The sequence below is a fragment of the Variovorax sp. Root411 genome, assembly GCF_001425205.1.
GTDB lineage: Bacteria > Pseudomonadota > Gammaproteobacteria > Burkholderiales > Burkholderiaceae_C > Variovorax.
Genome location: NZ_LMDW01000015.1, coordinates 449036 through 544548 on the forward strand (window position 1 = coordinate 449036; position 95513 = coordinate 544548).

The 95513-nt window shown below is 68.0% G+C and carries 97 protein-coding genes, 1 tRNA gene and 1 pseudogene (1 of these 99 cut by a window edge); 38 read left to right on the forward strand and 61 right to left on the reverse strand.

Annotation, left to right across the window (positions count from 1 at the left end; translation table 11 throughout):
* From ASC92_RS16160 to gstA, 3 genes are all read right to left on the reverse strand, one after another.
* Positions 1–1516: the 5' portion of an acyclic terpene utilization AtuA family protein gene (locus ASC92_RS16160; protein ID WP_056517505.1), read on the reverse strand. It extends 302 nt beyond the left edge of the window; 1516 of the gene's 1818 nt are visible here — the first part of the coding sequence; it begins with the start codon at positions 1514–1516; its stop codon lies beyond the left edge, outside the window.
* Complete coding sequence (locus ASC92_RS16165) at positions 1513–2292, reverse strand: enoyl-CoA hydratase/isomerase family protein (RefSeq protein ID WP_056517509.1); 780 nt, start codon at positions 2290–2292, stop codon at positions 1513–1515. The genes ASC92_RS16160 and ASC92_RS16165 overlap by 4 nt, the downstream gene beginning before the upstream one ends.
* Before the next feature lie 154 nt (positions 2293–2446).
* Positions 2447–3055, reverse strand: coding sequence for a glutathione transferase GstA (gene gstA, locus ASC92_RS16170; RefSeq protein ID WP_056517513.1), 609 nt, complete (start codon positions 3053–3055; stop codon positions 2447–2449).
* Between the two features lie 183 nt (positions 3056–3238).
* Between gstA and ASC92_RS16175 the strand changes: the two genes are divergently transcribed.
* The 8 genes from ASC92_RS16175 to ASC92_RS16210 all read left to right on the forward strand — a co-directional run bounded on the left by ASC92_RS16175 (position 3239) and on the right by ASC92_RS16210 (position 10454).
* Positions 3239–3424, forward strand: a complete 186-nt coding sequence (locus ASC92_RS16175; RefSeq protein ID WP_056517516.1) for a DUF1328 family protein — start codon at positions 3239–3241, stop codon at positions 3422–3424.
* 176 nt (positions 3425–3600) lie between these two features.
* Positions 3601–5562 carry a tRNA uridine-5-carboxymethylaminomethyl(34) synthesis enzyme MnmG gene (gene mnmG / locus ASC92_RS16180; protein ID WP_056517519.1) on the forward strand — a complete coding sequence of 654 codons (1962 nt, stop codon included), beginning with the start codon at positions 3601–3603 and terminating at the stop codon, positions 5560–5562.
* A complete protein-coding gene (gene rsmG, locus ASC92_RS16185) occupies positions 5559–6212 on the forward strand; it encodes a 16S rRNA (guanine(527)-N(7))-methyltransferase RsmG (protein ID WP_056517522.1) in 654 nt (217 codons plus the stop codon). Before mnmG ends, rsmG begins: the two co-directional genes overlap by 4 nt.
* A 125-nt stretch (positions 6213–6337) precedes the next feature.
* Positions 6338–6952 (forward strand): LysE family transporter, encoded by a 615-nt coding sequence (locus tag ASC92_RS16190; RefSeq protein WP_056517525.1) that lies wholly within the window; start codon positions 6338–6340, stop codon positions 6950–6952.
* Between the two features lie 22 nt (positions 6953–6974).
* Positions 6975–7895 carry a ParA family protein gene (locus tag ASC92_RS16195; RefSeq protein WP_056517529.1) on the forward strand — a complete coding sequence of 307 codons (921 nt, stop codon included), beginning with the start codon at positions 6975–6977 and terminating at the stop codon, positions 7893–7895.
* 42 nt (positions 7896–7937) lie between these two features.
* Positions 7938–8483 carry an RBBP9/YdeN family alpha/beta hydrolase gene (locus ASC92_RS16200; RefSeq protein ID WP_056517531.1) on the forward strand — a complete coding sequence of 182 codons (546 nt, stop codon included), beginning with the start codon at positions 7938–7940 and terminating at the stop codon, positions 8481–8483.
* The gene (locus ASC92_RS16205; RefSeq protein WP_056517534.1) at positions 8483–9445 is read left to right on the forward strand and encodes a ParB/RepB/Spo0J family partition protein; all 963 of its coding nucleotides are present in this window, start codon (positions 8483–8485) and stop codon (positions 9443–9445) included. The genes ASC92_RS16200 and ASC92_RS16205 overlap by 1 nt, the downstream gene beginning before the upstream one ends.
* Positions 9446–9560: 115 nt before the next feature.
* The gene (locus ASC92_RS16210; RefSeq protein WP_056517536.1) at positions 9561–10454 is read left to right on the forward strand and encodes a CsgG/HfaB family protein; all 894 of its coding nucleotides are present in this window, start codon (positions 9561–9563) and stop codon (positions 10452–10454) included.
* Positions 10455–10539: 85 nt separating this feature from the next.
* On the opposite strand, the gene ASC92_RS16215 is transcribed toward ASC92_RS16210, so the two are convergent.
* A complete protein-coding gene (locus tag ASC92_RS16215) occupies positions 10540–11964 on the reverse strand; it encodes an FAD-binding oxidoreductase (protein ID WP_056517541.1) in 1425 nt (474 codons plus the stop codon).
* A 74-nt stretch (positions 11965–12038) separates the two neighbouring features.
* Between ASC92_RS16215 and ASC92_RS16220 the strand changes: the two genes are divergently transcribed.
* The 4 genes and pseudogenes from ASC92_RS16220 to ASC92_RS16235 all read left to right on the forward strand — a co-directional run bounded on the left by ASC92_RS16220 (position 12039) and on the right by ASC92_RS16235 (position 14180).
* Positions 12039–12539 (forward strand): DinB family protein, encoded by a 501-nt coding sequence (locus ASC92_RS16220; protein ID WP_042674434.1) that lies wholly within the window; start codon positions 12039–12041, stop codon positions 12537–12539.
* Positions 12540–12553: 14 nt separating this feature from the next.
* On the forward strand, positions 12554–13150 hold the full coding sequence (locus ASC92_RS16225) for a cob(I)yrinic acid a,c-diamide adenosyltransferase (RefSeq protein WP_056517544.1): 597 nt from the start codon (positions 12554–12556) through the stop codon (positions 13148–13150).
* Entirely contained in the window at positions 13147–13506 is a 360-nt protein-coding gene (locus tag ASC92_RS16230) for a hypothetical protein (RefSeq protein WP_056517547.1), read from the forward strand. The genes ASC92_RS16225 and ASC92_RS16230 overlap by 4 nt, the downstream gene beginning before the upstream one ends.
* Before the next feature lie 294 nt (positions 13507–13800).
* Positions 13801–14180, forward strand: a pseudogene (locus ASC92_RS16235) (CYTH domain-containing protein).
* On the opposite strand, the gene ASC92_RS16240 reads toward ASC92_RS16235, so the two are convergent.
* A complete protein-coding gene (locus tag ASC92_RS16240) occupies positions 14181–14819 on the reverse strand; it encodes a GDSL-type esterase/lipase family protein (protein ID WP_056517550.1) in 639 nt (212 codons plus the stop codon).
* A 229-nt stretch (positions 14820–15048) separates the two neighbouring features.
* Between ASC92_RS16240 and ASC92_RS16245 the strand changes: the two genes are divergently transcribed.
* Complete coding sequence (locus ASC92_RS16245) at positions 15049–15477, forward strand: RcnB family protein (RefSeq protein WP_056517552.1); 429 nt, start codon at positions 15049–15051, stop codon at positions 15475–15477.
* 60 nt (positions 15478–15537) lie between these two features.
* On the opposite strand, the gene ASC92_RS16250 is transcribed toward ASC92_RS16245, so the two are convergent.
* Both ASC92_RS16250 and ASC92_RS16255 read right to left on the reverse strand, forming a co-directional pair.
* On the reverse strand, positions 15538–15798 hold the full coding sequence (locus tag ASC92_RS16250; protein WP_056517556.1) for a hypothetical protein: 261 nt from the start codon (positions 15796–15798) through the stop codon (positions 15538–15540).
* Positions 15799–15929: 131 nt separating this feature from the next.
* Positions 15930–16874, reverse strand: coding sequence for a CysB family HTH-type transcriptional regulator (locus ASC92_RS16255; protein ID WP_056517559.1), 945 nt, complete (start codon positions 16872–16874; stop codon positions 15930–15932).
* Positions 16875–17043: 169 nt separating this feature from the next.
* On the opposite strand from ASC92_RS16255, the gene ASC92_RS16260 reads away from it, so the two are divergent.
* Both ASC92_RS16260 and ASC92_RS16265 read left to right on the forward strand, forming a co-directional pair.
* Positions 17044–17646 carry a TetR/AcrR family transcriptional regulator gene (locus tag ASC92_RS16260; protein WP_056517561.1) on the forward strand — a complete coding sequence of 201 codons (603 nt, stop codon included), beginning with the start codon at positions 17044–17046 and terminating at the stop codon, positions 17644–17646.
* A 218-nt stretch (positions 17647–17864) separates the two neighbouring features.
* Complete coding sequence (locus tag ASC92_RS16265; protein ID WP_056517562.1) at positions 17865–18788, forward strand: alpha/beta fold hydrolase; 924 nt, start codon at positions 17865–17867, stop codon at positions 18786–18788.
* A 15-nt stretch (positions 18789–18803) separates the two neighbouring features.
* Here ASC92_RS16265 and minE read toward each other — a convergent pair whose 3' ends face one another.
* The 5 genes from minE to ASC92_RS16290 form a co-directional block, all read right to left on the reverse strand.
* Complete coding sequence (minE, locus tag ASC92_RS16270; protein ID WP_007836823.1) at positions 18804–19076, reverse strand: cell division topological specificity factor MinE; 273 nt, start codon at positions 19074–19076, stop codon at positions 18804–18806.
* A 2-nt stretch (positions 19077–19078) separates the two neighbouring features.
* Positions 19079–19894: a septum site-determining protein MinD gene (gene minD / locus ASC92_RS16275; protein WP_056517567.1), complete on the reverse strand. Its 816-nt coding sequence runs from the start codon at positions 19892–19894 to the stop codon at positions 19079–19081.
* A gap of 128 nt (positions 19895–20022) precedes the next feature.
* Positions 20023–20778, reverse strand: a complete 756-nt coding sequence (gene minC, locus ASC92_RS16280; protein WP_056517570.1) for a septum site-determining protein MinC — start codon at positions 20776–20778, stop codon at positions 20023–20025.
* Between the two features lie 130 nt (positions 20779–20908).
* Positions 20909–22192, reverse strand: a complete 1284-nt coding sequence (locus tag ASC92_RS16285) for a solute carrier family 23 protein (RefSeq protein WP_056517574.1) — start codon at positions 22190–22192, stop codon at positions 20909–20911.
* Positions 22193–22259: 67 nt separating this feature from the next.
* On the reverse strand, positions 22260–22682 hold the full coding sequence (locus tag ASC92_RS16290; protein WP_056517579.1) for a hotdog fold thioesterase: 423 nt from the start codon (positions 22680–22682) through the stop codon (positions 22260–22262).
* A gap of 90 nt (positions 22683–22772) precedes the next feature.
* On the opposite strand from ASC92_RS16290, the gene ASC92_RS16295 reads away from it, so the two are divergent.
* The gene (locus ASC92_RS16295; RefSeq protein WP_056517584.1) at positions 22773–24095 is read left to right on the forward strand and encodes a hypothetical protein; all 1323 of its coding nucleotides are present in this window, start codon (positions 22773–22775) and stop codon (positions 24093–24095) included.
* Positions 24096–24106: 11 nt separating this feature from the next.
* Here the strand turns inward: ASC92_RS16295 and ASC92_RS16300 are convergent, their stop codons facing one another.
* From ASC92_RS16300 to ASC92_RS16320, 5 genes are all read right to left on the reverse strand, one after another.
* Positions 24107–24883 (reverse strand): crotonase/enoyl-CoA hydratase family protein, encoded by a 777-nt coding sequence (locus ASC92_RS16300; RefSeq protein ID WP_056517887.1) that lies wholly within the window; start codon positions 24881–24883, stop codon positions 24107–24109.
* A 31-nt stretch (positions 24884–24914) separates the two neighbouring features.
* Positions 24915–26717, reverse strand: coding sequence for a feruloyl-CoA synthase (locus ASC92_RS16305; RefSeq protein ID WP_056517587.1), 1803 nt, complete (start codon positions 26715–26717; stop codon positions 24915–24917).
* A gap of 124 nt (positions 26718–26841) precedes the next feature.
* Positions 26842–27792: a 3-hydroxyacyl-CoA dehydrogenase NAD-binding domain-containing protein gene (locus ASC92_RS16310; protein WP_056517890.1), complete on the reverse strand. Its 951-nt coding sequence runs from the start codon at positions 27790–27792 to the stop codon at positions 26842–26844.
* A complete protein-coding gene (locus ASC92_RS16315; RefSeq protein ID WP_056517589.1) occupies positions 27789–28997 on the reverse strand; it encodes an ABC transporter substrate-binding protein in 1209 nt (402 codons plus the stop codon). The genes ASC92_RS16310 and ASC92_RS16315 overlap by 4 nt, the downstream gene beginning before the upstream one ends.
* Before the next feature lie 32 nt (positions 28998–29029).
* Positions 29030–29953 (reverse strand): 3-keto-5-aminohexanoate cleavage protein, encoded by a 924-nt coding sequence (locus tag ASC92_RS16320; protein ID WP_056517592.1) that lies wholly within the window; start codon positions 29951–29953, stop codon positions 29030–29032.
* A 128-nt stretch (positions 29954–30081) separates the two neighbouring features.
* Here ASC92_RS16320 and ASC92_RS16325 point away from each other — a divergent pair, with 128 nt between their 5' ends.
* Positions 30082–30789, forward strand: coding sequence for a Crp/Fnr family transcriptional regulator (locus tag ASC92_RS16325; RefSeq protein WP_056517597.1), 708 nt, complete (start codon positions 30082–30084; stop codon positions 30787–30789).
* A gap of 16 nt (positions 30790–30805) precedes the next feature.
* On the opposite strand, the gene ASC92_RS16330 is transcribed toward ASC92_RS16325, so the two are convergent.
* The 9 genes from ASC92_RS16330 to ASC92_RS16370 form a co-directional block, all read right to left on the reverse strand.
* Positions 30806–31507, reverse strand: a complete 702-nt coding sequence (locus ASC92_RS16330; RefSeq protein WP_007836838.1) for an ABC transporter ATP-binding protein — start codon at positions 31505–31507, stop codon at positions 30806–30808.
* Positions 31507–32259 (reverse strand): ABC transporter ATP-binding protein, encoded by a 753-nt coding sequence (locus tag ASC92_RS16335; protein ID WP_056517598.1) that lies wholly within the window; start codon positions 32257–32259, stop codon positions 31507–31509. The genes ASC92_RS16330 and ASC92_RS16335 overlap by 1 nt, the downstream gene beginning before the upstream one ends.
* Positions 32260–32386: 127 nt before the next feature.
* The gene (locus ASC92_RS16340) at positions 32387–33337 is read right to left on the reverse strand and encodes a branched-chain amino acid ABC transporter permease (protein ID WP_056517602.1); all 951 of its coding nucleotides are present in this window, start codon (positions 33335–33337) and stop codon (positions 32387–32389) included.
* Entirely contained in the window at positions 33334–34206 is an 873-nt protein-coding gene (locus ASC92_RS16345) for a branched-chain amino acid ABC transporter permease (RefSeq protein ID WP_007832654.1), read from the reverse strand. Before ASC92_RS16345 ends, ASC92_RS16340 begins: the two co-directional genes overlap by 4 nt.
* A 154-nt stretch (positions 34207–34360) precedes the next feature.
* On the reverse strand, positions 34361–35530 hold the full coding sequence (locus ASC92_RS16350; RefSeq protein WP_056517604.1) for an ABC transporter substrate-binding protein: 1170 nt from the start codon (positions 35528–35530) through the stop codon (positions 34361–34363).
* A 128-nt stretch (positions 35531–35658) separates the two neighbouring features.
* On the reverse strand, positions 35659–36474 hold the full coding sequence (locus ASC92_RS16355; RefSeq protein WP_056517607.1) for an alpha/beta fold hydrolase: 816 nt from the start codon (positions 36472–36474) through the stop codon (positions 35659–35661).
* Between the two features lie 142 nt (positions 36475–36616).
* Positions 36617–38164: a benzoate-CoA ligase family protein gene (locus ASC92_RS16360; RefSeq protein ID WP_056517610.1), complete on the reverse strand. Its 1548-nt coding sequence runs from the start codon at positions 38162–38164 to the stop codon at positions 36617–36619.
* 31 nt (positions 38165–38195) lie between these two features.
* A complete protein-coding gene (locus tag ASC92_RS16365) occupies positions 38196–39746 on the reverse strand; it encodes a 3,4-dehydroadipyl-CoA semialdehyde dehydrogenase (RefSeq protein WP_056517613.1) in 1551 nt (516 codons plus the stop codon).
* Entirely contained in the window at positions 39746–40234 is a 489-nt protein-coding gene (locus ASC92_RS16370) for a DUF4863 family protein (RefSeq protein ID WP_056517616.1), read from the reverse strand. Before ASC92_RS16370 ends, ASC92_RS16365 begins: the two co-directional genes overlap by 1 nt.
* A gap of 163 nt (positions 40235–40397) precedes the next feature.
* On the opposite strand from ASC92_RS16370, the gene ASC92_RS16375 reads away from it, so the two are divergent.
* The 5 genes from ASC92_RS16375 (at position 40398) to ASC92_RS16395 (ending at position 46708) form a co-directional block, all read left to right on the forward strand.
* A complete protein-coding gene (locus ASC92_RS16375) occupies positions 40398–41348 on the forward strand; it encodes a helix-turn-helix transcriptional regulator (RefSeq protein WP_056517620.1) in 951 nt (316 codons plus the stop codon).
* Positions 41349–41702: 354 nt separating this feature from the next.
* Complete coding sequence (gene boxC, locus ASC92_RS16380; RefSeq protein WP_056517624.1) at positions 41703–43379, forward strand: 2,3-epoxybenzoyl-CoA dihydrolase; 1677 nt, start codon at positions 41703–41705, stop codon at positions 43377–43379.
* Between the two features lie 31 nt (positions 43380–43410).
* On the forward strand, positions 43411–44838 hold the full coding sequence (gene boxB / locus ASC92_RS16385; RefSeq protein ID WP_056517628.1) for a benzoyl-CoA 2,3-epoxidase subunit BoxB: 1428 nt from the start codon (positions 43411–43413) through the stop codon (positions 44836–44838).
* A gap of 129 nt (positions 44839–44967) precedes the next feature.
* Positions 44968–46254, forward strand: coding sequence for a benzoyl-CoA 2,3-epoxidase subunit BoxA (boxA, locus tag ASC92_RS16390; protein WP_056517630.1), 1287 nt, complete (start codon positions 44968–44970; stop codon positions 46252–46254).
* Positions 46255–46264: 10 nt separating this feature from the next.
* Positions 46265–46708 carry a MaoC family dehydratase gene (locus ASC92_RS16395; RefSeq protein WP_056517633.1) on the forward strand — a complete coding sequence of 148 codons (444 nt, stop codon included), beginning with the start codon at positions 46265–46267 and terminating at the stop codon, positions 46706–46708.
* Positions 46709–46777: 69 nt separating this feature from the next.
* On the opposite strand, the gene ASC92_RS16400 is transcribed toward ASC92_RS16395, so the two are convergent.
* The 3 genes from ASC92_RS16400 to ASC92_RS16410 all read right to left on the reverse strand — a co-directional run bounded on the left by ASC92_RS16400 (position 46778) and on the right by ASC92_RS16410 (position 49686).
* Positions 46778–47242 carry a hypothetical protein gene (locus ASC92_RS16400; RefSeq protein WP_056517636.1) on the reverse strand — a complete coding sequence of 155 codons (465 nt, stop codon included), beginning with the start codon at positions 47240–47242 and terminating at the stop codon, positions 46778–46780.
* Positions 47243–47420: 178 nt separating this feature from the next.
* Positions 47421–48449, reverse strand: a complete 1029-nt coding sequence (locus ASC92_RS16405) for an alpha/beta hydrolase family protein (RefSeq protein ID WP_056517641.1) — start codon at positions 48447–48449, stop codon at positions 47421–47423.
* Between the two features lie 109 nt (positions 48450–48558).
* Positions 48559–49686 carry a helix-turn-helix domain-containing protein gene (locus ASC92_RS16410; protein WP_056517645.1) on the reverse strand — a complete coding sequence of 376 codons (1128 nt, stop codon included), beginning with the start codon at positions 49684–49686 and terminating at the stop codon, positions 48559–48561.
* A gap of 106 nt (positions 49687–49792) precedes the next feature.
* Here ASC92_RS16410 and ASC92_RS16415 point away from each other — a divergent pair, with 106 nt between their 5' ends.
* The 3 genes from ASC92_RS16415 (at position 49793) to ASC92_RS16425 (ending at position 51285) form a co-directional block, all read left to right on the forward strand.
* Positions 49793–50254, forward strand: a complete 462-nt coding sequence (locus ASC92_RS16415) for an RrF2 family transcriptional regulator (RefSeq protein WP_056517649.1) — start codon at positions 49793–49795, stop codon at positions 50252–50254.
* Positions 50244–51146 carry an NAD(P)/FAD-dependent oxidoreductase gene (locus tag ASC92_RS16420; RefSeq protein ID WP_056517652.1) on the forward strand — a complete coding sequence of 301 codons (903 nt, stop codon included), beginning with the start codon at positions 50244–50246 and terminating at the stop codon, positions 51144–51146. The genes ASC92_RS16415 and ASC92_RS16420 overlap by 11 nt, the downstream gene beginning before the upstream one ends.
* Positions 51147–51209: 63 nt before the next feature.
* Positions 51210–51285: transfer RNA gene (locus ASC92_RS16425), tRNA-Gly, on the forward strand.
* 52 nt (positions 51286–51337) lie between these two features.
* Here the strand turns inward: ASC92_RS16425 and fahA are convergent.
* The 7 genes from fahA to ASC92_RS16460 are packed head-to-tail and all read right to left on the reverse strand — an operon-like array spanning position 51338 to position 57624.
* Positions 51338–52660, reverse strand: a complete 1323-nt coding sequence (fahA, locus tag ASC92_RS16430; RefSeq protein WP_056517653.1) for a fumarylacetoacetase — start codon at positions 52658–52660, stop codon at positions 51338–51340.
* 10 nt (positions 52661–52670) lie between these two features.
* Entirely contained in the window at positions 52671–53477 is an 807-nt protein-coding gene (locus tag ASC92_RS16435; RefSeq protein ID WP_056517654.1) for a cyclase family protein, read from the reverse strand.
* Between the two features lie 54 nt (positions 53478–53531).
* The gene (locus ASC92_RS16440) at positions 53532–54317 is read right to left on the reverse strand and encodes an ABC transporter permease (RefSeq protein WP_056517656.1); all 786 of its coding nucleotides are present in this window, start codon (positions 54315–54317) and stop codon (positions 53532–53534) included.
* Complete coding sequence (locus ASC92_RS16445) at positions 54314–55084, reverse strand: ABC transporter permease (protein WP_056517663.1); 771 nt, start codon at positions 55082–55084, stop codon at positions 54314–54316. Before ASC92_RS16445 ends, ASC92_RS16440 begins: the two co-directional genes overlap by 4 nt.
* Positions 55077–55934 carry an ABC transporter ATP-binding protein gene (locus ASC92_RS16450; protein ID WP_056517666.1) on the reverse strand — a complete coding sequence of 286 codons (858 nt, stop codon included), beginning with the start codon at positions 55932–55934 and terminating at the stop codon, positions 55077–55079. Before ASC92_RS16450 ends, ASC92_RS16445 begins: the two co-directional genes overlap by 8 nt.
* Entirely contained in the window at positions 55931–56875 is a 945-nt protein-coding gene (locus tag ASC92_RS16455) for an ABC transporter substrate-binding protein (protein WP_056517669.1), read from the reverse strand. Before ASC92_RS16455 ends, ASC92_RS16450 begins: the two co-directional genes overlap by 4 nt.
* Positions 56872–57624 (reverse strand): TetR/AcrR family transcriptional regulator, encoded by a 753-nt coding sequence (locus ASC92_RS16460; protein ID WP_056517674.1) that lies wholly within the window; start codon positions 57622–57624, stop codon positions 56872–56874. The genes ASC92_RS16455 and ASC92_RS16460 overlap by 4 nt, the downstream gene beginning before the upstream one ends.
* A 100-nt stretch (positions 57625–57724) precedes the next feature.
* On the opposite strand from ASC92_RS16460, the gene ASC92_RS16465 reads away from it, so the two are divergent.
* Positions 57725–59719: an acetoacetate--CoA ligase gene (locus tag ASC92_RS16465; protein ID WP_056517676.1), complete on the forward strand. Its 1995-nt coding sequence runs from the start codon at positions 57725–57727 to the stop codon at positions 59717–59719.
* Positions 59720–59751: 32 nt separating this feature from the next.
* Here ASC92_RS16465 and ASC92_RS16470 read toward each other — a convergent pair whose 3' ends face one another.
* Positions 59752–61674 carry an adenylate/guanylate cyclase domain-containing protein gene (locus ASC92_RS16470; RefSeq protein WP_056517679.1) on the reverse strand — a complete coding sequence of 641 codons (1923 nt, stop codon included), beginning with the start codon at positions 61672–61674 and terminating at the stop codon, positions 59752–59754.
* 185 nt (positions 61675–61859) lie between these two features.
* Complete coding sequence (locus ASC92_RS16475) at positions 61860–62576, reverse strand: 2OG-Fe(II) oxygenase (protein WP_056517682.1); 717 nt, start codon at positions 62574–62576, stop codon at positions 61860–61862.
* Between the two features lie 120 nt (positions 62577–62696).
* Between ASC92_RS16475 and ASC92_RS16480 the strand changes: the two genes are divergently transcribed.
* Together ASC92_RS16480 and ASC92_RS16485 are read left to right on the forward strand one after the other, a co-directional pair.
* Complete coding sequence (locus tag ASC92_RS16480) at positions 62697–63044, forward strand: hypothetical protein (protein ID WP_235505842.1); 348 nt, start codon at positions 62697–62699, stop codon at positions 63042–63044.
* Positions 63041–63838: a zeta toxin family protein gene (locus ASC92_RS16485; protein ID WP_056517685.1), complete on the forward strand. Its 798-nt coding sequence runs from the start codon at positions 63041–63043 to the stop codon at positions 63836–63838. Before ASC92_RS16480 ends, ASC92_RS16485 begins: the two co-directional genes overlap by 4 nt.
* Here the strand turns inward: ASC92_RS16485 and ASC92_RS16490 are convergent.
* The gene (locus ASC92_RS16490) at positions 63783–64703 is read right to left on the reverse strand and encodes a LysR substrate-binding domain-containing protein (RefSeq protein ID WP_056517688.1); all 921 of its coding nucleotides are present in this window, start codon (positions 64701–64703) and stop codon (positions 63783–63785) included. The two genes, ASC92_RS16485 and ASC92_RS16490, sit on opposite strands and share 56 nt — an antisense overlap.
* A 186-nt stretch (positions 64704–64889) precedes the next feature.
* On the opposite strand from ASC92_RS16490, the gene ASC92_RS16495 reads away from it, so the two are divergent.
* Genes ASC92_RS16495 through ASC92_RS16505 form a run of 3 tightly spaced genes read left to right on the forward strand, consistent with a single transcriptional unit; the run spans position 64890 to position 67776 of the window.
* On the forward strand, positions 64890–66089 hold the full coding sequence (locus tag ASC92_RS16495) for an acyl-CoA dehydrogenase (RefSeq protein ID WP_056517691.1): 1200 nt from the start codon (positions 64890–64892) through the stop codon (positions 66087–66089).
* 6 nt (positions 66090–66095) lie between these two features.
* Positions 66096–67331 (forward strand): CaiB/BaiF CoA transferase family protein, encoded by a 1236-nt coding sequence (locus ASC92_RS16500; RefSeq protein ID WP_056517695.1) that lies wholly within the window; start codon positions 66096–66098, stop codon positions 67329–67331.
* A 13-nt stretch (positions 67332–67344) separates the two neighbouring features.
* Entirely contained in the window at positions 67345–67776 is a 432-nt protein-coding gene (locus ASC92_RS16505) for a VOC family protein (protein ID WP_056517698.1), read from the forward strand.
* Positions 67777–67840: 64 nt separating this feature from the next.
* Here the strand turns inward: ASC92_RS16505 and ASC92_RS16510 are convergent, their stop codons facing one another.
* Entirely contained in the window at positions 67841–68299 is a 459-nt protein-coding gene (locus tag ASC92_RS16510) for a CopD family protein (RefSeq protein ID WP_056517701.1), read from the reverse strand.
* Between the two features lie 113 nt (positions 68300–68412).
* Between ASC92_RS16510 and ASC92_RS16515 the strand changes: the two genes are divergently transcribed.
* Together ASC92_RS16515 and ASC92_RS16520 are read left to right on the forward strand one after the other, a co-directional pair.
* Entirely contained in the window at positions 68413–69243 is an 831-nt protein-coding gene (locus ASC92_RS16515) for an isocitrate lyase/PEP mutase family protein (protein WP_056517704.1), read from the forward strand.
* A 6-nt stretch (positions 69244–69249) separates the two neighbouring features.
* Positions 69250–69825, forward strand: a complete 576-nt coding sequence (locus ASC92_RS16520) for a uracil-DNA glycosylase family protein (protein ID WP_056517706.1) — start codon at positions 69250–69252, stop codon at positions 69823–69825.
* A 6-nt stretch (positions 69826–69831) separates the two neighbouring features.
* Here ASC92_RS16520 and ASC92_RS16525 read toward each other — a convergent pair whose 3' ends face one another.
* From ASC92_RS16525 to ASC92_RS16555, 7 genes are all read right to left on the reverse strand, one after another.
* Positions 69832–71508, reverse strand: coding sequence for an amidohydrolase (locus tag ASC92_RS16525; protein WP_056517709.1), 1677 nt, complete (start codon positions 71506–71508; stop codon positions 69832–69834).
* 2 nt (positions 71509–71510) lie between these two features.
* Entirely contained in the window at positions 71511–72500 is a 990-nt protein-coding gene (locus ASC92_RS16530; protein ID WP_056517712.1) for a tripartite tricarboxylate transporter substrate binding protein, read from the reverse strand.
* Between the two features lie 59 nt (positions 72501–72559).
* Positions 72560–72916 carry a cupin domain-containing protein gene (locus tag ASC92_RS16535; protein WP_056517715.1) on the reverse strand — a complete coding sequence of 119 codons (357 nt, stop codon included), beginning with the start codon at positions 72914–72916 and terminating at the stop codon, positions 72560–72562.
* Positions 72917–72934: 18 nt separating this feature from the next.
* On the reverse strand, positions 72935–73942 hold the full coding sequence (locus ASC92_RS16540) for a quinone oxidoreductase family protein (protein ID WP_235505844.1): 1008 nt from the start codon (positions 73940–73942) through the stop codon (positions 72935–72937).
* A 344-nt stretch (positions 73943–74286) separates the two neighbouring features.
* Entirely contained in the window at positions 74287–75177 is an 891-nt protein-coding gene (locus ASC92_RS16545) for a 3-keto-5-aminohexanoate cleavage protein (RefSeq protein WP_056517718.1), read from the reverse strand.
* Positions 75174–75938, reverse strand: a complete 765-nt coding sequence (locus ASC92_RS16550) for an SDR family NAD(P)-dependent oxidoreductase (protein WP_056517721.1) — start codon at positions 75936–75938, stop codon at positions 75174–75176. Before ASC92_RS16550 ends, ASC92_RS16545 begins: the two co-directional genes overlap by 4 nt.
* Before the next feature lie 20 nt (positions 75939–75958).
* Complete coding sequence (locus ASC92_RS16555) at positions 75959–76825, reverse strand: dioxygenase (protein WP_056517724.1); 867 nt, start codon at positions 76823–76825, stop codon at positions 75959–75961.
* A gap of 134 nt (positions 76826–76959) precedes the next feature.
* Between ASC92_RS16555 and ASC92_RS16560 the strand changes: the two genes are divergently transcribed.
* Complete coding sequence (locus ASC92_RS16560) at positions 76960–77994, forward strand: LacI family DNA-binding transcriptional regulator (RefSeq protein WP_056517727.1); 1035 nt, start codon at positions 76960–76962, stop codon at positions 77992–77994.
* Between the two features lie 12 nt (positions 77995–78006).
* On the opposite strand, the gene ASC92_RS16565 is transcribed toward ASC92_RS16560, so the two are convergent.
* The 3 genes from ASC92_RS16565 to ASC92_RS16575 are packed head-to-tail and all read right to left on the reverse strand — an operon-like array spanning position 78007 to position 80264.
* Positions 78007–78348, reverse strand: coding sequence for a hypothetical protein (locus tag ASC92_RS16565; RefSeq protein WP_056517731.1), 342 nt, complete (start codon positions 78346–78348; stop codon positions 78007–78009).
* 16 nt (positions 78349–78364) lie between these two features.
* The gene (locus ASC92_RS16570; RefSeq protein WP_056517734.1) at positions 78365–80038 is read right to left on the reverse strand and encodes a hypothetical protein; all 1674 of its coding nucleotides are present in this window, start codon (positions 80036–80038) and stop codon (positions 78365–78367) included.
* A gap of 31 nt (positions 80039–80069) precedes the next feature.
* Positions 80070–80264 (reverse strand): DUF1127 domain-containing protein, encoded by a 195-nt coding sequence (locus ASC92_RS16575; RefSeq protein ID WP_056517736.1) that lies wholly within the window; start codon positions 80262–80264, stop codon positions 80070–80072.
* Positions 80265–80364: 100 nt separating this feature from the next.
* Between ASC92_RS16575 and ASC92_RS16580 the strand changes: the two genes are divergently transcribed.
* Positions 80365–81255, forward strand: coding sequence for a LysR family transcriptional regulator (locus ASC92_RS16580; RefSeq protein ID WP_056517739.1), 891 nt, complete (start codon positions 80365–80367; stop codon positions 81253–81255).
* A gap of 19 nt (positions 81256–81274) precedes the next feature.
* On the opposite strand, the gene ASC92_RS16585 is transcribed toward ASC92_RS16580, so the two are convergent.
* The 6 genes from ASC92_RS16585 to ASC92_RS16610 form a co-directional block, all read right to left on the reverse strand.
* Positions 81275–81766, reverse strand: a complete 492-nt coding sequence (locus ASC92_RS16585; RefSeq protein WP_056517742.1) for a hypothetical protein — start codon at positions 81764–81766, stop codon at positions 81275–81277.
* A 48-nt stretch (positions 81767–81814) separates the two neighbouring features.
* Positions 81815–82759, reverse strand: a complete 945-nt coding sequence (locus tag ASC92_RS16590) for a glutaminase (protein ID WP_056517745.1) — start codon at positions 82757–82759, stop codon at positions 81815–81817.
* Positions 82756–83664, reverse strand: coding sequence for a DMT family transporter (locus tag ASC92_RS16595; RefSeq protein WP_056517748.1), 909 nt, complete (start codon positions 83662–83664; stop codon positions 82756–82758). The genes ASC92_RS16590 and ASC92_RS16595 overlap by 4 nt, the downstream gene beginning before the upstream one ends.
* An 85-nt stretch (positions 83665–83749) precedes the next feature.
* The gene (locus tag ASC92_RS16600) at positions 83750–84247 is read right to left on the reverse strand and encodes a BON domain-containing protein (protein WP_056517751.1); all 498 of its coding nucleotides are present in this window, start codon (positions 84245–84247) and stop codon (positions 83750–83752) included.
* Positions 84247–84756: a flavin reductase family protein gene (locus ASC92_RS16605; protein WP_056517895.1), complete on the reverse strand. Its 510-nt coding sequence runs from the start codon at positions 84754–84756 to the stop codon at positions 84247–84249. The genes ASC92_RS16600 and ASC92_RS16605 overlap by 1 nt, the downstream gene beginning before the upstream one ends.
* 390 nt (positions 84757–85146) lie before the next feature.
* On the reverse strand, positions 85147–86376 hold the full coding sequence (locus tag ASC92_RS16610) for a nucleoside recognition domain-containing protein (protein WP_056517755.1): 1230 nt from the start codon (positions 86374–86376) through the stop codon (positions 85147–85149).
* 71 nt (positions 86377–86447) lie between these two features.
* On the opposite strand from ASC92_RS16610, the gene ASC92_RS16615 reads away from it, so the two are divergent.
* Positions 86448–88025 carry a phospholipase D family protein gene (locus tag ASC92_RS16615; protein ID WP_056517757.1) on the forward strand — a complete coding sequence of 526 codons (1578 nt, stop codon included), beginning with the start codon at positions 86448–86450 and terminating at the stop codon, positions 88023–88025.
* Positions 88026–88065: 40 nt separating this feature from the next.
* Here ASC92_RS16615 and ASC92_RS16620 read toward each other — a convergent pair whose 3' ends face one another.
* From ASC92_RS16620 to ASC92_RS16635, 4 genes are all read right to left on the reverse strand, one after another.
* Positions 88066–89511 carry a glutamine synthetase family protein gene (locus ASC92_RS16620; RefSeq protein ID WP_056517759.1) on the reverse strand — a complete coding sequence of 482 codons (1446 nt, stop codon included), beginning with the start codon at positions 89509–89511 and terminating at the stop codon, positions 88066–88068.
* A 23-nt stretch (positions 89512–89534) separates the two neighbouring features.
* A complete protein-coding gene (locus ASC92_RS16625; RefSeq protein WP_056517764.1) occupies positions 89535–90866 on the reverse strand; it encodes an aromatic ring-hydroxylating dioxygenase subunit alpha in 1332 nt (443 codons plus the stop codon).
* Positions 90867–91010: 144 nt separating this feature from the next.
* Complete coding sequence (locus ASC92_RS16630) at positions 91011–92510, reverse strand: amidase (protein WP_082519607.1); 1500 nt, start codon at positions 92508–92510, stop codon at positions 91011–91013.
* A 104-nt stretch (positions 92511–92614) separates the two neighbouring features.
* Complete coding sequence (locus ASC92_RS16635) at positions 92615–93421, reverse strand: metallophosphoesterase (protein WP_056517767.1); 807 nt, start codon at positions 93419–93421, stop codon at positions 92615–92617.
* An 80-nt stretch (positions 93422–93501) separates the two neighbouring features.
* Here ASC92_RS16635 and ASC92_RS29090 point away from each other — a divergent pair, with 80 nt between their 5' ends.
* Positions 93502–93720 carry a hypothetical protein gene (locus ASC92_RS29090; RefSeq protein ID WP_235505846.1) on the forward strand — a complete coding sequence of 73 codons (219 nt, stop codon included), beginning with the start codon at positions 93502–93504 and terminating at the stop codon, positions 93718–93720.
* A gap of 9 nt (positions 93721–93729) precedes the next feature.
* On the opposite strand, the gene ASC92_RS16640 is transcribed toward ASC92_RS29090, so the two are convergent.
* A complete protein-coding gene (locus ASC92_RS16640) occupies positions 93730–94710 on the reverse strand; it encodes a LysR family transcriptional regulator (protein ID WP_056517770.1) in 981 nt (326 codons plus the stop codon).
* Between the two features lie 123 nt (positions 94711–94833).
* On the opposite strand from ASC92_RS16640, the gene ASC92_RS16645 reads away from it, so the two are divergent.
* Complete coding sequence (locus tag ASC92_RS16645; RefSeq protein WP_056517773.1) at positions 94834–95376, forward strand: hypothetical protein; 543 nt, start codon at positions 94834–94836, stop codon at positions 95374–95376.
* The last annotated feature ends 137 nt before the right edge of the window (positions 95377–95513 follow it).

Sequence of the window (95513 nt, forward strand, 5' to 3'; positions counted from 1 at the left end):
TTCGCGCCCATGCGAGGCGCAGGAGCGGCACTTCGACGGCGTCCGCGGCAACGGGTGCTTCATGCGTTTCCCTGGCTCTGGCAGGCTGTGAAACGGACCCGGCGTGCGGCGCAGGCGCTGTGGTGCGGGGCACGTCGATGCACACGCCGTTGATGCCGACGCGGGCCTCGACCTGCGACTTGTCGAGCAGGAACGCGTACTGCCGGATCGATGGCGACACCGAGGCGCGCCCGCCGCCCGCGCCCGTGGTGCCGGGCGCCCACGAGGTGCCGGCCGGCGCGACCTCGCGCGCGAACAGTTCCAGGGCTTCCTTGCGCGGGTGCGTCACCGCGAGCCGCAGCACTGCTTCGCGCGTCTGCAGGGCTTGCGCATGCGGGCCGTAGCACGACTCCGCGCCGAGCACTTCGAGCTGCGTGCCGCTATAGGGGCCGAAGCCCAATTGCGAGAACAGCGTGCCCGTGCGCGCGAGGATCGCCTCGCCCGTGCGCCTGGCCTTGGCCACCGCATCGAAGCCGACGATGGTGAGTTGCGCCGCGGTCTTGAAGCCGTCGACATACGTGGCGCAGACCTTGTAGTTCGCGGTCGGCGCATGGCCGCGCGCACCGTGCACGCGCACGCGGTGTTCACCGGCCTGCTCGATGCGCACCTGCGTGAAGTCGGCCACCACGTCAGGCAGCAGGTAAGCCGCTGGATCGCCGATCTCGTAGAGCATCTGCTCGCCCACCACCGCGGGCACGAGCTTGCCGCCGGTGCCCGCGGGCTTGGTGACGACGAAGCTGCCGTCGGCGCTGCATTCGACGATGGGGTAGCCGATGTTGGGCCAATCGGGCACGGTGTCCCAGTCGGTGTGCAGGCCGCCGGTGGCCTGGCAGCCGCATTCGATGAGGTGGCCCGCGAGGCTGCCGGCCGCGAGCAGGTCGAAGTCGCCCGGCTGCCAATTGAATTCGTGCATGAGCACGCCGAGCGTGACGGCCGAGTCGACGCAGCGCCCGGTGATGACGACCTGCGCGCCCGCGTCGAGCGCGGCCTGGATCGGCCGTGCGCCGAGGTACGCGTTGGCGGTGAGCACGCGTTCGGGCAATGCGGCGCCGCTTTGCAGCTCGCGCACGGGCGGCTGCGACTGGCGCAGCTGCGGCAGAAGTGCGGACACATCGTCGCCGCTCACCACGGCGATCTTCAGCACGATGCCCTGTTCGGCGGCCAGCGCCGCGAGCGCATCGGCGCAGCCTTGCGGGTTCACGCCGCCGGCGTTGCTCACCACGCGGATGCCTTGTTTCACGACGTCCTTCAGCACGGCCTTCATCGCGACGGAGACGAAGTCGGTGGCATAGCCTAGCTCGGGCTTCTTGAGCCGCGCGCCCGCGAGGATCGACATGGTGAGTTCGGCGAGGTAGTCGAACACGAGGTAGTCGACCTGCCCGCTGGCCACGAGCTGCGGCGCGCCCACGCTGCTGTCGCCCCAGAAGCCGGAGGCCCCGCCGATGCGCACGATGCGTTCGTTGTTGCCGCTGTTCATCGGCCGCTCCATTGCGGCTTGCGCTTCTCGCGGAAGGCGAGTTGTCCTTCGGCTGCATCTTCGGTGAGTGCGAACAGGCCAATCTGGCTTTCGGTGAAGGCCATCGATTCCTCGAAGGCCATCGCCTCGATCTTCTTCATCGTGTAGAGGCCGCGCCGGATGGCGGCGGGCGATTTGTCGAGCATGCGGCCGAGCAGCCAGTCGACGCTTTCGTCGACGTCGTCGCTCACGCGGTTCACGAGCTTCAGTTCGAGCGCCTGCGCGGCGGTGATGGGTTCGCCGGTGATGCACATCTCGGCCAGCACCCGGCGCGGCAGCAGGCCGCCGAGCACGCTGAGCACCTGCGCGGGAAAGAGGCCGACCTTCACCTCCGGCAGGCCGAACACGGCATGGCTGCTGGCCACCGCCATGTCGCACATCGCCATGATCCCCATGCCGCCCGCCATGCAGGCGCCGTTGACGCGCGCTATCAGCGGCACGGTCGACTGGCGTGCCTGGCGGAACAGGTTGGCGATGTTCTGGTAGGGCGCGGCGTAGTCGAACTTGAAGGAGGTGCCGCTTTGCAGGTCGGCGCCTGCGCAGAAGGCGCGCGTGCCGGCGCCGGTGATGACCACGGCGCGCACGGCGTTGTCGCTGTTGGCGCGGGCAAGAGCGTCCGACAGCCGGGCGACCACCGCGCCGTTGATCGCATTTCGGCGCTCTTCCCGGTCGATGGTGAGCCACATGACGGGCCCTCGCATTTCTTCGCGCAGTTCGGGAGGGGTCTTCTCGGGCATGGTGGGGAGTCCTTCTTCGGTCTTCTGAAGCCTTCCCGTAGCGTGCGCCATAAAAAAAGCCGCATCGTGCGGCTTGTGGCTGAAGCGATGCGGGTTTTCCCTAGGAGGGGCTCCGCTCGCTTCGCTGCTTCTGCACGCTTTCGCGTGCTTCGGCTTACTTCAGGAGGCCTTCGGCCTTCATCGCTTTCTGTACGGCGGGCCGAGCACCAACGCGTGCGTGCCAGGCCAGCAGGTTGGGAAAGTCGGAGATGTCGACGCCGGTCGGCTTGGTCCAGTTGGTGACGGTGAACAGGTAGCCGTCGGCCACGCTGAAATGATCGCCCATCAGGAACTGCTTGCTGGCCAGTTCGCCGTTGAGCCACTGGAAGCGCGACTTGAGCTTGTCCTTGAAGATGCCCTTGGCTTCTTCGGGCATGCCCGGGTTGAACAGCGGGCTGAAGCCCTTGTGCACCTCGGTGCCGATGAAGGTCAGCCACTCCTGCAGGCGGTAGCGCTGCATGGTGCCGGCGGCCGGCGCGAGGTTCTTGGTGGGGGCGAGGTCGGCGATGTACTGGAGGATGGCCGGGCCTTCGCGCAGGCGGACGCCGTCGTCGAGTTCGAGCATCGGTACGTAGCCCAGCGGATTGATGCCGTAGTAGTCGGTGCCGTCCTGCAGCTTGTGGCTCTTGGTGCTGGCCAGCACGGGCTCGAAGGCGAGGCCTGCCTCATGCAGCGCGATGTGAGGGGATAGCGAACAGGCGCCGGGCGAGTAATACAGCTTCATTCGAAAAAAACTCCAATGGATGACGGAGGTTGATTTTGTGGGAGACCGCAGCGGATGCTAGCGGGTTTGGCAGCCTCGCGTTTTTGTCCTACGGCGGCTCGCGCGCGGTGACTATCAAGCGTGTCGACGGCTCTTCTAAGCTCCGCGGCACGGCGGCAAGAGCTCTGCCGAAGGAGTTTCCGAATGCTGAAGTACGCGATCATCTTTGCGGTCATCTCCCTCGTGGCCGCCTTGCTGGGCTTTGGTGGCATCGCGGCGGGTGCCGCTGGCATTGCGAAGCTGTTGTTCGGCTTGTTCCTGGTGTTGGCGGTGCTGTTCGTCGTGCTGGCCGCCCTTGGCATTGGTGCGGTGAAGAAGACGCTCGATTGATGCCGCCAGGTTGCTACAAAATACATAGCAACCTGTCCAATGACAACGGGCGTTGGGGCGCAACTGGGCGCGCCCCCCCTAGCTTGTCCACACAGCGGGCGCAAACGAGCCTGGACGATTAAAATTAGCGCCCCCTTTTGCGCCGCGCACGCGTTTGTTGTGCGCTCCCAATTCAAATGCTGTATCCCGAAGAATTCGACGTGATCGTCGTTGGCGGCGGCCATGCCGGCACCGAAGCCGCACTCGCCGCCGCGCGCATGGGCGCCAAGACACTGCTACTCTCCCACAACATCGAGACGCTGGGGCAGATGAGCTGCAATCCGTCGATAGGCGGCATCGGCAAGGGTCACCTCGTGAAGGAGGTCGACGCACTCGGCGGTGCGATGGCGATCGCGACCGACGAGGCTGGCATCCAGTTCCGTATCCTCAACTCGAGCAAGGGCCCTGCTGTGCGCGCCACCCGTGCGCAGGCCGACCGGATTCTGTACAAAGCGGCGATCCGCCATCGCCTGGAAAACCAGCCGAACCTGAGCCTGTTCCAGCAAGCCGTCGACGACCTGATGGTGGAGGGCGATCGCGTGGTCGGTGCCGTCACGCAAGTGGGCATTGCCTTTCGTGCGCGCACGGTGGTGCTCACTGCGGGCACTTTTCTCGATGGCCGCATCCACGTCGGCCTCGACAACTACCAGGCCGGACGTGCGGGCGATCCGCCGGCGATCAGCCTGTCGGCGCGGCTCAAGGAGCTGAAGTTGCCACAAGGCCGCCTGAAGACCGGCACGCCGCCGCGGCTCGACGGCCGCAGCATCGATTTTTCGAAGTGCACCGAACAGCCGGGCGACGGCATGCCCGGCGGGGCGGGGCCGATGCCGGTGTTCAGCTTCATGGGCCGCACCGACATGCACCCGCAGCAAATGCCCTGCTGGATCACCCACACCAACGAGCGCACGCACGACATCATCCGCTCCGGTTTCGACCGCAGCCCGATGTTCACCGGCAAGATCGACGGCGTGGGGCCGCGCTATTGCCCCAGTGTGGAAGACAAGATCAACCGCTTTGCGGACAAGGAAAGCCACCAGATCTTCCTGGAGCCCGAGGGCCTGAGGACCAACGAGTACTACCCGAACGGGATCTCGACCAGCCTGCCGTTCGACATCCAGTACCAGCTGGTGCGCTCGATGCCGGGTCTGGAGAACGCGCACATCCTGCGGCCGGGCTACGCCATCGAGTACGACTACTTCGATCCGCGCGAACTCAAGAGCAGCTTCGAGACCCGCTCCGTCAAAGGCCTGTTCTTTGCCGGGCAGATCAACGGTACGACCGGCTATGAAGAAGCCGCGGCGCAGGGCCTGTTCGCCGGCATCAACGCTGCGCTGAAGTGCCGCGGCGAAGACGCCTGGCTGCCGCGTCGTGACGAGGCCTACCTGGGCGTGCTGGTCGACGACCTGATCACCAAGGGCGTGACCGAGCCCTACCGCATGTTCACGAGCCGCGCCGAGTTCCGATTGCAGCTGCGCGAGGACAACGCCGATATGCGCTTGACGGAAGCAGGGCGCAAGCTCGGCTTGGTCGACGACGCACGATGGGACGCTTTCAGCCGCAAGCGCGATGCTGTTTCACGTGAAACACAACGCCTCAAGTCGATCTGGGTGAACCCGCGCAACCTGCCGGCGGCCGAGTCGGAGCGGGTGCTGGGGAAGGCCATCGACCACGAATACAACCTGGCCGACCTCCTTCGCCGACCCGACGTGAACTACGAGACGCTGATGTCACTGGACGGCGGCAAGTACAGCGCGCAGGTGGCGCTGAGCGAAACCGAGATCGAGCAGATCGAGATTTCGGCCAAATACTCAGGCTACATCGAACGCCAGCACGATGAGGTGGAGCGCGCGGCGCACTTCGAGAACCTCAAACTTCCCGCAGACTTCGATTACGGCCAGGTCAAGGCGCTGAGTTTCGAGGTGCGGCAGAAGCTAGATAAGCATCGTCCGGAAACCTTGGGTTTGGCCTCGCGCATCTCCGGTGTGACGCCGGCTGCCATTTCTTTGCTGATGATTCATCTGCGCAAGGGTGGCCACAAAGCCTTTGCCAGCGACACCACCACCATGGAAGCAGCCACCGAGCCGCAGTCCGCGGAATGACGGCGCCGATCGATACGCTGCGCGCAGGCGCGGCTGCGATGGGAGTCGCCCTGTCCGACAGCCAGGGCGAACGCCTCTTGGCCTACGGCACGCTGATGCTCAAGTGGAACAAGGTCTATAACCTCACGGCCCTGCGCGATCCGGCCAGCGTACTCACACACCATCTGCTCGACAGTCTCGCGGCCATCGCACCGCTGCAACGCGAGTGGGCAGGGAAGGGCAAGTTGCTCGATGTCGGCTCCGGCGGCGGCTTGCCCGGCGTGGTGGTCGCCATCATGCGGCCCGATCTCGAGGTGAGCTGCCTCGATGCGGTCGCCAAGAAGGCGGCCTTTGTCCAGCAAGTGGCAGCCGAACTGGAACTGCCGAACCTTCGCGGACTGCATGCCCGAGTCGAATCCTTGGCTGGCAGCTACGAGGTCATCAGCTCGCGCGCCTTCGCATCGTTGCCAGACTTCTTCAACGGCTCGATGAATCTCCTCGCACCCGGCGGCGTTTGGCTGGCCATGAAGGGCAAGCTTCCTACCGATGAACTTGCAGTCCTGCCCCAGGGCGTCAAAGTGTTTCACGTGGAACAACTGACGGTTCCGGGTCTGGATGCCGAGCGCTGCATCGTTTGGGCGCGCAAGGACCTCGCCCAAATCAGCGACTGAATACGCAAAAGATGCGGCGGCACCGGTAAAAGCCGGTGTCGGAACAGTCTCTGTGACGGTGCGCTCGCTTAGACTCGATGCCTCCCTTCGGTCTCCCTCCCGACTCGCTTTTTCGAGGCAAAACCATGTTCGGCATTGCTGACTACGGCGCATTCGTCGCCGCCATCGTCCTCTTTCTCCTGATTCCCGGCCCGGGCAATCTGGCGCTGATCACCTCGACCAGCAAGGGCGGAATCCGTGGCGGACTGGCCGCGACAGCCGGCTTGATCTTCGGCGATCAATGCTTGATGTGGGCGGCGGTGGCCGGCGTGTCTGCCGTGCTCGCCGCTTATCCCGCTGCATTCAAGGCGGTGCAGTGGTTGGGTGCCGCCTATCTGGCATGGCTGGGCTCCAAGATGCTGCTGGCCAAGCCTGGCTCGACACCCATCCTCAATATCAAGCCGACCCATTTCCTGCGCCAGGCTTTCACCATCACCTTGCTGAACCCCAAGGCGATCGTGTTCTACATGGCCTTCTTCCCGCTGTTCGTCGATCCGGCGCGTCACCAAGGCGTGGTCACTTTCGCAGCAATGGCCGTGACGATCGCGGCGCTGACCTTCCTGTACGGCCTGAGTTCGACACTGCTCACACACTTCCTGGCTGAGCGCATCCGTGCCAATCCCCGCATCTCCGCCACACTCGAAAAGCTTGCCGGCACCTTTTTGATCGCCTTCGGCGTCAAGCTCGCAATCTCGCGCTGATCGATCGATCCCCGGTACTTACATGGCCAAGATTTTCTGCATCGCCAATCAAAAGGGCGGCGTCGGCAAGACCACCACCACCGTCAATCTGGCCGCCGGCCTCGCCAAGGTCGGCCAGCGCGTGCTGATGATCGACCTCGACCCGCAGGGCAACGCCACCATGGGTTCGGGCATCGACAAGCGCCAGCTGGAGCTGACGGTGTACGACGTGCTGCTCGAATCGGCCTCGGTGTCCGAGGCCCGCGTCAAGGCAGACAAGCTGGTGGAGGGCGGTTGCGGCTACGACGTGCTGGGCGCAAACCGCGAGCTGGCCGGCGCCGAAGTCGAGATGGTTGCACTCGATCGCCGAGAGAAGCGCCTGCGCACCGCACTTGCCGCTGTGGGTGCCGAGTACGACTTCGTGCTGATCGACTGCCCGCCGAGCCTGAGCCTGTTGACGCTGAATGGCCTGTGCGCTGCCCACGGCGTGATCGTGCCGATGCAGTGCGAATACTTCGCGCTCGAAGGGCTGACCGACCTGGTCAACACCATCAAGCAGGTGCACGCCAACCTCAACAAGAACCTGCAGATCATCGGCTTGCTGCGCGTGATGTTCGATCCGCGCATCACGCTGCAGCAGCAAGTGAGCGAGCAGCTCAAGTCCCACTTCGGCGACAAGGTGTTCGATACCGTGATTCCGCGCAATGTGCGGCTGGCCGAGGCACCCAGCTACGGACTGCCGGGCGTGGTGTTCGACCCCGCCGCCAGGGGCAGCCAAGCTTTCATTGCCTTTGCCCAGGAACTGGTCGAGAAGTTGCCGCCTGCGAGCGCTTTTGCCTCGGGCGCGGTGGCACCGCCGATCGCACCGGTCACGCGCATTGCGCCGGACCTGCCCATTCCCGACGACGTGATGGCCCCTGCTGTTGCGCCTGCATCCGATTCCACCAGTGAAAACAACGCCTGACGCTTGCCACCCGTCGGCAGTGCGCTATCAAGTTAGTAGCAAATGACAGATCCTCGCATCCTGCTGTTGCCAGGTTGGCAGAACAGCGGCTCCGGCCATTGGCAAACCCTTTGGGAGTCGGTCCACGGCGACCGCCGTGTCGAGCAGCACGACTGGATGCGACCGCTGCGCGGCGACTGGTCTGCGCGACTCGAAGAAGAAGTGCTGGCTTCGCCCGGCCCGGTGGTTCTTGCGGCGCACAGCCTCGGTTGCATCCTGGTCGCGGCCTGGGCCGCGCATTCGCGCAACACGCACAAGGTGCGCGGTGCGCTGCTGGTGGCGCCTGGCGATGTGGAGCGCGACGACCTGCGCCAGCTGATTCCCGGTTGGGTGCCTATCGTGCGCAAGCCGCTGCCGTTTCCGGCTGTGATGATCGCCGCCAACGACGACCCGTATTGCGAAGCCTCGCGGTCGCAGCAACTCGCCAGGGATTGGGGCGCGCGCTTCATCGATGCCGGCCCGGGCGGTCACCTGAATGCCGAATCCGGCCTCGGCGACTGGCCCGAAGGCCGAAAGCTCCTGAACGAAATCTCGAAAGAAAAGAACTGATGGCGACCAAGAAACCCAAGGGCCTGGGCCGCGGCCTCGAGGCGCTGCTCGGCCCGACGGCCGCGCCTTCCGCCGACAACGGATTGAATGGCAACGCGGGCCCGGAAGAGGGCGGCGTGCCAAGGAACCCGAGCACGCTGATGCTCGAGCAGATGGTTGCCGGCGTCTACCAGCCGCGCACGCGCATGGACGAAGGCGCGCTCTACGAGCTGGCCGAGAGCATCAAGGTGCAGGGCATCATGCAGCCGATCCTGGTGCGCCGGCTCGATGCCGAATCGGCCGCCACCAAGAACGCAGAATACGAAATCATCGCGGGCGAGCGCCGTTTTCGCGCCGCCAGGCTCGCCGGTCTCGACAGCGTGCCGGTGCTGGTGCGCGACGTGCCCAACGAGGCCGCCGCGGCGATGTCGCTCATCGAGAACATCCAGCGCGAAGACCTCAACCCGCTCGAAGAAGCCCAAGGCCTGCAACGCCTGGTGAGCGAGTTTGGGCTCACTCACGAGCAAGCAGCGCAAGCCGTGGGCCGCTCGCGCAGCGCGGCCAGCAACCTGTTGCGCCTGCTGAACCTGGCCGAACCCGCACAGCAGATGCTGATGGCCGGCGACATCGACATGGGCCATGCCCGCGCGCTGCTGTCGCTGGACCGCGGCACGCAGATCACGGCGGCCAACCAGATCGCCGCCAAGAAGATGTCGGTGCGCGAGGCCGAGTCGCTGGTGAAGAAGCTCGCAGCCGAGTTCACGCTCACGCCTTCGCGGCGCAGCAACGACGGCGAGAAGTCGCGCGACCTGCAGCGCGTGGAAGAAGAACTGGCCGACCTGCTCACCGCCGAGGTCGAGGTGCGCATCAAGAAACGCAGCAAGCGCGGCGGCCGGGTCGAGGAAAGCGGCGAGCTTGCCATCCACTTCGGCTCCATCGAGGCACTCAACGGATTGATCGAGCGCATCCGCCGAACGGCCTAGTGTTGTGAACCGAGGGGCTGGCGTTCGTTTGATTGATTCCTGCAATCCTTTGCGCGTATCCTCGACCGCTGTTTTTCCAACCCCAGATTTCTTGAATAAACGGAGGGAGTCCACCATGCAGTTCACCAAGTTCCCGCTCGCGGCCGTCGCCGTCGGCGCGCTTCTCCTCACCGGTTGCGCGGCGACTGACATGCAAATGGGCAGCCAGTCGGCCAAGACCATGGCCACCGGCAGCGCCGCAGGCAGCGCCACCGCTGGCGAAAGCAGCCAGCTCGAGCGCTGCGAATCGCCGCTCGGCACGGTCTCGCTGATCGAAAACCAGAGCGCGGGCTGGTACACCATCCTTACCGGCGAATACCGCCTGCCGCCCACCGCCAACCTGCTGCGCCTGCTGGTACAGCAATCGAACTGCTTCATCGTGGTCGAGCGCGGGGCGGCCGGTATGAACGCGATGACGCGCGAGCGCGCGCTGCAGCAGTCCGGTGAAATGCGCGGTGGCAGCAACTTCGGCCGCGGCCAGATGGTGGCCTCCGACTACGGCCTGTCGCCCGAGATCGTGTTCAGCAACAGCGATGCCGGCGGCATCGGCGGGGCGCTGGGCGGCCTGGTGGGTGGCGGCCGTGGCCGCGCACTCGCTGCCATCGGCGGCAACATGCAGACCAAGGAAGCCAGCGCACTGCTGACGCTGATCGACAACCGTTCGGGCGTGCAGGTCGCGGCCTCCGAAGGCAGCGCCTCCAAGACCGATTTCGGCGCTTTCGGTGCGCTGGCTGGCCGCAGCGCGGGCGGTGGCCTCGGTGGCTACACCAACACGGCGCAGGGCAAGGTGATCGCCGCGGCGTTCATGGACGCCTTCAACCAGATGGTCCGTTCGCTGCGCAACTACAAGGCACAGACGGTGCGCGGCCAGGGCCTCGGCGGCGGCGGCCGGCTGGGCGTGGACGGCGGTGCTGCGCCGTCGCAGACCTATGTGCCGGCGGAGCAGGCTCCGGCACGCCGCCGCAAGTAAGCGCGCTCGTCGGTCGCACCGTCGACAAAAAAGCCCGGGGCTCTCGCGAGCCGCCGGGCTTTTTCATGGGCGCCGCCCGAACGGATCAGAGGCTGAAGATCTTCCCGGGATTCATGATGTTCTTCGGGTCCAGCGCGCGCTTGATCGTGCGCATCATGTCGATCGCGCCGACACCGGCTTCGGTCACCAGGAAGTCCATCTTGTGCAGCCCCACGCCGTGCTCGCCGGTGCAGGTGCCTTCGAGCGCCAGCGCGCGGCTCACCAGCGCATGGTTCAGCGCCTCGGCCTTCACGCGCTCTTCGGGAATGTTCGGGTCGAGCAGGTAGCCGAAGTGGAAATTGCCGTCGCCCACGTGGCCGACGAGGAAGTAGGGGATACCGCTCGCATCGGCTTCGGCCACCGAGTCGAGCAGGCAATCTGCCAGGCGCGAGATCGGCACGCAGGTGTCGGTCGAGATCACGCGGCAGCCCGGGCGCGACTGCACGGCTGCGAAGTAGCTGTTGTGCCGCGCCGTCCACAGCCGCGTGCGTTCTTCCGGCGTGCTGGCCCATTCGAAGGCGTTGCCGCCATGCCCGCTGGCCAGTTCCTGCACTGTTTCGGCCTGCTCCTTCACGCCGGCCGGCGAGCCGTGGAATTCCATCAGCAGCATTGGCTCTTCGCGCAGGTTCAGCTTGGCGTAGGCGTTCACCATGCGCACCGTGTTCACGTCGATCAGCTCCACGCGCGCGATCGGCACGCCCAGCTGGATGGTTTCGATGGTCGTGCGCACCGCCGCCTCGATGCTCGGGAACGAGCAGATCGCGGCCGACACGGCCTCGGGCAGCGGGTAGATGCGCAGCGTGACCTCGGTGACCACGCCCAGCGTGCCCTCGCTGCCCACCATGAGGCGCGTGAGGTCATAGCCGGCCGACGACTTTTTCGCGCGCGTGCCGGTGCGGATGACGTCGCCCGCGGCCGTCACCACTTCGAGCGCCAGCACGTTCTCGCGCATCGTGCCGTAGCGCACCGCGTTCGTGCCACTGGCGCGCGTGGCCGTCATGCCGCCGATGGAGGCGTCGGCACCCGGGTCGATGGGGAAGAACAGGCCCGTGCTCTTGATCTCTTCATTGAGCTGCTTGCGCGTGACGCCGGGCTGCACCGTCACCGTGAGGTCGTCGGCGTTGATCGACAGCACTTTGTTCATGCGCGACACGTCGATGCTGATGCCGCCCTGCACCGCCAGCAGGTGGCCTTCGAGCGAAGAGCCCACGCCGAAGGGAATGACCGGCACGCTGTGCTCGCTGGCGAGCTTCACCGCGTCGGCCACGTCCTGCGTGTTCTCCGCGAACACCACGGCGGCGGGCGGCGGTGCATCGAAGGAAGACTCGTCGCGCCCGTGCTGCGTGCGCACCGCCATCGCCGTGGAACAGTTGGCGCCGAAGCGCGCCTTCAGTCCGTCGATCAGGGCCGCGGGCACGTCGCGCAGATGAAGCTCCGGCATCAGGTGCGAGGTGGAGGTCGGGGCGTTCATCGTGTGTCTCCTGGCGGCGTGAGGGTGATCGGCCATTCTACGGAGCGAGCACCATAATGCGCTTCGGAAAAAACATGAACCCCACGACCCTCAGCGCTCTCGCCGCCTTCCCGTCGCAGCTGGAAGCCCATTATGCGGCCATTCCCACGGCCTTCCGGCATTGGGCGCCGCCCTCGTGGGAGGGTGTGCCCAGCGAGGCCTTCACTGCCATCGAGCAGCTCTGCCACGTGCGCGACATCGAGATCGAGGGCTACCACGTGCGCTTTCGCCGCACGCTGCAGGAGACGCATCCGACGCTGGCGTCGATCGACAGCGAGCCGCTGGCCATCGCGCGTGCATACGGCACGGCCGACGCGGCGAAGGTGCTGGCCGACTTCCGCATGGCGCGCGTGCAGACGATGGAAATCATCTCCAGCCTGAGCGATGCACAGCTCGCGCGCACGGCCGTGTTCGAAGGCTACGGCCCGCTCACGATGCGCAGCCTCATCCACTACCTCTGCAGCCACGACCAGCAGCATCTTGCGGGCCTGCAATGGCTCGCGGGCAAGATAGACGCTTCGACCGTCGAGCTGTAAAAACAGGAGCCACCATGGGCAACCGACTTTCCCAGATCGCCACCCGCACCGGCGACGATGGCACCACCGGCCTCGGCGACAACACGCGCGTGCCCAAAGACCACCTGCGCGTGCACGCGATGGGCGACGTGGACGAACTCAACTCGCAGATCGGCGTGCTGCTGTGCGAGCCCCTGCCAGAGCCCGTGCGCGAGCTGCTGGTCGACGTGCAGCACCAGCTCTTCAATCTTGGTGGCGAGTTGTCGATGCCGGGTTTCACGCTGCTGAAGGCCGATGCGCTGCTGCAGCTCGACAACGCGCTGGCCGAGCACAACGCCGCGTTGCCGCGCCTTGCCGAATTCATCCTGCCCGCGGGCACGCGCGCGGCCTCGCTCGCGCATGTGTGCCGCACGGTGGCACGGCGCGCGGAACGCGCGGTGGTCGCACTCGGAGCGGCGGCCGAACTCAACGACGCGCCGCGCCAATATCTCAACCGGCTCAGCGACCTGCTCTTCGTGCTCGCGCGCGTGCTCAACCGGATGGACGGTGGCGACGACGTGTACTGGAAAAGCGAACGCATGGCACGCGCAGCAGCAGCAGCGCAAGCAGACGACACCAAGGAGACCCCATGAAACTCTCGAACACCTTTCGCACATCGCTCGTCGTGGCGATGGCCGCAGCACTGTGGCTGCCGATGGGCGCGCAAGCCCAGAGCGCAGACAACCCGCCGCAGGCCCAACGCACTCACACCATCAAGTCACCCTCGCGCAGCGGCAAGGTCGTGGGCAGCGTGCAGCGCGGCACCAACGCCGCGGGACGCAGCGTCAACCGCGCGGATGCGGCCACGCGGCGCGGCGTCAACAACGTGTCGGAGAAAGCCAGCCGGCCGGTGCGCAACGTGGGTGAGGCCTTTGGCCGCAAGCTTTCGCGAGGCTCCAGCGGGCGCGCTGCGCCACCACCGGTGGGTCCGCAAGGCAACGCGCCCTGAGCTAGGGACGCGTCGGTTCAGGGGGGCGCTCACGCCGACGGGGTACCTTGCTCCGCGAATGTCCCCCGGCCTGCGGCCTCCTCCTTTATTTCGCTGCGCAAGGCACCCCGCCGGCGTGAGCGTTCAGAGCACTGGTTGATTGGCTGCAAACCAGCAGCGTGCCCTGTGCACAGGGCACCGGGTGCTCCCCGCAGCGAAATAAAGGAGGAGGCCGCAGGCCGGGGGACATTCGCGGAGGGGAGTACCCGGTGGCCTGCGCACACACCCCGAAAAAAGCCAACCCACACACCGCCCATGGCAAGAAACATCGAAATCAAGGCCCGCATCGACAGCGTGGAACGCGTGGCGCGCATCGCCGAGACGCTGGCCGACCAAGGCCCCGTCGAGATCGCGCAGGACGACACGTTCTTCCGCTGCTGCGCGAATCGCTCGCGCTCGCGTGGGGGCTGGCGGGCCGCGTGCGCAAGCAGCGCCGGCTGTTCCTGGTCGGCCGCACGCGCGTGCACCTCGACCGTGTGGAAGGCCTTGGTGAATTCCTCGAGCTCGAGGTGGTGCTGGAAGAAGGCGAATCGTCCGAGGCCGGCGTCGCAGAAGCGCACGCGCTCATGGCGCAGCTGGGCGTGGGCGCCGACCAGCTGGTGCAGGGTGCCTACGTCGACTTGCTGAATGCCTGATCAGCGCCAGCCCGCGGCCTTGAGCTGGTCCGCCAGCAGCTGCGCGACCTTTTCATAGCCTCGTGCATTGGCATGGATGCGATCGGAGCGCAGCGACGCATCCGACAGCACGCTCGAATACACGTTCGCCACGAGCAGCGCCTGCCCCGACTTCGAGATCTCTTCGTAGAACGGCGCGTCGCTGAGCGAGCCGACTGCCGCGCGCATGGCGTCGGGCGCCGGCGTGGCCAGCAGCGCGACGTATGGCGTGTGCGTACGCGCCTCGCTGACCAGGGCCGCGATGTTGTCGCGCGTGGCCGCGGCAGACATGCCGCGCAGCATGTCGTTGCCGCCGATGCCGATCAGGATCGCGTCATAGCTGCCCGCGCCCAGCAGCCCTGGCAGGCGTTGCAGCGCGCCGTCCGAGGTGTCGCCGTTGATGCCCGCGTTCTCGACCTGCCAGCCCGTGAACTCGCCCAGCTTCACGGGCCACGCCGCATCGGGCGGTGCACCGTAGCCGTAGGTCAGGCTGTCGCCCAAGGCCAGCACGCGGGCACCGGATTTCAGTGCGGTGGCCGAGCCCTTGCGCTTGCCGCAGCCCGCCAGAACGGCCAGGGCAGGCGCGCTGGCCAGCAGGTGGAGGAGGTGTCTTCGCTTCATTGGCGCGCAGCTTAAACGCAGCTCGCAGGGCACGGGCGCTTGTCCCTTGGCAATGAATGGAGGAGGGCGGCGGCACGCGCGAGAAAGGCCCGATGCGGCGCCTTGAAGGACAAGGCGCCGTGCGGATACCGGCGCTTACCGGATTTCACCTGTCCGCGACCCGAAGCGCCCGAAGCGGACACATGCGCGGCCCACAATGGACTCGTCATCAACGCATGAAGGATTTCAGATGATCACCAATTCAAAGACCATGGCCGTAGCCGCTGCCGCGCTCGCGATGTGCATGGCCGCGGGAAGCGCCTTTGCGCAGGACCGCCACGGCGATGGCCGCCCGGGCGACGGCCGCTACGAACAGCGAGACCAGCGCGACCGCAACTTCGATCGGCACGGTCCGCAAGGCGGCTACTACCGCGGCAACCAGGACTTCCGCGACGGCCGCCAGTTCGATCGCCGTGGCTTCCCGCAGCCGCACGCCGAATGGCGCCGTGGTGGCCGCGTGCCGGCCGAGTACCGGGGCCGCAACTACGTGGTGCAGGACTGGCGCGCCTACCGCCTGCAGCAGCCGCCGCGTGGCTACCAGTGGGTGGGGGTGGGCGGCGACTTCGTGCTCGCGGCGATTGCCACCGGAGTGATCGCGAACATCATCGCTGGCCAGTAAACAGACGCCGTTCTTCGCAACGGACGAGCGCCGCAGGCCGCGAGGCCTGCGGCGTTTTTTTCAGACCAGCGCGGTGGGCACCGACTGGGCGCAGACGTTGCGCCCGGTGATGGTCAGCCGCAGGCCGCCACCATGCCATTCGAGCCAGTTGAGGCTCACGTACGCGTCGATGTCGGCGTCGTCGATGCGGTCTGCCTGGCGGCTTTGCAGCAGTTCGACCGTTGCAGGCAATGCCCGTCTCAACCGCTCGCGCCGTTCGGCTGCATCGGCCGCCTTGAGGGCGGCCCTTGTTTGCTGTTGCTGCTGCGGGGTCGATGCCATTGCTGATCCGTTTCCAGGAAGCCAGGGAATTAATCAGAATGTACGCTCCCTGTGTGAAGCTGCATGCTTCTTTTTAAACCCCACCCTGCCGTCTGTAGTACACGCCGCGCAACACAGTCGCTGGACAAGGCCTAGATTTCGTAGTGCGAAGCCCCGGCATCGCCGCCCAGTGCCTTCTCCACCACGGCGCGCGTCAGCGTCGGCGCGAACGACTCGATGAAGGCATGGACGTACCTGCGCAGGTAGGTGCCGCGCCGCACCGCGAGCTTGGTGAGGTTGATGCCGAACAGCCGCCCCGCATCGAGCGCGCGCAGTTGCGTGTCGCGCTCGGCCTCGTAGGCCACGCCGGCCACGATGCCCACGCCAAGGCCCAGCTGCACATAGGTCTTGATCACGTCGGCGTCCATCGCGGCGAGCACGATGTTGGGCTGCAGCCCGCGTTGCCCGAAAGCCTCGTCGATGCGCGAGCGGCCCGTGAAGCCCGTGTCGTAGGTGATCAGCGGATAGCGCGTGAGCGCATCGAGCGTCAGTGGCGCATCGAGCAGCGGGTGCCCCGGCGGCACGACCACCGAATGCGTCCAGCGGTAGCAGGGCAGGGCAACAAGCTGCGGGTAGTCGCCCAGCGCTTCCGTGGCAATGCCCACGTCGGCCTCGCCGTCGAGCAGCATCTGCGCGATCTGCTTGGGCGAGCCCTGGTGCAGGTGCAACTTCACGTTCGGAAACTGCGTGCGGAATTCCTGTACCGCCACCGGCATCGCATAGCGCGCCTGCGAGTGCGTGGCCGCCACCGAGAGCAGGCCGCTCTGCTGCGCGACGAACTCCTGGCCCGCCTGCTTGAGGTTGCTGCTCTCCATCAGCATGCGCTCGATGATCGGCAGCACGTGCCCGCCCGGCTCGGTGAGCCCCGTGAGCCGCTTTCCGGCGCGCACGAAGAGTTCGATGCCGAGCTCTTCCTCGAGCTCGCGGATCTGCCGGCTCACGCCGGGCTGTGAAGTGTGAAGGGTGTGGGCGACTTCGGTCAGGTTGAAGCCGCAACGAACGGCCTCGCGTACCGAGCGCAGTTGCTGGAAGTTCATCTGGCGCGAGAAGAGTCATGGGGCCCCGGCTGGGGCCGACCGCGGATTCTCGGCACAAGGGCTCGTTCGGGGAACGATGCGTTTGTTGGTTTCACATGAGCAAAACATCTTTAAGGCACTCCGGCAGGGCTGGTTTGCAATTTCGCACGACTGTGCTAAAGTTTGCCGCATGGACGCGAAGACCCAGAAAAGCGAACTCACCCGCACCGCCATCGTCGGCGCGGCGATGAACCTTGCGCTGGCCGAAGGCCTGGAGGCGATCACGCTGCAAGCCGTCGCGAGCCGGCTGGGCCTGTCCAAGAGCGGCGTGTTCTCCCGCGTGGGTTCGCGCGAGGCGCTGCAGAAGGCCGTTATCGAGGAGTACGGCCGCGGCTTCCTGGCCGAGGTGTTCGTGCCCGCCATGCAGAAGCCGAAGGGCCTGGCCCGGCTCAACGAGATCGTTGCGCGCTGGATCGCCCGCATGCGCGACGTCGAGATGCACACCGGCTGCCTCTACATGGCCGGCGCCTTCGAGTTCGACGACCGCGAGGGCGAGCTGCGCGACATGCTGTTCGACGAAATCACGCGCTGGCGCGCCGCGCTGCGCCGCACCGTGCTGCAGGCCATCGAAACCGGCGAACTCAAGGTCGACACCGACCCCGCGCAGCTCGTGAGCGAGCTCAACGGCGTGACCATGACGCAGCTGCACGACGCGCGCTTCCTGCGCGATCCGCAGGCCGCCGAGCGCGCCGCGCAGACCTGGCAGCGGCTTCTTTCCAGTTACCTCGCCTGAGCCGGCCACGAAGCAGTCGGATTTCTCACGTTTCCATTTGCCAGAATTTCGCACGACTGTGCGATAAAAAGGAGAAGCACCATGCTGATCATCGCCCTCTTTCTCGCCGCCTATGCGGCCGTCCTCGGCGCGAAGGGCCTGCGCGACACCCTGCGCAGCCTGCCTCGCAGCAACCGCGACTGGGTCTGGTACTGAACGCCCGGAAAGAACGCCACGCCATGACGACCACTTCCACGCCGGCCGCCGGCCAGGCCGCGCAGTCGAACTACTACCGGCCCAGCCGTACGATGCGCGCGCTGCGCTTCGGCCTGACCACCTCGCAGCGCCTCTGGCCCGCACTCGGCGTGCGCGCCGCGTATCGCCTGTTCGGTACGCCGCTGCCGCCCAAGTGGCTCTATCGCGGTCAGGGCCCCGGCGCGGAATGGCGGCGCGAGGGCTGGGCCTTCGAGGATGCGAACGTCGGCATCTACCACCTGGCCGCGCAGGACTCGGGTGCGGAGTCGGCGCCCGTGGTGCTGCTGGTGCACGGCTGGGGCGGGCACGCGGGGCAGATGCTGCCGCTCGCGCAGGCCGTGGCTGCGGCAGGGCTGCGGCCCGTGCTGCTCGAACTGCCGGCGCATGGCCGCAGCGCGGGCACGATGAGCAACTCGCCGCAGTTCGCGCGCGCCATCGCCTACGTGGCAGCCCGGCTCGCGGCCGATGGCCACGCCTTGCGCGCCGCCGTCGCGCATTCGCTGGGTGCCAACGGGCTCGCTCTTGCGGCGGCGCGCGGCCTTCCGGCGGAGCGCCTCGTGCTGCTCGCGCCGCCTGCTTCGCCGCGCGAATACACGCGCTACTTCGCGCACACCTTCGGCCTCAGCGAGGCCACGCGCGGGGCGATGCAGCGGCTGTTCGAATCGCGTGAAGGCGTCCTGATGGCGCAGCTGGAGCCGGCCGCCGTAGGCCCGCGCATCGTGCAGCCGACGCTGATCGTGCACGACCGAGACGACCGCGTGAACCGCTTCGCCGATGCCGAGGCCTACCGCGATGCGATTCGCGGCGCGCAGCTGGCGGCCACGCAGGGGCTCGGGCACCGCCGCATCCTCCAGGCGCCGGAGGTGCTCGAGCAGGTGCTGCGCTTTCTTGCGGACCCCGTGCGCTGAGGCCCGCGAACCCCGTCAGCGCGCCGGCGCCGGGTCGGGCAGCTCGATCTTGATGTCGAGCACTTCGAGGTTGTCCTGGGTTTCCAGGTGCACCTTGATGTCGTCGGCGTTGATCGACACGTACTTGGAAATCACCGCCACCAGCTCGCGCTGGAGTTCGGGCAGATAGTCGGGGCGCTTCTTGCCGCTGAGGCTGGAGCGCTCGTGCGCGAGAATGATCTGCAGGCGCTCTTTCGCGACGCTTGCAGTCTTCTTCTTCTCGCCAAGCAGGAACGAGAGAAACGACATGCCTACTTGCCTCCGAAGATCCGCTTGAAGAAGCTGGGCTTCTCGGCGTCGACGAAGCGCATCGGCTTGTCCTCTCCGAGGAAGCGCGCCACCACGTCGCTGTAGGCCTGTGCCACATCGGTTTCCTTGTCGTGGATCGCGGGCACGCCCTGGTTCGAGGCATGCAGCACGCTTTCCGACTCGGGGATCACGCCGATGAGCTTGATGCGCAGGATGTCCTGGATGTCTTCCAGCGAGAGCATCTGTCCGCCCGCCACCCGGTTCGGGTTGTAGCGGGTGATCAGCAGGTGCTCCTTGATCGGATCGCCGCCTTCCTTGGCGCGCTTGGTCTTGCTGCTGAGCATGCCCAGGATGCGATCCGAGTCGCGCACCGAAGAGACTTCGGGGTTGGTGACGATCAGCGCCTCGTCGGCGAAGTGCATGGCCATCATGGCGCCGGTCTCGATGCCCGCGGGCGAGTCGCAGACGATGTAGTCGAACTCCATCGCGGCGAGGTCGTTCAGGATCTTCTCGACGCCCTCTTGCGTGAGCGCTTCCTTGTCGCGGGTCTGCGAGGCGGCCAGCACGAACAGGTTGTCGCACTGCTTGTCCTTGATGAGCGCCTGGCTCAGGTTGGCTTCGCCCTGGATGACGTTGATCAGGTCGTACACCACGCGGCGTTCGCAGCCCATGATCAGGTCGAGGTTGCGCAGGCCCACGTCGAAGTCGATCACCGCCGTCTTCTTGCCCGCGAGCGCGAGCCCCGACGCGAAGCTGGCGCTCGTCGTCGTCTTGCCGACGCCGCCCTTGCCCGAAGTCACCACCACAATTTTGGCCATGGCCATTCCTTCTTGTTTCGATTCAGTTGTTGGTTGTATGAGATGCGGTCGCCGCCGGGCCGCCCCTCCCCCTCGGGGGGTGGCGAATGACACGCAGCGAAGCGGAGTGCAAAGCCGGGGGGCGCATATCAGATCGAGTCGATTGCAATCTTCTTGCCATCCAGGCGCACCTGGGCCGACCTGCCCAGCACCGTGTCGGGCAGCGGCACCTCGTTGGTGCGGTAGATGCCCGCAATGGCCACCAGCTGCGCTTCCATGCAGGTCGAGAAGATCCGCGCCTCGGTGTTGCCGCGTGCGCCGGCAATGGCCTTGCCTCGCAGCGGCGCGTAAACATGCACGTTGCCGTCGGCGATGACTTCGGCGCCGAAGCTCACCACCGCGGTCACCACCACGTCGCCGCCGCGGGCGTAGACCTGCTGGCCCGAACGCAGCGGCTTGTCGATCAGCAGCGTGCCGTTGGCCGGCACCGGCACTTCGCGCACGATCTGCGGGGCTTCCGATGCGGGCGCCTCGGCTGGCGGCGCCGGTGCACGGGGGGCGGGTGCCGCGGGCATGGCCGCCACCGAGAGGCCGGCGGCGCGCGCTGCGGCGTTCTGCGCGGCATTGCCGCCGCGCACCGCGATGGGCTGGGTCTGGTGGCGCGCCAGCAGGCTGCGCAGGGCGGCGAAGTCGATGTCGCCATCGCCCTGTGCCTCCTGCAGCAGCGAGAGATCGATCACCACCGGCTCCTGCTCGAAGAAGTCGGGCGAATCGGCCAGCTGGGCGTCGAGCGCCTCGGCCAGCACGTCCAGGTCGGACGTCTTCAGGATCACTGCGATCAGCGGCAGCGTGGCGCTCTTGAATTCGAAAACCGCCTTGGTGCGCGCGGCGGAGACATCGGCCATTGGGAAAACGTCGGTGCGAAAAGCGTTGGAGTCTAACGGGCGCGGGCCAAACCCCAATGAACAGGCCCTGCTTCAGGCCCCCGGGAGAACACTTCTTTCACGAGGTTGCACTTTTCCCGGGTGCCTTGCGTCAGTTCTTCGAGCGCCCCAGCAGCGCGTAAAGGAGGATCGCGCCGAAGGTCGCGGTGCCGATGCCACCGAGCGCGAAGTCACCGAACTTCAGCGTGAAGTCGCCGGTGCCGATGATCAGCGTGATGGCCGCGACGATGAGGTTCCTGTTCTGCGAGAAGTCGACCTTGTTGTCGACCCAGATCTTGGCGCCCGCGATCGCGATCAGGCCGAACACCACGATGCTCACGCCGCCCATCACCGGCAGCGGAATCGCCTGGATCAGCGCACCGAACTTGGGGCTGAAGCCCAGCACCAGCGCGATGAGTGCCGCCACCACGAACACCGCGGTCGAGTAGATGCGCGTGGCCGCCATCACGCCGATGTTCTCGGCGTAGGTGGTCACGCCCGTGCCGCCGGCCGCGCCGCTCACCACCGTGGCGATACCGTCGCCGATGAAGGCGCGGCCGATGTACGGGTCGAGGTTGCGGCCCGTCATGGCCGTCACTGCCTTCAGGTGGCCGAGGTTCTCCGCCACCAGGATGATCGCCACGGGCGCGATCAGCAGCATCGCGTTGGCCGTGAACACCGGCGCCGTGAAGGTCGGCAGGCCAAACCAGGCCGCATTGGCGATGCCGCTCAGGTCGACCGGCTTGCCCATGCCCAGGACGTTGGTCAGCACCGCATAGACGATGGTGGCCAGGACCAGCCCGACCAGGATCAGCAGGCGCTGCAGCATGCCGCGCGTGAACACCGCCACCAGCCCCACGCAGAGGAAGGTCACGGCCTGCATCCACGAGTCGAAGTTGCTGGCCGCCATGTTCTTGATCGGCACGCTCGCGAGGTTGAGCCCGATCACAGCCACCACCGCGCCCGTGACCACCGGCGGCATGACGCGCTCGATCCAGCCGGTGCCGATGGCCTGCACCAGCGCCCCGATCAGGATGTACACCACCCCGCAGGCCACGATGCCGCCCAGCGCCACCGCGATGTTGGCGTTGGGCCCCTTGCCCGCATAGCCGCTGGCCGCGATCACCACGCCGATGAAGGCGAAGCTCGAGCCCAGGTAGCTCGGCACCTTGCCGCCGGTCACGAAGTAGAAGATCAGCGTGCCGATGCCGCTCATCAGGATCGCGATGTTGGGGTTGAAGCCCATCAGGATCGGCGCCAGCACCGTGGCGCCGAACATCGCGATGACGTGTTGCACGCCCATGGCGCCGGTCTGCAGCCATGGCAGCCGCTCGTCGGGCGCGATGACCGCGCCGTTGGCCAGCGTGGATGCCGGCCTTTCAGTCCACTTGAACATTGCTTTCGTCTCCTCTTGTTGGTGGGGCGTGATTGTGGTCGATGAACCCCGGCCCGAACACCGCCGCTCAGCGCGCCTGCAGCACCGCCATCGTGATGCGCGACACGCAGGTCAGCTCGCCCGCCTCGTTCGTCAGGTCGATCTGCCAGACCTGCGTGCTGCGGCCGCGGTGCACCGGCCGTGCCGTCCCGATGACCCAGCCGCTGGTGACGGAGCGGATGTGGTTCGCGTTGATGTCCAGGCCCACCGCGCGGTCGCCCTCGGGCGCCGAGTAGTGGGCGCCGCAGGAGCCCAGCGTTTCGGCCAGCACCACCGACACGCCGCCGTGCAGGATGCCGTAGGGCTGGCGCGTGCGCTCGTCCACCGGGCAGCGGGCGCGGATGAAGTCGTCGCCCACCTCCAGGAATTCCATGCCCAGCGCGGAGACGACGGTGCCGACGTGGTTGCGGGTCAGCTCCTCAACGGAGACTTCTTTTTTCCAGATACGCATGCGGTACTTCCTTCTTGCCTGTAAAGGGACTCAAAACTATAGCGATGGCGACTGACAAACCGAGTCGCCTTTGCGTGCTAGCTTGAATCGATGAAGCACCCTGTCCGCCGCTGGCTCATGGGCATCGCCGCAGCGCTGCTGCTGGGCGTGGGCGCGCTGGTGTGGGTGGTGAGCATGCGCCTTCCCTCAGATGACGAGGTGGCCGCGAAGATCGCCCAAGGCTTCGAGAAGCGCTTCGGCGTTGCCCTGAAGGTCGGCGGGGCCCATTGGTCGCTGCTGCCCGTGCCCGTGCTGGCGCTGTCCGACCTCGCCACCGACCAGCCGCGCCCCATCACCCTGCGCCGCCTGACCCTGCGGCTGCAGCTCGCGCCGCTGCTGCGGCGCATCGTTGCCGTGGACGACCTCGAGATCGAAAGCCTGGTGCTGCCGCGCGCCTCGGTGCGGGCATTCCGGGGCAGGGGCCCCAAGCCCCAGGAGGACAGCGGCAAGCTGGTGGCGCTGCCCGCGCCATGGACGCTGGCCCCCGTGCCGCTGGAACAGCTGCGCTGGCGCGACGTGGTCTGGATCGACCGGCGCGATATTGCGCTGGCCTACGACGGCGAAATCCGCTTCGACCCCGGCTGGCGCCCGCGCCAGGCCCGGCTCGAGCGCGCCGGCGCCACGCCGCTCACGCGCCTGCGGCTGGACCGCTTGGACGGGCAGGACCGCTGGCGCACCCGCATCGAGGCGGGCGGCGGCACGTGGAACGGTGTCGCCCGCCTCGAGACACCGCCCGGCGGCAAGTTGCAGGTGTCGGCCGAGTTGGAGCCGCGCCAGGTCGACATCGAAAGCCTGGTCCACGCCTTCGGCCGCCGCACCTCGGTGGCAGGCAAGGTCTCGGGCCACACCACGCTCAGGGCCGAGGCCGAAGGCGCCGAGGAACTGGGCGCGCTGATCCGCAGCCTGCACACCCGCACCACCTTCTCGGTGCAGCCCGCCACCCTCACCGGGCTGGACGTGGCCAAGGCCGTCACCACGGCCGGCATCAGCCGCGGCGGCCGCACCGCGCTGGACGAACTCACCGGCACGCTCGACACCCAGGGCACCGGAAACGGCGTGGTGATGCAGTACGGCAACCTCAAGGCCCGCTCGGGCGTGCTCACTGCGAGCGGTAACCTGAAGCTGTTCAATCGCAAGCTCGACGGCGAGATCGCGGTGGACCTCGTCGATGGCGTGGTCGGCGTGCCGCTCAAGGTGAGCGGCACCGTGAGCGACCCCGAGCTGTCGCTGACCGGCGCCGCCCTCACCGGCGCGGCCATCGGCAGCGCGGTGCTGCCGGGCGTGGGCACGGCCATCGGGGCGCGTGTGGGGCAGCAGGTGGAGAAGCTTTTCGGCGGGAGCGAGCCGAAGAAGAAGGCCGCGCCCAGACGCTGAAGCCAGGCGCTTCAGTGCCCGGACCCGCCGTGGCGGCCGGCGCCTCCAGCGAAGCGCGCGGCGCCGGCTTCGCCCTCGGCGACGACCATCGGCACGCCCAGCGCGCCTTCGCGGCGCAGCGCTTCGGCCAGCGGGATGTTCCATTGTTCGTAGGCGCTGCGGCGATCGGCCAGCATGCATTGCTGCGGGAACGCTGCGAGCTGGCGGGCCAGTTCCTGCGCGGCGGCCAGCGCGCCGCCCGGTGGCGTGACGCGGTTGACGAGGCCCATCGCCAGCGCCTCGGCCGCGCCCACCGCACGGCCCGAAAGAATCATGTCGAGCGCGCGGCCCATGCCCACGATGCGCGGCAGCCGCACCGTGCCGCCGTCGATCAGCGGCACGCCCCAGCGGCGGCAGAACACCCCGAACACCGCGTCTTCGTCGGCCACGCGGAGGTCGGCCAGCAGCGCGAGTTCGAGGCCGCCCGCCACCGCGTAGCCGTTCACCGCCGCGATCAGCGGCTTCGACAGCGCCATGCGCGTCGGCCCCATCGGGCCGCTGCCGCCGCCTTGGGGATCGAGCTCGTTGCGGCGGGCCGGGTCACCCACGGCCGCGAGGTCGGCACCCGCGCAGAAATTGCCGCCCGCGCCGGTCAGCACCGCGACGCGCAGTGCGTCGTTGGCCTCGAAACGCTCGAAGGCTTCGCGCAGCTCGGCGGCCATGGGACCGTCGACGGCGTTGCGCTTGTTCGCGCGGTTCATCGTGATCGTGCAGACCGTGTCTTCGATGCCGTATGTGACGTGCTGCATGGCCATGTCTCCAAGGGTCGGGATTCGGGGTTCAGCCCGGGCGCACCACCTGCTTGCCGCCGGGCGCATGCAGCCGCGCCACGTCGGCCGCGCGCCGCATCAGCACGGCGCGCTGGTTGATGTAGCCCTTGTCGGTGATCTCGCCCGCGTCGAGGCTCGGGGGCTCGGCCAGCACCAATGCGCAGGCCGGGCATTGCGAGGAGCCCGCGCCTTCGTCGCGCAGCGTGCGCAGCACGCCGGCGATGCGTTCATCCAAGGCCTCGGGCGCGAGCGTGGCGCCTTGCGGGCTGGGGAACACCAGCATGCCGATCTCGTCGCGGTCGTGGCCGGTGAGCACCACGTCCTGCGCATGCGGCGCAAGCAGCGACACCAGCTTCACACGCAGCGTGCCCACCGACACCCAGGTGCCGCTCGAGAGCTTGAAGTCTTCCGCCACGCGGCCGTTGAAGATCACGCCCTGCGCGGGCTCGGCCGGGTTCGCGAGGAAGCCGGCGTCGCCGATGCGGTAGTAGCCTTCCTCGTCGAAGGCCTGCGCCGTTTCGCGCGGTGCATCGCGGTAGCCGGGGAACACCGAAACGCCCTTGACGCGCATCTCCAGCTTTTCGCCGTTGGGCACGAACTTCAGCTCCAACCCCGGCAGCGGCGCGCCGATGCAGCCGGCGCCGTCGAGCTTCCAGTGCGCGGAGGTGATGGCGGGCGAGGTTTCGGTCGCGCCCCACGAGGTGGTGAGCCACAGCGGCCGCGTGGGCCGGACGCGCGCAGCCACCGCTTCGAGCCGCTGCCAGGTGGAAGGCGCGAGCGCCGCCGCCGCGTAGAAGGCCAGCCGCAAACGCGAGAACACCTCGGTGGCCAGCGCGTCGTCGGCTTCGAGAAAGGGCAGCAGCATGTCGAAGCCGCGCGGCACGTTGAACAGCAGCGTGGGCTTCACCTCGCGCAGGTTGCGCACGGTCTTCTCGATCAGGCCCGGCGCGGGCCGGCCCTCGTCGATGTAGAGCGCGCCGCCGTGGCACAGCACCATGTTCAGGTTGTGGTTTGCGCCGAAGGTGTGGCTCCAGGGCAGCCAGTCGACCAGCACCGGCGCTTCTCGCATGAGGAAGCGCCAGGTCTGCGCCATCATCTGCTGGTTGGCGCAGAGCATGCGGTGCGTGTTGATGACCACCTTGGGCTTGCCGGTGGAGCCGGAGGTCAGCAGGTACTTGGCGTGCGTGTCGGGCAGCACGTCGGCGAAGGCCTGCATGACGGCGGGCGTTTCCTTCACCGCGAGCAGCTGCCCGAACGCCATCGCGCCGGGATGCGCCTCGGCGTTGCGGCTGAACACCGTGACGGCCTCGACGCCGCAGCCCGCGAGCGAGCCGCCGTACACCTTGGCGTCGGATGCGTAGATCAGCCCCGGCTTCAGCGCCTGCAGCATGCCGTGCAGCCGCGACGGGTCTTTCGCCATGCGCGAGTAGGCACTCGACAACGAGCATGCGGTGCGGCCGATGTGCATGGCGGCCAGCATCAGCACCGCGTGGTCGATGGCGTTGTCCGACAGGATCACGACCGGCTGGCCCGGCGGCAGGTTCATGTCGAGCAGCGCCTGGGCGACGGCGCCCACGGCGTGACGCAGCGCGCGGTAGTCGAGCTTGCGCCAGCCTTCGCCTGTTTCGTTGCGCTCGGCGAAGGCCAGTGCGTCGGGTGTCTCATGCGCCCAGCGCTCGATCCATTCGCCGATGCAGCGCGCATAGGGCTTCAGCGCCATTGGCGATCGCAAGGCGAAGGAGCCGTCGTCGAAGTCGATGCGCACGGTGCGGGGCGGGGCGATCAGGTTTTCATCGAGTAGGAAGTCAGTCATTTTTTTGTTCCATGGCACTTTGTTCGGGGCGCGTGCCCAGGGCGCCGGGTACTCCCCGGAGCAAGGTACCCCGTCGGCGTGGTCGCACCCCGAACAAGACGCCCCATGCACAGCAAAGCCTCATCTAGTCGAGCTTGCCGCTGTCAGCCTTGGCGCGAATCAGGTCTAACAGCAGGGTGTCGCGGGCGGCTTCGAGGTCGGCCGTGCGTCGAGTGCCCAACTCCTCGGACACGCCTTGCGCCACCTTCTGCTTGAGCTCGGCCGTCATCGACGGCGCGCCCAGGTCCTTCCACCAGTCCTCGATCGGCCCGCCCAAATGCGCGAGCACATGCTCGATGCCGCCTGCGCCGCCCGAGAGATGCAGGTTCATGAACGGCCCCATCACCGCCCAGCGCAGGCCGGGGCCGTGCGCGATGGCCGTGTCGATGTCGGCCACGCTCGCCACGCCTTCGTTCACCAGGTGAAAGGCCTCGCGCCACAGTGCCGCCTGCAGACGGTTCGCGATGTGGCCTTTCACCTCGCGCTTCACATGGATTGGCCGCTTGCCGATGGTGGCATAGAACGCCATGGTGCGTTCGATGGCCTCTGCCGACGTCTTCTCGCCGCCGATGACCTCGACGAGGGGAATCAGGTGCGGCGGATTGAACGGATGCCCCAGCACCACGCGCTGCGGATGCGCGCAGCCCGACTGCACGCCGCTGATCGCCAGGCCCGACGAGCTCGATGCGAGGATCGTCTCCGGCGGCGCGGCCGCGTCCATGCGGCGGAACAGGTCGATCTTGAAGTCCATGCGCTCGGGGCCGTTCTCCTGCACGAAGTCGGCCACGGACACTGCGTCTTCCAGGCTGTCGTGGAAGCGCAGGCGATCGATCGAAGCGCCCTCGGCCAGGCCGAAGCGCTCCAGCGTCGGCCAGTGCTGCGCCACCGCTTCGCGCAGCCGTTCTTCCGCGCCGGGCGACGGATCGGTTGCGTTCACGTCGAGCCCGCGCGCCAGGAAGTACGCGGCCCAGCTCGCACCGATCACGCCGGTGCCGACCACCGCCACGCGCTTCATGTTCATCAAGGATGTGCTCATGCCGATTTCCACCGCGTGCAGCGGCTCTCCGCCTTCGTCGTCCATGCGGCCTCGCCGCGGATCGGCTCGACCACCTTGTAGTAGTCCCACGGCTCCTTCGATTCGGCCGGGGCCTTCACCTGCATCAGGTGCATGTCGTGCACCATCAGCCCGTCTTCGCGCAGCCAGCCGCCCTTGACGAACATGTCATTGAACTTCGTCTTGCGCAATTGCGCCATCACCTTGTCGGCATCGTCGCTGCCTGCTGCCTTCACCGCCTGCAGGTACTGCAGCGCGGCCGAGTAGTCGCCGGCATGGAAGGAGGAGGGCATGCGCTTGTGCTTGTCGAAGAAGCGGCGCGCCCATTCGCGCGCCTCGGGACTCTGGTTCCAGTACCAGCTGTCGGTGAGGTACATGCCCTGCGAACTCTTCAGGCCCAGCGCGTGCACGTCGTTGATGGTGATGATCATGCCGGCGAGCTTCATGTTCCTGGCCAGGCCGAACTCCGCCGCCGACTTGATCGCGTTGACCGTGTCGCCACCCGCATTGGCGAGTGCCAGCACCTGTGCCTTCGAGTTCTGCGCCTGCAGCATGAACGACGAGAAATCGCTCGCGCCCAGCGGGTGCTTGACCGAGCCGGCCACCGTGCCGCCGCTGGCCTGCACGGTCTTGGTGGCGTCGGCCTGCAGCGCCGCGCCGAAGGCATAGTCTGCCGCCACGAAATACCAACTCTTGCCGCCGGCCTTGACCACGGCGCTCGCGGTGCCGCGTGCCATGGCCACCGTGTCGTAGGCGTAGTGCACCGTGTAGGGCGAGCAGTACTCGTTGGTGAGGCTCGACGCGCCCGAGCCAACCACGAAGTACGGCTTTTTCTTGTCGGCCGCCACGCCCGCCATGGCAATGGCCGCGCCGGAGTTGACGCCGCCGATCAACATGTCGACCTTCTGCACGTCGAACCATTCGCGCGCCTTGGCGGCGGCGATGTCGGGCTTGTTCTGGTGGTCGGCCGTGACCAGCTCGATCTTCCTGCCGCCGATGGCGCCGCCCACGTCGGCGATGGCCATGCGGATCGCCTCGGCGCCGGCCGGGCCGTCGTAGTCGCGGTAGATGCCGGACATGTCGCTGATGAAGCCGATGCGGACGGTGTCGTCGGACACCTGGGCCGACGCGGCCGTTGCGAAGGCGGTGCCGAGCGCGACGGCCAGTGCGGTGCGGAAAATGTTCATGTGCGTGTCTCCGTTCATTGTTGTCGTGCCGTTCAGCCCAGCGCGAACTCGGGCCGCGGCGTGCCCGCGCGCGGCAGCCCCATGATTTGCCTTGCCTCGGCCGGCGTCGCCACTTCCATGTCGAGCTCGCGGATCACGCGCACGATGCGCTCGGTGAGCTGAACGTTGGTGGCCAGCTCGCCTTGGCGGAAGTACAGGTTGTCCTCCAGCCCCACGCGCGCATGGCCGCCCAGCAGCAGCGCCGCCACGTTGGCCTCGAGCTGCGACATGCCGATGCCGCTCACGCCGAAGATGCTGCCCTTGGGCAGCGTGTCGACCATCATCTGCAGGTTGCGCGGCGAATACGGCATCGCGTTCTGGAAGTTGCGGTGCACGTTCATCACCAGGTTGATGAAGTAGGGCTCGTCGTCATGGCCTTCCTCGATCAGCGTGGTCGTGTCCTGCAGGATGTGCGTGGGGCTGAACACCTCCCACTCGGGCTTGATGCCGCGCGCCTTCATGCCGGCGGCCAGTTCGCGCCCGCGCGTGATGGGCGTGTCCATCAGGATCTGCTTGCCCTCGAAGCTCAGGTTGAGCGTGGTGGCGTCGAGCGTGCACATCTCGGCGCCCGCGTCCATGCCCTTGATGCGTTCTTCCCAGGCGATTTCCCAGCGGTCGCCGGCCAGCGGCTTCACCATGTCGCCGTGCACGCCACCGCCGGTGGAGTTGTTGATGACGATGTCGCTGCCGAGCGCGCGGATGCGGCTGTTGATGTCGCGGTACACGTCGGCGTTGCAGGTGGCGCCGTCGTCCGGGCGGCGCGCGTGGATGGCCACCACGCTGGCGCCGGCGTTCCAGCAGCGCAGCACGTCGGCGGCGATCTCGGCGGGCTGCGTGGGCAGGTGGGGGTTCTGCGACTTGTGCGCCATGCCGCCGGTGGGGGCGATGGTCACGATCACTTTGCGCTTCGACGACATGCTCGGGGGCTCCTGGAGTCTTTCATGGGGGGCGCGCTATTATTTTTGGCTGCGCGGGCACACTCAGTCATCGCGACGACATTTGGGCTCAGGGTTTACGCACCCGCGCCTTCAGGAGCTTTCATTTCATGCCCACCACGAAGCCGGCCCCCCAGGCGGCATCGCTGACGATTGCGCAATTGCTGCAAGGCTCGGCCTGGTTCCCGCTGCTCGACGTGGCGGCGGGCGAGCGCGTGCTCGACGAGATGCGCGAGGTCGAAGTGGCAGCCGGCGCCGCGCTGTGCCGGCGCGGCGACACGCCGGCCCACTGGTACGGCACGCTCGAAGGGCTGCTCAAGTGGTCGATGACCTCGAGCGACGGGCGCTCGGTGACCTTTGGCGGCCTGTCGGTCGGCAGCTGGTTCGGCGAAGGCACGCTGCTGCGCGCCATGCCGCGCTCGGCCGACATCATCGCGCTGCGGCCGAGCCGCGTGGCGCAGCTGCCGGTAGAGACTTTCGAGTGGCTGCACCGCACGCAGCGCGGCTTCGACCACTTCCTGCTGCAGCAGATCAACGAGCGGCTGCACTGGTTCATGGGCAACTACGCGGCGCACCGGCTGCTCGACACCGACAGCCAGGTGGCGCGCGCGCTCGCGGGGCTGTTCCACCCGTGGCTGCATCCGGGGAGCGAACCGCACCTGCAGGCTTCGCAGGAGGAGATCGCCAACCTCTCGGGCGTGTCGCGTCAGCGGTGCAATGCGGCGTTGAACCGGTTGAAGGAGGCGGGGTTCCTGCGGATCGAGTACGGCGGGGTCACCGTGATCAATCTCGAAGGGCTGCGGCGCTTCATCGAGTAGCGCCAGCCCCTGTGCCTTACACGCCCAGCAATTCCTCCAGCGCCTGCGGCTCGGCGAGCAGATCCGCCGAGGCCCCATGCCGCACGATCTGTCCCTTCTCCATCACCACCGCGAGGTCGGTGTGCGCGAGCACCTTGCGGTAGTCACGGTCGACGATCAGCGTCGCGATGCCGGTCGCGCGGATCTCGCCGATCACGCGCCAGATCTCGGCCACGATCAGCGGCGCCAAGCCTTCGGTGGCCTCGTCGAGGATCAGCAGGCGCGGGTTGGTCATCAGCGCGCGGCCGATGGAGAGCATCTGCTGCTCGCCGCCCGACAGCTGCTGGCCGCCGTGCGACAGCCGCTCCGACAGGCGCGGAAAGGTGGCCATCACGCGGTCGAAGGTCCAGTTGCGCCGACCGTCGATGCCGGCGCGCTCGCTCATCACGAGGTTCTCGCGCACCGACAGGTTGGGGAAGATGCCGCGCCCTTCGGGCACGTAGCCGATGCCCAGGCGTGCCATCTTCTCGGGCGGCAGGCCGGTGACGGTGCGGCCGTCGACCTGCACTTCGCCCGAGGCGGGGCGCACGTAGCCCATCATCGTGCGGATCAGCGTGGTCTTGCCCATGCCGTTGCGCCCGAGCAGGCCGACCGAAGTGGCCGTGGGAATGCCGGCGTGCACGCCGCGCAGGATGTGGCTGTTGCCGTAGTAGGTGTTGAGGTCGCGAACGATCAGCATCAGTGGTGTTCCTCGCCGAGGTAGGCCGTGCGCACTTCGGGGTTCTCGCGGATCTCCTGCGGATTGCCGGTCGCGATGACCGTGCCGTTCACCATCACGGTGATACGGTCGGCAATGCGGAACACCGCGTCCATGTCGTGCTCCACCAGCAGGATGGCGTGCGTGGCCTTCAGCCGCGCGAGCAGCGTGAGCATGCGGTCGGTTTCTTCCGCGCCCATGCCGGCGAGCGGCTCGTCGAGCAGCAGCACGCGCGGGTTGGTGGCCAGGCACATCGCCACCTCGAGCTGGCGCTGCGCGCCGTGGCTCATGGTGCCGGCGACGCGGTGCGCTTCGTGGGCGAGGCCGGCGGCTTCGAGTGCCGCGTCGGCCGAGGCGTTGCTGGTGGCGCAGTCCTGCGACGGCTGCCAGAAGGCCCAGGGCCTGGGCGTGGCGGCCTGCGCGGCGAGCCGGCAGTTCTCGTGCACGCTGAACTCCGGGAAGATGGTGGTGCGCTGGTAGCTGCGGCCCACGCCGTCGCGTGCGCGCTTCGACTGGGCGCGGCCGGTGATGTCCACGCCATCGAGCGAGATGCGGCCTTCGGAGGCGTCGAGCTCGCCGGAAAGCATATTGATCAGCGTCGACTTGCCGGCGCCGTTGGTGCCGATCACCGCATGGACTTCGCCGACGTGCAGGTCGAGCGTGACAGCGTTGACGGCGGTGAGGCCGCCGAAGCGGCGGGTGAGCTTTTCGACGGAGAGCAGTGCTGCGTTCATGGTGTTGCTCCTTCCCCTTCCGGGGGAAGGTCGGGATGGGGGCACGCGGCCCTTGCTGCCGCGCGGCGTTGGAGGCCGCTGGCCCCCACCCCGGCCCTCCCCCGGGAGGGGAGGGAGAAATGCGGGGTCATGCAGCCTCCTTCGGCGACAGGCGCTTCACAAGCCCGATCAAACCTTTTGGCAGCAGCGCCACGAACACGATGATCGTCAGGCCCAGTGTCAGCTGCCAGTGGTCCGCCATCGGGCCCATCACCGCATGCGTCGAGAAGATTTCCTTCAGCAGCGTGAACGCGATCGCGCCGATCACCGCGCCGCGCAGATGGCCGAGGCCGCCGAGGATCACCATCAACAGCACCTCGCCCGAGTTGTGCCAGGCCATCAGCTCGGGGTTGACCACGCCGTCGCGCGAGGCCAGCAGGAAGCCGGCGAGCCCGGCCAATGCACCCGCCAGCACGAAGGCCGCGAGCTTGTAGGCATACACCGAGAACCCCGCGGCGCGCATGCGCTGCTCGTTCACCCGGATACCTGCCAGCGCCGCGCCGAAGCGCGAGCGGCGGATGAGCGCCAGCAGCCCGTAGGTGAACACCAGCGACCCCAGCACCACGTAGAACAGCACCGTGCGGTTCTCCAGGTCGAGTGCGCCGAGGGCTGGCCGCACGTACATGTAGATGCCGTCGCTGCCGCCGCCGACCTTGGTGTCGTGGAACACGAAGAAGGCCATTTGCGCAAACGCCAGCGTCACCATGATGAAGTACACGCCGCGCGTGCGCAGGCTCAATGCACCGACGAACAGCGCATACAGCGCCGCCGCAGCCATGGCCAGCGGCAGCAGCAGCGCGAAGTTGCCGCCTTCGCTGCCTGAAGCGAGCACGGTGACGTACGCGCCGATGCCGTAGAACGCCGCATGGCCCAGGCTCACGAGGCCGGTCATGCCGACCAGCAGTTCGAGGCTCAGCGCGAAGATCGACAGGATCATGATCTTCACGACGAAGTCGGAAACGTAGTTGCCCATGAACGGGCCCGCCACGCCGATGAGCACGGCGCACAGCACCGGCACGAGGAAAGCGGTCTTCTTCATGGCCGCCTCCCCATCAGCCCCTCGGGCTTCCATATCAGCACGATGGCCATCAGCAGGTAGATGCCGATGCCGCTCAGGTCCGCGAAGAACACCTTGCCGAAGGTGTCGACGAAGCCCACCAGCAGCGAAGCCACCAGCGCGCCCGTGATCGAGCCGATGCCGCCGATCACCACCAGCACGAAGCAGATGATGAGCACGCTCGCACCCATGTTCGGGTACACCGAGGACATCGGCGCCGCGATCATGCCGGCCAGCGCCGCCAGCGCCACGCCGGCCGCGAACACGATGCGGTAGAGACGCTTCACGTCGATGCCCAGGCCGCGCACCATGTCGCGGTTGCTCGCACCGGCACGGATCATCATGCCCAGCCGCGTACGGTTGACCACCCAGTACAGCGCCACGGCCAGCACGATGCAGGCGGCCGAGGCGAAGAGGCGATACCACGGGTAGCTCATGACGTTGCCCAGCGCGAAGCTGCCGTCGAGCCATGCCGGCACCTTCACGCCGTGCACGTCGTTGCCCACAAGGATGGAGCGCAGCTCCTCGAACACCAGGATCAGTCCGTAGGTCATCAGCACCTGCTGCAGGTGGTCGCGCTGGTAGAGATAACTGAAGAAGGCCCATTCGAGCAGGTAGCCGAACACGGCCGCCAGCACCACGCCGGCCACCAGCATCAGCAGGAACTGGTCGCCGAACAGCGGCGCGAGCGCGAACGCCATGTACGCGCCGATCATGTAGAAGCTGCCATGGGCGAGGTTGATGACGCCCATGATCCCGAAGATCAGCGTCAGCCCCGAGGCCACCAGGAAGAGCAGAAGTCCGTACTGAACCGAGTTCAGGCACTGGACCAAGAAGGTTCCGAAATCCACGTTGAAATCATCCCGGTAAGACCGTGAAGGGAGCGTGGCGCAAAGCGCCCGCGATGTTCGTGAGACACCGCGGAACCGGCTTTGCCGGGCCGCAGGTGTCGCCCCCTTGAGGGGGGAGTCGAGCTACACGAAGTGAGCGAGGGACGGGGGTGGGTCACATCCTGCAGCCGCGGGCGGGATCGGCGAGGCCCTTGATCGCGGTGCTCACCAGCTTGTTCTCCTTGCCCTCCACCTTGCGCAGGTAGATGTCCTGCACCGGGTTGTGCGACTTGCTCACGGTGAAGGTGCCGCGCGGGCTGTCGATCTTCGCCTTCTCGATGGCGGCCGTGAACTCGGCCTTCTTCGAGATGTCGCCCTTGGTGGCGTTCAGGCCCACGCCCAGCATCTGCGCCGCGTCGTAGCCCTGCACCGCATACACGTCGGGCTGCAGCTTGAAGGCCTTGGCATAGCCGACGCGGAAAGCGTTGTCGCGCGCCGTGTTCAGGCCGTCAGCGTAGTGCAGCGTGGTCAGCATGCCCTGCGCGGAGTCGCCCTGTGCGTCGAGCGTGCCGTCGGTCAGGAAGCCCGGGCCGTACAGCGGAATGGTCTTGTTCAGGCCCGCGGCCTGGTAGTCCTTGACGAACTTCACCGCGCCGCCGCCCGCGAAGAAGGCGTACACCGCATCGGGCTTGGCCGCCGCGATCTCGGTCAGCAGCGCCTGGAATTCCACGTTGGGGAAGGGCAGCGTGAGCTGCTTGTCGACTTTGCCGCCGTTCTTCTCGAAGCCTTCCTTGAAGCCTGCCACCGACTCGTCGCCGGCCGCGTATTTCCAGGTGATGGTCATCGCCTTCTTCTTGCCCTGCTGCTTGGCCGCCACTTCGCCCATGGCGTAGGCCGGCTGCCAGTTGCTGAACGAGCTGCGGAAGATGTTGGGCGCGCACATCGGGCCGGTCACCGCGTCGGCACCGGCGTTGGGCACGATCAGCACGGTGCCGCTTTCCTTCGCGGCCTTGGCCATGGCCATGGCGACACCCGAGTGCACGGTGCCCACGATCACGTCGACGTTGTCGCGCTTGATGAGCTTGTTGACGTTGTCGGTGGCCTTGGCGGGGTCGGACTCGTCGTCGACCTTGAAGTATTCGATCTCGCGGCCGGCGAGCTTGCCGCCGTGCTCGTCCACGTAGAGCTTGAAGCCGTTCTCGATGGCCACGCCCAGGGCGGTGTAGGTGCCGCTGTAGGGCAGCATCAGGCCGACCTTGAGCTTGCCTTGCTGGGCGTGGCCCAGCGTGGCGATGCAGGCCAGTGCGAGGGCCGTCAGGGTGGTGCGGGCGATGCGGGTGCTCATGGTGATCTCCTGGCGCGGTATTGAAATGAAAGGGGAAAGGCTTGAAGACGGGGACGACGGGTTGGGGCGCGTGTCTTCACGACGCGCTGCCGCTGGCGCAGATACTTTAAGGGTAAATCATTTATCTCTCAAACACGAGTTTTCCCTGACCGGGAGTTCCGGTCCTCCACGAATGAAACGGTCGCCACTATCGCTTTTTCGGGCTGGTCGCGATGCGGGGAATGCCCGCAGTCAGGCAGCTCCAGCAGCTCGGTGCCCGGCACGCGCCTGGCGATGCCGCGAATCTGCGCGAGTGTGCCGTACTCGTCGTCGATGCCCTGGATAGCAAGAACCGGGCAATGGATGCCATCGAGTTCGGCCTCGATGTTCCATTGCCTGAAAGGCGGATGGAGCCAGACGCGGTTCCAGCCCCAGAAGGCCGAATCGGCGTCGTCGTGATAGCGGCCCAGCTTCTTCGGCAGGTCGGTCTCCAGGTAGGCCAGCCGGGCCTGCTCGATGTTGGCCAGGGTCACGTCCTCGACGAAGATGTGCGGCGCCAGCACCACCAGGCCGGCCACGCGCTCGGGGAAGCGCGCCGCATACAGCAGCGAGATCGAGGCGCCGTCGCTGTGGCCGAAGAGCCAGGGTTTCTCGTCGTCGAGGTTCAGGGCGGCGAAGAGGGCGGGCAGCACTTCATGTGCCTGGCGATGCATGAAGTCGACGTCCCAGATCTCGTCGTTGGCGCGCGGGGTGGAGCGGCCATAACCGGGGCGCGAGAAGACGAGGCCGCGGGCACTGGCGGCTTCGCAGACTCGCGCGGGGAAGTCCTTCCACATGGCGATGGAGCCGAGGCCTTCGTGGAGGAAGACGATGAGCGGGCCGTCGGTGCGCTCGGGGGCGATCCATTGGCACTCGATCTGCACGGGGCGGCCGCGCCAGTCGATGGTGGCGAAGTCGGGGCTCATCGCATTGCTCCTTCCCCCTCTGGGGGAAGGCTGGGATGGGGGCTCGCGGCGTTGGCAAAGGCCGTGCTTGTCCGAAAGCCGCTTGCCCCCACCCCTCCCCTCCCCCGGGAGGGGAGGGAGAAAGAAAAAGACCGGGCGCGCGTCATGCCTGCTTTTCTTTCTCGCGCAGCCTGAACCGCTGAATCTTCCCCGTCGCCGTCTTCGGCAACTCCTGCACGAACTCCAGAAACCGCGGGTACTTGTACGGCGCGAGGCGCTCCTTCACGAAGGCCTTCAGCTCTTCCTCGGTCACCGCGGCGCCGTCCTTCAGAACGACGAAGGCCTTGGTCTTCGTCAGCCCTTCGGCGTCCTCCTTGCCGATCACTGCGGCTTCCAGCACCGCCGGGTGCTGCATCAGCGTGGCCTCGACCTCGAACGGTGACACGTAGATGCCGCTGACCTTCAGCATGTCGTCGCTGCGCCCGGCGTAGGTGTAGTAGCCGTCGGCGTCGCGCGTGTACTTGTCGCCGCTCTTGGTCCAGCCGCCTTGGAAGGTCTCGCGCGACTTCTCGCGGTTGTTCCAGTACATCAGCGCCGAACTCGGGCCGCGGATGTAGAGGTCGCCCACCTCGCCGTCGGGCACGGGGCGGCCGTCCTCGCCGCGCAGCTCGACCTCGTAGCCCTCCACCGGCCGGCCGGTGGTGCCGTAGCGCACGTCACCGGGGCGGTTGGAGATGAAGATGTGCAGCATCTCTGTCGAGCCGATGCCGTCGATGATCTCGCAGCCGAAGTGCGCCTTGAAGCGCTGCGCGATCTCTCCGGGCAAGGCCTCGCCGGCCGAAGAGCACATGCGCAGCGCGACGGCCTCGCGCGCCGGCAGCTTGGGCGAAGCGAGCATGCCCGCGAAGCCGGTGGGCGCGCCGAAGAACACGGTCGGTTTGTGCTCGGTCCAGCGGCGGAAGGTGGCGTCTGGCGTGGGCCGTTCGGCCATCAGCACCACAGTCGCTCCGACCGACAACGGGAAGGTCAGCGCATTGCCGAGGCCGTATGCGAAGTACATCTTGGCGGCCGAGAAGCACACGTCGTTCTCGGTGAGGCCGAGCACGGGCTTGCCGTAGAGCTCGGCCGTCCACCACAGGTTGGCGTGCGTGTGGACCGTGCCCTTGGGCTTGCCGGTGGAGCCGGAGGAGTAGAGCCAGAAGCCGGGGTCGTCGGAGGCGGTCGCCGCGGGCGATGCCAGGGGCGGGGCGGCGGCGAGGGCGGCATCGAATTCCGTGGCGCTGTCGGGCAGTGCGCCCGTGCGCTGCGACACGATCAGCGTCTGCACTTCATGGCCGCCGCGCGCCATCGCCTGCTGCAGCGTCGGCAGCAGCGCGCCGGACACCAGCACGGCCTGCGCGCGGCTGTGATCGAGCATGTAGGCGTAGTCGTCGGGCGTGAGCAGCGTGTTGACGGCGACCGGCACCACGCCGGCATAGAGGCAGCCGAGAAAGCTCACCGGCCAGTCGTTGCCGTCGAGCATCAGCAGCAGCACGCGCTCTTCGCGGCGGATGCCTGCCGCCTTCAACGCGGCGGCGAGGCGGCGCGCGCGGTCTTCGAGCTGGCCGTAGCTCAGCGTGCCGCGGTCGTCGATGTAGGCGGTGCGATCGGCGCGGCCGCGGTTGAGGGCGAACAGATGCTCGGCGAAGTTGAATCGTGTGGGCAGGGTCATGGTCTTGTCTCCTTCGGCCGTGTTTCTCGTTCTAGAGGCCGAGCGCGGCGAGCACGCCGGGGCTTGCCTGCACCGCGCTGCGGCGGTGATAGAAATCGAGCGCGCGCAGGCCGCCGAGCTCGGCGCCGCCACCCGCGCGGCCGGGGCCGCCGTGCAGCGACATCGGCATCACGTTGCCGTGGCCCGTGTGTGCCTGCGCCACTTCGGGGGTGACGACGTGCACGCGGCCATGGCTCGGCGCGACGGACAGCGCGGCTTGCGCCAGCGCGGCGTCGTCGCTGCCATACAGGGAGGTCACGAGCGAGCCCTGGCCGCGGTGCGCAAGTGCGATGCCGTGCGCGAGATCTCGGTACGGCAGCAGCGTGGCCACCGGCCCGAACACTTCCACATCGTGCACGCGCTGCGCCGCATCGGCGTCGCGCGCGCCCAGCAGCACGGGCCCGATGCAGGCGGCGACCTTCGGGTCGGCATCGATCAGCGGCTTGTTGCGGCTGTCGTGCAGCACGGTGGTCTGCGTGGCCAGCGCGTCGAGGCCGTCGCGCACCGCATTCAGCTGTGCGCGGCTCACGAGCGAGCCCATGCGCACGCTCTCGTTGCGCGGATTGCCCACCGTGATGCTCGCGAGCTTGGCGCCGATGGCTTCGGCCGCGGCGTCGTACACCTCGGCCGGCACCAGGATGCGGCGGATGGCGGTGCACTTCTGGCCCGACTTGACCGTCATCTCGCGCACCACTTCGCGCACGAGCAGGTTGAAGGCCTCGCTGCCGGGCGCGCTGCCGGGCAGCAGCAGGGCGCTGTTGAGGCTGTCGGCCTCGATGTTCACGCGCACCGATCGTTCGGCCACTGCGGGGTGCGAGCGGATCACCGCGGCCGTCTCTGCCGAGCCGGTGAACGAAGCCACGTCGAAAGGTTGCAGCGCATCCATCAATCCGGCCGAGCTGCCGCAGACGATGGAGAGTGCGCCCGCGGGCAGCACGCCCGCATCGACCACGTCTTTCACCATGCGCTGCGTGAGCCAGGCGGTGGCCGTGGCGGGCTTCACGATCACGGGCACGCCCGACAGCAGTGCGGGCGCGGCCTTTTCCCACAAGCCCCACGACGGGAAGTTGAAGGCGTTGATGAACAGCGCCACGCCATGCGTCGGCACCTGCAGGTGCTGCGACTGGAATACCGGCTCCTTGCCGAGCTTGACCGCGTCGCCATCGCGCAGCGCACGCACGTCGCCGAGGCCGTCGCCCCACTTGGCGTACTGGCCGATGGTGAAGATCGCGCCATCGATGTCGACGGCCGAGTCGTTCTTCACGGTGCCGGAGTTGGCGGTTGCGATGTCGTAATAGGCATCGCGGTTGGCCTGCAGCACTTTCACGATGGCTGCGAGCAGCCCGGCACGCTGGCGGTAGGTGAGGGCGCGCAATGCATTGCCGCCCTGTTCGCGTGCGAACGCGAAGGCTTCGGGCAGGTCGAGGCCGGTGGCGTCGACGCGTGCGAGCTCGGTGCCCAGCACCGGGTCGACCAGGGGCGTGCCGGCGCCCGATCCGCTTTGCCAGCGGCCGGCGATGTGGTTTTGGAGGAGTTCGGTCATCAGGAGAACTTGATCTGCCCTTCGGGCAGCAGGTAGAGGACGAGCGCGCGGCCCTGGGCCACGGTCGGGCGATGTGCGGTGCCCGGGCCGTAGACGCACCAGCCGGCAGGCCGTCCGTCGAAGGTGGCGGGGTGGTCGTCCAGCGGCATGATCAGGTCGATCTCGCCGTTCGGATGCGTGTGGTGCGGCCCGGCGATGTCCTGCATGTCGACCACGTCGACCGAGAAGCGGTGCAGCGCGTCCTCGGCCTTGAAGACGCGGCCGTATCGGATGCCGCCGCCCTCGCGCTCGCACAGCCAGCCTTCGGCGACGCCGCCGATGCAGGCCTGGCGCAACTGCTCGAAGCGGGCGCTGCCTGCACCGTGGGTGGCGTTGAGCCACTGGTCGAGCGCGCTGTCGAGCGGCCTGCCGGCGATCTCGGCGGTCAAGCCTGCAATCAGCTGGTGAAATGCTTCCTTGCCTGTGGCGGCGGTGCTTCGGTCGGACATCGTGGGGCCTCGAACTTTTGAACTACCTTGCAGGATTGCTTTGTGTGCAGTATCTTGCGTGTGGCCGAACAATAAGCATCGACTCAATGAGTGTCAAGCAATATAGTGCATCTATGGTGTTTACCCTGAGCGCGCACAATTCCGGCGAAGTACGAGGAATTGCATGAATGAGCATGTAGACGCGGTGCTGGCCACCGCGCCGGAAAGTGGCGGCCCCGGCAACGGCGCTGCGCCTGCAGGAGAGGCTGCGAAGAACCCGCTGCTGGCGGCATTGGGCGATCGGGTGCGCAACCTGCGCGCGCAGCGCGGCCTCACGCGCAAGGCCGTGGCCGTCGCAGCCGAGGTGTCGGAGCGCCACCTCGCCAATCTCGAATACGGCATCGGCAACGCGTCGATCCTCGTGCTGCAGCAGGTCGCCGGCGCACTGCACTGCTCGCTGGCCGAGCTGGTGGGCGACGTCACGACCAGCTCGCCCGAGTGGCTGCTGATCCGCGAGCTGCTCGAGAACCGCAGCGAGGCCGACCTGCGCCGTGTGCGCGTGGCGCTGGGGGAATTGCTGGGCACGGCCTCGGTCGATCCGGCCCGGCACCGCCGCATCGCGCTCGTGGGCCTGCGCGGCGCGGGCAAATCGACGCTGGGGCAGATGCTGGCCGAAGACCTCGATATCCCGTTCATCGAGTTGAGCCGCGAGATCGAGAAGCTCGCAGGCTGCAGCGTGCGCGAGATCCACGACCTGTACGGCACCAACGCCTACCGCCGTTACGAGCGCCGCGCGCTGGAAGAGGCGGTGCAGATCTACAGCGAGGTGGTGATCGCCACGCCGGGTGGCATCGTCTCCGACCCGGCCACCTTCAACGAACTGCTCGCGCACTGCACCACCGTGTGGCTGCAGGCCGCGCCCGAGGAGCACATGGGCCGCGTGGCCGCGCAGGGCGACACCCGCCCGATGGCCGCGAGCAAGGAAGCGATGGAAGATTTGCGCCGCATCCTGAACGGCCGTGCCGCCTTCTATTCGAAGGCCGACCTGTCGGTGGACACCAGCGGCAAGACGCTGGCGCAAAGCTTCCAGGCGCTGCGGGCCGCGACCCGCCAATCGATGGGGCTGGGCGCTTGAGCTGAGTCTTCGGGGCGCGCTCACGTCGACGGTGTTCAGGGCGTGATCACGCCGACGCGGTGACCTTTTTCGCGAATGTCCCCCGCTTCGCTCCTCCTTTATTTCGCGAAAAAGGCCCCCGCATCGGCGTGATCGTTCAGTGCTCCCCGCAGCGAAATAAAGGAGGAGCGAAGCGGGGGACATTCGCGCAGGGGAGTACCCGGCGGCCTGTGCACGCGCCCCGAATCTGAAAAAAAGCACAACAGGGATTGACTTGGCCATATGCATGCAGCATGATGCATGTCATCGGAGCAAGAAAGTGCATTATCTTTCCTGTTCACGGTTTCCGAACACAGCCCCACAGGAGACTTCCGCATGACCGACACCACCACGCTCCAGGCGCCCCCGCGCGTCGACTACCGCACGGCACCCGGCGAATACCGCCACTGGTCCCTGAGCTTCGACGGCGCCATCGCGCGCCTCGTGCTCGACATCGCGGAAGACGGCGGCATCCGCCCCGGCTACAAGCTCAAGCTCAACAGCTACGACCTCGGCGTGGACATCGAGCTGAACGACGCGCTCAACCGCGTGCGCTTCGAACACCCCGAAGTGCGCAGCGTGATCGTCACCAGCGGCAAGGACCGCATCTTCTGTTCGGGCGCCAACATCTTCATGCTCGGCGTTTCGGGCCATGCCTGGAAGGTCAACTTCTGCAAGTTCACCAACGAAACGCGCAACGGCATCGAAGACACGTCGAAGCACTCGGGCCTCAAGTTCCTCGCGGCCGTGAACGGCGCCTGCGCCGGCGGCGGCTACGAACTGGCGCTGGCCTGCGACGAGATCCTGCTGGTGGACGACCGCTCCTCCGCTGTCTCGCTGCCCGAAGTGCCGCTGCTCGGCGTGCTGCCCGGCACCGGCGGCCTGACCCGCGTCACCGACAAGCGCCACGTGCGCCATGACCTGGCCGACATCTTCTGCACCAGCGTCGAAGGCGTGCGCGGCCAGCGCGCGGTCGACTGGCGCCTGGTCGACGCGGTGGCCAAGCCCGCGCAGTTCGCCGCCGCGGTGCAGGAGCGCGCCTCGCAACTCGCGGCCGGCAGCGATCGCCCCGCCAACGCCAAGGGCGTGGCCCTGACCCGCCTGGAACGTACCGACAGCGCCGACGGCATCGCGTATTCGAACGTCAACGTGCAGATCGACCGCAGCAAGCGCACCGCCACGATCACCATCAAGGCGCCCACCGGCGCGCAGCCGGCCGACATCGCCGCCATCGAGGCTGCGGGTGCCGCCTGGTGGCCGCTCGCGATGTGCCGCGAACTCGACGACGCCATCCTCAACCTGCGCACCAACGAGCTCGACATCGGCACCTGGCTGCTCAAGACCGAGGGCGACGCGCAGGCCGTGCTCGCATCCGACGCCGTGATGCTCGCCAACAAGGACCACTGGCTGGTGCGCGAAACCATCGGCGCGCTGCGCCGCACGCTGGCGCGCCTCGATGTGTCGTCGCGCAGCCTGTTCGCGCTGGTCGAGGCCGGCTCGTGCTTCGCCGGTACGCTGGCCGAGTTGGCCTTCGCAGCCGACCGCACCTACATGCTCGCGCTGCCCGACGACGCCGAGCGCGCACCGAAGCTCGTGCTGAACGAATTCAACTTCGGCTTCTTCCCGATGGTGAACGACCAGAGCCGTCTGCAGCGCCGCTTCTACGAAGAGGCCGCGCCGCTCGAGGCCGCGCGCACCGCCGCCGGCAAGCCGCTCGACGCCGACGAGGCGCTGAAGCTCGGCCTCGTCACCGCCGCGCCCGACGACATCGACTGGGACGACGAGATCCGCATCGCCATCGAGGAGCGCGCCGCCATGTCGCCCGACGCGCTCACCGGCCTCGAAGCCAATCTGCGCTTCGCGAGCAAGGAGAACATGGCCACCCGCATCTTCGGCCGGCTCACCGCCTGGCAGAACTGGATCTTCAACCGCCCCAACGCCGTTGGCGAAAAGGGCGCACTGAAGGTCTATGGCACCGGCGAGAAGGCCGGTTTCGACATGAACCGCGTTTGAACTGGCAGCCTGAACAACCCAAGGAACAGCGATGAGCACGATCAACTACAGCGAGAAGATCCCCAACAACGTCAACCTCGGCGAAGACCGCACGCTGCAGCGCGCGCTCGAAGGCTGGCAGCCCAACTTCATCAACTGGTGGGACGACGTGGGCCCCGAGGGCTCGACCAACCACGAGGTGTACCTGCGCACGGCCGTGAGCGTCGACCCGCAGGGCTGGGCCCAGTTCGGCCACGTGAAGATGCGCGACTACCGCTGGGGCATCTTCCTGAACCCGGGCGACGCCAACCGCGAGATCCACTTCGGCGACCACAAGGGCGAGAAAGCCTGGCAGGACGTGCCCGGCGAGCACCGCGCCAACCTGCGCCGCATCATCGTGACGCAAGGCGACACCGAGCCCGCATCGGTCGAGCAGCAGCGCCACCTGGGCCTCACGGCGCCGTCGATGTACGACCTGCGCAACCTGTTCCAGATCAACGTCGAAGAAGGCCGCCACCTCTGGGCGATGGTCTACCTGCTGCAGAAGCACTTCGGCCGCGACGGCCGCGAGGAGGCCGACGCGCTGCTGCAGCGCACCTCGGGCGACGCCAACAACCCGCGCATCCTGGGCGCATTCAACGAGAAGACGCCCGACTGGCTCGCGTTCTTCATGTTCACCTACTTCACCGACCGCGACGGCAAGTTCCAGCTGGCCGCGCTGGCCGAGAGTGCGTTCGACCCGCTGGCGCGCACCACGAAGTTCATGCTGACCGAAGAAGCGCACCACATGTTCGTGGGCGAGAGCGGCGTGTCGCGCGTCATTGCGCGCACCGCGCAGGTGATGAACGAGCTGAAGACCGACGACGCGCAGAAGATCCGCGCTGCCGGATGCATCGACCTGGGCACCATCCAGCGCTACCTGAACTTCCACTACAGCGTGACCATCGACCTGTTCGGCGCCGACCAGTCGAGCAACGCCGCCATCTTCTACAGCTCGGGCCTGAAGGGCCGCTACGAAGAAGGCAAGCGCGACGACGACCACATCCTCAAGGGCCAGACCTACAAGGTGCTCGAGGTGAAGGAAGGCCAGCTCGTCGAGAAGGACGTGCCGATGCTCAACGCGCTGAACGAAGTGCTGCGCGACGACTTCATCAAGGACTCGGTGGCCGGCGTCGGCCGCTGGAACAAGGTGCTTGAGAAGGCCGGCATCCCGACGCGCCTGACTGTGCCGCACAAGGCGTTCAACCGCCAGATCGGCGCGCTTGCCGGCATCAAGATGTCGCCCGAAGGCCGCGTGGTGAACGACATCGAATGGGCCGCCAAGCGCGACGAATGGCTGCCGAGTTCCGAAGACTTCGCTTTCGTGGCATCGTTGATGGGCCGCGTGGTCGAGCCGGGCAAGTTCGCCGGCTGGATCTCGCCGCCGGTGATGGGTATCAACCGCCAGCCGGTGGATTTCGAGTACGTGCGGTTCGGCTGATTGGGGTATTACTCCCTCTCCCCTTGGGGGGGAGAGGGCTGGGGTGAGGGTAGGCGGCGTCCCCACGACAAGCAGCCGCCCCCTCACCCTGACCCTCTCCCCAAGGGGCGAGGGAAAGGAGAAAAAGACATGGACATGGCCGTTGAAGCCGGGATCATCAAGCAGCACCTGATCGACCCCGAGATCTGTATCCGCTGCAACACCTGCGAGGCCATCTGCCCCGTCAACGCGATCACGCACGACGACAACAACTACGTCGTGCGGGCCGACGTCTGCAATGGCTGCATGGCCTGCATCTCGCCGTGCCCGACGGGCTCGATCGATAACTGGCGCACGATGCCGGTGGTGCGCGCGTACTCGATCGAAGAGCAGCTCACCTGGGAATCGCTGCCCGCCGAACTCTCGCCGGAAGAGCTCGAAGCCGCCGGCGTGTCCGCGGAAGTGGCCGGCGACCCCGCGGCCGCCTTGCCCGCCCAGACGCAAGCCCAGGCGGCCGCCGAATCGATCGAGCCGGCCTTCAATTCGGCGCAATACGGCGCCACCGTGCCGCCCTGGTCGGCCGCGCACGCGTACACCAATCTCTTCCCGCCGAAGACGCCGACGACCGCTACGGTGGTCGGCAACTTCAACTGCACTGAGGCGGGCTTCGACAGCGAGACCCACCACATCGTGCTCGACTTCGGCGCGGTGCCGTTCCCGGTGCTGGAGGGCCAGTCGATCGGCATCGTGCCGCCGGGTGTCGATGCCATCGGCAAGCGCCACCATGCGCGCCAGTACTCGGTGGCCAGCCCGCGCAACGGCGAGCGGCCCGGCTACAACAACGTCTCGCTCACCGTGAAGCGCGTGACCGAAGACCACCAGGGCGACGCCGTGCGCGGCGTGTGCTCCAACTACGTGTGCGACCTGAAAGTGGGCGACACGGTGCAGGTGGTCGGGCCTTTCGGCTCGTCGTTCCTGATGCCGAACCACCCCAAGTCACACATCGTGATGATCTGCACCGGCACCGGCAGCGCCCCGATGCGCGCCATGACCGAATGGCGCCGCCGCCTGCGCAAGAGCGGCAAGTTCGAGGGCGGCAAGCTGATGCTGTTCTTCGGCGCGCGCACGCAGCAGGAGCTGCCTTACTTCGGTCCGCTGCAGTCGCTGCCCAAGGACTTCATCGACATCAACCTCGCGTTCTCGCGCACGCCGGGAAGCCCCAAGCGCTACGTGCAGGACCTGATGCGCGAGCGTGCCGCCGACCTGGCCGCGCTGCTGAAAGATGGCGCGAGCCACTTTTATGTGTGCGGCCTGAAGAGCATGGAAGAAGGCGTGGTGCTCGCACTGCGCGACGTGGCGAAGGAAGCGGGGCTCGATTGGGACACGGTCGGCGCCGCCTTGAAGCGCGAAGGCCGCCTGCACCTCGAGACGTACTAGGCTGCGGCGGATGAAGTTCGCCGACTTCCACGCGGGCCAGGTCATCGAGGCCGGGCCCTATGTGCTCACCGAAGCGGAACTGCTGCAGTTCGCACGGGCCTACGACCCGCAGTGGTTCCACACGGATGCCGAGGCGGCGGCCGACAGCTCCTTCGGCGGGCTGATCGCCAGCGGCTGGCACACGTGCTCGATCGCGATGCGGCTGGCCGTCGACGCAGCACTTGCCGGTTCCGAATCGTTCGCCTCGCCCGGGCTTGACCACGTGCGTTGGCCGAATCCCGTGCGGCCAGGCGATGCGCTGCGGCTGGTGGCCGACGTGACCGAGGTGCGCCGCTCCGAAAAGCGCCCGACGCTCGGCATCCTGCGCTGGCACTGGCGGCTCTTCAACCAGCGCGAGCTGATGGTGCTCGACGTGGCGGTCACGAGCCTGTTCAAGCTCAAGCCGGCCGGCTGAGGCGTTCGCCCAAAAAAAAGCCCGCAACGCGCGAGCGCTGCGGGCTTTTGTCCGGCCTGGGCCGGCGGATTACTTCTTGATGTCGACGGCGCCCGAGCCCTGGGCCTTGCCGCTCGCCTTTGCGCCAACGCCCGCAGGTTTCACGGCATTGGTGGCCGAGCCCACGGCGCCGGTCGCGCCATTCAGCGTGCCGCCGACGGTGTTCGTTACGCCGCCCGCCGCATTCGTGGCACCGCCGACGGCGCCCGTGGCACCGCCCAGCACGCCACCGACGGCGTTGCCCACGCCGCCTGTCGCGCTGCCGGCCGTGTCGGACGTGGCAGCACCGGCATTCGTGTTCGCGCCTGCGGCTGCACCTGTGCGTGCCGCGGCACCGCCATGTGTGGACCCTGCGCCTGCGGAGCCCGAGGTGTTCACGTCTGCATTGACTCCCACGCCGACCCCGACGCCTTGCGCCTGGGCTGCGCCGCCGATGGCCAGGAGGCCTGCGAGCAGGGCGCCGAGGAAGATGCGGTTGTGTTGCTGTTGCTTCATGGGTGACTGTTCCTTTCGTAGCATGGTCACGGTTTCAAGAACCGACCGGGGTTCGGTCGGCTCGGGTGCAACCATCGCCGGGCCGGTCTTTGTCGCCATGTGCGCGACAGTCGCCCACGCGTGTGGGAACTGGCTGTCGGCGAAACAGGAGGCTCGAACGTTGCCCCCGCGGTGCTAATCATGGCAGCAGATGGGTGCTGAAGAAGACCGCTGTCTTCTGGTTAACTTCCTGTAACGCGCTGGCCCGGTCGAAACCCGGCGGGTCATTGAGCATGTCGCCGACCAGTCCCGTGAGGTCCGGCGGTAGCGGAGACAGCAGCGAACCGTGCCCGCCGGTCGGCATGTCCGCGATCAGCTCGCAGCGCGGCAGGCAGGCCGCAAGCACCCGGTCGCTGTGGAAGCGCGGGATCAGCCAGCGGTCCTGCCTGGCGGTGATCAGGCCGAGTGGGACACGCGGCGCCGCGAGCGAGGTCATGTCGAAATCGGCGGAAGAGGGCACGCCCGCCACGATGGCCGCGATGCGCGGGTCGGCGTATTCGCGCGGCGTGGCGTCGTCGAAGCGATGGCGGATCACCAGCAGCGCGCCCCATTTCCGGACGCCGTCGAGCCAGCTCCCGGTCAGCCGCGTGATCAGGCCCACGCAGGACTGGAAATCGCCTTCGAGGTCGGCCTCGCAATGCTGCTTGAACGCGGCTGGCGACCAGCGCCCGCCCCCCAGGCTGAGCGCGGTGTGGCCACCGGCCGACATGCCGTACATGCCGACCCTGTCGAGCCGCAGCAGCGGCGCGAAGCGCACGTCGCGCCCGACCGCATCGATGGCGCGCGACACCTCGGCCGGGCGCATCGCCCAGCTGTCGGGGCCGGGGTTGCTGTCGTCCTTGTAGTTGTCGGCTTTGTGCTCCGGCATGGCGACGATGAACCCTGCGCCGACGAGGCTGCGCGCCAGGTCCGCATGCACCCACGGCGCGCCGCCCGAGCCGTGCGAGACGACGACCAGCCGGCCATTGCCGCGCACCGGCGCGCCCTGCGGCGCCACGTCGAGCGTGAAGCGCCCGCGCCGCGCTGGCCGGGCCGGATCGGCGGACGGGTAGAACACTGTCACCGGGCCATCCCCATCGGCCGTGGCGGGGAGTTCCGCCAGGCCCATCGAGGCTTGCGCCCAGCCGGACCACAGCGCCAACAGGAAGATGAAATACAAACGTCGCATCGAAAACTCCTTGTCATCGGAGGCCCATGCCCCCGCCGACCCGGACGATGCCGCGGCGTGCCGGGCGCGTCTTGCCGAAATCCGCAAGTGCGGTTTTCGGCCAGGGATTTCAGGATCCGGCCAGCTTCTGCCTGCGGAATTCGGTGGGCGTGAGGCCGGTGGCCGCCTTGAAAGCGCGGTTGAACGGGCCGATGGACTGGAAGCCTGCGGTCAAGGCGATGGTCAGCACCGGCAGCTCGCGTTTGGAAGAATCGGCCAGCGCCGCCATCGCCTCGGCCAGCCGGAGGCCGTTGACGAAGGCGTTGAAGTTGCGGTGGCCAAGCCGCCGGTTGATGAGGCGGCGCAGGCGGTATTCCGGCACCGACAGCCGGGCGGCCAGGCTGGCGATGCTCAGGTCTTCGCTGCGGTAGGCATGTTCCACCGCCATGGCGTGCCGCAAGGATTCCGCGAGGCGGTCCTCGGCGGGGTCGGGGTCTTGTTCGGGCTCGGGTTCCGCAGGCGCGACGGGGGCTGGTGCGACATCTTCTTGCGCCGGAATCGCCGGAATCGCAACCGGCGCCCATGAAGCCGGAAACAGCTCCGACCCCGCCAGCCGCACCATCCGCCACGCCACCACGGCCACGATCAGCAGCAGCATCGCCACGTCGGCCGTCGCCGACAGGCTCGACAGCCGGCCCTGCGGCGAGACCAGCCGCACGGCCAGCATGCCGATGCTGTAGCCGACGCCCGCCACCACGATGAACACGCGCAGCCGGCGCCGTCCCTCCACCAGGTCCGCCCGCCATTGCGAAGCCGCCGCCATCGCGGCCAGCACCGCGAACACCAGCGGCACCGCGCGCTGCAGGCCCATCGTCACCGGCGCGAGCACCGAGGCGCTGTCTGCCACGACCGCGCAATTGAGCGCCGCCAGCACGGCCACCGCGAACCACGCGGCGGCGTGCAGCGGCTGCAGCCGGAAGTCGTCGTCGAACAGCGCTTGCACGAACACCCAGAACAGCACGGCATTGCCGACGGAGACCGCGACAAAGGGCGCCTGCCACCCGCGCGGCACGAGCGCTTCGAACAGCGGCGCGGAGCCGATGGCCTGCACGCACAGGCCGAGCGCGAGCAGCGCGCCCGCACGCGCGACCGGCAGGCGAGGGCGGTCGCGCCCGAGGACCAGCGCGAGCACGAGCAGCAAGGCCAGCAGCACGCCGCGCAGGGCGGCGTCGAGCAGGGTGGTCGGTGTGGGCGTCATGGCGGGGTCGATTCTCGTGCCTGAGCCGCGGCAAGCGACGCGGCATGCCGAACTCCCGAAGACCTTTCGGCATGCCATGGAAAACTTATGCAACTAATAATGTTGCATGAAACGAGACAGCAGGCTTTCAGGCGTTCTCCATGTGCTGCTGCACATGGCCGAGATGAACGGCCCCGTCACGTCCGAGTCGCTGGCGGCCGCGATGCACACCAACCCGGTCGTCGTGCGCCGTGTCATGGCCGGCCTGCGGCAGGCGGGCTTCGTCAGTTCGGCCAAGGGCCACGGCGGCGGCTGGGTGCTGTCGTGCTCGCTGGCGGCGGTGACGCTGGGCGACGTGCACAACGCCGTCGGCGCGCCCGCGCTGCTGGCCATGGGCAACCGCACCGAGAGCCCAGGCTGCATCGTCGAGCAGGCCGTGAACGCGGCGCTCGACGGCGCCTTCCAGGACGCCGAGGCGCTGCTGCTGAAGCGCTTCAACAGCATCACGCTGGCCGATCTTTCCAGGGACTTCCACCGCCGCATGACAGGCGGCGGCTTCACGCAGAAGGACATTGAACATGCGCCATGACGCTCTGATCGTGGGCGGCAGTTTTGCCGGCCTTTCCGCTGCAATGCAACTGGCTCGCGCGCGCAGGAACGTGTGCGTCGTCGACGCGGGCACGCCGCGCAACCGCTTCGCCGCCGCGTCGCACGGCTTCTTCGGGCAGGACGGCACGCCGCCGCTGGAGATGATTGCCGGCGCGCGCGACAAGCTGCTCGCCTATCCGTCCGTCGAGTTCATCAAGGGCAGCGTGGTGGCCGCGAGCGCCGACGGCGCCGGAGGCTTCACGGTGTCGCTGCACGGCGGGGAAAAAATCTCGACACACAAGCTGCTGCTCTCATTCGGCGTGCAGGACGGCCTGCCCGACATCGCCGGCATCGGCGAGCGTTGGGGCAAGAGCGTGTTGCACTGCCCCTACTGTCATGGCTACGAGTTCGGCGACCGCTCGCTGGGCTTGCTTTTTCACAGCGGCGCGCCGGCGGACCATGCGCTGCTGATCGCAGAGTGGGGCCCGACCACGCTCTTCCTCAATGGCGGCGAGGGGCCCGACGCCGAGGTGCGCGCGAGGCTGCAGGCGCGCGGCGTGGCCATCGAGCCGGGGCGCATCGCCGGCCTGGAAGGACAGGGGACGGACCTTGCTGGCGTGCGCATCGACGACGGCAGGCTCGTGCCGATCGAGGCGATGTTCGTGGCGCCGCACACAGGCCCGGCGAGCCCGCTGGCCGAGCAACTCGGCTGCGCCTTCGATGACGGCCCGATGGGCCGCGTGCTGCGCGTCGATGCGACGAAGATGACGACGGTGCCCGGCGTCTACGCGGCAGGCGATCTCGCAATGACGTTCAGCAATGCCACGCTCGCCTCGGCCGATGGGTTGATGGCCGGTGTGTCGATGCATCGGTCGCTGGTGCTCGGCGCTTGAACGAACTTTTTTCCCGGGTTCGGGAAAACCGGTCTTGATTCACCCTATAATCGAGGGCTCCACGCGGGAGTAGCTCAGTTGGTAGAGCGCAACCTTGCCAAGGTTGAGGTCGAGAGTTCGAGACTCTTCTCCCGCTCCAAATTAAAGAAATGGCCACCTCATCGGGTGGCCTTTTTCTTTGGTGCTCCTGTTCAGCCCCTGGCTGGCAGCACCGTTCCGCGGCTCTCCCCGAACCCGATGCGCGCATGCCCCGGCTTCTCGCACCAGCCGCGCAGCAGCACCGCATCGCCGTCTTCAAGAAAACCACGTTGCTCGCCATTGGCCAGCGTCACCGGGCTTTGCGCCGCGCGCGTCAGCTCGATGATCGCGCCGGCCTCGCCCGCGCCGGGCCCCGAGATCGTGCCGCTGCCGAACAGGTCGCCGGGGTTCAGGCTGCAGCCGCCCATCGTGTGGTGCGCCACCATCTGCGCGACGCTCCAATACTGGTGCCTGAAGCTCGTGGACGACAGGCGCGACGGCCCGGCCTTGTCCTTGCGCGCCTTCTCGCTTTCGAGCCAGACCTCCAGGCGGATGTCGAGCGCGCCGCTCTCGCGGTTCGCCGCACTTTCCAGATACGCGAGCGGCTGGGGCTCGTGGGCCGCCCGCGTCCAGGCCTGGCGGTAGGGCGCGAGCGCTTCCATCGTCACGATCCACGGCGAGATCGTGGTCGCGAAGTTCTTCGCCAGGAACGGCCCGAGCGGCGCCATCTCCCAGAACTGGATGTCGCGCGCCGACCAGTCGTTCAGCAGGCAGATGCCGAAGATGTGTTCTTCCGCGCGTTCGAGCGAAATGGGTTCGCCCTGCGGATTGCCGGTGCCGATCCACACGCCGAGCTCCAGCTCGTAGTCGAGGCGCGCGCAGGCCTGGTACGTGGGTGCCTTCGCACCCGGCGCCATCGCCTGCCCCATCGGCCGGTGAAAGCGCTGGCCGCTCACGCCGATGGTCGACACGCGCCCGTGGTACGCGGTCGGAATCCAGCGGAAGTTGGGCGTCACGTCGCCGTCGGGGTTCATCAGGCGGCTGATGTTCAGCGCATGGTCGATCGATGTGTAGAAGTCGGTGTAGTCGCCGATGCGTGCGGGCACCCTGTATTCGGACTCGGCCTGCGGCACCAGGCATTCGCGCACGGCCTGCACCGTGGCCACGGGCGCGTCGTTCTTCAGCAGGTCGAACAGCGCGTGGCGCAGCGCCTTCCATGCGGCGTGGCCGAGCGCGAAGAAGTCGTTCAATGCCGGCAACGCGGCGGCGCGCGCCGCGTCGAGCGGGAGGCCGTCGAGCTGCTGGCGCGTGACCAGCGCAGCGAGGTCGAGCACTTCGCCGCCGATGGCGACACCGCCGCGAAAGGGCTCGGCGCTGCCCGCGCGGCGGAACACCGCGTGCGGCAGGTTCTGGATCGGGAAGTCGCTGCCCGCCGCATTGGCCGATTCGACCCAGCTGCGCGCGTCGGCGTCATGCGTGTGGTTGAGCACGTTCATGAACCGGTCCTCACACCGACGCCATCAACGCATCGTCGAAGATCGCCACCGCGCGCGTCCATCCCGCCGAAGCGCCGCGGATCTTGTGCGGAAAGCAGCTGATGAAGAAGCCCGTCGGTGGCAGCACCTCGAGGTTGTGCAGCTTCTCGATGTGGCAGTAGCCGATGTCGCGGCCGGCCTTGTGGCCTTCCCAGATCAGCGAGGCGTCTTGCGTCTGCCCGTACTTCTTCGCGGTGTGCACGAAGGGCGCGTCCCAGCTCCATGCGTCGGTGCCCGTGAGGCGCACGCCGCGCTCCAGCAGGTACATCGTCGCCTCGTAGCCCATGCCCGCGCCGGCCGACACGTAGTCGGGGCTGCCGTAGCGCGACCCGGCGCGCGTGTTGACCACCACGATCTCCAGCGGGCTCAGCACGTGGCCGATGCGCTTGAGCTCAGCCTCGACGTCATCGGCCGTGACCACGTAGCCATCGGCGAAGTGCCGGAAGTCGAGCTTCACGCCCGGCTGGAAGCACCATTCGAGCGGCACGTCGTGGATGGCGATGGCGGGCTTCTTCTCGCCCAGCGCCTTGTCCATGGTCGAGTGGAAGTGATAGGGCGCATCGAGGTGCGTGCCGTTGTGCGTCGACAGCTGCACCAGCTCCACGGCCCAGCCTTCGCCGTCGGGCAGGTCTTCCTTTTTCAAGCCGGGAAAGAAGGGCTCGATCTGCTCGTAGGTCTGCTCGTGCGTGAAGTACTGGATCTTCGGCGCGAAGGCCGGTGGGTCGGAGAGCACATCGTTCTCGAGAAAGATCGAGAGGTCGACGAATTTGCGTGGCATGAAAGAGGCTCCTTGTGGGGTGTTCGTGTTTGGGGAGAGAAGCGATCGGGGGTGTCAGGGGCGCTGCCAGCGCAGCAGCCGTTGCTCGGCAAGGGCCAGCAGCGCGTTGCTCACGAAGCCGATCAGCCCGAGCAGCACGATGCCGGCGAACAGGTCGCTCGCGCGGAAGGCGCGCGCAGCCAGCAGGATGGCCTGGCCCAGGCCGCTTTGCGAGGCGATCATTTCGCCCACCACCGCGACGATCAGCGCAATGGTCAGCGCGAGCCGCATGCCGGCCAGGATGTCGGGCATCGCATTGGGCAGGCCCATCTTCCAGATGTACGCCGCGCGCGACATCTGCAGGCAGCGCGCAACTTCCGCGAGGCGCGGCTCCACGGCCGCGAAGCCGTGCACCGTGGCCAGCAGCACCGGCCACATCGCGCCGAAGGCGACCACGAAGAGCACCATGCCGGGGTTCAGCCCGAAGATCGAAATGGCCAGCGGCAGCAGCGCCGAGGCGGGCAGGGGGCGGATGAATTCGAGCGTCGGCTGCACCCACGCGCGCACCGAGGGCGACACGCCGATGGCCGCGCCCAGCAGCACGCCGAAGAGCGACGCGAGAAGCCAGCCTTCGACCATGCGGCCCAGCGTGGCTCGCGTGAACGCGATCAGTTCGCCGTTGCCGCTGTCGCCGGAAAGATTGAGCCCTTCGAGCAGGCTCGCGAACGTGGCTTGCGGCGTCGGCAGGAACACGCGGCTGACCCAGCCCGCGTTGCTCGCGATCCACCACAGCGCGATGAGCGCGAGAAGCACGCCCAGCGAGCCGAGCCAGTTGAGTCCGCTGCGGTCGTTGCGGTTCATGGCTGCACCCCCATGCGCCGCGCCACCACGCGCTGCAACAGCAGCATGCCCGCGTTGACCGCGAAGCCCACCACGCCGATCCAGCCCAGCCACGCGAGCATCAGCGCGGGGTCGAAGCTCTGCTGCGCGATCATCATCGCGTAGCCCATGCCGTTCGGGTTGGCCGCGATTTCCACCGTCACGGCCACCACCAGCGCGACCGCCACGCCCAGCCGCAGCGCGACGAACAGGCGCGGCACGATGGCCGGCAGCACGATCTTGCAAGCCCGCTCGCGCGCAGAGAGGCCCAGCACGCGGCTCACTTCGAGCAGCCGGGGCTCGACCTGCTGCACCGCCGACTGCACCAGCACCAGCAGCGGCCAGAAGGTGGCGAAGGCGACGATGGCCAGCTCCATGCGCACACCGAAACCGAAGCCCAGCATCGCGAGCGGAATCAGCGCGACCGAAGGCACGGGGCGCAGCACTTCGATGGAGACCGATCCGAGCTGCGCCGCACGGCGCGAAAGCCCGAGCACCAGCCCCAATGCGATGCCGAGCACCGCGCCCAGCAGCAGGCCGAGTGCAGCGGTGCCGAGCGTGAAGCCGGTGGCTTGCCAGAGCGAGCCGTCCATGGCCGCACCGGCAAACGCCTTGACGGCAGCGCTCGGTGGCGCGAGCGCATCGCTGCCCAGTGCGGCCGCGCGCCGCGCGTACCACTCGAAGGAGCCGACCAGCACCACAGGAAACACCCACGGCCGCAGCCAGCGAAAGAGCGGGTTCTCAGTCATGGCCCTGCTCGATGAAGGCGAACAGTTCACGCCGCAACTGCAGGTATTCCGGATGCTCCTTGGTCGTGAGCTGGTCGCGCGGGCGCGGAATCTTCACATCGATCATTCGCGCGAGGCTCGGCCGTCCCGGCCCGGGGTTGGCCTGCAGCGCGATCACGCGATCGCCGAGATAGATGGCCTCCTCGAGGTCGTGCGTGACAAACAGCACCGTGAGCCCGTCGTCGCGCACCAGCCGCGCGAGCTCGTCCTGCAGGCTCTGGCGCGTGAGGGCGTCGAGCGCGCCGAAGGGCTCGTCCATCATCATCAGCTCGGGCTTCTGCGCGAGGCAGCGTGCAATCTGCGCGCGCTGCTGCATGCCGCCCGAGAGCTGCACCGGAAACTTGTGCGCGTGCTTCGCGAGGCCGACCTTGGCAAGCACATCGGCGATGCGCGACGCGCGTTCGCCGGCAGGCACGCCGGCCGCTTCGAGCGCGAGGCTCACGTTGCCTTCCACCGTGCGCCAGGGCAGCAGCGCACGGCCGTAGTCCTGGAACACGAACGCGACTTCGCGCGAAGGCTCGGTCATCTTCACGCCGTTGCGCCGCACCTCGCCCGCGCTCGCGGTGACGAGCCCGCTGGCCGCGCGCAGCAACGTGGTCTTGCCGCAGCCGCTGGGGCCGACGATGCAGACGAACTCGCCGCGCGCCACGTCGAACGAAGTGGGTGACAGGATCTCGCGTCCGCCGAGGCGGATGGTCACGCCGTCGAAGCGCAGGAACGGCGTGGCGTGCTTCGCAGGGCCGGCCTGCGAAGGGAAGGCGCCGGCCGGCAACGCCGCGCGCGCGGTGACGGGAGCAGGGGCTGCGATCACTTGGCCACCAGCTTCGCCACGTCGATGTTCGACTTGAGCATCTCCTGCTCCTTCATCAGCCCGGTCCAGTAGGCGAGCTGCCTTTCCGTCACCACGGGGCCGGGCGGCGAGATCTGCACCTTGGCCAGCACCTCGGGCGGCAGCTTGATGTACTTGCCGATGGCCGCGCGCACCTTGGAGTCGTTCTTCGGCTGCTGCATGAACGCACCCGACTCGACCAGCGCTTCGCGAAACGCGCGCGCCGCCGCCGGGTTCTTCGCCACCCATTCGCGTTTGGCCGCATGCACGATGGTCTGGTTGTTCTCGGGCAGGAAGGTCGAGTAATACGAGGCCACGTAGCCCGCGCCGCTCTCGGTGATGCGGCTCATGAACGGGTCGGCCGACACGACGGCATCGACCGAGCCACCGCGCAGCAGGTCGGCATGCTGCGGGAATGCGGCCTCGACGAAGTTGACCTTGCGGTAGTCCACGCCGCTGTCCTTCAGCCACGCGCGGAAGGTCACGTGCAGGAAGGCGCCGAGGCCCGGCACGCCGATCTTCTTGCCCACGCAGTCCTGCGGGCCCTTGATGCCCGAGCCCGCGCGCGCCACCAGGCCGAAGCCGGTGATCGTCTTCGACGTGAGCCCGCCGCCGGCCACCAGCACGAGGTCGAGCCCGCCATCGACCGCCTGCAGGAACACCGAGGGCGTGGGCCCGCCGATCTGCAGCGAGTCGGACTGCAGCGCCGCAGGGATGGTCGAGTTGAGCGGAATGAACTTGAGCTCGACGTCGAGGTTGCGCTTCTTGAAGTAGCCCTCCTCGGCCGCCACGAACACCGAGGCGAAGTCGGTCACGGCCGTGTAGCCGAACACGATCTTCGTGCTCGACTGTGCGCGCGAAGGCAGCGCCGCGGCGGCCGATGCCGCGGCAAGCGCCGACAGCAGGGTGCGTCGTTTCATCATGTCTTTTGTCTCCTGGGGATGGTTCTCGTGCGTGGGGTCTTGGGTGCCTTGGGCCTGGGCAGCGCGGCGCGCAGGCCGCCGACGATGAAGCTCACCAGCATCGGCGCCACGGCCGGGTCGGCGCGCGTGTTCTCGCCGCGCGAGAGCCGCTCGATGCGGCTGTCGTTCAGGTGATGCAGCAGCGAACCCAGCGCAAACTGGTAGCCCCACGCGGCCTGGCTGCGCGTGGCGTGCGGCAGTGCGAGGTGCAGCGCATCGATGTAGGCCTCGGCCAGCGGATCGAAGTAGCTGCGCAGCACGCGGTCGGCTTCCTCCGTGGCGTGGTACAGCTCGCGCGCCACCAGCAGCGCGTAGTACTCGCCCTCGGCGCTCGCGCGCAGTGCCAGCACGGGCGCGGTGAAGGCTTCGATGATGCGCGGCAGCGTGCGCGTGTCGTCGGGGTCGACGTTCACCGCGGCAAGCCCCGCTAGCCGCGCTTCGATGGAGTGGCCCCAGTGCTCGAAGATCGCGTGGAACAGCTCGTGCTTCTGGCCGTAGTAGTAGCCCACCAGCGCCAGCGGCACGCCGGCCTCCTCCGCGATCTGGCGGATCGTCACCACGTGGTAGCCGTGCTGCGCAAAGAGCTTTTCGGCCGCCAGCAGGATCGCCTGCTTGCGGTCGGGCCGCGCAGTCTCGGTGGCGACTGTGGCGGAGGCGGGTGCCGCGGCGCGCGAGACGCTGCGCCGGGCAGTGGGTGTGTGGGTGCTCATCGGAGCGTATTGAACGCTTGTACAAAAACATTGAACACGCGTACAAACCCTGAGGTCAACCCCCATTGAGCACGCTCGTTCGCGGCGCTACGCTCGTGCCATGCCCGCCCCCAACATCCCCCAGATCCGCCTCTACCAAGACTGGCTGCGCGAGACGCGCGGCCTCGCATTCGACGGCTACGACGCCCTGTGGCGCTGGTCCGTCACAGAGCTCGACGCCTTCTGGCAGAGCATCTGGGACTACGCCCGCATCGAGTCGCCCACGCCGCACACGGCCGTGCTCGCCGAGCCGCGCATGCCGGGGGCGCGCTGGTTTCCCGGCGCGCAGGTCAACTACGCTCGCGAAGTGCTGCGCCATGTCGACGCGGCCCATGCCACCGGCATGCCGGCCATCGTGAGCGACAACGAACTCGGCCAGGTGCGTGAGATGTCGTGGCTCGAGATGCGCCGTCAGGTCGCGTCGGTCGCGCTCATGCTCAAGTCGCTCGGCGTCCAGCGCGGCGACCGCGTCGCGGCCTACATGCCCAACGTGCCCGAGACCATGGTCGCGTTCCTCGCGTGCTCCAGCATCGGCGCGATCTGGAGCGTGTGCGCGCCCGACATGGGCACGGCCGCCGTGGCCGACCGCTTTCGCCAGATCGAACCCAAGGTGCTGATCGCCGTCGACGGCGTGCACTACGGCGGCAAGCCGCTCGACCGCAGCGCCGTGCTGCAGGAGCTGCGCGGCCAGCTGCCGAGCGTGCAGAAGCTGCTGCTCGTGAAGTCGCCGCATGGCGCCAGCGCCGTGTCGCACGACGTCGAATGGACACAGGCCATCGCGCGCAACGACGCCGAGGTCGCCGCCTTCGAGCCCGAATGGCTGCCCTTCGACCATCCGATCTGGATCGTCTATTCGAGCGGCACCACCGGCCTGCCCAAGCCCATCGTGCACGGGCAGGGCGGCATCATCCTCACCATGCACGCCTGCGGCCTGCACAACGACGTGGGCGCGAGCTACGGCGCCAACAACTTCGGCGAGCGCTACCACTGGTACAGCTCCACGGGCTGGGTCATGTGGAACTCGCAGCTCGCGGGCATGGCCTTCGGCGCCACCATCTGCATCTACGACGGCAACCCGGCGGGCAGCAAGGAGAAGCCCGACTGGGGCGTGCTGTGGCGCTTCGTTGCGAAGCACCGCGTCACTTTCTTCGGCGCGGGCGCGGCCTACTTCACCAACTGCATGAAGGCCGGCCTCGTCGCGAAGGAATGCGGCGATCTCTCGCGCGTGCGTGCGCTCGGCAGCACCGGCTCGCCGCTGCCCGAAGAGGTGCAGCGCTGGGGCTCGCAGCAGATCCTCGATGCGGGCTCGAAGGAGGTGTGGTGGTGCAACATCTCCGGCGGCACCGATTTCTGCGGCGCTTTTGTCGGCGGCAACCGCGACCTGCCCGAAGTGCCGGGCCAGATGCAGTGCCGCGAGCTGGGCCATTCGGTCGAGGCCTGGAACGAGAACGGCCAGCCCGTCATCGGCGAGGTCGGCGAGCTGGTGTGCACCAAGCCGATTCCGTCGATGCCGCTCTACTTCTGGGGCGACGAGGGCAACGCGCGCTACCTGTCGAGCTACTTCGACACCTATCCCGGCGTCTGGCGCCACGGCGACTGGATCAAGATCGGCACCGACGGTGGCTGCATCATCTACGGCCGCAGCGACGCCACCATCAACCGCCAGGGCCTGCGCATGGGCACCAGCGAGATCTACAGCGCCGTCGAGGGCCTGCCCGAGGTGCTCGACTCGATGGTGGTCGATCTCGAATACCTGGGCCGCGACAGCTACATGCCGCTGTTCGTGGTGCTGCGCCCCGGCGTGGCGCTCGACGAGGCCATGCGCGCGAAGATCAACAACGCCATCAAGACCTCGCTGTCGCCGCGCTTCGTGCCCAACGACATCTTCCAGGTGGCCGAGATCCCGCGCACGCTCTCGGGCAAGAAGCAGGAGCTGCCGATCAAGAAGCTGCTGCTGGGCCAGCCGATCGAGAAGGTGGTCAACCGCGAGGCGATGGCCAACCCCGGCAGCCTCGACTGGTTCGTGGCCTTTGCCGCGCAGCGTGCCTCCGCATGATCGGCGCGTGAGCTTCGCGCCCACGAGCAAGCTCAGGCCGTGAGCTCATAGAGCACCATGCGCGTCTGCCGGCCGCGCAGCTCCACCAATTCCTCGATGCGGCGCGCATGAAGCCGGCCGCCGAGCCCCGCGAAGGTGGCCTCGGAAATCAGCGTCTGCGTGCCGAGCAGCTTGTTGATGCCTTCGATGCGGCTCGCCACGTTGATCGCGTCGCCGAACGCGGTGTAGGACAGCCGGTCGTTCGAGCCCAGCACCCCCGCGATCACCATGCCGGTGTGGATGCCGATGCGGGTGCGGAACCTCGGCAGCCCCTGTTCATGCCACTTGCGGTTGAGTTCGTTCATCTCCACGTGCATCTCCAGCGCGGCCACGCACGCCCGGTATTCCGCGTCCTTCAGGTCGGAGGGCGCGCCCCACAGCACCATGATGCCGTCGCCGATGAACTTGTCGACCACGCCACCGTGCCGCGCGAACACGCCCGTCGCCAGATTGAAGTACTCCGTCAGCATGCCCACCAGCACGTCGGTGTCCAGCGATTCCGAGATCGAGGTGAAGCCCTCCACGTCGGTGAACATCACCGTCACGCGCCGCGACGAGCCGGAGGGCGCGAGCGCATGGCCTGCGTCGATCAGCTGGTTGATCACGTCCACCGGCACGAACTTGCTGAACGCCTTCAGGCTGCGCGCCGAGTCGTCCAGGGCCTGGTCCAGGTGCTGGATTTCGAGCACGCGGCTCGGTTCGCGCGGCAGGTTGTCGAGTTCCAGCAGGCCGATGCTGCGCGCGATGTGCGAGAGGTTCTCGACCGGCGATGTCACCAGCTTCGACAGCTTCAGCGAGATGAACAGCGCAATCGCCAGGAAGGCCAAAGCCAGCACCAGGCCCCACAGCACCGCGCGGCGCAACTCGCCCAGCAGCATGTCTTCAGGCACCCAGCTCACCAGCTGCCATCCGGTATTGGGAATGCGCGAGGCCTGCACCAGGTAGCGGCGCCCTTCATAGGCGAACGAGAACTCCGCGCCTGAGCCGCTGCCCGCGACGCCATCGGCCGCCATCTCCGCGTGCAACGCGCCGAGGACGCCGGTCGGCGGCACCAATTCGTGCAGCACGCCTGGCATGTCGCTGCGCGCGAGCACGCGGGAGTCGGCGCTCAGCAGCGCGCTGTCGCCGTAGCCGTCGCTGCTGAACTGGCGCACGAACTCGGACAGCCGACCCAGCGACACGTCCCCCGCCACCACGAGCAACTGCACGCTGCTGTCCGCATAGCGGCGCTGGCTCGGCAGCGCGTAGGTAACGCCCAATTCCTGCGCGGCGGCGAACACATACGGCTGCGTCCAGACCGGCCCCTGTGCCTCGCGGGCCTGTACGTACCAGCCGCGCTGCGTCGGGTCGTAGCTGCTGCGGAAGGACTCGAGGCGCTGCGTGGTGTAGCGCTGCTGCACGTCGGCCTCGGCGTCCATCGGCAGCTTGTACTGCCACGTCTCGGTGGTGAACCCCGCGCCGCGCTCGATGTGGCGCATGGCCGGCACCGGGTAGCGCAGCGCCATCAGCATCTGGCCTTTCTCGTTGCTGACGTAGATGCTGTCGAGCTGGGGCGATTGCTGCAGCAGCGTCCAGAGCAACTCGGTCGTTCGTTCGGAGCGCTCGCCCGCGGGCCGCAGGCTGGGCGCAGTGCCCACCGCGTCGACGACCGACTCCGCCTTCTGCAGGAAGGCCAGCACCTTCTCTTCGGTGCGATGGTGGTTCGCCTTGTGCGCGGACACGCCGATGCGCGACACCAGCCGCTGCGACCCCCAGTAGCCCAGCGAGACCAGCAACAGCGACTGTGTCAGCGCCACGGCACTGACGATGGTGCCCACGTCCACCCTGAAGCGGCGCGAGCGCCCGGGCGGTGCGGCCGCGGATTTGATCGACGGCTTTCCCGCCGCTTCCGGATTCCCGGACGACTTCTTGTTCATACAGCTCCCTGACGACCACTCGAGCGCGCCCGCTGCATCGAGGCCGCGGGCCGGCTTCCGGCGGGCTCACGGCCCCGATCGTTGGTGTCGGGGATCCTGGTGGGCGCCGGAGGCTGGCGTGATTTTCGCTCGACTTCGGCTTTCCGAGCGGTTTTGCACGGCGCCGCAATGGTCGGGGAGCCGTCTCAGCGGGCGTCGTGGAAGATGATGCCCAGCGTATGCCGCCGCCCGGAGCGCAGGCGGCTCACGCCGTGGCGCATCGTCACGCGGTAGCTGCCGCGCGTGCCCGCCACCGGCCGCTGGTTGACCGCGAAGATCACCGCCTCGCCCTGCGCGAGCGACACCACCTCGGCGCGCGACTGCATGCGCGGGCGCTGCTCGGTCAGCACGAACTCGCCGCCGGTGAAGTCCTCGCCCGGCCGGTTCAGCAGCACGGTGAGCTGCAGCGGGAACTGCAGGTCGCCGTACAGGTCCTGGTGCAGGCAGTTGTAGTCGCCCTCGTCGTAGCGCAGCAGCAGCGGGGTCGGGCGCAGCTGGCCCGCCGCATGGCAGCGCGCGAGGTAGGCCGTGTGGTCCGGCGGGTAGTCGGCTGGCAGGCCCATCGCCGCGGCCCATGCATTGGCCAGCGGTGCGAGGCGCTCGTACAGCGCGCTGCGCCATGCCGCGAGCTTTGGCGGCAGCGGGTTGGCGAAGTACTGGTACTCGCCCTGGCCGAAGCCGTGGCGCTGCATGACGACGCGGCTGCGGAAGTGGCGGGGCTGGTCGTACATGGCCGCGAGGGCGGCGCATTCCTTCGGCGTGAAGATCGCGGCGCCGGTGGTGGCGCAGCCGCGGGTGGCGAGCTCGTCTTCGATGCGGGGCCAGTCGAGGGCGCTGACCTGGGAGGCTGGGGCTGTCGTCATGTGCGCAGTGTCTCGCCTGCGGACCTGCAGGGCTCGCCGTTTCCGGACGCGGGTATGCGGCGGTGCGGGCTTTGGCGCAGCAAGTGGCAGGCGGCTCCCGATTTGAGCGATCATCCCGCCATGGCAAGAGTAAAACCCATCGCACGCGAAGGCTCGGCGGGGCAAATGGTCCAGGGCCGATCGGTTGCGACCCTGGGGCGCGGCATGGCGCTGGTCAAGGTCGGCAAGGCGCCGCGCGCTGTGGTCCGCCCCGAGGACAACACGACGGAACTGCTGAAGAAGGCGGCCCGCGCACTCGACAAGCCCGGCATCGACAGGTCGGTCGTCTTCCGCGGACCCAACGCGGCCCGGATATTCGCCTATTCCGCCTACCCGCAGGACCCGACCCAGGTCATTCGCGAAGCAGCCGACGGCACCAAGGTCATTGGCCGCCTGGTCGACGGCAGGTTCCGCGCGAGCAAGGCGTGAGCCGCCGCCCACCGAAGCTCGGGAAGCTCCTCGAGCAGACGCGCGGCCCGCGTCCGGTGGCCTTCGTCCTGGCGGGCCACAACGGCTCCGGAAAATCCACGCTCTGGTATTCGCGCCTCGCGGCATCGCTGCAGATGCCGCTGATCAACGCCGACCGGATGATGATGTCCATCCTGCCGGACGCCGACTCCGCAACGGGGCACATCCCCGCCTGGGCCCAGCGCCTGCGCGACGACGACGAGAAATGGCAGGTCCTGTCGCAGGAAGGCGTGCGCGCTTTCAAGAGCCTGGTAATGGACCAGCGCATGCCGTTTGCGTTCGAGACCGTGTTCTCCCACTGGAAGCCGCTGCCCGGCGGCGGCCATGAATCGAAGGCGGACGACATCCGCGCGATGCAGGAGGCGGGCTATTTCGTCGTCCTGCTTTTCGTCGGCCTGGTCTCGGTGGACATGTCCATCTTCCGCGTGAGCACCCGCAAGCAGCAGGGCGGCCACGACGTGGACCGCAGGAAGCTGGTCGAGCGCTTTCCCCGCACGCAGGCAGCGGTCGGCCATGCGGCGCAGATCGCGAACATGACGCTGATGTTCGACAACAGCCGTTCCGGGAAGAGCGCTTTCGCACTGGTGCGGGCACAGGCGAAGAAGTCGGTCCTGTTCGATGCGCGCGATCCCAAGTTCGACATGGACCCTGAACTGCGGGCCGTCTGCGATCCGTGGCTCGAGAAGGTCGCCGGCCCCTTCAAGCCGTCCCGCGCCCGGGCTCCTGCCGTGCCTGCGCCAGCAGCCAGTCGCTGAAGAATTTCAGCAGCGGGCGCTGGTCTGCGCGCTCCGGCGTCACGAGGTAGTAGTTGCGCTCGCCCGACAGCGGCCGTGCGCAGGCCACCACCAGTTCGCCGCGCGCCAGTTCGTCGGCCACCAGCATCGTCGGCATCAGCGCTACGCCGAGCCCGTGCGACGCGGCCGCGGCCAATATCGAGAACAGTTCGTAGCGCGGCCCGCCGCGCGCATTGGGCGCGTCGATCTGCTGCGCATCGAACCACTGGCGCCAGCCGTCGGGCCGGGTGCTCTGCTGCAGCAGCGGCATCTTCGCGATGGCTGCCGGTGCCACGGCCTTGCCGCGCGGCAGCAGCGAGGGGCTGCACACCGGCACCACGTCTTCATGCATCAGCAGCAGCGCGTGCGTGCCCGCCCAGTTCTCGACCTGCGCAGGCGTGCCGGCATACAGCGCCGCATCGAACTCCGCATCGGCGAACAGGAACGGGCGGGTGCGCGTCTCGATGTGCACCACCACGTCGGGCTGCAGCGCGGCGAAGCCCTTCAGCCGCGGCATCAGCCAGCGGGTGGCGAAAGTGGGCACGGCCGCCAGCGACAGCGAGCCGCCTTCGCCCTGGTGCGCCATCGCGTCGAGCGTGTCGCGCTCCATCGCCTCGAGCCGCTTGGTGATCTGCCGCGCATAGGCCGCGCCGCTCGCCGTGAGCGCCACGCCGTGCCGCGTGCGGCGGAACAGCGCCACGCCCAGGAAGGCCTCGAGCGTGCCGATCTGGCGCGACACCGCGCTCTGGGTGAGGGCCAGTTCCTGCGCGGCGCGCGTGTAGCTCTCGTGGCGCGCGGCGGCGTCGAAGCACACGAGGGTTTGCAGGGGTGGGATCTTGCGGCGCATGTATGCCGGGAGTGTATGACTGGAATAAGGCCCTCTTCAATGAAGGTGCCTCGCCAATATCTTGCAAGACATTCTTGTACCGCATATCTGGGTGCGGATTCCTCGTTTGCGTCATGGCCCCTGCGTGGCTAGCATCGGCCCATTCCCCCCTCTTTTCCCTTTTCCCCTCATTTCCGGAGACAGCACATGGCCGCCAAAGCGCAATTCCACTGGGACGATCCCCTTCTTCTCGACCAGCAACTGACCGACGAAGAACGCATGATCCGCGACGCGGCCAACGCCTATTGCCAGGAGCGCCTCGCGCCCCGCGTCATCGAGGGCTTCCGCAACGGCGAGACCGACCCCGCCATCTTTCGCGAAATGGGCGCGCTCGGCCTGCTCGGCCCGACCATCCCCGAGCAGTACGGCGGCCCCGGCCTCAACTACGTGGCCTACGGCCTGATCGCCCGCGAAGTCGAGCGCGTCGACTCCGGCTACCGCTCGATGGCCAGCGTGCAGAGTTCGCTGGTGATGGTGCCGATCTTCGAATTCGGCACCGAAGGCCAGAAGCAGAAGTACCTACCCAAGCTCGCCACCGGTGAATGGATCGGCTGCTTCGGCCTGACCGAACCCGACCACGGCTCCGACCCCGGCAGCATGGCCACGCGCGCCAAGAAGGTGCCGGGCGGCTACTCGCTCAGCGGCTCCAAGATGTGGATCAGCAACTCGCCCATCGCCGACGTGTTCGTCGTGTGGGCCAAGGAAGTCAGCGAAAGCGGCACGGTCGGCCCGATCCGCGGCTTCGTGCTCGAGAAGGGCATGAAGGGCCTGAGCGCCCCCGCGATCCACGGCAAGGTCGGCCTGCGCGCCAGCATCACGGGTGAGATCGTCATGGACGGCGTGTTCTGCCCCGAAGAAAACGCCTTCCCCGAAGTGCAGGGCCTCAAGGGCCCGTTCACCTGCCTCAACAGCGCCCGCTACGGCATCTCGTGGGGCGCGCTCGGCGCCGCCGAAGACTGCTGGCACCGCGCCCGCCAGTACACGCTGGACCGCAAGCAGTTCGGCCGCCCGCTCGCCGCCAACCAGCTCATCCAGAAGAAGCTGGCCGACATGCAGACCGAGATCACGCTGGGCCTGCAAGGCAGCCTGCGCCTGGGCCGCATGAAGGACGAAGGCATCGCTGCCGTCGAGATCACCTCGATCATGAAGCGCAACAACTGCGGCAAGTCGCTGGACATCGCCCGCATGGCGCGCGACATGATGGGCGGCAACGGCATCAGCGACGAGTTTGGCGTGGCACGCCACCTCGTGAACCTCGAAGTGGTCAACACCTACGAAGGCACGCACGACATCCACGCGCTGATCCTGGGCCGCGCGATCACCGGCATCGCGGCTTTCGCGAACTAAGAACGAATGACCAAGCCCGCAGCACTCGACGGCATCAAGGTCCTCGATCTGTCCCGCGTGCTCGCGGGCCCGTGGTGCACGCAGATCCTCGCGGACCTGGGTGCCGACGTCGTCAAGATCGAACGCCCCGGCGTCGGCGACGACACGCGCACCTGGGGCCCGCCCTTCATCAAGGACGCGGACGGCAACGACACCGACCAGGCCAGCTACTTCACCGCCTGCAACCGCAACAAGCGCTCGGTCACCATCGACATGGCCACGCCCGACGGGCAGGCGCTGCTCAAGCAGATGGCGGCGCAGGCCGACATCGTGGTGGAGAACTTCAAGACCGGCGGCCTCAAGCAATACGGCCTCGACCACGAGAGCCTGCGTGCGGCCAACCCGCGCCTCATCTACTGCAGCGTGACCGGTTTCGGCCACGACGGCCCGTACGCCGAGCGCGCGGGCTACGACCTGATGATCCAGGCCATGACCGGCATGATGAGCATCACCGGCCGCCCCGACGACGTGCCCGGCGGCGGCCCGCTGCGCGTGGGCGTGGCGCTGACCGACCTGTTCACCGGCGTTTACGCCAGCACCGCCATCCTCGCCGCGCTGCAGGTGCGCGACCGCACTGGCGAAGGCCAGCACATCGACATGGCGCTGCTCGACGTGGGCATGGCCATCCTCGCCAACCAGGCCAGCGCCTTCCTCAACACCGGCAAGGCGCCCGGGCGCCAGGGCAACACGCACCCGAGCCTCGCGCCTTATCAAGACTTTCCGACGCAAGACGGCTCGGTGCTGCTGGCCATCGGCAACAACGGCCAGTTCGCACGCTTCTGCGAAGCGGCCGGCCACCCCGAGTGGGCGACCGACGCGCGCTTCGCGACCAACACGCTGCGCGTGAAGCACCGCCTGGTGCTGATCCCCATTATGGAAGAACTCACGCGCACCCGCACGACGGCCGCGTGGGTCGCGCTGCTCGAAGACAAGGCCGTGCCCTGCGGCCCGATCAACGACATCGCGCAGGCCTTCGACGATGCGCAGGTCAAGGCGCGCGGCCTCGCCGTCACGCTGCCCCGCGAAGCGGGCGACGGCATCGCCAGCATCACCGGCGTGGCGAGCCCGCTGCGGCTCACGGCCACGCCGCCGGTGCTGCGCCACGCGCCGCCGGCGCTGGGCCAGCACACGCAGGAAGTGCTGGCGGAAATGGGCATCGACGCCGCCCGCTTCGACGCCCTGCGTTCAGCCGGCGTCGTCTGAAGAAGAGGCCGGCATGGCGAACCCGATGCGCCCGCCACCGTTCTCGGTGTTGCGCATCGACCACGTCGTGCTGCGCGTGAAGGACGTGGAACGCGCCGTCGCGTTCTATTGCGGCGTGCTGGGCTGCGCCATCGAGAAGCGGCGCGACGACCTGGGGCTCGTGCACCTGCGCGCCGGCGCGAGCCTGATCGACCTCGTCACGCCCGACGGCCCGCTGGGCAGGCAGGGCGGGGCGCTGGCCGGTGTGGAAGGCCGCAACGTCGATCACCTCTGCCTGCGCATCGAGCCCTTCGACGAAGCGGCCATCCGCGCACAGATGGCGTTGCATGGCGTCGCGGTGCACGGCGGGGTGCAGAACAACTTCGGCGCCGAGGGCAACGGCCCGTCGATCTACGTCGCCGACCCCGACGGCAACAGCGTCGAGCTCAAGGGCGCGGCTGCCTGACCGGCGGATCAAGCAGCCGGCCGACCTCGCGGTCGATGCCGAAGTGGAGGCTGTGGGCGAGGCCTCAACCGGCCCGACCGATGGTCGCCACGCCGAACACCACGACGCCCAGCGCCAGGTTCACCGCGACCAGCTTGCGCACGGTGTCCAGCCGCGCGGCCGCCACCGGCCATGCGCTTTCGTCCACCGCGCGCCGCAGCGCCTTGAACACCGAGGCGCGGATGTAGACGTAGATGGCCGCCATCACGATCGCGATGCTCATCATCGCCTCGACGCGCCAATGCACGGCGCGGAAGCCGCCGGCCGCGAGGATCATCGTCACGCCAGTCACGAACAGCAGCGTGACGGCCGCGTCCACGCCGACGAAGAAGCGCCGCAGTGTCGCGGCCATCATGCGCAGGCGCAACGGCGGCTCCAGCGTGGCGACCGCCGAAGGGCGCACCGCGAAGTGCATGGTTGCCATGCCGCCGACCCAGAAGGCGGCGCAGAGCAGGTGGATGAAAAGCGCAATGACGTAGGACATGGGGCGCGATCAGACACCGAAATGCCGGACTGCGCAACGTCGTGACGTGCGGACAGGGCCGCGTCAGAATGCGGAGCTCGCCGTCGCGCATACCGAAAGAAAGCCAGGCTCCCATGACCCGCACCATCGCCCAGAAACGCGCCGACTTCCGTGCGCTCCACGCACAAGGCTGTTTCGTCATTCCGAACCCGTGGGACACGGGCAGCGCGCGCTTCCTCGCGGGCATGGGCTTCAAGGCGCTCGCCACCACCAGCTCGGGCTTCGCGTGGTCGCACGGCCAGGCCGACGGGGCGATGTCGCGCGAATCGATCCTTGCCCATCTGCGTGAGCTGGTGGACGCCACCGACCTGCCCGTGAACGCCGACTTCGAGAACGGCTTTGCCGCCGACGCCAAAGGCGTGGCCGAGAGCGTGCGCCTCGCGGTCGAGACCGGCGTTGCAGGCCTGTCGATCGAGGATTCGACGGGCAACGCCGCCGATCCGCTCTTTGCCATCGACATCGCGGTCGAGCGCATGCGTGCCGCGCGCAAGGCCATCGACGCGTCGGGCGCCGACGTGCTGCTCGTCGGCCGCGCCGAGAACTTCTTCGCCGGCCGCCCGGACCTCGGCGATGCCATCGCGCGGCTCAAGGCGTACGCGGATGCAGGCGCCGACTGCCTCTATGCGCCCGGCATCAAGACCCGCGAGCAGATCGCCGCGGTGGTCGCCGCCGTCGCGCCCAAGCCGGTCAACCTGCTGGTGGGCGCGGCCAGCGAACTCACGATGCAGGACATCGCCGAACTCGGCGTGCGCCGCGTGAGCGTGGGCGGCGGTATGGCGCGCGCGGCCTGGGGCGGCTTCATGCGTGCCGCGCGCACGCTGGCCGAGCAGGGCCGCTTCGACGGTTTCGCGGATGCGGCGCCGGGCAGCGAACTCAACACCTTCTTCCGCCCGTTCGCCGGCTGAGGCGCCGTGGATGCGCTGCTCGCCGAGATCCGCGCCTGCCGCGCGTGCGAGGCGCATCTGCCGCTGGGCCCGCGACCGGTGGTGCAAGCGAGCGCAAGCGCCCGGCTGCTGATCGTCGGGCAGGCGCCCAGCCTCACGGTGCACCAGACGGGCGTGCCGTGGAATGACAGGAGCGGCGACCAGCTTCGCCGCTGGCTCGGCATCGACCGCACGGTGTTCTACGACGCGGCGCGCGTGGCGATCGTGCCGATGGGCTACTGCTACCCCGGTCGCGGCAAGAGCGGTGACCTGCCGCCGCGCAGGGAATGCGCCGAGCTGTGGCACGAGAAGCTGTTCGCGCGGATGAAGCAGGTGGAGCTGACGCTGCTCATCGGCCAGTACGCGCAGCGCCACTTCCTCGGCAGGAAGGCGAGCGCCGGCGTCACCGAAACCGTGCAGGCCTTCGCGGATTTCGCACCGCGCTTCATTCCGCTGCCGCATCCGTCGCCGCGCAACACGGGTTGGCTCAAGCACCACCCTTGGTTCGAGAGCGACGTGCTGCTGGTACTGCGCGAGCGGGTGCAGCGCGTGCTGGCGCTCTGAGAAGCCTCAGGGCGCCGACGTCACCGAAGTGCCCGCCGTGCCGAAGGGCCGCGCCGCATGCACCACGCGCCCGCCCACCACGGTCATCAGCGAGGTGGTCTTGCCGATGCGCTCCAGCGGCACGGTGAAGAAGTCCTGGTCGAGCACCGCGAAGTCCGCGAGCTTGCCGACCTCCAGCGTGCCGCGCTTGCCTTCGTCGAAGCTGAACCACGCGCTGCCCGCCGTATAGAGCCGCAGCGCCTGCTCGCGCGTGGGCGTTTCGTCGGGCCCGCGCATGGCCTTGCCGCTCACGGTCTTGCCGTCGAGCATCCACTGCAGCGCGACGAAGGGGTTGTACGAGGCCACGCGATGCGCATCCGTGCCCGCGCCCACGTTCACGCCGGCGCGCAGGGCCGTGCCGATGGGTGGCATGCGGCGCGCTGCGTCGCCGCGCACGGCGAGCGCGCGGTCCCCCTGGAAGTACATCGCATCCTGCATCGTCCAGCCGATGCCCAGCGCCTTCATGCGCGCGAGCGTCTCGGGCGAGGCGTCGTCCAGGTGCGCGATGGACCAGCGCAGGCCGTTGATAGGCACCTCGGCGTTCAGCTTTTCGTACAGCCCGAGCAGGTGATCGACCGAACCGTTCTCCTGCCAATGGATGGTGACCGCGAGCTTCTTCGTGGCCGCCCACCTGATGAGTTCGTAGAATTTCGCCTTCACCGCTTCGTCGGGGAAGTTGTTGTTGTACATCGCGAGCGTCACGCGTTCGCCCAGGCCGTTGAACTTCAGCATGTCGTCGCCGAAGCCCATCGGCAGCATCTGCGCGAGGTCGCGGAACTCCTGCAGCTCGGCGCCGGGCTTTTGCGCGAACACGCTGTAGGCCACGCGCAGCGTCAGCGCCTTCTCGCGCCACAGCTCGAACAGCGCCGCGTACTGCGAGGGCGCAATGCTGAAGCCGCCCGGATCCACCAGGCCGGTGATGCCGAGCCGGTTCAGCTCGCTGAAGAACGCACGCGTGCCCGCCACGTTGTCGTCGTAGGTCGGCTTGGGCAACTTGTCGAACAGGGCCGAGATGCCGACGATGTCGCCGGTCATCCAACCCGGCGCGCCGTCGGGCGAGGGCTTCATTCCGGCGGGCAGCGTGCCGGGCGGAACGGCCAGTGCTTCGAGGGCCCTGGGCGTCATCACCACCGCTTCGTAGAACAGTTGCACGTACACCGGGTTGGCGGGCGCGGCCTCCTGCAGTTCGGCCATCGTCGGACGCCGGCGTTCGGCGAACTGCTGTTCGGTCCAGCCGCCTGCAACGATCAGCCAGCCGCCGGGGCGGGCATTTGCAGCGGCGGTGCGGATGCGTGCCATGGCTTCGGCGATGGTGCTCGCGCCGATCCAGTTGACTTCGGTCGAATAGCTCAACGCCGCGCGCACCGCGTGCATGTGCGAATCGATGAGCCCGGGAACGACGGTGCGTCCGCCCGCATCGACGGTGCGTGTCGCGGAGCCCGAGAGCGTGCGCATCTGCGCGGCATTGCCGACGGCCACGATGCGGCCGTCGCGCACGGCGAGCGCCTGCGCGGTGGTGCCGGCGGCATCGAGCGTGGCGATCTTCGCGTTGATGACGACGAGGTCGGCCGGCTGCGCCTGCGCGGCGCCGGGCATGAGAAAGCCGGCGACGAGGGCCGCCGCCGTGAAGAGCGTGCGTGCCATGGTCAGTCGACCTTGATGCTCGCGGCCTTGACCACCTGCTGCGCCTTGCCGGTCTCGTCCACGAGGAACTTGTTGAACTGTGCCGACGACATCGTGAAGGGCTCGGCGCCGAGCTTCTCCAGCCGTTCCTTCAGCTCGGGCGACACCATGATCTTCGCGACCTCGGCCTGCAGCCGGTCGATCACCGGCTGCGGCGTTTTCGCGGGCGCGAACAGGCCGACCCAGAACAGGTACTCAGACCCCGGCACGCCGGCTTCCGCGGTGGTCGGCGCATCGGGCAGCGCCGGTGAGCGCTTGCCCGTGCCCACGGCCAGCGCCTGCAGCCTGCCGGTCTTGATGAGCGGCAGGGCCGACACCATCGGCGCGAAGAACCAGTCGACGCGCCCGGCCATCACCTCGGTCATGGCCTCGGGCGTGCCGCGGAACGGTACGTGCTGCGCGTCGATGCCAGCCGCGAGGCGGAACACCTCGGCGTTCATGTGCGTGGCCGAGCCGTTGCCCGCCGAGCCGTAGTTGAAGCCGCCTGGTTTTGCCTTGGCCTTCGCGACGAGGTCCTGCACGTTCGCGAAATGCGAGGGCGCGGTGACCAGCACGTTGGGCAGGCTCGCCATCGGCGTGATGCCGGTGAAGTCCTTGATCGTGTCGTACGACAGGCCCTTGTAGATCCACGGGTTCACGAGGTGGCCGGCCGAATGCACCAGCAGCGTGTAGCCATCGGCCGGCGACTTGGCCGCGATGGCCGCGCCCAGCGTGCCGCCCGCGCCGGGCTTGTTGTCGACGATCACGCTGGTGCCCAGCGCGGGCCCGAGCTTTTCGGCCACGAGGCGCGCGACGATGTCGGTGCCGCTGCCTGCGGTGAAGGGCACGACCAGCTTGATCGGCTGCGTGCCCGGCCACGGGCCCTGTGCGTGGGCGCCGGTCAGCGCGCAGGCCGCCAAAGCTGCTGCCGCCGCCAGTGTCTGCCTGCGGCTCCATGGGGATGTCTTCTTCATGCGTCTTGTCTCCGTTGATTTGTTCGATGAGCGATGAATGACTGAAAGAGGGGAGGCCGCTACGCCGGCGGCGCGTTCGGCATCGCCAGCGCGACCAGCACCGGCCGGTTGCTCCGGTTCTCCAGCTGCCGCTTCTCGCCGGGCGCGAAGCGGCAACTGTCGTATTGCTTGAGCACGTCTTCCTGGTGCGCACCGTCGATCTCGCCGACCACGTGCAGTTGGCCTTCGAGCACGAGATACAGCTTTTCCATCGGCGAGCCGTCGAGACCGGTGTGGCCGCCGGGAAGGATCTGGCTCACGCCCATCCACATCTGCGTGGACGGCCCGGCCTCCTTGCCTTGCAGGCGCAGGCAGCGCATGTCGAAGTGGTTGGGCGCCTCGTAGTGCGGCGCTTCGTTGAAACGGGTCACGTGCATGGTCGGGTGCTCCAGGATTCAGGGCCGCAGCACGACGCGGTCGGTGCTGCCCGAAAGCACCAGCCGATAGGCGTCGATCGCTTCGTCGAGCGTGAAGCCGCGCGCAACGGGAAAGGGCTTCAGCGTGCCGCGCTCGAAGCCCTCGCGCATGGCGTCGAGCTGCGCAGTGCTTGCGATGCAGTCCATCGCAAGCGAGTCGATGCCCACGTAGGTGTGCATGCCTCGGTAGAACGCGAAGATGTCGAAGGGCACCGCGCGCTCATGCGTGGCGATGAAGACCTGCGTCGCGCCCTTGGCCATCGCCTTGTTGGCGGCCTCGAAGTAGGCGCTGCCGACGGTGTTGTAGACGATGTGCGCACCGCGCCCGTCGGTGAGTTCGCGCACCTGCGCGCCCACGTCGGCGTGGTGGCGCGCATCGATCACGTCCACCGGTCCGCTGGCAAAGCCCTCGAAGGGACCGGCATGCCGCTGTACCGCGATCACGCGCGCACCGGCCTGCGAAGCCAGCTGCACCGCGGCCTGCCCAACCTTGCCGTTGGCGCCGAGCACCAGCACTGTCTGGCCCGCCTGCGGCATGCCGCTGCGGCGAAAGCCTTCGTAAGCGGTGACGAAGGGCACGCCCACCGCGCCGGCCTCGTCCATCGAGATGCCGCGCGGCTTGGCGCGCAGTGCGCCTTCAGGCAGCACGAGATAGCGCGCATGCGAGCCGTCACGCGTGATGCCGACGTCGCCGCCCGAGCCGTAGACCTCGCGGCCGATCCATTCGGAAGGCCCGCTCACGACGGTGCCTGCGAAGTCGCGGCCGGGGGTGCGCGGCCACACGGCCTGCGGCATGAGGCCCAGCGTCGCCTTGACGTCGCTTGGGTTCACTGCCGCGGCGGCGATGCGGACGACGGCATGGCCTGGAGGCGGCGTGGGTTCGGCCTGCGGCGAGGCATGCAGTTGCAGCGCGTCGAGGTTGGCGGCTTTCTCGTTCACGCGCAATGCGCGGGAGGTGTGGGTCGTGTGCATGGCTGCGACGTTCATTTCGGTTTTCCTGCGTGCTGTGTTGCGGATGGCTTGTGTTCCTGGTGCACTTGTTCAGGGCGTGTGCACAGGCCACCGGGTACTCCCCTCCGCGAATGTCCCCCGGCTTCGCCTCCTCCTTTATTTCGCTGCGGGGAGCACCCGATGCTCTGTGCACAACGAGCGCTGCTCTTGTGCTGGCCGATCAACAAGTGCTCTGATCGATCACGCTGGCGGGGTGCCTTGCGCAGCGAAATAAAGGAGGAGGCCGCAGGCCGGGGACATTCGCGGAGCAAGGTACCCCGTCGGCGTGATCGCGCCCCGAACGACGCCGCGCACAACAAGGAGAGATGCGGGAGTCCACGCTAGCCCCTCGCATCCGGCAACCCCAGCATCGCGCGTGCCTCACGCGGATTCGCAACTTCACCGCCCAGGCTCACGAGAATGTCGCGCGCCTTCGCCACCAGCTGCGCATTGCTCTCGGCGAGCACGCCCTTCTCGAGGTAGATGTTGTCTTCCATGCCCACGCGCACATGCCCGCCCAGCAGCCACGACTGCGCCACGATCGGGAACTCCATGCGGCCGATGCCGAAGGCGCTCCAGAAGGCGCCGCGCGGCAGCATGTTGCGCGCATAGAGCAGCGTCTCGGGCGTGGGTGCGAAGCCGTACTTCACGCCGAGCACGAAGGTCCACATGGCCGGGCCGTCGAGCGTGCCGTCGGCGATCAGGTCGAGCGCGAGGTTGATGTCGCCGGAGTCGAAGATCTCCAGCTCGGGCTTCACGCCGGCCTCGCGCATCACCTTCGCCATGCGCCGTACGTTCTTCGGCGTGTTGATGACCACATCGGGCCCCGAGTTCATCGTGTTGAGATCGAGCGAGCACACGTCGGGCCTGATGAGTGCGATGTGTTCCACGCGCTTTTCGGGTGGCAGCAGCGTGGTGCCCGGTGCGGCGATCTTCGGGTCGTCCTCGCTCGGAATGAAGCGCCCGCCCGGCCCGCTCGTGAGGTTGACGATCAGCTCGCGGTTCTCGCGGCGGATGCGCTCGACCACCTCGCGGTACAGATCCACCTCCATCGAAGGCTTGCCGGTTTCGGGATGGCGCACGTGGATGTGCACCTGCGCCGCGCCGGCCTCGGCCGCGGCCAGGCATTCGTCGGCGATCTGCACCGGCGTGATCGGCAGGTGCGGCGTCTGCTCCGGCTTCACGAGGTTGCCCGTGACCGCGCAGGTGATGAGTGTCTTGGCAGTGCTCACAGGTGGCGCCCTCCATCGACCACGATGCGCGTGCCGGTCACGAAGCGCAGCGTGGTGGCCAGCGCTTCGACCGTGGCCGCCACGTCGTCGGGCAAGCCGATGCGGCCCAGTGGCGTGGTGCTGGCCATCTTGTTCGCGAACTCCGCGCCACGGCCCGGCACGAAACCCGATTCGACCGCGCCCGGCGACACCGACACCACGCGCACCGACGGCGCGAGCGCCTTGGCCAGCGCGTCGCCCACCACGTCGAGGCCGGCCTTGGCGGCCACGTAGGCAAGGTTGCTGCCCACGCCCGTGAAGCCCGCGATGGAAGAGATGTTGGCCACCAGCCCGTCGCCGCTGGCCTTCAGCATCGGCGCGAAGGCGCGGATGGTGGCGAACACACCGCGGAAGTTGGCGCGCACGATGTCGTCGATGAGTTCGTCGGTCAGCGCGTCGAGGTCGGCGGCCGGCACCGGTTGCGTGTGGCCCGCGCTGTTGACGAGGATGTCGCAGCGGCCGTGCGTGGCCTTCACTTCTGCAGCGGCGGCATTCAGGCTCGCCGAGTCGACGATGTCGGCGCGGATCACCGTGTGGCGCTGGCCGTTGGCAGAAGGCAGTGCGGCCGCGCGGGCTGCAGCATCGTCGCCCTTGCGGTGCAGCAGCACGCACGTGGCGCCGAGCGCGGCAAGCCGCGTGGCCGTGGCGTAGCCGATGGCGCCGAGGCCACCGGTGATAACGGCGACCTTGCCGTCGAGTCTGGAGACCGGATCGAAGCTCATGGATGTGGAGAGGAGTTGATTCAGGGGATCGGAGGACGGGGGAATTTCATTTCGCCGGGTTCAAGCTCGAAGTCGTGGTGCATCGATGCGCTCTTGCCGTCGGGTGCCAATGCAAAGCGCCCGATCAGCCGCCGCGTCACGCCGAAGGTCGGGTCGCTCTCGAGGTTCTCGTCGTCGTCCGCGAACACCTGCGTGATCAGCACCTTGTGCCCCGGCTTGCTGACCATGAAGTGCAGGTGCGCGGGCCGGTTCGGGTGGCGTTGCTGCGCGCGCAGCAGCACGCCGCAGGGCCCGTCGGTCGGTACGGGGTAGCCAGCCGGGCGCACGCTGCGAAAGTGGAAGCGGCCCTCCGCGTCGGTGCTGAAGCGCCCGCGCAGGTTCATGTCTTCCTGCGACGGGTCCTGGTTTTCGTAGAGGCCGATGGGCGAGGCCTGCCACACGTCGACCGTGGCGCCGGCCACCGGCCGGCCCTTGCCGTCGCGCACCGTGCCCGTCACTTCGAGCGGAATGCCCGGCGTGCCCGAGCGCGCGATGCTCTCGCCCAGTGCGCAGTCCGGCGCGTTCGCGCGCCAGAACGGCCCGAGCAGCGCGGCCGGCGATTCGCCATGCGGGTCCTGGTTGTTCTGCAGCGCGACCACGGTGGATACGCCCAGGATGTCCGCCGCCAGCACCACCTCGTTCTTTGTCTCGCCCGTGGCGTGGCCGATGGCGACGATGAATTCGAGTGCTTGCTCGAACTCTTCTTCCGTCAGCTTCACTTCCTGGACCAGCGCGTGCAGGTGGCGCGTGACCGCCTCCATCACGGTGCGCAACCGCGGGTCGGGCGTGTGCTTCATGGCGTCGAGCGTGAAGCCCAGCACCGAATCGGGGGACGTGGCGATGTTCATGACAGGTCTTTGCAATCGTTTGCACGATGTTAGTCCAAATCGCCGAAAAGTAAAATGACCCCATTCAGCAAGTCAGGAATAGCAGAAAGCCCCCTGCAGATCCTGGCCAGCTCGACAATCGTTTGCATCAATCCATGAGTACCAGCCCAACTTCCACGCCCGTGACCATCCGCGACGTCGCCCGCGCCGCCGGGGTGCACGTGTCGACCGTCTCGCGCGCGCTCAGCCCCGAGAAGCGCTCGCTGATCAGCGACGAGGTGCTGCGCGTGGTGGAAGAGGCGGCGCAGCGCCTGGGCTACCGGCCCAACCGCGCGGCCTCGGCGCTGCGCACGGGCCGCACCCACACCATCGGCGTGCTGGTGCCGGACATCACCAACGCGGTGTTCCCGCCCATCCTGCAGGGCATCGAGGCCAGCGCGGCGGCGCGCGGGTACTTCGTGTTCGTCACCAACGTGGTGGACCCGGCGCTCGCACGGCCCGTGCTGGAGCGCATGCTCGCGCAGCGGGTCGACGGCGTGGTCATGGCCACCGCCACGCGCGACGACCCGCTGATCGACTTCGTCACCCAGGCCGGCATGACCGCGGTGCTGGTCAATCGGGCCGACGAGACCGGCCGGCTGCCGGCCGTGGTCAGTGACGACCGGCTGGCGATGAAGCTCGCGGTCGATCACCTCGTGGGCCTCGGCCACAAGCGCATCGCGCATCTCGCGGGCCCGCAGAACATTCCCACTGGCGTGGGCCGGCGCCTGGGCGTGGAGCAGGCGCTGCGCGACCATCGCATGAAGCCCTTCCGCGTGGTCGAGTGCGCGAGCTACAGCCGCGAGGCCGGCGCAGTGGCGATGAAGCAGATGCTCGAAGCCGGCGCAGCCCCGCAGGCCGTGGTGTGCTGCAACGACCTCGTGGCGCTGGGCGCCTACGACGCGCTGCGCGAAGCCGGCCTGCGCGTGCCGAAGGACATTTCCATCACTGGCCACAACGACATGCCGCTGGTCGACATGGTCGACCCGCCACTCACCACCATCCGGCTGCCGCACCGCGAGCTGGGCTGGCGCGCGGCCGAGATGCTGTTCGACGAGATCGATGGCCGCTCGATGTCGGCCTCGACCGTGGTGCTGCGGCCGGAGCTGGTGGTGCGCAAGTCGACCGCCAAGCCGGCCGCCGCGCGCTGAGCGCGGCAGGACTCACTTCATCCGCCACCACAGGGCCGCGATGTCGTCGCTCAGGCCTGCGAGCAGAAGCGCCACGGCGACCAGCGCGACGAGCGCCTTCGCGCGCCGCGACAGACCCTCCCTGGGGGCAAAGTCTTCGGCGCGGCCGCTGAAATGCACGCCGCAATGGGGACAGCGCAGCGCGTAGCCGAAGACGGGTTCGTTGCAGCGGATGCAGGGCACCTCGTCCGGCCCCGGCTCCGTGGGTGCATCGGCGCTGCGAGATGCCTGCGCCGCTGCGCGCAGCTTCTGCTCCCGGGCGCGGCGTTCGCGATGGGCGGCCAGATCGATGGGGTCGTTGGAGTCGTCGTGCATGCTGCTGAAAACCAGTCTAGCTCGCGCGCGGCGCAGCCTTTCTTCGCGCAGCCGGTCGCCGCGGCGGCTTCGCTTCGAGCACCAGTTCGGCTGGCAGCGCGTCGTTCCACGATTCGGTGAAGTAGGCGCGGTCGCTGGGTACCAGCTGCGGCAGCGCTTCGCGCAGCGAGGCCAGCGACTGTTCCGCCGCCTGCAGGTCGCCCGCATGGGCCGCATACCAGGCGTGCTCGAACAGCAGGCTGCAATGCTGCAGGCCCGGATAGCGGCGCCGCCCGGCCTGGTGGTCGGCCAGCCGCGCCTGCGCCACCTGCACCCAGCGCGCCGGCCAGTTCGTGGTGTCGAAGGCGTCGGCCAGCGGACCGGCCAGCTCCGAGATCGCGACCGGGTCCAGCGGCCTCTGCGCGCGGAACTGCGCGAGCGTGGGCGGAGTCTCCGGCCGGCAGTGGCCGCGCGCGATGCGCATCAGGTAGATCGCGTTCCACGCCGAGCGGCCCTGCCCGTCGGTGTGGCTGCAGAGCCATTCGCTGAAGGCGATCCACTGCACGGCGCGGCGCGTGGTGTCGGCGTTGCCGTCGTGCGCGAGCGCGGGCAGGTCGGACAGTCCCACGCGGTCGAACAGCCATGCGGCCATGCCCATGTTGGCGGCCACGTGCTGCGCCGCGTCGAAGGAGTGCGACTCGAAGGCGGCCGCCAGCGCCTCGCCGAAGCGGCGCAGCGACTCCTCGGCGAGCGCGGCGGCGGCCGGCATGTCGTCGGCCGACAGCGCCAGCGCGCGCGAGCGGCACACCAGCGCCCAGAGGTTGCACCACTCGAAGCGCACGTCGGGGTGGTGGCGCAGCACCAGCGCGCGCGCTGCGTCATCGGCCATGCCGCCCAGCAGCGACTGCGCCAGCGGCAGGTCGCGCGCGGTGTAGGCGCACCACGCGGAGACGATGCATTCCATCGCGCCGAGGTAGTCGTTGCCCGCCACATGGTGCGCAAGCCGCTGCTTCTTGAGCGCCTGCAGCCGCCGCCGCGCCTGCTCGTTGTCGCCGAGGCGCCGCCACAACATGGCTTCGTTGAGCGTGACCAGGGCGCGCTGGAAGTCGGTGGCGGCCAGCGTGCCGGCGAGGCGGATCGATTCGAGGGCGCTGCCGCCCGTGTTCTCGCCCGCCACGGGCGCCATCAACCGCCCCTGCCGCGCCGCCTGCTGCGACGCGACCAGCTGCTTCCAGAACGCGGCGTCCTGGAGGTGCACGGCATCGGGCGGCGGCGAGCCGGCGGTCCGGCCGGCCTGTGATGCACGCGAACGCAGCCCGAGGAACGACGCAATCTCGGCGGTCGTGGCCGCGCGCCCTTCGACCAGCACGCGCACGCGCTTCGCCTCGGCGGCCGGCAGCCAGAACGGGCCCTGGCTGCGCCGCTCGGCGTTGAGGAAGCGGGGCTCGCGCTGCGTGTCTTCGCCCCAGCCGACCTCGACGTGCCAGGCCTTGAAGTCGCGGAACGCGCGGCTCACTACCATGCGCAGCGTGCTCGCGTCCGACACTTCGCCGCGCAGGTCCGCCAGCCGCACGACACCGGCGCCGGCATCGTGGGCATGGCGCATGCGCACCAGCAGCCAGAGCGACTGGAAAGCCGCGCGCCGGCCATTGACCGACTGCGGCGATGTGAGTTCGATGGAAAGAAGGGCGGGAAGGAGCGGCTTGGGCACGCCCCCGATTTGAACCCTAAATCCGGCGGTGTCAGTACCGGTGTCGTTCCAGCAGCTGCGGCACTTCGCTGCGCCCGATGCCCAGGTCGCGCAGCTCGTGATCGCTCATGTACGAAAGCTGCGACGCATCGGCGCGCATGCGGCGGCGGTCCATCACGCGGCGGCGCCAGCCGCGCAGGGCATGGATCAGGCGTTGATGGAAAGACGATGGCTTCGGCGCGGTCACGATGGGCTCCTTGGTTGGGAGCGCTCATCTTCAGGCGACGCATGCTATTGTGGAAGTTGAGATTTCTGACACTTGCCATCACCTTTTCTGATGTGAACCGATGCGACAACTCAACCTCGACCAGCTGCGCACCCTCATCGCCATCGTCGACCTCGGCACGTTCTCGGCGGCGGCCCGGGCGCTGCACCTCGCGCAGCCCACGGTGAGCCTGCACATCAGCGAACTCGAATCGCGCCTCGGCGCGCCGCTGGTGGTGCGCGGCAACCGGCGCATCACGCCGACGGCGGCGGGCGCCGCGCTGGTGGAGCGCGGGCGCAAGCTGCTGCGCGACACCGACGACGCCATCGAAACCGTCAAGCGCCAGGCCGAAGGGCGCGTGGGCCGCGTGCGGCTGGGCACCTCGACCGGCGTGCTGGTCGACCTGCTGCCGCAGGTGCTGGAGGCGCTGGGCGCGGAGCATTCGGGCATCGACGTGGAGGTGAGCATCCGCGGCTCCTACGAGGCCATGGAGCGGCTGGCGGCGGGCACGCTCGACATCGGCCTGGTGGCCATCCCGCAGCCACCGCTGCGCGGCATCGTCGTCACGCCATGGTGCGAGCAGCCCATGATGGCCTTCGTGCCGCGGCGCTGGAAGGCGCCGAAGCGCGTCACCCCGGCATGGCTGGCGGCGCAGCCGCTGATCTTCAACGAGGCCACCACGCACATGTACCGCCTCACGATGGAATGGTTCGCCGCCGCCGGCTTCGCGCCGCGCGCGCGTATCGAACTCAACTACGACGCGGCCATGCGCAGCCTGGTGGCGGCCGGTTATGGCGCGGCGCTGCTGCCGCTGCAACAAAGCACCGACACCGCACGCAACGACCGCATGCAGATCCTGCCGGTGAGCCCGAAGCTCACGCGGCGCGTGGGCATCGCGCACCGCCAGCCCGCGATGCTCGACGGCGCCACGCTGAGCGTGCTGAAGGTGCTGACGACGTTCCGCCAGACTTGAGCGGCGGTGGCCGCGTGCTTCAGCGCGGCCGCGCGTAGCCGGATTCGATCCAGGCGGTGGCGCTGGCCGCGGTGAGCCTGAAGGCGGGCGACACGTTCACGCTGGCGAGTTCCGAGTCGTCGGCGTTGTCATGGGCCGTGAGCGTGGCCGAAGGGTTGTCCTCGTCGGGCACGATGCTCAGGGCCACGCGGATGCGCTGGTCGTTGCGCGCCGTGACCGTCACGCTCCTGTTGAGCGTGGCGTGAAGCTGCTGCTCGTGGCGGCGGATGACTTCGGCGGCGGTCTTCACCAGCGTGGAGAAGGCGGGGCCGTCGAGCGGCTTGGGGTTCTTCTTGTCGCGGCCCATGGTCCAGGGGCCGACCAGTGCCGGCTCGGGGTCGCCGTGGCGCGTCATCTCGACGGCCCAGCCGTCGTCTTCCTCGTTCTTGATGACGCGGGCGGTCCAGGCGTCGTCGCGCCAGAGGCGGGCTTCTTGCAAAGGGAGGGTGTCGGAGTCGGTCGGTTCGGTCATTCGGGGGCTTGTGTTCTTGCGCGGGGTATTTTCGCCTCTGCGGCCTGATCAGAACACCGACAGCCCCGTGCGCGCGACGAACATCTCGAGCGCTTTCATGCCCAGCAGCGAATTGCCGGTGGCATCGAGCGCGGGCGACCACACGCACAGCGTGAGCCGGTCGGGCACGACGGCCACGATGCCGCCGCCCACGCCGCTCTTGCACGGCAGGCCGATGGAAAAGGCCACGTCGCCCGCCGCGTCGTAGGTGCCGCAGGTGAGCATCAGCGCGTTGATGCGGCGCGTCTGACGCTCGCCGGTGATCTCGGGTTGGCCATCGATCGGGTGCGCGCCGTCGCGGCACAGGAAGGCTGCGGCACGCGCCAACTGACGGCAGCTCATGCGCAGCGCACACTGGTGGAAGTAGGTGTCGAGCACAGTGGCAACGTCGTTGTCGATTTTGCCGAAGCTCTTCATGAAATTGGCCAGCGCGATGTTGCGAAAGCCCGTGTCGGCCTCCGACTTCGCCACCTCGTCGTCGAAGACGATGGGCTCGCCGCACAGGCTACCCATCAGCGCTAGGATGTCGGCCTTGGCGCTGCTGTCGTTGGCCTTCGCCTGGCTCACGAGCCGGTCGGCCATCGCGATGGCGCCGGCATTGATGAACGGGTTGCGCGGCTTGCCCTGTTCGTTCTCCAGCTGCACCAGCGAGTTGAACGGGTTGCCCGAGGGCTCGCGGCCGATGCGCTCCCACAGCGCGTCGCCCATGCGCTGCATGGCGAGCGTGAGCGTGAAGAGCTTCGACACGCTCTGGATGGAGAAGGGCGTCTCGCAGTCGCCCGCGCCGGCCTCTTCGCCTTCGCAGGTGCGCAGCGCAATGCCGAACTGCCGCGCGTCGACGCGAGCCAGCGCCGGGATGTAGCTGGCGACGGTGCCGCCCTGGCCGAGTTGCGGGCGCAGGGTGGCGACGATCTCGTCGAGTACCGGTTGGAAATTCGTGGTTGTCTTGGTCATGCGCTGCGTTGTACCGCAGGCCGCCGGTTCACCAGCACGATGCCCAGCGCCACGCCGACCAGCGCCATCATCAACTGCGCCGTGAGCGGCTCCTTCAGCAGCACCACGCCGAACACCAGCGCGAACAGCGGCGTGAGAAAGGTGAAGGACGACATCTGCGTGGCCGGGTAGTGCCGCAGCAGCCACATCCAGGTGAGGTAGCTGGCGAAGGCGCCGATCACGGTCTGCAGGCCGATGGACGCCCAGGCCCAGGTGGAGTACGAAAAACTCCAGTGCTCGCCAAGCGCCAGCGACACCACCGGGCACACCGCCGCCGTCACCGCCACCTGGTAGAACAGCGTCTTCTCCGCACTGGCCGTGGCCAGCCGCGTGGTGCGCAGCGTCAGCGTGGTCAAGCCCCAGAGCATGCCGGCGGCCAGCGCCATCCCGTCGCCGACGAGCTGCGACGAACTCATGTGGCCGAAGCCCTCGCTGAAAGCCAGCACCACGCCCGAAAACGCGATGAACAGCCCCAGCCACTGGAAGCCGCGCAGCCGTTCGGCGGGCACCCAGCGCGGCAGCAGCAGCGACACCCAGAAGGGCGCGGTGTAGAGAAACACCGTGAGCCGCGAGGCGCTGGTGTGCTGCAGCCCCAGGTAGATGCCGGCGAATTCGCCCGAGAACAGCAGGCCGGCCAGCAGCCCGGGCCACAGCGTGCCGTCGCGCTCGAACAGCGGCACGCGCCGCCACACGCACCACAGCCACAGCAGCACCGTCGCGCCGACCATGCGGATCGTGGCCTGCCACAGAGGCGGCACCTCGGCCACGGTGGTCTTGATGAGGATCTGCTGCAGCCCCCAGAAGGCGCAGCAGGCAATGAGCAGGCCGATGGCGAGGCTGTCGAGATGGGTCTTGCGCTGGATCATTGGCGGTCGGTCGGTCACGGCGGATGGCCCGCCAGATTCATCCGATGATCGTACCGCGCCCGCATGATCTGCGCGCAAGGCGCCTTCAGTTCGCGGCCAGCGGGTAGGGCGGCTTGCCGCGCGTGCCGACCATCAGGTCGGGCACCACGGTCTCGACGTCGGGCAGGGCGCGCGCGGCGCGTTCGAGCTTCTTCGCCAGCGCCGCGTTGGGCACGCAGCCCTGCAGGTAGACCCAGCGGCGCTGGATCACTACCCATACGCTGCCCTTGTTCACGCCCGGCACGGCCAGCAGCGCGGCGCGCACCTTGGGCGCGAGCGGCTTGTCGTAGCGGTAGGCGTTGCTGTCGGTGCATTTGCCGGCCAGCCAGCAGCTGGTGCCGCGCTCCAGCCGCGAATGGGTCTGCAGGCGGCGTTCCTCGGCGGTATAGAACGGGCCTTCGGGCATCGCACAGGCCGGCAGGCCCGCGGACACCTGGAAGAACGGATCGTCGAACCAGTTCTGTTTGAGCGGCCCCGCCGTTTCCTGCGCCATGCCGGTCTGCGCGGCGAGCAACAGGACGGACAACAGCGCAGGGCGTTTCATCACAAGGGATGCTCGGTATAGAAGCGCCCGCCGTGGAACAGCAGCGGCGAGGCGCCTGCATCGTGCGTGCAGCGCTCCACCTCGCCCACGAAGATCACGTGGTCGCCTTCGTCGTAGCGGCTGCGGTTGAAGCACTCGAAGCTGGCGGCCGCGCCCACCAGCACCGGTGCGCCGCCGAGGCCCTCGGTGAAGGCCACGTCGGCCCAGCGGTCGATGTTCTTGGCGGCGAAGCGTTCGGCCAGCGCCTTCTGGTTGGCCGCCAGGATGTTCACCGCGTAGTGCGAACCGGCGCTCAGCGCGGGCATCGAGCCGGCCGCGCGCGCCAGGCTCCACAGCACCAGCGGCGGCGCCAGCGACACCGAGTTGAAGGAGTTGGCCGTGAGGCCGACCAGCGTGCCGTCGGCCGCGCGCGCGGTGACGATGGTGACGCCGGTGGCGAACATGCCGAGCGCTTCACGAAACTCGTCGGGCGAAAAGGAGGGCGGCTGGGCCCGGCGGGAAGTGGTCACTGAAAAAGGCGGCAAGGCTTGGAGGGCGGAGGACCATTTTGGCTCAGCGCCTGTCGGGTTGCTGGGCCGGGCTCATCAGCTCTGCCACGAGGCTGGTTTAGACGGTGGCGGCAGGTAAGTCATTCAGGGCGCGCGCACAGGCCGCCGGGTACTCCCCTGCGCGAATGTCCCCCGCTTCGCTCCTCCTTTATTTCGCTGCGGGGAGCACCCGACGCCCTGTGCACGAGGGCACGTTGCTGGTGTCCCGCTGATCAACCAGTGCTCTGAACGATCGCGCCGATGCGGGGGCCTTTTTCGCGAAATAAAGGAGGAGCGAAGCGGGGGACATTCGCGAAAAAGGTCACCGCGTCGGCGTGAGCGCGCCCTGAACCGAACTGAACCGAACTCGACCTACCCGAAGAACCAGTAGCAAACAGCGACAGCGGCCACGACCCCCGCCAGCTCCGCCAGCAGCGCACACGCCACCGAGTGCCGCGCACGCTGGATGCCGACCGCACCGAAGTACACCGCCAGCACGTAGAAGGTGGTCTCGGTGCTGCCCTGGATGGTGGCGGCCACCAGCGCGGGAAAGCTGTCGACGCCCTGGCTCTTCATGGTCTCGATCAGCATCGCGCGCGCCGCGCTGCCCGAGAAAGGCTTGACCAGCGCGGTGGGCATGGCGTCGACGAAGCGGGCGTCGAAGCCGCCTGCGTGCACCAGCCAGCGCAGGCCGCCGAGCACGAAGTCGAGCGCGCCCGAGGCCCGCAGCACGCCGACCGCACACAGCATCGCAACGAGGTACGGCAGCAGGTTCTTCGCGATGTCGAAGCCTTCCTTCGCGCCTTCGATGAAGCATTCGTACACCTTCACGCGGCGGATCGCCCCGGCCAGCAGGAACACCATGATCACGCCGAACAGCGTGAGGTTGCCCAGCAGCGACGACAGCGACGCGATGGCCGCCGCCGACAGCGTGCCCAGCAGCGCCATGAAGCCGCCCAGCAGCAGCGCGCCGGGCACGAGGTAGGCCAGCACCACCGGGTCCCACAGCCGCAGGCGCTGCGCCACCGCCACCGACAGCAGCCCGACCAGCGTCGAGGCGCTGGTGGCCAGCAGGATCGGCAGGAACACCAGCGTCGGGTCGCCCGCGCCCTGCTGCGCGCGGTACATGAAGATGGTGACCGGCAGCAAGGTCAGCGACGAAGCGTTGAGCACCAGAAACAGAATCTGCGCGTTGGTGGCGGTCACCGGGTCGGGGTTCAGCCGCTGCAGCTCGCGCATCGCCTTCAGGCCGATGGGCGTGGCGGCGTTGTCCAGCCCCAGCGCATTGGCCGCGAAGTTCATCGTGATGAGCCCGAGGGCGGGGTGCCCCGCCGGCACGCCCGGCATGAGGCGCCGGAACAGCGGCCCCAGCAGCCGCGCGAGCCAGCCGACCAGCCCCGCGGCCTCGGCGATGCGCAGGAAGCCCAGCCACAGCGTGAGCGTGCCGAACAGCAGCACCATCACCTCGACCGCCAGCCGCGCCATCGCGAACAGGCTTTCGACCAGGGCCGCGAACACGGTCGGGTCGCCCCCCACGAGCCACCGTCCCAGCGCCGCCAGCGCCGCCATCCCGAAGAAACCCAGCCACAAGCCGTTGAGCACGCTTCTCTTTCCTTTTTTGCGGGTCGATCATAGGCCGCCGCTGCGGCCCGTCGCGAGCTACAGTTCGGGCCATGCGCGCTTTCATCGTCCGTCGCTTTGCCGCCTTCCTGGGGTTCGTGGCAGCCACATGGCTGGCAGGCTGCGTCAGCCTGCCGCCGCCCGTGCCGCGCGCGAGCGTCACGGCGATCACCGACGTGGCGCAGACCGAACTCGGGCAGCTGGCGGCCAAGGGCATGCCGGGCGGCTCCGCCACGCTCTCGGGCTTCCGGCTGCTGCCCGAGGCGGCGTTCGCCTTCGACGCCCGCATTTCGCTCGCGCGGCATGCCGAGAAGTCGCTCGACGTGCAGTACTACCTGATCCAGAAGGACGACGTCGGCCTGCTGCTGCTCAAGGAGCTGCGCGAAGCCGCCGCGCGCGGCGTGCGCGTGCGCCTGCTGGTGGACGACCTCTACACGGCCGGCGAGGACGAGGTCTTCAGCACGCTGTCGGCCTTCCCGAACATCGAGGTGCGGCTGTTCAACCCGCTGCCCTCGCGCGCCAATTCGCTGTCGGCGCGGCTGTTGTTTTCATTGACCGACTTCGGCCGCATCAACCATCGCATGCACAACAAGCTGCTGGTGGCCGACAACAGCTTCGCGGTGTCGGGCGGCAGAAATATCGCCAACGAGTACTTCATGCGCAGCACGGCGGCGAACTTCATCGACATGGACGTGCTGTCCAGCGGCCCCGTGGTGCGCCAGATGTCCGAGGGCTTCGACCGCTACTGGAACAGCGAGCACGTGCGTCCCATCGAGCAGATCGCGCCGCTGCGCATGCCGGTGGAAGAGGCGCAGAAGCGCTTCGACGCTATCGCGCGCACCGCGGTGCCCGACGTGCCGATGCGCCCGCGCGACGTCCTCGACAAGCCCCCGGTGGGACAGGAGCTGATCACCGGCGATGTCGAGCGCTACTGGGCGCCATTCACGCTGTTCGTGGACGACCCCGAGAAGATCACGCGCAAGCCCGAAGCGGCCTTCGAGGGCAGCGTAACCGAGGGCGCCCTCGGCGTCATCAATTCGGCGAAGCGCGAAGTCAAGATCGGCTCGCCGTATTTCATTCCTGGCGCGCGCGGCATGGCGATGATGAAGAAGGCCATCGAGCGGGGCGGACGCATCACCGTGGTCACCAACTCGCTCGGCGCGACCGACGAGCCGCTCGCCTACGCGGGCTACGAGCGCTACCGCGCCGACATGCTGAAGATCGGCGTCACCATCTACGAGATCGCGCCCACGCTCACGGGGCGCTCGGGCCGGTTCGGGGATTTCGGCAAGTCGATCAGCCGGCTGCACGCCAAGCTCGCAATCGTCGACGACGACCGCTTTTTCGTCGGCTCGATGAACCTCGACCACCGCTCGGCCGCCGTCAACACCGAAATGGGCCTGGTCATCGACAGCCCCGAGCTGGTGAAGGACTATGACAAGCTTCTCAGCGGCGAGCGCCTCAACCTGGGCTACAGGCTTCGGCTCGGGCCCGACGGCCGGCGTGTGCAGTGGCTCGAGTACGACGACGCCGGCGGCGACATCGTCCACGAGGACGAGCCCGGCGAATTCCTCTGGCTGCGCTTCAAGAACTGGCTGCTGCTGCCCATCGTAGGCGAAGAGTTGCTGTAGCCGCCGGCCTCGGCATCGCTTGCTTCGCGGGTGGGCTCGTTCAGAACATGTCGAAGTACTCGCGGTGTTCCCAATCGCTGACTTCGAGGTTGAAGCGGGCGATTTCCGCTTCCTTGATGTGGCAGAGGTAGTCGACGAAGACCTTGCCCATCTGCGTGTTGAGCATCTCGTCGCGGCGCAGGCAGGCCAGCGCTTCGCCCAGGGAACGGGGCAGCTGTTCGGCCGGCGTCTCGTACGGCGCGTCGGCCGAAGGACCGGGGTCGATCCTGCTGCGGATGCCGTCGAGCCCCGAGAACAGCTGCGACGCGAGGTAGAGGTACGGATTGGCCGTCGGCTCGCCCACGCGGTTCTCGATGCGCGAGGCGCTTTGCCCCGCGCCGCCGAGCACGCGCAGCATCGCACCGCGGTTGTCCCTGGCCCAGATCGCGCGGTCGGGCGCGAGCGAAAACGGGCGATAGCGGCGGTAGCCGTTGATGGTGGGGCTCGCGAGCGCCGCCGCGCCGCAGGCGTGTGCCTTGAGGCCGCCGAGGTAGTGCATGCCGATTTCGCTCAGGGGCTGCTCTGCAGCCTCTGGCATGAACGCATTGGTGCCGTCGCTCTTGCGGCGCAGCGACTGGTGCAGGTGCCAGCCGCTCGACATCACGTTCGGGATCTTCGGGCGGCACATGAAGGTGGCGTGCAGCCCGTTGCGCTGGCAGATCTGCTTGATGGCGCTGCGCAGCAGCACCATGGTGTCGGCGGGCATCACGCCGGCCGTGGGGCCGAAGGTGAGCTCGAACTGGCTCGGGCCGAATTCGATTTCGAGCGAGCGCAGCGGCAGGCCGAGCGCGATGAGCTGCGAGCGCAGCAGTTCCATCAGCGTATCGACGCGGTCGTAGCGCAGCTCGGTCAGGTACTGATGGCCGTGCGACAGCAGCGACACGCGCGGCGGTTCGCCGGGTTGGCCCGAATCGGCCAGGCCCATGCGCGCATCTTCGAGCTTGAAGACGTGGAACTCCACTTCGAGGCCGGCGATGAAGTCCAACCCCTGCTCGTCGAGATGGCGCACCGCGCGCTGCAGGATCTGCCGCGTCGCGAAGGGGCAGGGCTTGCCGTCGGCCATGTGCGCGTCGCACAGCACCCAGCCGGTGCGCGGCGACCACGGCAGGATCTTGAAGGTGGCGGGGTCGGCCACGATGGTGAAGTCGGCGCCGCCTTGCAGGCCTTCGATGGCGAAGCCGCCGCCTTGTGAGAATACCGGGAACACGGTTTTGTGCGAGGTGTCCTTGGCCAGCAGCGTGGAGGTGAGGTTCACGCCCTCCCACAGCGCCGAGCGGGCCTCGGTGGCCACCAGCGTCTTGCCGCGCAGGATGCCGTGCTGGTCGGGCCAGGCGAAGCGCACGAGGTCCACCTCGCCGCTGTCGATGCGGCGCACCAGTTCCCTGGCCTGCGCGTGCTGGTCGTCGGACCAGAGACCGAAGCGGTCGACGAGTGTGTGGCTGCTCATGGCGTGCGTGCTGTGAGCGGGTGTCAGGCGACGAGCCGTGCCGAGGCCCAGTCGGACTTCAGTCGGCGAGCGCGGTCGGCGTCCTGCCAGTAGGCCTCGGTGGCCGCTTCGTCGCTGACGCGGCCGATGCCGTCGATGGACGGAGGGCCGGTCATTGCGCGGGCCTGCGCGGCCTCGATGAGCATCGGCGCGCTCTCGCCGGCCAGCGTGGCGTCGATGGCTTTCACGAGCATGCGGCGGTAGGTGATGATGCCCTTGTCGGTGCTGCCCAGGTGCTCGCGCGTGCGGTCCTGGATGGCGCCCTGCGACTCCACTGCCCACTGGTCGTGCACGTTGATGTCGTCGCCCATGCCGGTGTAGGTTTCGGTCAGTTGCTCGTCGACGCTGTAGCCGTAGTTGTTGCGCTTGTTCTTGCGCGAGGTGTAGCCGGGCAGTTCGTAGAGCTTCAGGCGCTGGTCGCGCATCTGCTGCTTGTCGACCGGGCCGGTGAAGCTGGTGAAGATGGCGTACCAGTAGCAGTGCGTGTCGTCCACCGGCACATGCCATTGCGAGATGGTCATCTCCGCGCTCATCGGGATCACGAAGGCCTGCGGGAACACCAGGTTGGTCACGCGCACGTGCGTGGTGTCTTCCGACAGCTTGCGCAGCGCCTTCAGGCGGAAGCCGTAGTCGGTGGGCTCCACGCTGATGTCGGGGCGGTCGTACTCGCGCAGCACCCGGGTGATGGGCATGTCGGAGTCGGCCGAGGCGCCGCGGAACTGCTTGCCGTAGCTCCCGGAGGTGTCTTCGTCCTCGAAGAAGCGGTGCAGGTAAGAGGCGTGCGCGGGGTCGATGCCCACTTCGAGCGCCTGCAGCCAGTTGCACTCGAACAGGCCCTTGAACGCGAAGGTGTGGCTGTCGGGCGCGACGAAGCAGTCGAACTCGGGAAAGGCGGGGGGCTCGCCCTCGCCGATGTACGCGAAGACCACGCCGTTCTTTTCGACCACAGCGTAGGCCGACTGCTTGATGCGGCTGCACAGCTTGCTGGGGGCGGGCTCGGCCGGGATTTCGAGGCAGTTGCCCTTGGCGTCGAACAGCCAGCCGTGGAAGGCGCAGCGCAGGCCGCCGTTTTCCAGCCGGCCGAAGGCGAGGTCGGCGCCGCGGTGCGGGCAGTCGCGGTCGAGCATGCCGAGCTGGCCGCTCTCGTCGCGGAACAGCACGAAGTCCTGGCCCATGAGCTTCACGGGCTTGACCGGGCGCGGGCCGGCCAGCTCATCGGCCAGGGCCACCGGCTGCCAGTAGCGGCGCAGCAGTTGGCCGGCGGGCGCGCCGGGTCCGACGCGGGTGATGAAATCGTTTTGCTCGGCGCTGATCATCGTGCGGGCTCCATCGGGTGCTGCAATGAGGCTTGCGGTCATTGCATGCAACTGTACAAGCCCGGCATGGAGCTCGACGAATAAGCGGCCCACGTCGAGATGGACTGCCGCTTCTCCTTCGCCGTGCGAGCGCGATATGCCGTCTCAGCTGCTGAGCGCGCGCCGCGGCGTCACCACGGCTTCCACCGCCGCGCCGACCGCGAGCAGCCGGTGGTCGGTGTTGCCGATGCCGGCCACCATCAGCCCGACCGGCGCCGTGCCTACGTCGTGGCAGGGCACCGAGAGCGCGCAGCCGTCGAACAGGTTCACCACGGAGGGGTTGCGCAGCATGCGGGCGTTGATGCGGTAGTAGCTGTCGTCGTCCTTCAGCACCTCGGCGATCGGCGGTGCGATGTCGGGCGTGGTGGGCATCAGCATGGCGTCGTAGCCGGCGGCGGCCGTGTTGATCGAGCGGATGAACTGGCGGCGCAGCGCCTGCAGTTGCAGGTAGTCGGGCGCTGTGATGGTTTCGCCGGTCTTGATGCGGGCGAGCACGCGCGGGTCGTATTTGGCGGCGCTCGTCTTGATGAATTCGCGGTGCCAGGCGAAGGCCTCGGCGGCGGTGATCGTGCCGCGCGGGTTGATGGTCGGCGCCTTCGCGAACTCGGCCATCGGCAGTTCGGTGACCGTGGCGCCGGCGGCCGAGAGCTTGGACAGCGCCGATGCGAAGGCCGCGGCCACGGGCGGCGACAGGTCGTCCTGGAAGAAGGTCTTGGGCACCGCGAAACGCAGGCCGCGCAGCGGCAGCACGCGCAGCGGGCGCGGCAGCTCGGCGGCCAGCACGGAGTCGAGCAGGGCGCAGTCTTCCACCGTCCATGCCATCGGCCCGGCCGAATCGAAGGAGGTCGACAACGGAATCACGCCATCCAGCGGAATGCGTCGCTGCGTCGGCTTGAAGCCCACCAGCCCATTGAGCGCGGCCGGAATGCGCAGCGAGCCGCCCGTGTCGGTGCCGATGGCGCCGGCTGCCATGCCGTCGGCCACCGAGATCGCGCCGCCCGAAGTCGAGCCGCCCGGGATGCGGCCGGTCGTGCGGTCGTAGACGTTCTTCGGCGTGCCGTAGTTCGGGTTGATGCCCAGGCCGGTGTAGGCGAACTCGACCGTGTTGGTGCGCCCGATGATGATCGCGCCGGCGCGCCGCAGCCGCTCGACCGCGAGGGCATCGCGCGCCGCCGGCGGCTGGCCGGCCAGCACTGTCGAGCCGCCGAGCGTGGTGATGCCGGCTTCGTCGAACAGGTCCTTGAGCGAGATCGGGATGCCCGCGATCGGCGAAGCGGCCGGTCGGCCGTCCTTGCGCTCTGCGTCGAGCCGCGCCGCGGTGGCGCGGGCCGAGTCGGCGTGCACGCGGATGAAGGTTCGAGCGCCTTCGCCGGCCGGGTTCTGGATGGCGGCCAGCGCTTCTTCCACCAGTTGACTGCTGCTGAGGGAGCCGGCGACAAGGCGGCGCGACATCTCGGCCATCGACAGCTGGCCCATGGCCTTGCCCGCGCCTTCGCCCGGACCCTGGGCGAAAGCCCTTGACCAGACGCCCAGCAAGCCGGTGGCAGCTGCGGCGCCCGCGGTCTGTTTCAGGAAAGTGCGTCGTTGTTCTTGCTGTTGCGTCATGGCGCTCTCCTCCATCGGTGAGATGGGCTCGGGTCAGTCTACACAGCGGCAGTGGCGCGTACGTTGCCGGCCGTTACCGTGTTACGGCGCGTGACGCCGTTCTTTCAGCGCACGTCGATCAGCAGATGGGGCTTGAAGCCCTCCTGCTCGCCATTTCGCGCGTAACCCAGCGGGTTGGCCACCACGCGGCAACCGCTCTTCATATAGTCGGAAGGGCAGTGCAGATGGCCGTGCAGCCACAGCTTGGCGCGGGGCAGCAGCTCGTCGAGCGCATTGCAGAAACCGGCCGTGCCGGGCGTCAGTCCGTAGCGCGGGTCGCGGCTCTCGAGGCTGGGTGCGAAGTGGGTGATGGCCACCGTGGTGCCGTCGAAAGGCTCGGCCAGCGCCTCGGTGAGCCAGGCCTGGCAGGCCAGCGCCTGTTCGCGCAGCTGTGGGGCGAGGAAGAGTTCGCCGTTACGCATGGTGGCTGCTTTTTCAAGGTAGAAATCGGCTGCGCGCATTGCCTTGCCGCGTTTCTTGAGCGCCTCGGCCAAGCTGTCGGCGGGTTCGGCCAGCGCGTCGAAGTCAGCCCACAGCGTGGTGCCGACGAAGCGGATGCCGTCGATGACGTGGGTTTCGCGCTCGAGCCAGAGGATGTTGAGTTCCTCGCAGAGTGCGCGCAGGCGGCCGTGGGTCTCGTCGAAATCGAGGTTGTCGTATTCGTGGTTGCCTGGCACATAGACCACTGGCACCGGCCAGCCGTTGCGGGGCGAAAAGCGGCCCAGGCCGAAGTCGGCATCGGTCAGGCGGGAGCCCTGCTGGTAGGAGCCGATGTCGCCCGCCAGGACCAGCATGTCGGCACCCGGCACGGGCTCGGCACGGAAGCGGGGATGGGACTCCAGGTGCAGGTCGGAGAGCAGTTGCAGCTTCATCGTCGGGGCAGTCTAGGTGAATTGCCTCATGCATGAAGTGCATAAGGCTTGGCTTGAATTACTAGGGATAACCCTTATTCTTGATCTATCAACCACTCCAGCGCAGCCACGGGCCGCGCACTGTCATGTTCAGCCTCATTGCCCAAGTGGCCCGCTTCTTCCGTTCCTCCGCCACCAACGCCCCGGCCAGCCACGCCGCCACGCTGATGGAAAGCGCCGACATGCGCGCCGGTCGTGGAGCCCACCACGCGCAGGAACTGCGCGCCGCCGCCTCGGCCTGGCTCAGCGTCGTTCGCTGATCCCTCCGGTCAGCCGGGCACCTTCTGCCCGAGGACCGACCCGGCGAAAGCCGCCGCTGCCGAGCGCAACAGCGCCGCTCGCAGCCACTCGTGCGCATGTCCGTGCTGGGCGCGCCGGTGCCAGATGGCATCCACATGCACCGGCGGCTGGTCGAAAGGCAGGTCGCGCAGTACCAACTGGTCGTCGATGCCGGTCACGGTCACGAAGTGGCGCGGCAGCACCGTCAGCAGGTCTGAGTTGGCGACCACCCGTCCCGCCGTGAAGAACTGGTTCACCGTCACCGCAATGCGCCGTTCGCGGCCCAGGGCGCCCAGCGTCTGGTCGATGAAGCCGTATGGCCGTCCCGAAAAACTCACCAGCAGGTGCCGCGCCGCGCAATAGTCGTCGAGCGTAAGGGGCGCGTTGGCCAGTGGGTGCCCACGCCGCATCACGCATACGTACTGGCCCAGGTAGAGCCGCTGGGTTTCGAATGCGACCCCCACGCCGGATTGCCCGCGCGCCGCGAGGCTCGCGATCACTGCCGGGAAATAGCCGACGGCCACATCCACCTCTTCGAGTTCCAGCATGCGGCGCGGGTCGCGCGTGGTCAGCGGCAGCACGCGCAGCGAGATGGCGGGTGCCTCCTTTTCGGCGATCTTTACCAGTCCGGGGATCAGTTCGGCCGCGGTGGCATCGGCCATCGCTAATAAAAAGGTGGTGTCGGCGACCCCCGCATCGAACTCACCGGGAGCCAGCGTGTGCTGCAGCTGGCGCAGGGCGTCGCGTACGGTCGGCCACAGGGCCAGCGCGCGCGGCGTGGGTTCGACGCCAGCGCCGGAACGGCGCACCAGCTCGTCTCCCAGCACTTCGCGCAGGCGCCTCAGCGCGTTGCTCACCGCCGGTTGCGTGATCGAGAGGTTGCGGGCGGCACGCGTGAGGTTGCGCTCCGCCATCACCTCATCGAAGACGCGAAGCAGGTTGAGATCGAGCGTGCGAAAGTTGACGTCCATCAGTTTTGTGAATGATAAACATCAGAAAGATAAAGTGGATGCGCACTAGGGTAAGCCCTAATATCACTGCATCGGCCCTGTTCGCCACCACTGATTTCCACACTGTCCCAGGAGGGATGCATCATGACCAGCTTCGTTCACGTTGACCAACCTACTGTCCACCCCGGCGTGCATCGCGCCGAAGTCCTGTTCGGCCAGATCCAGGCCGCGCGCGCCGGCATCAATGGCGCTCGCCCGCTCGCCGCGCTGTTGATCGTCGCCATCGCGGCGGCGGTGCTGGTGGTGACCGACTCCCTCGTTTCCAACTGGAACGAAGGCGGCCTGCTCGCTGCTTGGACCGTGTTCTGCATCACTGCCATCGCCTTGTTCGCGCTGTTCGCAGGCTCGATGCGCCAAAGCAGCATCGCCGGTGCGTGGCGCACTGCCGCCGAGCGCCGCGCCGCTGCCCGTGCCGACGCCCGTTTCCTGGAAACCGCCCAGAACGACCCGCGCGTCATGCAAGAGCTGCAGGCCGCGATGTGGCGTCAGCAATCGGAAGGCACTGTGCCTGCCACCGAAGCTGCCAAGATCGACGCACTGGCCCGCATGAGCACCCGCACGCAGCAAGTGCGCATGCCTACGCTGTATGAAGCGATGCGTCGCATGAACAGCTCGCGCTACTACTAAGCAGCAACCTGCTGAATGCGAAAGCCGCTCTTGAGCGGCTTTTTCTTGTCTGTGACCCGTCCTGAACTGGGTTGACACCTTTTCCCTCAAGAAAAGGCAAGTCAATGGAATCAAGCATCAAACGCACCCAACGGGAC

Coding starts and splice junctions, on each gene's coding strand:
- ASC92_RS16515 (WP_056517704.1), top strand. CDS start 68,413: ATGACCCGCACCATCGCCCAGAAACGCGCCGACTTCCGTGCGCTCCAC.
- ASC92_RS16625 (WP_056517764.1), bottom strand. CDS start 90,866: ATGATCAGCGCCGAGCAAAACGATTTCATCACCCGCGTCGGACCCGGC.
- ASC92_RS16330 (WP_007836838.1), bottom strand. CDS start 31,507: ATGCTGATCGTTCGCGACCTCAACACCTACTACGGCAACAGCCACATC.
- ASC92_RS16440 (WP_056517656.1), bottom strand. CDS start 54,317: ATGAACCGCAACGACCGCAGCGGACTCAACTGGCTCGGCTCGCTGGGC.
- boxC (WP_056517624.1), top strand. CDS start 41,703: ATGACCGACACCACCACGCTCCAGGCGCCCCCGCGCGTCGACTACCGC.
- ASC92_RS16590 (WP_056517745.1), bottom strand. CDS start 82,759: ATGACCAAGACAACCACGAATTTCCAACCGGTACTCGACGAGATCGTC.
- ASC92_RS16245 (WP_056517552.1), top strand. CDS start 15,049: ATGATCACCAATTCAAAGACCATGGCCGTAGCCGCTGCCGCGCTCGCG.
- ASC92_RS16395 (WP_056517633.1), top strand. CDS start 46,265: ATGAAGTTCGCCGACTTCCACGCGGGCCAGGTCATCGAGGCCGGGCCC.
- ASC92_RS16365 (WP_056517613.1), bottom strand. CDS start 39,746: ATGACCGAACTCCTCCAAAACCACATCGCCGGCCGCTGGCAAAGCGGA.
- ASC92_RS16290 (WP_056517579.1), bottom strand. CDS start 22,682: ATGCGTATCTGGAAAAAAGAAGTCTCCGTTGAGGAGCTGACCCGCAAC.
- ASC92_RS16305 (WP_056517587.1), bottom strand. CDS start 26,717: ATGACTGACTTCCTACTCGATGAAAACCTGATCGCCCCGCCCCGCACC.
- ASC92_RS16295 (WP_056517584.1), top strand. CDS start 22,773: ATGAAGCACCCTGTCCGCCGCTGGCTCATGGGCATCGCCGCAGCGCTG.
- minE (WP_007836823.1), bottom strand. CDS start 19,076: ATGTCGTTTCTCTCGTTCCTGCTTGGCGAGAAGAAGAAGACTGCAAGC.
- ASC92_RS16420 (WP_056517652.1), top strand. CDS start 50,244: ATGCGCCATGACGCTCTGATCGTGGGCGGCAGTTTTGCCGGCCTTTCC.
- ASC92_RS16565 (WP_056517731.1), bottom strand. CDS start 78,348: ATGCACGACGACTCCAACGACCCCATCGATCTGGCCGCCCATCGCGAA.
- ASC92_RS16335 (WP_056517598.1), bottom strand. CDS start 32,259: ATGAACGCAGCACTGCTCTCCGTCGAAAAGCTCACCCGCCGCTTCGGC.
- ASC92_RS16505 (WP_056517698.1), top strand. CDS start 67,345: ATGGCGAACCCGATGCGCCCGCCACCGTTCTCGGTGTTGCGCATCGAC.
- ASC92_RS16200 (WP_056517531.1), top strand. CDS start 7,938: ATGACAGATCCTCGCATCCTGCTGTTGCCAGGTTGGCAGAACAGCGGC.
- ASC92_RS16585 (WP_056517742.1), bottom strand. CDS start 81,766: ATGACCGAACCGACCGACTCCGACACCCTCCCTTTGCAAGAAGCCCGC.
- boxA (WP_056517630.1), top strand. CDS start 44,968: ATGGACATGGCCGTTGAAGCCGGGATCATCAAGCAGCACCTGATCGAC.
- ASC92_RS16435 (WP_056517654.1), bottom strand. CDS start 53,477: ATGCCACGCAAATTCGTCGACCTCTCGATCTTTCTCGAGAACGATGTG.
- rsmG (WP_056517522.1), top strand. CDS start 5,559: ATGACGGCGCCGATCGATACGCTGCGCGCAGGCGCGGCTGCGATGGGA.
- ASC92_RS16490 (WP_056517688.1), bottom strand. CDS start 64,703: ATGCGCCGCAAGATCCCACCCCTGCAAACCCTCGTGTGCTTCGACGCC.
- ASC92_RS16400 (WP_056517636.1), bottom strand. CDS start 47,242: ATGAAGCAACAGCAACACAACCGCATCTTCCTCGGCGCCCTGCTCGCA.
- gstA (WP_056517513.1), bottom strand. CDS start 3,055: ATGAAGCTGTATTACTCGCCCGGCGCCTGTTCGCTATCCCCTCACATC.
- ASC92_RS16460 (WP_056517674.1), bottom strand. CDS start 57,624: ATGAGCACCCACACACCCACTGCCCGGCGCAGCGTCTCGCGCGCCGCG.
- ASC92_RS16210 (WP_056517536.1), top strand. CDS start 9,561: ATGCAGTTCACCAAGTTCCCGCTCGCGGCCGTCGCCGTCGGCGCGCTT.
- ASC92_RS16480 (WP_235505842.1), top strand. CDS start 62,697: ATGGCAAGAGTAAAACCCATCGCACGCGAAGGCTCGGCGGGGCAAATG.
- ASC92_RS16630 (WP_082519607.1), bottom strand. CDS start 92,510: ATGACGCAACAGCAAGAACAACGACGCACTTTCCTGAAACAGACCGCG.
- ASC92_RS16415 (WP_056517649.1), top strand. CDS start 49,793: ATGAAACGAGACAGCAGGCTTTCAGGCGTTCTCCATGTGCTGCTGCAC.
- ASC92_RS16580 (WP_056517739.1), top strand. CDS start 80,365: ATGCGACAACTCAACCTCGACCAGCTGCGCACCCTCATCGCCATCGTC.
- ASC92_RS16265 (WP_056517562.1), top strand. CDS start 17,865: ATGACGACCACTTCCACGCCGGCCGCCGGCCAGGCCGCGCAGTCGAAC.
- ASC92_RS16475 (WP_056517682.1), bottom strand. CDS start 62,576: ATGACGACAGCCCCAGCCTCCCAGGTCAGCGCCCTCGACTGGCCCCGC.
- ASC92_RS16355 (WP_056517607.1), bottom strand. CDS start 36,474: ATGAGCCCCGACTTCGCCACCATCGACTGGCGCGGCCGCCCCGTGCAG.
- ASC92_RS16595 (WP_056517748.1), bottom strand. CDS start 83,664: ATGATCCAGCGCAAGACCCATCTCGACAGCCTCGCCATCGGCCTGCTC.
- ASC92_RS16530 (WP_056517712.1), bottom strand. CDS start 72,500: ATGAAGAAGACATCCCCATGGAGCCGCAGGCAGACACTGGCGGCGGCA.
- ASC92_RS16535 (WP_056517715.1), bottom strand. CDS start 72,916: ATGCACGTGACCCGTTTCAACGAAGCGCCGCACTACGAGGCGCCCAAC.
- ASC92_RS16205 (WP_056517534.1), top strand. CDS start 8,483: ATGGCGACCAAGAAACCCAAGGGCCTGGGCCGCGGCCTCGAGGCGCTG.
- minC (WP_056517570.1), bottom strand. CDS start 20,778: ATGGCCGATGTCTCCGCCGCGCGCACCAAGGCGGTTTTCGAATTCAAG.
- ASC92_RS16255 (WP_056517559.1), bottom strand. CDS start 16,874: ATGAACTTCCAGCAACTGCGCTCGGTACGCGAGGCCGTTCGTTGCGGC.
- ASC92_RS16190 (WP_056517525.1), top strand. CDS start 6,338: ATGTTCGGCATTGCTGACTACGGCGCATTCGTCGCCGCCATCGTCCTC.
- ASC92_RS16315 (WP_056517589.1), bottom strand. CDS start 28,997: ATGAACATTTTCCGCACCGCACTGGCCGTCGCGCTCGGCACCGCCTTC.
- ASC92_RS16340 (WP_056517602.1), bottom strand. CDS start 33,337: ATGAAGAAGACCGCTTTCCTCGTGCCGGTGCTGTGCGCCGTGCTCATC.
- ASC92_RS16405 (WP_056517641.1), bottom strand. CDS start 48,449: ATGCGACGTTTGTATTTCATCTTCCTGTTGGCGCTGTGGTCCGGCTGG.
- ASC92_RS16445 (WP_056517663.1), bottom strand. CDS start 55,084: ATGACTGAGAACCCGCTCTTTCGCTGGCTGCGGCCGTGGGTGTTTCCT.
- ASC92_RS16350 (WP_056517604.1), bottom strand. CDS start 35,530: ATGAGCACCCGCATCGCCCGCACCACCCTGACGGCCCTCGCACTGGCC.
- fahA (WP_056517653.1), bottom strand. CDS start 52,660: ATGAACGTGCTCAACCACACGCATGACGCCGACGCGCGCAGCTGGGTC.
- ASC92_RS16615 (WP_056517757.1), top strand. CDS start 86,448: ATGCGCGCTTTCATCGTCCGTCGCTTTGCCGCCTTCCTGGGGTTCGTG.
- ASC92_RS16645 (WP_056517773.1), top strand. CDS start 94,834: ATGACCAGCTTCGTTCACGTTGACCAACCTACTGTCCACCCCGGCGTG.
- ASC92_RS16410 (WP_056517645.1), bottom strand. CDS start 49,686: ATGACGCCCACACCGACCACCCTGCTCGACGCCGCCCTGCGCGGCGTG.
- ASC92_RS16495 (WP_056517691.1), top strand. CDS start 64,890: ATGGCCGCCAAAGCGCAATTCCACTGGGACGATCCCCTTCTTCTCGAC.
- ASC92_RS16310 (WP_056517890.1), bottom strand. CDS start 27,792: ATGAGCACATCCTTGATGAACATGAAGCGCGTGGCGGTGGTCGGCACC.
- minD (WP_056517567.1), bottom strand. CDS start 19,894: ATGGCCAAAATTGTGGTGGTGACTTCGGGCAAGGGCGGCGTCGGCAAG.
- ASC92_RS16300 (WP_056517887.1), bottom strand. CDS start 24,883: ATGCAGCACGTCACATACGGCATCGAAGACACGGTCTGCACGATCACG.
- boxB (WP_056517628.1), top strand. CDS start 43,411: ATGAGCACGATCAACTACAGCGAGAAGATCCCCAACAACGTCAACCTC.
- ASC92_RS16555 (WP_056517724.1), bottom strand. CDS start 76,825: ATGAACATCGCCACGTCCCCCGATTCGGTGCTGGGCTTCACGCTCGAC.
- ASC92_RS16360 (WP_056517610.1), bottom strand. CDS start 38,164: ATGACCCTGCCCACACGATTCAACTTCGCCGAGCATCTGTTCGCCCTC.
- ASC92_RS16500 (WP_056517695.1), top strand. CDS start 66,096: ATGACCAAGCCCGCAGCACTCGACGGCATCAAGGTCCTCGATCTGTCC.
- ASC92_RS16215 (WP_056517541.1), bottom strand. CDS start 11,964: ATGAACGCCCCGACCTCCACCTCGCACCTGATGCCGGAGCTTCATCTG.
- ASC92_RS16455 (WP_056517669.1), bottom strand. CDS start 56,875: ATGATGAAACGACGCACCCTGCTGTCGGCGCTTGCCGCGGCATCGGCC.
- ASC92_RS16560 (WP_056517727.1), top strand. CDS start 76,960: ATGAGTACCAGCCCAACTTCCACGCCCGTGACCATCCGCGACGTCGCC.
- ASC92_RS16510 (WP_056517701.1), bottom strand. CDS start 68,299: ATGTCCTACGTCATTGCGCTTTTCATCCACCTGCTCTGCGCCGCCTTC.
- ASC92_RS16250 (WP_056517556.1), bottom strand. CDS start 15,798: ATGGCATCGACCCCGCAGCAGCAACAGCAAACAAGGGCCGCCCTCAAG.
- ASC92_RS16225 (WP_056517544.1), top strand. CDS start 12,554: ATGGGCAACCGACTTTCCCAGATCGCCACCCGCACCGGCGACGATGGC.
- ASC92_RS16325 (WP_056517597.1), top strand. CDS start 30,082: ATGCCCACCACGAAGCCGGCCCCCCAGGCGGCATCGCTGACGATTGCG.
- ASC92_RS16285 (WP_056517574.1), bottom strand. CDS start 22,192: ATGTTCAAGTGGACTGAAAGGCCGGCATCCACGCTGGCCAACGGCGCG.
- ASC92_RS16320 (WP_056517592.1), bottom strand. CDS start 29,953: ATGTCGTCGAAGCGCAAAGTGATCGTGACCATCGCCCCCACCGGCGGC.
- ASC92_RS16260 (WP_056517561.1), top strand. CDS start 17,044: ATGGACGCGAAGACCCAGAAAAGCGAACTCACCCGCACCGCCATCGTC.
- ASC92_RS16640 (WP_056517770.1), bottom strand. CDS start 94,710: ATGGACGTCAACTTTCGCACGCTCGATCTCAACCTGCTTCGCGTCTTC.
- ASC92_RS16195 (WP_056517529.1), top strand. CDS start 6,975: ATGGCCAAGATTTTCTGCATCGCCAATCAAAAGGGCGGCGTCGGCAAG.
- ASC92_RS16465 (WP_056517676.1), top strand. CDS start 57,725: ATGCCCGCCCCCAACATCCCCCAGATCCGCCTCTACCAAGACTGGCTG.
- mnmG (WP_056517519.1), top strand. CDS start 3,601: ATGCTGTATCCCGAAGAATTCGACGTGATCGTCGTTGGCGGCGGCCAT.
- ASC92_RS16370 (WP_056517616.1), bottom strand. CDS start 40,234: ATGTCCGACCGAAGCACCGCCGCCACAGGCAAGGAAGCATTTCACCAG.
- ASC92_RS16470 (WP_056517679.1), bottom strand. CDS start 61,674: ATGAACAAGAAGTCGTCCGGGAATCCGGAAGCGGCGGGAAAGCCGTCG.
- ASC92_RS16600 (WP_056517751.1), bottom strand. CDS start 84,247: ATGAAACGCCCTGCGCTGTTGTCCGTCCTGTTGCTCGCCGCGCAGACC.
- ASC92_RS16165 (WP_056517509.1), bottom strand. CDS start 2,292: ATGCCCGAGAAGACCCCTCCCGAACTGCGCGAAGAAATGCGAGGGCCC.
- ASC92_RS16635 (WP_056517767.1), bottom strand. CDS start 93,421: ATGAAGCTGCAACTGCTCTCCGACCTGCACCTGGAGTCCCATCCCCGC.
- ASC92_RS16620 (WP_056517759.1), bottom strand. CDS start 89,511: ATGAGCAGCCACACACTCGTCGACCGCTTCGGTCTCTGGTCCGACGAC.
- ASC92_RS16240 (WP_056517550.1), bottom strand. CDS start 14,819: ATGAAGCGAAGACACCTCCTCCACCTGCTGGCCAGCGCGCCTGCCCTG.
- ASC92_RS16230 (WP_056517547.1), top strand. CDS start 13,147: ATGAAACTCTCGAACACCTTTCGCACATCGCTCGTCGTGGCGATGGCC.
- ASC92_RS16175 (WP_056517516.1), top strand. CDS start 3,239: ATGCTGAAGTACGCGATCATCTTTGCGGTCATCTCCCTCGTGGCCGCC.
- ASC92_RS16525 (WP_056517709.1), bottom strand. CDS start 71,508: ATGGCACGCACGCTCTTCACGGCGGCGGCCCTCGTCGCCGGCTTTCTC.
- ASC92_RS16375 (WP_056517620.1), top strand. CDS start 40,398: ATGAATGAGCATGTAGACGCGGTGCTGGCCACCGCGCCGGAAAGTGGC.
- ASC92_RS16220 (WP_042674434.1), top strand. CDS start 12,039: ATGAACCCCACGACCCTCAGCGCTCTCGCCGCCTTCCCGTCGCAGCTG.
- ASC92_RS16540 (WP_235505844.1), bottom strand. CDS start 73,942: ATGAACGTCGCAGCCATGCACACGACCCACACCTCCCGCGCATTGCGC.
- ASC92_RS16550 (WP_056517721.1), bottom strand. CDS start 75,938: ATGAGCTTCGATCCGGTCTCCAGACTCGACGGCAAGGTCGCCGTTATC.